Here is a 115,343-nt window from a genome sequence, read left to right on the forward strand (position 1 = left end):
ATGCCGCAGGCCCGCACGACTACCGTCCAGCTCTCCAATCCCGGAGAGCATCGCGGACTTCGGCTCTTGTGGGGGCACCGATACGTCCACCGAACACCTGGCATTTGAGTGCTGCCGCCATGGATGAAAAGCGCATCGTCTCTTCGATCGGTAAGCCTTCCGCAGTGGCCAGCGCAAAAGCGCCATGGAAGATATCGCCGGCTGCGAGCGTGTCGACGGTCCTCACCTTCGGAGCCGCAAGATGGACGATTTCGCCGGTTCGGTCGTCGAACCAGAAGCAGCCGTTTTCGCCGGCCGTGACGCTGATGAAGGCATGCTCGAACTTTCGCTTGAGAAGGCCGACGACCTTCACCAGCTCGGCCGTTCCGGCAAGCCGCTCGGCGGCCGGCTGCGAGAACACAATGTGGCTGGCCGCCGGTGCCAGCATCTCGATCACGCCATCGCCTGCGACGTCGCCATCGAGAATGGCCGGCTTTCCCGCCTCTCGGGCGGCCAATAGCGTCCGCAATGCAAGCTTCGGCCACCGCACGTCGACCAGCACCGCATCGAAAGCAGAAACATCCTGTTGCGTGACCGGCTTGACCGTTTCGTGCAAGCCCGCATCGTAGAAAGGCACGATCAAGCGCTCGCCCTGATCATCGACAAGGATCGTCGAGACGGCCGAGCGGGCGGCTTCGACGCGCACCACGCCGCTCGTGTCTATGCCGCTATTGCTGAGGTCGGCAATGATGCGTTCGCCGGTGTCGTCATTGCCGACCGCACCCCAGAGGCTGGCATGGCCGCCCAGTCGGGTGACCGCAAAGGCGGCACTCGATGCCATGCCCTCGGCGATCTGCAGCATATCATAGGGCAGAATTTTGCCCTGGCCGGTGGGTAACGAGCGCACGCGAAACAGTGTGTCCATAACCGCAGCGCCGACACACAAGACGCGGCGCGCCTGACCGGGAGGCTGTTCGAAGGCAGCAGAAGTCGTCAAAACCGTTGTCTCACCAGCTCACTTGACGGCTCCGGCCGTCAGGCCCGCCACGATCTGCCGTTGCGCAAACACCGTCAATATCAGCACAGGCAAGGTGACGATCAACGCCGCCGCCGCCAACGGACCCCAACTGACCTGCTCGAACGAGAGCATGTTGTAGACCGCGACAGGAAGCGTGCGCGTCTCGCGGCTGGCAAGCACGATGCCGAAGACGAAGTTGTTCCACGAGAAGATGACCGACAGTATGAAGGCAACGACGATGCCCGGCCTTGCGATCGGCAAGGCGACCAGGCGGAAAACCTGCCAGGGTGTTGCGCCGTCGATGCTTGCAGCCTCCTCCAGCTCCATCGGCGTCGTCTCGAAATAACCGATCATGATCCATACGACGATCGGTACAGTGACGACGAGGTGGATGATGATCTGCGGCATGAGCGTGCCGAGCAGGTTCAGCCACTGGAACAGCAGGAAGAGCGGGATCAGGAATGAAAGGCCCGGCGTCATGCGCGCAATCATGATGACCATGGCAGACTTCTCGGCTTTCAGGCGCGCGATGCCATATCCGGCCGGCACGCCGATCAGCAGCGCCAGAAGCGTGGCCGCACCCGTCACCAGCACCGAATTCCAGAGATAGAGGAAGAAGTTGTTCTCTTCGAAGACCTTCAGATAGTTCGACCAGGCCAAGCGCTCCGGAATGAAGATCGGCGGATAGGCGCCGTTGTCGATCTCATATTTCAGCGACAGCGAGATCATCCAGAGGAAGAACAGGACGACGGGCGAGATCATCACCAGGGCAACAAACAGCAGTCCGATGCGATCGAGCGTCTTGCGCTTCATCAGCGTGCCTCCCCGTCGGACCAGTTCACGCGCTGCCGGAGCATCATAAGGACGAAGGAGAGCAGGACGATGAGGATGAAGAAGACAACCGCCATGGCCGAGCCATAGCCGATATCGTAATAGGCGAAAGCGGTGTTGTAGAGATAGATGTTGATCGTCTCCGACGCCGTGCCGGGACCGCCTTGGGTCATGGCATAGATGATGTCGAAACTTTTCACCGCATCGATGCTGCGGATAATCACGGCAATCATCAGGAACGGCGCGATCATCGGCAGCGTCAGATAGCGGAATTTCTGCCAGACATTGGCTCCGTCGATTTCAGCACTTTCATAGGGCTCGCGCGGAACCGCCGCCAGACCGCCGAGCACGATCAGCATGATAAGCGGCGTCCACTGCCAGGTCTCGACCAGCACCAGCGACGGGATGACGCTGCTCTGATTATAGATCCACTCCTGCGGGCCGATGCCGACGAAGGAGAGGAGATAGTTGAGGACGCCGAGCTGCGGATGGAACATCATCGTCCAGACGAGCGCGATGGCGACGGGTGTGGCCATCATCGGCATCACGAATATGCCGCGTATAAGACCGCGCAGCGGAAATTGAGCATCAAAGATCAGCGCCGCGAGCGTCCCCAGAAAAAGGGGAACCACTACGGAGAGCGTCGTATAGAGCACAGTGTGCCACAGCGACTCCCAAAAACGCATGTCGGTGGCGAGGCGCGCGTAGTTGTCCAGCCCCGCAAAGACCTGCGATTGGCCGAGCGTCCAGCTGTTGACGCTCATCCAGACCGTAAACACCCACGGAAAGACGATGACGGCAGCTATGACGATGAGCGCCGGGATGACGAAGGGCCAGTAGTTAGGAGCAAACCGATCCGGTTTGCTCCTTCCTTTCGACGTCTTGGCCACGGCGGCCGTTTCGATACTTGTCGAGGCCATTATCCCTCGCTTTTTGCCAGGACGGGTTCGAACTGTGCCGTCGCTGCCTTCAGTTCGGTTTCGGGATCGGCGCCGCCGATCATGTTGGTGAGACCGACGCCATAAACGTCGCGGAACTCGGTGACCGGAATAATGACCGGCAGCGCGAGCTGCGAGATCTTGCCGGAACCGACGACGGCATCAAGCCATGCGCCCGGCATTTTGACGCCTTCGCGGACCTTCGCGTCCTCGAGGACGGACTGGCGGAAAGGAACCCCGGCGCCAGCCTGCAGCAGACGTGCGCCCATTTCATGCGAAATCGCCCATTGGCAGAAGAGATACCCGGCTTCTTTTTTCTGGCTTGCCGCGACGACGCCAAGCCCGTCGCCGAAGGTGCCTGCGGCCTGTGCCTTCGGACCTTTCGGCATGATGCCGTAACCGACCTGGCCGACGACGCGCGATTTTTCCGGATTCTCAATCGGCGGCGCAAAACCAACGCCGTCCAGCCACATGCCGATCTTGCCCTGCAGGAAGGCCGACTGCGCCTCGGCCCAGTTGAAGCCGGAAACGCCGGGAGGGGCTGTCTTGGTCATCAGTCTTTGATAAAGCTTGGCCGCATCGATCGCTTCTTGCGACGTCGTGCGCAGCTTGCCATCGGGGCCGAGCGGGCTCGAACCATATCCGAGCAGCAGCGACGTCCAGACCGGCGTATTGGCATTCTTCAGGCCGCGGGCGACGAAGCCGTAGGTGTTGCTCGAAGGATCGGTGAGCGCCTCCGCAGCACTGGCGAGTTCTTCGAACGTCGTCGGGTAGGCAAGCCCCTTCTTCTCGAAGAGCGCCTTGTTCCAATAGATGATCCAGTAATCGACCGAGAATGGAAGCGAACGCAGAACGCCGTCCGGATCTTTGGCAAAAGTCAGGCCGGCTTCGGCGAAGTCGGTTTCTACCAGAGACGGGTCGGTCAGAGAGGGGTCCTTGAGAAAACCGCCGATATCGGCAAGCCAGCCGCCCTTTTCGAACTGCCGCTTTTGGACATGATAGCTCATGTGCACGACGTCGAAGCTCGGCTTGCCGGAGCTCAGCTCGATGGTCGTCTTCTGTCGCTGCTGTTGTTCGGGCGTCGCTTCGGCATTGACCTTGATGCCGGTGAGCTCCTCGAATTCGGACAGGTACTTCAGAAGTATTTCGCTGCGCGGGCTCTTGACCAGGTTGACTTCGAGCGTCGTGCCGGCAAAGCGCTTCCAATCGACGGCAGCCGACGCCAACCGCACGCCGAGCATGCTGCTGGCGCCAACAGCGGCCGTACCCGCCAGAAAGCCGCGCCTCGTCGGATTCAAAAACGATGACATGTGGTACCTCCTCCTTTTGCCGGCGATCTCCTCACCCCCGGCTGTTTATTTCCGATTATATCCTCAGCGCACGATCTCTTGCGTGATTGATGTGTGCGACAAGGCTGTTGACGGCGTCCTCCGCCGATCGTCTTTCGATCGCCTCGAGCACTTTCAGATGCTCGCCCATGACAGGTCCGACGTGACCATCGATGCGAAAACGATCCTGACTGATCAGGCGCATCTTGATCGAGTTCACCCGGTAGGCATTCGAGATGATGGTATTTCCAAGGGCATCGATAAAGGCGTCGTGCATGCCCCAATCGACAGCTTGCGCGTGCACTTCCAATTCGTGCGATCCATCGCCGTTTCGAATGGCGTCGGCGATATCCCGATGCTGCTTCAGGAGCCCGGCGATCGTCTCGTCAGACGCAGAGCGGGTGAAAAGCGCGACTGCTTCCTTCTCCAGGAAGACGCGCAGCTGGAACGCCTCGCGAATGAGGTTCAGGTCGATATGAGCAATCTGCAAACCCCGCTGGGGGACCGTCTTGATCAGCCCTTCGGCTTCGAGCCGCGGGATGAGTTCGCGGATGGCGCCGAGCGTCAGCCCCGTCAGCTCGACGAGGCGGCGCTGCGAAACGAACTGGCCGGGGCGCACGTCACGCGCAAGAAGGTGGCGTGTGAAGCTCTCATACGCCTTTTCCCGCAGTGTCGGCTGCTCGTCCGTTCCGTCCATCACCTCTCCCAGAAACATGTCCGACCTATGCCGCTTTCGAGCGGAAAAGAGTGTCGAACGCAAGAGCGAGTTGCGCCTGCCCATCGCCGGATATTGAAACGAGTGGTGGGCGAACCGCAAGCCAGATTTCATCCGACGTCAAGTGAGCCACCATGGCCTTCACGGCAGCGGTCACCGGAAATTTCAGCAGTTCGTCCACGAAATCCTCGATGCGGGAATCGTCCTTGCCTTCCTCTGCCATCAGCTTGACTTCATGGGGTACGAAATTCGCCATGCCGGAGATTGCACCCTGGCCGCCAAGCCGCACGCCCTTCGCCAGATGACGTTCGTCCCCCACCAGGATGACAAGATCGCCATGCGCCTTCAACAGCGCTTCCGTGAACGGCCAGTCGCCGGAAGAATCCTTGACGCCCGTGACGATATTGGGAAAGGCGGTCCGCAGTCGGCCGATCAGCGATACGCTCAGCGGGACCATGGTGACCGAGGGGATGTTGTAGACGATAATGTCTCGCGCCTTGTCGCCCAGGATGGCGAAAACAGCCGAAAACCACTGGAAGACGCCGTCGTCACTGACGTTTTTGAAGTAGCAAGGGGGAGCAAGAAGGATATTGCGGGCTCCCTCGGAAAGCGCATGCCCGGCCTGCATCGCAGCATCCTCGGCCGCGTCGACCAGTACGCCGACGATGATTTGCTTTGCTGCTATCCCATTATCAAGCATGGAAGTGAGGACACGTTCACGTTCCTGGGTTCCTATGGAAGAACCTTCACCCGTCGTCCCGAACAGCGTCACGCTCGAACATCCGGCAGCGAGGCTTCGCCGTGCCTGCTCGATCATCGCCTCGATCATGATATCGCCATGGCTGTCGAATGGTGTGGCGAGAGCGACTGAGAGCCCGAATTTTTGTGTCAAATATGCCTCCTCCCAATTACCGGCTCAGATGTAGCAGACTAACATGTTAGATGTAAAGCGGTGATTGCACACCGCCTCGTTACACGATTGTCGCGGCCGTGGCTTCCCTCCGGTCAACTGGCATGCCTTGCTGTTGGCCCATTCGCCCGCACGAGCGCCATCAGCATCGGGCCGATCGCAAACTCACCCCTCTCGGTCCTTCGGGTCAGATCTCTGAGATAGCCGCCGGGCGAGTTGATGTGCCCTCCCCTTTCCAGAATGCAGGCAATCACGGTGGCGGCATTTTCCGGCCCCATGCCGGAGCAGGCTTCCTCATAGGCCGAGGGACTGACGCCGAGCATCGAGCGCACGACGACAGCGGCCGACATCAGATCTCGCCAGTTGCCGATGCTTCCGCCGGGCCCGTAGTCGAGAATACCGGGGCAGGCCTGGAGGACGAGGCCGAGCGGGAAGGATTTCAGGCTATGCCCGGCTCCTGGATCGGCGGCACCCCCCGCCTTGTTGCTCATCCCGCCGGAAGGCTTCGGTTGTTCCGGTCTTTGCTCGTCCGGCGATCCGGCATTCGGTTCAAGATCGGCAACTGCCCGTTCGCCCTGCTTCGTTTCGAAGCTTGGTTCAAGTTCATAGGTGGATTTGGGATTTGAATTCTGTTTGTGCTGCTCATTCTGAGACTCATTGGCGTCTATTTTTTGTGTTTTTATCTGCCTTTCCAGCAAGTTGACGACTTCAGCCCGCAGCAATCCCATCTCATCGACCAGCGGAGCCAATTCTTCTGCGGTCGCCACGCGCGGAATCCGGGCGAGGAGCGTTCGAAACATCACTGAAATGCCTTCCCAATCACCGGAGACCTCTTCTTCGAGGGCCGTCGCAATCAGCTTGGAGATGTCGCGCCGGCAGATGGTCAACCGTTCCCTGATCGCGCGCAGCAGTTCCCGGTCGGCAACCGCCTGGGCGGCCAGGTTTTCGATTTCGACTGCACGCGCCAGAAGCGGTGCCACGCTGAACCCGAAGGCCTCGCCGACGGTCCCTGCCCTGTCGCGGCGCGCATAGCGCTTTCCGTTCGGGCTGTCCTTGCGCAGGATCAGGCCGGCCTCGACCAGAACCCCAAGATGCCGCCTGAGGGTCGCTGGCGTCATGCCGCGGGCGCGCAGCGAAAGTTGCGCATTCGACGGGAAGACAATCAGGCCCTTCTCCTCGGAAATCTCGTCGTCTGGGTAGAAGGTCAGAAGCGCGTCGAGCACCGTCAGCGCCCGATCGGTGACGCCAAGCGCCGGCCGCGCCTCACAGATCGCCCTGAACAGCTTCCACTTGCTGCGCTTCATCCCCGGCTCGATGGTCTCGGCCAGTTGCTGGCTTGCCAGCATGCCAAGTGACATCGGCCGCCGCCCAAAGGGCGTCGTCACATATCCACTCTCCATTTGCCTTCACCTTCGTTCAGGCAAAAGAAAACCATCCACCAATTTGGTGCCTAAGACGCTTGACTGTGATTCGGGGAAATGCGATTCTCGATGTGCTTAAGATCTGAGAAGGGCTTCCACGACGGCGTCGTTGGGGGCCTTTTTCTTTTGCGCGCTACGCTCCTCTGTCCTTATTGAACTCCTGGAACAGGCCCTTCAGCCTTTCCTGGACGAATTGATCGAAACCGGGTGCGGTCTTGCCGTCGAAAACGAAGGTTGCACCGGACGCTGTCTTTTTGATCATGACAGGCACCCCATTAACCTGGGTTTTGGCCACCGCTGGCTTCGGCGCAGCCGTCTTCTTCGTTGCCAGAATGAGTGCCCGCTGAAACCGCTCGTCGCTCGAAATTTTGCGCGCGTCGTCCGCGGACAACTCCACGATGATCTTCTCGACGTCGGCTTTCTCAAGCCGCTCGCCCAATTCCAACCATCGCCGGCGGCCGATATCGGGCGCGGCGCCGATGGCGTTGACGAGCGTAAGGGGGACCTGTCGGATGACGATCAGCATTCTCGACAGCGCCGCCTTATCCACGCCGAGAGCCGCCATAATGACATCGCGGCCAAAGCTGCGTTCCTCAAGCCTCGATGCAAAGAGCGCGCGTTCGATGTAGGAGAGATTGGTTCGAGCACTGTTTTCCTGTCCCTGGCTGACGACCAGCTGACCGTCGGTGAGATCACGGACGACCGCGCGCACCCTGATGCCGATTTCTCGGGCGGCAGCCAGGCGTCGATGGCCGTAGGCGACCTGATAGCGTCCCCTGGTTTCGGGATGCGGGCGGACAAGGATCGGAACCTGCTGGCCATGCTCGCGGATCTGCTCGACAAGCTGCGCAAGTTCGGCCGCGTCGATCGCCAATCGATCGCTGACGAAGGAAGCATCGATCAGTCCGGGATCGAGTTCGACGATGGTCTGGCCGGCAGCGAGCTGCCGTTCCAGCTCACTTGCCCGCTCCATCTTCTCGGTAATGTTGCCGAGCGTCTTGGTAATGCCGCCGACCGGCGCCGCACTGCGCTCCTGCGGCACGAATCCCGCGATCGGACGATTGTCGCGCGGTGCGACTGCGTCCATCCTTTCCGGGTTCGGAGCGGAAATTTCGATGAGGTTCTTGCGCGCCATCTGTTATTTCCTTCCCCAGGTCGAGCGAATATGCGCCTCGATCTCGCCGTTCACGAGGTTGAGGGACTCCAGAGCCCGATCGTAGGTTCCGCGTGTGAACTGCGATCGCTCGACCTCGTAGAGTGTCTGCTTGGTGACGCCGGCGTCGGCGACCGCCGTCGACTTCACCATGGCGTTGTGGAGCATTCGATTGCCAAAGATCGCCCGCATGAAGCCGGTCATCTGGCTTTGCGGTCCGTCGTTCGGCTCGAACCGCGTCACGAGATAGCGCATCCAGTCATAGCTGGTACGCCCTCCGGCCTTTTCGACGACCGACATCAACTCACTTGTCATCGTCAGAAACTGCGACATCGACATGACATCCAGCATCTGCGGGTGGACCGTGATCAAGACCGAAGTGGCCGCGCAGAGCGCCGACATCGTCAGGAACCCCAGCTGCGGCGGGCAGTCGATGACCACAACGTCGTAAAGGCTTTCGATCTCCGTCAGGACTTCGCCAATGCGGGCAAAGAACATCGTCTCCGCCGTACCCGACGCCATCGCCTTCGGCGTCTCGTGCTCGAATTCCATCAGCTCGAGATTGCCCGGAATGAGATGCAGATTGGGCGTGTAGGTAGCGCGCACGATGTCGGCGATGGGGCGCGGCTCCTCGTATCGGATCGCACCGTAGATCGTTTCGCCCTCTCCGACGTCGAACTCCGGCTGATGACCGAACAAGGCGGACAAGGAAGCCTGCGGATCGAGGTCGACGGCGAGCACGCGGTAGCCCCTGAGCGCCATGAACTGCGCCAGATGGGCCGCAGTGGTGGTCTTGCCCGAGCCACCCTTGAAATTCATGACGGAGATGATCTGGAGCTTTTCCCCCGGCCGGCGGGCCGGCACATATTTCGGCGTTCCGTTTCGCTCGTCGAGGACCCGGCGAATCCGGTCCATGTCCGTTGCACTGTAAAGCCGCCGTCCGTTTGCGAGCGGATCGGGCCCATGGCCGTCGGCGGCTACCTGGCGGAGATAACCTTCGCCGATGCCGATAAAGGCCGCAGCTTCCGCCGGCGAAAATGTTCTGATGGTCTTTTGCGAGAGCGGGGGAAAGATTTTTGCCTGATGCTGCTGAAGTTGATAGGATAACTCCTTCGCATCTGTTGCCAGAAGCGATGGGAGGTGCTCTTGATCGTCTTGAAGAGCAAGACTCGGCTGCATGATCTTTTTCCCAGGTAACTGCGCAATTTTGAACGAAAGCGCTTCAGTTGCGCAGTTACTATATGCCTCGATTCGTTACCAATTTACAAATGCTTAACCAAACCGTCAGTTTCGGCCCATCGAGACGGCTGACGACATGAGCCAGATTTCAAGTGATTCGCGCGTTGCCGATGACTCGAAGTCACTTATACCCACGGTGGCTTTCCAGCCGACCGGGAGGCAATTGCGTCGCCGTATAAGCCCGATTTATCAATAGCTTGGGCGCTGCCTCCCTATTTCCCATCGTCCTTCAGGTAGTTGTTGCCGTTGATCACCAGAAGCCCGTCGGAACCTTTGTCCGGCTCGAATATGCTCATGGTCTCGGTCTTACCGCTCACGTCGGTCAGGTCGAGACGATAGCCGGAAAGCTTGTAGCGTCCGCTTGCGCCCGGCCGGTTGCTTGACGTGGTGACGCCCGATTGCGATCCGCCGATCTCATTCGTCATCGAGGCGCCCGACCAGCCTGCGCGTTCGAAAGTACCGTTTCGATGAAGCCTCAGCGTATGGCTGGACGCCACCGATCCCGATGAGGTCGCGGTCATCCCGCTCGAGGCGAAGGTGGATACCCATTCGCCGTCGAGCGTCGTGCCCTCATCAAACGGCGGCACGGCGCGGTGGTCTGCGTCGGCAATCACCAGGTCCTCACCTTTTTTCGAGAATGTCTTCGTCTCGATCTCGATCGTGCCGTAGGCAGAGGTGACACTGCGCATTTCGATCGACCCGGCGGAGGAGAAAAAACCGCCGCCGGTAAGCGTGTAGAGGCCGCAATCGGTCGGGGTCTCCTTGCAATGTTCGGTGATGCTCCGGCCGCCCTTCGGCAGTTCCGTGCTGAACAGCCCCTTCGGGTCGAACGTGGTGACCGTGCTGTCCGAATAGAAATCCATGCCGCCAAAGACATTCGGCCGGAGACCGGTATCGAGATGGGTGAAGACGCCGTCCAGCCCGCCGTCTTCGCTCGCCGGCACGAGATCGAAATCCTTGTCGGAAGGATCAAGCTTCACGGAGCGCACGAGGGTTGCGAAATCGGCCTCGGCACTTCTGCTTCTGTCACCGTTCACATTCAGCAGCACGAGCTGCAGATAGGCCTGCTGCCTGTCGCCGGCGACGCCGACGACGATCTGGCTGATGCTGACGTTCTTCTGATGAACGCAGCAGCGTTCTTCCACGCGAATATCGTAGCCGTTCACCGTGACTCCGTAATGTTTGACCAGGATATCTTCCTTCGCCATGTCGGGCAGCGTCGCGACGAAGGTCTTCATGCCGGCCTGCAGGGAACTGCGCGCTGCCGGGAGCGGCTTGGTGATCTGAATCAAAGCATTGCCGCGCTTGTCGTCCTCCGTTTCCGGAAAATCTTTCTGCAGCATAAAGAGATTGCCCTTACCGGCCTTCCTCCAGCCGGTAGCGGCATCGGGCAGGGTCACCGTCAGGCCGCCGATTTCGGCGGGCGCCGCCAATGCCTGAGAGCAGGGCACAAGGAAAAAAAGACTGAGAATGACGCCCAAGGCTAATCTGCCCCGGCCAATCCAATGAAACTGCGCGCTTCCCATTACCCCTCCCCGGCTTCGATGACCGCCGACGGGATTTGGAGCCGGGTGTGTGCTTTTCAACCCTGGGGTTTGATGAAGGTTTCTTGAACGCTTAGCCAACGCTCCACTAAACGGATTACTCACGACGCCACGCCACACCTCCTATTAGGCGAATGGCGGGGAGCCGGCAAAAGTGGGACAACTGTCGACCGGAAATTCTCCGCACTTGAAGGTTCCTACGACGCCTGGAGGTGTGCCATGAGAACCATGTGCTCTGCATTGACGCTGTGTATCGCGATTGCCCTTTGCACGGCAAATGCCAGATATGTCACCCTGCCCGGATACGCCTTCAAGACCAACCCGAAATGTCAGCGCCACGAACCGAAGACGAGGTTTGACACAAGGTGCGACTGGCCGAGATTGGGCTTCAAGGACTTTACGCCCCCGCTCGTGACCGTGCTTGGAATCTGAAGATCCTGCTCAGCTTCAGGTGGGCCGGATGGTAGATTGGGGAACGTGTTGCCATTGCGGAAAAGAGCAGCCTCGCGAATCGACGAGAGATACCTCTTTTCAACATGCCGCACTTCACGGACCGCCCTGCAGTAAACGCTGCTGCCATGCCGTCTCGTTGACCGACGGATGCCCTTCGAAAGCATGTCGCACAAAAGTGTGCAGCGGTTTGCGACAACGGCATGCGTAAAAACAAAGACTTAAAGCGCGACAAGCTGAAAGATCGCGACGCGCTTTAGGGGTAACCGCTGGCGGAAATCATCGCCCGGACAGTTGCCCGACCCGCCCGAGAGGTTCTACTCCCGAGCCAGCACGAAATCGTGCTCCACCTGCCAAAACTTTTCCGCGAATCCAAGGTCGCTAGCCCGCACTGGATCTTCTACGGGCTGAAACTTGGCAAGCAAGCTCTCCTTCACGCCGAAGACGGCGTCCGAGTGGATGTACGGGTCGTCCGGGTCGAAGATGTGTGTTGTCAGCGCCTCGAAGCCCTCGGCCTTTATGATGTAATGCAGGTGAGCCGGCCTGTAGGGATGACGTCCAAGCGCGCCGAGCAGCTTGCCGACCGGCCCGTCGTCCGGGATCGGGTAATATTTGGGCTTGACCGCCCGGAACCAATAGCGGCCGTCCGCGCCCGTGCGAAAGACGCCGCGAAGGTTGAAGTCGGGTTGTATCCCCTTCTGTTGAACGTCGTAGAAGCCTTCGTCGTTGGCCTGCCAAACGTCGATGACAGCATTGGAAATCGGCCTGCCATCCGTGTCGAGTATCCGCCCTCCGATCACCATATCCTCGCCTTTCTGGTCGAGGCAGATGTTGGCGCCCATCGGCAGTTCCGGCGCGTCGGCAACGTGAAACGGACCGAGCACCGTGCTTTCAGAAGCCCCAGAGGGCTTGCGATTATTGATGGCGTCGACCAGCATCGACACGCCGAGCACGTCTGACAACAGGATAAACTCCTGTCGCCATTCATTGCACGTCTGCCCGGTACGGGTGAGAAAGAAGATCGCCTCCATCCACTCGTCCTGCGTCGGCTCAAGCTCCTTTACTGCCTCATGTAGCTTGCGCGTGACGACCTCCATCACCCGCTTCAGGCGCTCGTCCCTGGCTTGAGCGTTGCGGCTCGTGACCACCTCCACGGAATTTTCTTCGGTGAAATAGCCCTTTTCTTCGGAGCTCATAGTGCACCTCACAGAGAAAGAATTGTTTTCAAAACCCGGCGTAGCTCCGCTTCCGGATCAGCCGTCACGGCGTCCGCGCGCCACGCGACATGATGGTCGGGCCGCACGAGCAACACGCCTGAATCCCGGATTTCGCGGGCCCGCGCCCAGTCACCGTTCAGATCCTGCCACGTCTGTCGCGGTCCGATCCGATGCGTGGCGATCGGCAGCCCTAGCTCCTTCGAAAGCGTCTTTGCCGCTGCAATCCAGCCGTCGCCCCCGATGCCCGTCAGCACCGTGAAAACGCCGTGGCCCGTCAGATCAAGGCTGGACACCTTTTTTCCATCGGCGCCGAAGAGCCAGGCGTGGGGAAGCCGCGCACCCGGCCAAGTCGTCGGCTGGAAGTGCAGCTCAGGGTCCCTCTCGAAAGCGGGTTCCGGTTGCCCCTCCTTCACCACGGCGTTCGAGGCGTAGCGGTGGTTCATCTCGACGCCGTGCGCGTCGAATTCGTAGACCTTGTTCGCGATCGCAGTCCGGATTGCCGCGCGCTGCGCTTCGGACTCTGCCGTGTCATTGCAGCGCGCGTCCATGTTCTGCTGCATCTTCACCGGATCAACCGAGTCAAGCAGGCCGAGCGCCTTGAAAATAGGGCCGAATTCTTCGATCGACTTGTTGGCGCGGGTGACGATTTGCTTGGCGACTGGCGCGCGCTCGGCCTGGTAGCTGTCGAGGAGCTCAGGACCAGCTTGACCTTTCAGCACCATCGCAAGCTTCCATGAAAGATTGAACGCGTCCTGAATCGAGGTGTTGGAGCCCAGGCCGTTTGACGGCGGATGTCGATGCGTTGCGTCGCCCATGCAGAAGACGCGGCCGTTCGATATCGTCGTCGCGTACATATTGTTGACGGTCCACGTCGAGACCGACTTTATCTTCGGCTCGATGTCATCGACGCCCACGAGCTCGCGCACGACCTTCGTGGCGAAGGCGTCGTCGACCTGCGGTGCGGGCTGGTTGATATCGTATCCCCAGACGATCAGCCACTCGTTCCACGGGCGAACCATGCGCACGAGACCCATGCCGATGCCCCCGACGTCGGCGCCTGGCTGCAATACCCAATAGAGCACGGAAGGGCGATGGGCGACGTAGCGCGACAGGTCGGCCTCGAACAGGATGTTCATCGATCCGGCAACGCCCATCTTGCCTTCGAATCTCAGGCCAGCATGTTCGGCGACCTTGGAGTTCCCGCCATCCGCGCCGATCAGGAATTTGGAGTGAATGGTCAGCTCCCTGCCCGTCAATTTATCGACGCAGGTCGTCGTGACCCCATCGGCGTCTTGAACATGGCTTTTGTATTCGGTCGACATTCGCGGCTGCGCGCCGCGAGAACAGGCGGTCTTGAATAGCAACGGCTCCATGTATGTCTGAGGCAGGTCGTTCATCCGGCTCGGCGACGAGAGAAGATGTTCGGCGCGGGACAGTGGGTGGTTGCCCCAGCTTTTCATGCGGCCGATCTCCTCCCCGGTCAGCGAGGTGCAAAAGACGTTCTCGCCCATCAGATCCTGCTCGGCGGCGAACATGTAAGCTTCGTCCTCGACGTCGCGGCCAAGATCGCGCAGCACCTCCATCGTGCGCTGGTTGGTGATATGCGCGCGCGGCGTGTTCGCCAGCCAGCGATAGCGGTTGATCACCAGCGGTTCGAGGCCGTGTGTCGCGAGCAACGCGGCTGCCGCCGAACCGGCCGGGCCTGTGCCAATGATCAATACGTCGGTTTTGATGTCAGCCATGTGGCCCTCCCATTTCATATTCTGAAGATCCGTCCTTTAGGCGACGGCGGACCGGAAAAAGTTCCCAACCAGTGCGGTCGGATATCAGTCCCCAGACGCCGCGAGGCGCAAAGAGCATTGTAACGATGGCCAGTGCGCCGAGCGCCAGAAGATACCAGGAACCGAAGCTCGAAAACGCGTTCTGCAATACGAAGAAGACAAGCACACCCAGGATCGGACCCTCAATTGTGCCGATACCGCCGATGACGACGATGAAGATGACGTAGGCCGTCCAGTCGGTGAGCGAGAAGGCCGCGTCGGGCGATATCCGAGCCTTCTGCAGATAGATGAGCGCGCCGACCACTCCCGTGATGAAGGCCGTCAGGAGATAGATCAGTGTCTTCAGCCACTGTGCGTCGACGCCAAGGGCACGTGCCGCCGTCTCGTTGTCGCGGACGGCCGCAAGCCCCAGCCCATGCTTGCTGCAAAGCAGTTTGTAGACGAAGATGATCGTCGCCGACGCCAGCACGAGCGCCATCCAGTAGGCCAATGCATCAGCGGCGACGGACGAGCGCATGCCGAACCAGTCGCTGAGTGCGGCGGCGCCCAGCATGTCCCGCGTCGCATCTCGCGGCATGGACGTCCCTGTTCCGCCCCCAAGGGTCTTCCATTGCGCAACGAGCAGCCGCCCGACTTCGGCAATCACCCAGGTACCGATCGCAAAGTACGGCCCATAGAGGCGGAAGGCGAAGAAGGCTGTCGGCACCGCGACAGCGGCTGCGATGAGGCCGGCAAGCAGGACCGCCAGAACTGGATCCATTCCAGTCAGGATAACCAAGCCGAATAAGGCGTAGGCGCCACATCCGACGAAAAGTTGCTGCCCGACCGAGATGAGGCCGGCATAACCAGCGAGAAGATTCCAGCTTTGGGCCAGCGTTAGCATGGTCAGGATGAAAAAGAGGTCCTGTATGACGCCACGCGAGACGACGAACGGAGCGAAGATCATGAGGGCCGCCGCCAGGAAGAGGAACATTGTGAAGATTCGGGAGACAGTCGTCCTCGTCTCGATGCGCCAGCGAGCCGTTCGTTCATTGGTCATGGCTTGAAAACCCGTGGTCATGGCGCGCCTCAGTCGACGGCCCGCGGAAAAAGACCGCGCGGACGAAAAAGCAGCACGAGAAGAAAGGCGACGTGCCCGGCAAGAATTTGCCATTCGGGATTGACCGCAGCGCCGATCGTCTGCGCAAGGCCCAAGATCACACCTCCCGCGAGCGTGCCCCAAAGCGAGCCGAGGCCGCCGATGATCACTGCTTCGAAGGCATAGATCAATCGGGCGGGTCCGGCGGTCGGATCGAAGTTCGCTCTCATGCCGAGGTAGAGCGCAGCAACGGTCACGATCATCATCGCCAGTCCGGTAGCGACAGCGAAGATCGAATTTGGCCGAATGCCCATCAGGCTTGCGGTCACCACGTCGTCGGACGTGGCCCGAAATGCCCGGCCAAGAGCGGTCCGGTAGATGAGCTGATTCAGGGCCAAGATAATGAGCACGGCCGAGGCGAAGGTCAGCAACGGCATCAGTCCGGCGTTGACACTTCCGAGCTGCACCGAGGCCGTTTCAAGCGAGCCCGCCGAAACTCGCCTGCTGTCGGCCGTGAACGCTTCCAAAAGACCATTCTGGATCACGATCGAAAGGCCGAACGTCACCAGCAGCGGTGGCAGGACGTCTTTGCCGAGCGTGCGATTGAGAAGATAATATTGGAGCACCCAGCCTAGCCCGAACATCAATGGCGCCGCTATCAATGCCGCGACAAACGGATTGAGCCCAAAAGATGACACGATGAGCATTATCAGGAACGCGGCAAGGACGATCAGGTCGCCGTGGGCCAGATTGACGAGCCGCATGATGCCGAAGACAAGGCTCAAGCCAGCCGCGAATAGGGCATATAGTCCGCCGAGCAGTATTCCCTGGAGAAGCGTATCAAGCCAGTTCATGGGTCCCCGCTCCAAAATAGGCTGCATGGATGTCCGCACGATCGAGTTCGGAGGGACGGCCGGTCAGGGTGATGCGGCCTTCCATCATGCAATAAATCCGGTCGGCGACCTTTAGAGCCTGCACGATGTCCTGTTCGACGATGATGATCGCGGCGCCCGATGCCTTGATCTTCGCGAAGGCGGCGTAGATATCCTTGATCACCACCGGCGCCAGACCGAGGCTGAGTTCGTCGCAGAGCAGGACGTCTGGGTTCGACATGAGGGCCCGACCGATCGCGACCATCTGCTGCTGGCCGCCAGAGAGGGCCGTTGCAGGATTGCGTCGCCGCTCTTTCAGAATGGGGAAAAGCGCGTAGATGCTTTCCAGGGTCCACGGTCCGGCCACCACCTGGCGGCCGTAGCTGCCGATCAGCAGGTTCTCCTCTACGGTCAATGACGGAAACAGCCTGCGGCCCTCCGGCACCAGCGCGATCCCGCGGCGCACCACATCCGGTGCTCCCAGCGCACCGATCGGCTCGCCGCGATGGAGGACCATCTCCGCGCTGTTGGCAATCACACCGGCGAGGGAGCGCATCAAGGTCGATTTGCCAGCGCCGTTGGCGCCGATCACGGCGATGGTCTCGCCGACCTCGAGCCGGATATCGACCCCGAAGACGGCCTGGAAGTCGCCGTAGCAGGCCGTAAGACCTCGTGTTTCGACAAGGCTTGCCATCAGACCTCCATCCCGAGATAGATTTCGCGGACGTCGCTCGACGCCATGATCGCATCGGCTGCGCCGATGCCGATCACGCGACCGAAGTTCAAGACCAGCAATCGCTCGGCGACGGCGGTCAGGGCGTGCAGCACATGCTCGATCCAGATGATCGCGACGCCGCGCTGGTGGACGCGTTTGATCGTCGCCACCAACTGCCGACACTCTCCCTCCGTCAGTCCTCCAGCGATTTCGTCGAGAAGCAGAAGCTTGGGTTGCGTGGCGAGCGCGCGCGCAAGCTCCAATCGTTTGCGTTCAAGAAGGGAAAGGGAGCCTGCGGGGACATTCGCCTTTGCGATTAGGCCTGTCTCCACCAGGATGTCGGCACAGAGATCGACGACATGGGCTTCCGCCTGGCGCGTTCCGAAAGCGCCTGCGACCAATAGATTTTCATAGGCGGTCAGGCGCTCGAAAGGCTGCGGTATCTGAAAGGTGCGTCCCATGCCCGCAAGGCAGCGCTGCATCGGGGGCGTATGGGTCACATCGCGGCCGTCGAATTGGATTGAACCACCGGCCACCTTGAGGTTGCCGTTGATGAGATTGAAGAGTGTCGATTTTCCAGCACCGTTCGGTCCGATGACGCCGAGCGCCTCTCCCGGCTCCACCGAAAAGGAAACCCCTTCGGCGACGATAAGCGCGCCGAAGGACTTCGATACACTTTTAAGTTCGAGAATGGGCATCGGTCCTCCTCCGATCAGTTCCGCCCGGCTCGGGCGCCGGGCAGAGCTTTAGCCTTAGGCCAAAACTTCGAGCTTACCGCCCAGCGGCACATTGGGCGCCAGCCCGTTTTCGACGACGACGAGATCGTAGCCGCCGCCCGACTTCAGGCGCCACTGGCCGCCGACGAGAGGCGTCTTGGCAACATTCTTCTGCGCAAATGGCGGAAGCTTCTCGTTGCCCCACGCGATCGGCCCGACAAGTGTATCGAGCTTGGTCTCCCCTATGGCCTTGGCAACAGCGTCGCCGTCGCCAACCCCTCCCGCTCGCTTCATCACGTCGACGGCGATCTCGAACAACGCGTGGGCGAAGCCGATAGGTTGTGTCCATGGGCGGCCGGTCGACTTGGTGAATGCGTTGGCGACGGTGACTGCCGTCTCGCCTGTCAGTGACGATGTGAAGGGATGGCTGGGCGTCCACCAGACTTCCGTGGACAGGTTATGACCGGCATCGCCCAACGCTTCGACCGTCTGCGGAAAGAGCAGCGCCTTGCCGATCGAGGCGATTTTCGGTTTCAATCCCTGCTGTTTCGCCTGGTTCCAGAAGGTGGTGAGATCCGGCGGGATCATCACGCCGGTAAGGATGTCGGTACCCGCCTGCTTGAAGGCGTTGATCTGCGCGGAGAAGTCGTCCGTCAGGTTCTGGTAGCGGCCGGTGTCAGTCAGTCCGTAACCCAGTTTTTCCAGGACTGGCGGAAACCCCACCACCTTATCGCCCCACGCGTTGCCGTCGCCGTCGTTGGGGAAGAGCCCGCCGACCTTCTTATTGGTGTCGATCTGACCCCACATGCCCGTGAAGACGGCAATGATATCCTCAAGCCCCCAGAAGAAGTGGTAGGCATAGTCAAATGGCTTCCATGATGAGGGATCGCCGGGATTGCCCTGCTGGCCGATGAACCACGGCTGCCAAGGAGCCACCGTGGAAATGCAAGGCATTTGCTCGCCTTCGCAGGTCGTCGAAACCGGGTTGGTCGTTTCCGGCGTGGAAGAAACCAGCATCAGATTGACCTGGTCGTCGACGATAAGCTCCTTTGCGACCTCGGCCGCGCGGTTAGGATTGGACTGGCTATCCTTGACCACAACCTCATAGGTCAGGCCGAGCTTCTTTGTCGTCGCCAGGAACGAATCGATGACGAATTTGTCGGCCTCGCCAAAGGCGGCAAGCGGGCCGGTTTGCGGGCTGACGTAGCCAAGCTTGATGGCCGCGTTCTGGGCGATCGCCGGAGCGGCAAGGCTGGACGTCGCTATGATGGCCCCGCCGGTCGCCGTTGTTTTCAGAAAATCGCGTCTCGTGAACATGCTTCCTCCCATTGTCCCTCTCCTCCCAAAGAGCGCGCCGTCCGGCGTGCCAAGTTTCAGTCTTCCGGACGTCGTCCCTCCCAGGCGTCCTGAAGAAGCTTCCTGATCGATTGACGGTCTATCGGCCGAGGGTTCCAGTACGGATTTTCGACAGCGATCGACGCGGCGCGGTCTAGATCGGCCTCCGTCATTCCGAAATCCTTGAGTGACATCGGCGCACCGATCTGCTTGGAAAAATCCCAAAGACCGCCACCGATCGAGCCGCCGAATATCGCCGCGGCCTGGGAAAGCTCTGCAGCTGCCGCCGCTGCATTGAAAGCCGCGGTATGCGGCAGCATGACAGCATGTGTTTCTGCATGCGGCGTATCGAAAGAACCGCCAAGCGTGTGGCAGATCTTGTGATGCAGCGCCATCCCGACGGCACCAAGGACCGTGCCGCAAAGCCAGGCGCCGTAGAGCGCGTCGCTGCGGGCGTCCGTGTCGTTCGGTGACGTCACGATCTTCGGCAGGCTCAGTTTGAACGCCCGCAGGCCTTCAAGCGCCATGAGCGTCGAGATCGGATTGCGATCGCGGGCATAAAGACCTTCCAATGCATGGGCCATTGCGTTCAGCCCGCTTGTCGCGCTCATCGCGACAGGCAACCCCAGGGTAAGAGACGGATCGTAGATCACGATCTCCGGCAAGATCTTCGCGTCGCGCACCGTCGTCTTCCGACCGCCTTCGGTTTGGCCAAGAATTGGCGTCACCTCCGACCCGGCATAGGTCGTCGGCACGACGATCTGAAAGATGTCGTTGCGATAGGCGATCGCCTTGCCAAGCCCGGTGGTCGATCCCCCACCGAGCGAGACGACGCAGTCGGCAGCCGTATCGAGCACCACCTTCATGGCAGCCTCGGTCACCTCCACGGGCGTGTGCATGACCGCCCCCGAGAAGACGCCGCAGGCCTGTTCGCCAATCTTATTGGCCAGCTCTTCCGCGTCCGCCTTCTGGTGCGGGGTCGAGAGCACAAGCGCGCGCTTGCGCCCAGCCTTTGCGATCCATGCACCGACACTGCCAATGCTGTCGTTGCCGAAAACGATCTGGGCGGGACTGCCTGCGTAGCAGAACGGCCGCGTCATCCCTGCCTCCCCGGTCTTGCGCGAACCATCACAAAGGTCAGGTCGACCGACCTGCCCCGCCGACCGTCGACCTGTGCATGTTCGAACCGCGCAACGAGGTCCGGTCGGACACCGAAAAGGGCATCCTCCGCAAGACGCGGATCACTTGAATCGTAGATGTGCGTCGTAATCGTTTCGAACCCTTTCGCTCTGACAACGAACTGAAGATGAGCCGGACGATGCAGCGGATAGCCAGCACCCTTCAGCAGACGGCCAACGGGCCCGTCGTCCGGCACGCCGTAGCCGGCGGGCATCACCGAGCGATACATGACGCAGCCTTTCGTGTCGGTCCTGAACAGTCCGCGTAGATTGTGCTCTGGTTGGAGATCCGGTTGCTGGTTTTCGTAGAAGCCCTCGGCGTTGGCCTGCCACGTCACAACCTCGGCACCCCCGATGGGAAGCCCGTCGAGATCCTGCACGCGCACGGAGACGCGTAGGGGCTCCCCCTTTCCATCGACCGAGATTGAGGCTCCGGATGAACGCTCAGGGGCGTCGTCCCGATAGAAGGGCCCGCGGATTGTATTCGGCGTCGCGCCCTTCTGTCGACGTGAGTTGATTTCTTCCACCAGCGCGGAAGCGCCGATGAGGTCCGAAAGCAGCACCCATTCCTGACGGCGCTCGTCAGAGGCGTGCCCGACTTCCGTCAGAAACTGGATGACCTTGCGCCACTCGTCCGGGCTCGGGCGGAACTCCTTGATGAGGTCATGAACATGCGTCACGGCCGCAGCGATCAGGTGGGCCAATTTGCCGTTCCGGTTCGCGCTGAAGCGTTCGGCAAAGGCTTCGGATGATGTGGCCTCGTCGAATGTGAGCGCCCTGGCACTCCCTGTCATCATCGTCTCCTCCCGATCGACATATGAGAAGCCTAGCACGATGGAAGTCGAGCGTTGATGATTTTGCAGAGGATCAGTATAACAGATTGTTATGAAGATCGACGAACGTCACCTCATACAGCTTGCGGCCGTGGTCAAAGCTGGCGGCGTCACGGAAGGTGCGGCTTTGCTGGGTCTGGCCCAGCCGGCAATGTCCCGAGCGCTCTCGATGCTGGAAAAGCGGGTGGGCGAACCCATTTTCGTTAAAGGGCGCAGGCCACTGCAGGCGACGCCGTTCGGGCTGTCGCTGGCGGAGCACGGCCTGGTCATGCTCGCCGCGTCTCGAAAAGCCTCCGACCTCGTCGACAGTTTCCGAATGGGGAGGAGCGGCGTCGTCCGCGTCGGTGGCACGCCCTTTTTCATGGACGCTCTGATCGCGCAGTTCTGCGCCGAGTTCCAACAGACACATCCCGACGTGCGGGTCGAACAGAGCTACGGCTATCTTCCCGATCTCCGCGCAGCCCTCAAGGCCGACCAGATCGACCTGGCCGTCTGCCCGATCGACATCCTCGAAGAAGGCTCCGGCCTAGAGTTCCAGCAGATACTGCCAGGTCGGAATGTCATCGCCTGCCGCTCGACGCACCCCCTCCTCATGAAACGGCGCCCGCGGCCGGGCGAGCTTCTCGACTACCCCTGGGTGGCGCCCCCGCCAGGCAGTCCCCTGCTCGCCGATCTTCGGGCGCTTCTACTGTCCTTCGGAGCGACCGAAATTAAGATACGCTACTCCGGCGGCTCGCTTATGGGCGTCATCAACTACCTCAAAGCGGCCGACGCCTTGACCATTATGCCGCACAGCGTCGTCTTCGCGTTGAGAAAGGAGAAGGCGATCACCGCTCTTCCTGTCAACATTCCGCATCCTGAACGAGCTCTTGCCATCCTGACGCGAACTGATGCTCCTCGCGCTCCAGCGGTCGATCATTTCGCCGAGTTTGTCAGGTCGGGCTTCGAGAGCTTGCGCCACCTGATCAAGCGTCATGAGGAAGCCGTCGTCTGGGGCAACTAGCGGGCAGCAGCCTGCGATGAAGACGCGCTTCGCTAACGACCGAAATATGGGATGCACGGGGGCGCTACGCGGCACTTCACATTCTCGAACGTTCCCACCGCCGTCGGCAGTACCATGGTGCTGGTAACATAACTGGCGCTTTTCCCTCGACGAACACTTAGTGCGGCTCGTCGAGGGAGATTTGTTCGCCTAGAAGCGACGTGGTCCTTCGGGCTTGTTTCCGACGATCGTGTCGATCCGTTCCAGAACGTCAGACGTCATCTTCTGTCGGTGTGAGAGGGCCGCGAGATTGTCCTGCAACTGGCTAGCGCGCGAGGCTCCAAGAATGACGGTCGAGACGTTCCGATTGGCAAGGCACCACAAGAGGGCGAGATGCGTGATCGACATGCCGATCTCGTCCGCGAGCTTTGCGAGCTCGCCGACTTGTCTGAGCTGGGCGCGGCCGGCATCACTGGACCACTTCTCCTTCAGCCATTCGTAGCCCGGCAGGTTCATCCGACTATCGGCCGGAACACCGTTATTGTATTTGCCGGTCAGGACGCCCGAGGCGAGCGGCGACCAGATCGTGGTGCCAAGGCCCATCAGGTCATAGAGCGGCAGATAGTCAGACTCGACCTTCTGGCGCTCGAAGATGTTGTACTGCGGCTGTTCCATGGTCGGCGGCGTGATGCGCAAGTCCCGAGCCACGGCGTAGGCTTCCGTCAATTGCTGCGCGGACCATTCCGACGTGCCCCAGTAGAGCACCTTGCCCTGGGCGACGAGATCATGCATCGCCCGGACCGTTTCCTCGATCGGCGTGTCGATATCCGGGCGGTGGCAGAAGAAAAGGTCGAGGTAGTCGACCTGAAGCCGCTTGAGCGCTGCATGGCAGGCGTCGGTCACATGCTTGCGCGACAGGCCGCGCTGTGTCGGCTTCTGGCCTCCCCAGAAGACCTTGCTGGAGACGACGAAGCTGTCACGGCTCCAGCCAAGCCTGCTGAGTGCCTCGCCCATCACGATCTCGGACTTGCCGCTCTCGTATCCTTCAGCATTGTCGAAGAAGTTCACCCCGTTGTCGTAGGCAAGCTTCATGAGGTCGACGGCGTCGCTTCCATTGACCTGCTTGCCGAACGTGACCCATGAGCCGAAGGAGAACTCGCTCACTTTCAGGCCCGACTTTCCCAAACGTCGATATTCCATCATGCAACTCCCGCAAGTTATGAATAGGTACCGGCCGGTCACCGGGGTCGGTGTCGCCCGATTGATCAACGACCGATTGGCGTAATCTATGGCATGAGCAACGATATGCGAGGCTCAGCTATCGGTTCTCATACCCTCTTTTGTGACGAGACGCCGAATCCAAAGAAAAGGGCGCTCCACGACATCAGTCGGAGCGCCCGTGGCATGCGATCGACGACGTTTGCGGCGGAGGTCGACAGCAGCAACGGCAGAATGATGAGATTCGGAACGGATAGGCAACATGCGATTGGCATCTGCGACGTTATCGCCCGCTGATTGATCGTGTCGTCCACCGGATATCCACAGCCTATCCACAGGCACGGCGGCGGCGACAGCAACAACTTCAATGACATTCGCCTGGCGGCAAAACACTCCTCACAAATGCTTATGTGACTGTGGGATGACACCGCATTTTTGTTTGTCTCTTCGGATACAAACCGTGGCCTGGCTCAGATAGGCTCAGCGCTCCTCCCGACCGTGGCGGCGGACGCCGGGAGGGGTGGGCGGTGGGCAACATGAGGGCCCGCCGCCTTCTTTTAACCGCGCCCCCGGCCCGGCCAGTTCACACGTATAGTTTGACAATTCCCTTGGCTTCCAGGGCCTCGACCGACCTCCGGCGAGATACGCCCTGGCGATGTCATCGACGTCGACCTTCCCGAGGCGCCTCACCGAAAACTCGAGGGGGTCGAACACTAGTTCTGTGAGCCACTCTCACGGACAACCAAGTATGGTCGGAGATGACCGCCAGACTTCTGCATTGTCGTTGAAAGGCAATTCGCGCGTCCTCCAACCGCCGGCCCTTTACCACGCGCATTACTAGCCTGACGGCGTGGCGGCCGGTGTTGCCGATGAACTCCTGCGTGCCGTCAACTGATTGCTGCAGGTGCGCCGACGATCTGTGCGGCGGCCTGGAAGCCCGCGTAATCCGATGCCAATCCTTTGGACCTTCCGGCGACACTTCAACGCTTTTGCCGCCAGAATCCGGCCCAACGTTGACTTACCCGGCAAATGAATGTTTGCCATTTCCTGTTTTGCAGTGCACAATATTTGCTGCTAACAGGACTTGGCCGGTGAGAATTTGCATCTACAAATCAGATGAAGCTCCTGAGGTAACGCTGTTTTTGCGAGAAGGCGTGCCGGTGCCTGCACATCCGAAGGGCCAAAAGTGGCGGCACTTAAAAGCGGTTGTTGGCGAAGAGGTAAGGGCGGACCTTCTGACACAAATAGAGATCGGGAATGGATGTCTTTTTGTCAATCTTGGGGCATCTCCGAAGCACTGATCTAGGATGCCGCGGTGAACGCTGTTCACCCGACATGGAAATATACTCGCTCATTATCGCACCCCCCAGATCACCAATCGGCTGCCCTCCAAAAGAGGCCGATAGCGGCGTGCATATTGCCCTTGGATAGGCGACACCCCCTCACGCTCATCGTCTCCCACGGCTTCGCTGAGCGGCGGCTCGCGCATCTCCGCACTCCATATCTCAGTTTTCAGATTGGCAGCCGCCCCGCCGGCGTTCTTATTATGTTCGCGTGAGTCAATAATCAATCTGGGTGAATTGCTTTTTAAGGCTTTGCTGATGAACTGCCATCATGACAAAGCCGCCCCGCAAGCCGTCCGAGCCGATGCTCGGTGAAGCCTACGAGCAGCTCCGCAGCCGGCCGCGCCGGCGGCGAGATCCCGCTCAGCCTAATCTTCCTCACGATCCGATGCCGGCGCGTATCGCGCCGCCTCGGGCGTCACGGCCGACACGGTTTCATATGACGCACGACCCGGAATTGAATCAGGGCGAAGGTCAGGAACACCCGCCGCAGACGACCGACCGGGACATGGCTGCTCGCAACTACCTGAACCTCGACACCGCGATCTTGCTGGGGATCCTGTTCATTGCGATCGTCTTCAGATTCCACAAGATCACCTTGCCGCTGGTCGACGGCTTCAGCTGGCGCGAGATAAGCACTGCAATGATGGCCGACAATTTCCAGCAGCGCAGCTGGAACATCTTCTTTCCGGAGGTCAGCTGGACCGGGCCTGGGCCAAGCTATCAGGGCCGCGAGTTCCAGATCGTCAGCTATCTCACAGCCCTGCTCTACCAGCTCTTCGGCTGGCACGACTGGTTCGGCCGCATGGTTGCGGCCTTCTTCGGTCTGGTGACGGTGTTTTCGCTGCACCGGTTAACGGCGCTCTGCTGGGACGAGATGCACGCCCACGCGACCGCACTTGCCTACGCGCTGATGCCGGCGGCGATCATGATCGACAGCTCGTTTCTTCCCGATCCCGCGATGCTGGCCTTGGTGACTCTTGGCGTCTGGCTGTTCGCCAAATACTGGGCCGGCGGCAGCGGCTGGTTCCTGCCGCTCGCCACGGTCTGCTTCTCGCTCGGCGTGCTGTCAAAGCCACCAGGCATCGCTGCCGGCGCCGTCATCTTCTATCTGATGGTCTGCTGGATTCTGGAGAAGAAGCGAAAGCAGGCGGCCTGGGTTTTCCTGTCGGGGCTTTTGAGCCTGGCCATCATTGGCGCTTATTTCAGCTGGGCGATTTATCTCGGCCGCAGCTATCCGCCGTTTCATGTCGCCGGTAGCGGCGGCTATATCTGGGATTACGGCTTCTGGACATATGTCAGGGACAGGTTCTACTTCGAATCCTTATCGAACACCTCCGTCTTGTGGTTCTACGGCTATCCGTTCCTGGTGCTGCTCGCGGTCGGCTTGTGGATGCCGCCCAGCCCTGCCAAAGACCCGAAACAACGCACCCTTTCGGCCATTCCCTATGTGTGGCTGGCTGCGGCCATGATCGTCTACCTGGCGGCCGCGGGTGAGATAACCAGCAATGTGTGGAACTTCCACATCTTCCATGTACCTGTCGCGATGTTCTGCGGCCACGGCGCGCTTCTTCTGGCAACGCTTGCATCGCGGAGTATTCTAACGCCGGCGGTGGTGCTTCGCTCGATCTGCATCGTGGCCGTCGCGCTTGCCTGGTCGACCTTGCCCCTCGTCAGGACGATGAAGAAGCCAATCGCCATGAAGGGCAAGCTGCTTGGCGAGGAACTGGCGCGGTTGGCGCAACCGGGCGATCTCGTCGTCGCCATCGCCCCCGAGGTCGGCGATCCCGTCGCAGTCTACTACAGCAGGGCGCGCGGCTGGGTGTTCCCGCCTGGCGGAGGCGATGTCGAATGGTCGAAATTCGTCGCGGATGACGCCACCGCGATCGCACAGCTCGAGGAATTGCGCGCGCAGGGCGCGGATTTGTTCGGCGCGGCCAAGAACGCCGTCGACAAGCAGGACCGGCTATTCGTCGAGCATCATGAAGGGGTCATCGACTATCTGGACAAGACCGCAACCAAGCTTGTGGATTCGGATGATTTGCTGGTCTATAGGATCACCCGCCCATGAGATCGCGACAGTCCAGGGCCATCGGCCTGGGACAGGATATGGCCTCGACTGTTCGAGAGAAAAGAGAGTTCATAATCTCGCATTGCGTTTGCCTTACCACGACCGGATCAATGCTGATCCGGTCGCAGAACCACAGTGCGCCGTTTATTTGTTGGACGCAGCGTCTTCGATGACCTTCGCGACTTTATCGGGATGAGAGACCATCACGACGTGAGACGCGCCTTTAACCACAACCGTCTCTTTAGAACCCGCTCGTTCCGCCATCCATCCTAGCGCCTTTGGCGGTATGTTTTTATCCGCGTCACCATAGACGAACCAAGACGGGATCTTCTTCCAGCTCGCCACAGTCGAGGCCTCGCCAAGAGCCTTATCGGTGATTGGGCGCTGTGTTGCGGCCATCAGCTTGCCCTCCGCCTTGGATACATCTGCAGCGAATTGATCGTGAAACGCGTTCTGCTTGATGTACAGGTCCTTTACTCCACCATCCAACGGGACGGGTTCCGCAAGGGTCGGTGCGAGCGTGCTTCCGGGAAACTTGCCCGAAAGCACGAGGGCCGTTTCCCCAACATCGGGCGCGAACGCCGCGACGAAGACGAGCGATTTGACATTGGCGCTGCCTGCTGCTGCCTCGTTGATCACTGCGCCACCGTAGGAATGGCCGACGAGAACGACGTCAGTCTTCAATCCTGCAACCACTTTGCCTACGTAATCGCCATCGGACGTTACACTTCGAAGCGGATTAGCGACCGCCACCACCGGATAACCATCTTTTTCGAGACGTGTGATCACGCCATTCCAACTGGAGGCGTCGGCAAATGCGCCATGCACAAGGACGACCGTCGGCTTTTCGGCCGCGTGGGCGTTCAAGAGGCCACCTGCGGTGATCGCGGCAGCGGCGACAAATATCTTCAACATAGTCAAACTCCCTTTGTATCGCACACGATTACCTAGCGCACAATCTTTCAGAAAACAAGTCCTGGAATTCCCGTTCACCTCGATTTGAAGATTGCGGTGAGCCATTAAGGCCGCACGTTGCTCAGACCAGACCCGGCAACGATGCCGGTCCTTCGCCGCATCCGGCTCTTACTCTAGGAAACTGTTGCGATTCCACTGGGCCGCGCCATTTGGCACATTCAAAGGCGCCAGGGCTCCAATCGAAGTGGGGTGAAAGTTCAGCGGCAGGTCAACTTTAAATCCCTTAGCTGCCGGCGAAAAGCCGCACGACCTACTCCCCCATCGATTGATAGAGCCAGTCGGAGAGCTTCTCGGTTGCCACTCGCGCACCGGCGCCCGGAAGCAGCGCGTCGTCGGTCAATTCAACGCCGAAATACGAGGCGGATGGATCCGTTACCACCTGCCGTTCATCTTCATTCGCGGCGAGATAGATCCGAGCGATTTCATCAATACCGAATTGTTCCGGGCCGCTGATCTCGGCGATACCGTCCAACGGCGCTCCCGTTGCCAATTCAGTCAGCAATGCGGCGACGTCCCCGGCTGCGACCGGCTTCATGAACGCCGGCGGCAATCGAAACACATCACCATCGGCACCGGTGTCGATCAATCCGCTGATGAACTCGTAAAACTGTGTGGAGCGGAGAATAGTATAGGGTCGCTTTGACGCCCTGATGAGATTCTCCTGCACCATTTTCGCGCGGAAGTAATCGCTTTCCACGAGACGCGGCGTGCCGACGACGGAAAGTGCAAGATAGTGCCTGACGCCGGCCTCAGACGCGGCAGCGAGCAAATTCCTGGTCGAAGCCCTGAAAAAATCCAGCGCTGCGCTGTCGCCGAAGGACGCGGCGTTGGTGACATCAATAATGACCTCAGTCCCTGCCAAGGCCGCATCAAGGCCTTTTCCGGTGATGGTGTCGACGCCGAGCGACAACGACGCGGCCGTGACTTGATGACCGGACTGACGGATGTTTTCGCTGAGCCGTGTTCCGATAACACCGGTTGCTCCCGCCACAGTGATATTCATCTCAGCACCCCCTTGTTGCATTGCGCGGCGCAGATGAGGACGAGATCGCCGACGGGCTCGCTATCGTCTTCAATGTCTGGCGATCGATTGGATCGACAATGACTGGAAAGCCAGGCGCCCTCTATCGTCCATGGGGTCCGGTCGCTTTAGCCGTAGGTCTAGGAAAGCCAGCCCAACGGTTAGGATGCCCCACCAGGAAGGCAGAACAGGTCCCCAATTCCTCGTTCGCGCAAAGGTGCCGACCCCGGCACGGGGGCTACATCCCCGCGCAATGCATGGGTTTCCATGAGTTGCGGTTGTAATGTGGCGGGGTTACGGTTTGAACATGAGCTCGCCAGCCCCGAAATCGAGAAGAACTACGGTACGAAACGCCGACGATCCGCTGGCTTTGTCTGTCCGGCAGGAGCAACTGATGATGAGCGTCTGGTCGCACCGCCCCCGACCCCTGCACCTGGGGCTTTTCGTCGTGGCCTATGTGCTGGCCTGCGGATTCGCACAGTCGCTGGCGATCGTCCCTGGAACCGGTATTTCCATCTGGCCCGCGAGCGGGCTTTTCATCGCAACACTTGTCCTCGCCTCCGGCTACAGCTGGCCCTGGTGGATACTGGCGGGCTGCCTGGCTGAACTATTCAGCAATTACCTGTGGTTCCACAGCCCCTTGCCTGCGGCCGTCCTGATCTACATCGGCAACGCCCTTGAAGCGGTGGCCGGGGCATGGCTCGTCAACCAGACTTTGAAGCGGCCAGTTCGGCTTGAAACCTTGCAGGACGTTTTCGCATTTGTCGTACTGGGCGCAGGGATTGCGCCCATCGTCAGCGCGACTGTGGGAAGTGCGACCCTGGCATGGTTTGGCATGCAATCGCAATCCTTTGCAACGGCTTGGCCTCTATGGTGGATCGGAGACGCCACCGGCGTCTTGATCGTAGCACCGCTGGCACTGGTCGTGTTTCATAGCTGGCGCGGCACGACCCGGCTCTCAGCCGCGCAATGGGTGGAAGCTGGCGTCCTGGGGTTGATCTTTCTCGGCGTTGGCGCTCTTTCTCTGAGCGGCTACCTCCCCTTCGCATACATCATCATGCCGCCCCTTCTTTGGGCTGCCGTTCGCTTCGAGTTCAAAGGGGCTGCCGTATCCTTGGCTCTCCTCGCCCTGATCACGGCGCTGTTTACGATAACGGGGACCAGCCAGTTCGCCGGCGATCCCGAGTCCCAGAAGCACAAGCAGGTCATGCTGCAGCTTTTTCTAGCCATCTCGGCATTTTCGGCGCTCATCGTGGCCGCCATTTCCCGGCAGCACCAGTCGGCAGTGCTCAATTTGCGCCAAAGCATAGAAACATTGCGGGAACGGGAGGAGGAGCTTTCGCATCTCGTGGATATGGTTCCGAGCCATGTGTGGCGCCTGACGCCCGATGGCGAGCCGACATTCTTCAATAGGCGGATGGTCGATTTCCTCGGCCTGGATGTCGTGGATTTCGATAAGCCGGGCATGAGTCGGCTGGAGGCGCTCCTGGACGCCACCGTTCATCCCGAGGATGCGGTGGGGTTCGGTGATGCCCTTCGGAGGTGTCTTCTCACGGGCGAAAACTTCGCCAGCCGCTATCGCTTGCGTCGCGCCGACGGAATTTATCGCTGGATGTCGAGCCGTGCCGAGCCAATGCGGGATCAGGCGGGGCGCATCGTCCAGTGGTACGGCCTTTGCCACGACATCGACGATCAGGTCCATGCCGAGGACGCTGTGCGTCGGAGCCAACAACAGCTTCAGCAGATCATAGACGCCGTGCCGGTCCGCATCTGGAGTGTAGAGCCCGACGGCGGGTCGTTCTATTTCAATAAGCGGTATCAGGATCATTTCCGCTCGGTTATCGCCAATTTCGACGCTCTCGGTGAACCGCGCATCGACGATCTGCTGCAGCAGCTGGTTCATCCCGAAGACGCTCCCGGTATCCAGCGCACACTCCGGAACTGTTTCGAAACCGGCGACGGCTCCGCGATGCGATTTCGCTGGCGCGAAAAGGATGACGTCTACCGCTGGGCGGAGTGCCGGGTGGAGCCTCGGCGCGACGAAAACGGAACGGTCGCGGAATGGTATGGCGTTTCTCTCGACATCGACGATGAGGTACGCGCACTGGAGGCGTTGCGCAACCGAGAGCGCGAACTCTCGCAGCTCGTCGACATGGTCCCGGCTCAGATCAGGCGCCTGACGCCGAAAGGCGAGCCGGTCTTCTTCAACAAACGCCTGATCGACTTTTTCGGTCTCGACGTAGGCGATATGGACAGGCCCGACATGAGCCGCCTCTCGTCGGTCATTCACACCCTCGTCCATCCCGATGACGCATCGAGGTTGCTGGAGACGGTTCACCGTTCCCTCGCCAGTGGCGATCCCTTCTCGATAAAATACCGCATGCGCCGTTTCGACGGTGCCTATCGCTGGGTCGACGGCCGTGCGGAACCGCTGCGGGATCAAAGCGGCGCAATCATCCAATGGTATGTGATCTCAGTCGACATCGACGACGAGATGCGTGCGCAGGAAGCGCTGCGCGACCGCGAGCGAGAGCTTTCGCAACTGGTGGATATGGTTCCCAGCATGCTCTGGCGGCTCAATTCGGAAGGCACGCCGACCTTCTTCAACCAGCGCCTGATCGATTTTCTCGGTCTCGGCATCGCCGATATGGAAAAGCCCGGCTTGAGCCGGCTGGCAGCCCTCATCGAAGCCGCCGTCCATCCCGATGATGCCGCCAACCTCGCCGAAGCGCTCAACCATTCGCTCGTCACCGGCGAGCGCTTCTTGAAGCAGTATCGCCTGCGGCGCGCCGATGGCGTCTACCGCTGGGTGAAGGGCAGCGCGGAGCCGTTGCGGGATGAAAACGGCCGGATCATCCAATGGTATGGTCTCTCGCATGACATCGACGATCAACTGCGCGTCGAGGAGGCGTTGCGGGAGAGAGAACGCTCGCTTTGGCAGCTCGTTGAAACGCTGCCGGCGATGATCGATTGCGCCGCACCGAATGGCGAGCCGATCTATCGCAGCCAGCAACTGCGTGATTTCCTCGGTTATAATCTCGAAGAGTTGGATGGAACGGGCAAAACCCGGCTGGACGGCACACTCGATGCCGGTGTTCATCCCGACGATGTGGCAGGGGTCAAAGAAAACTATGCCCATTCATTGGCCACTGGCGAGCCCTATGCGCGTAGGCACCGTCTGCGGCGCCATGATGGTGAATATCGCTGGGTCGAGACGCGTGCGGCACCGATGCGCAATGCCGAAGGCGTCATCGTCCAGTGGAATGTCATCTGCCTTGATATCGACGGTGAGGTTCACGCGGAGGAAGATCTGCGTCGAGCGCGAGAGGGTCTTGCACGGGCGAGCCAGGTGGCGAGCCTGGCCGAGCTTTCTGCCTCCATCGCGCACGAGGTGAACCAGCCGCTTGCGGCCGTCGTGGCCAACTCACACGCCTGCCAGCGCTGGCTCATGGCCGAGCCGCCGAATATGGAGCGGGCACAGAGGACGGTCGAGCGCATCATCCGGGATGCCAACTCGGCGGCGGATGTCGTCAGCCGCATTCGCGCTCTGTTCAAGCAATCCGTTGACAGGAGGATCCAGACGACGCTCTCCAGCATCATCGATGAAGCGCGCAACCTCATGGCCGACGAAGCGTCGCGGCGTCGCGTTCGGATCGATGTGGGCATCGACGGCAACTTTCCGCTCATCGCAGTCGATCGCATCCAGATCCAGCAGGTTCTGATCAATCTGATCCGCAACGGTATTGAGGCGATGGAAGCCATTGCAGGAGATAAGTTGATCGAGATGCGCGTGCGCCACATCGGCAATGTCGTCCAGACCGAAATCAGCGATCGCGGCCACGGTATCGAGTTCCCCGAGAAGATGTTCGACCCGTTCTTCACGACAAAGGAAAATGGCATGGGCATGGGGCTGGCGATCTGCCGCTCGATCGTCGAGCAGCACGGCGGCCGATTGTGGGCCGAGAAGAACGAACCCCACGGAGCGACGTTGGTCTTCACCTTGCCCATAGAAATGAAGGCGGCGTCATGACGATTGATGACCATATTGTCTTCATCGTCGATGACGACGAACGTGTTCGGGAAGCGCTCAGCGAGCTGCTGGACTCGCACGGCATGCGCGCCATCGCCTTCGAATCGGCCGGCGACTACGTGAGAGCGGACAAGCCGGATGTCCCCGCCTGCCTCATCCTCGATATCGAGCTGCCTGACATCAACGGCCTCGATCTGCAGACACAGATCGCCGGCAGGGATCATCCGCCGATCGTCTTCATCACAGGACATGGCGACATTCCCTCCTCCGTGCGTGCGATCAAACATGGCGCGGTGGATTTCCTGACCAAACCCTTCAGCGATGCAGACCTCATGGCGGCAATCCACGCAGCGATCGCTGAGGATCGAGAGAAGAGATCGGAACGCGCCGAGCTCGATATGCTCAGACGGCACTATCTCGACCTGACGCCGCGAGAGCGCGAGGTGCTGCCACTCGTCGTCAGCGGCCTTCTCAACAAGCAGGCGGCAGCCGAATTGGGGATCAGCGAAGTGACGCTGCAAATCCACAGAAGAAATGTGATGCAGAAAATGGCGGCGGCATCGCTCGCCGATCTGGTGCGGATCGCGGAGAGATTGGAAATACCGATAACCCACTCGCGCCGAGTGGGAGGGAATTGAAACATGAACAAGACAAGACACGTCGTGGCAATTGTCGATGACGATCCAAGGTTGCTTGAATCGATGGGCGACCTTCTGGAATCTGCGGGTTATGTGGCCCGCAGCTTCTCATCGGCGGGCTCGCTGCTCGTCAACGGGCTGTCGGACCTCGACCTGCTCATCACCGATATCGGAATGCCTGGCATCGACGGCTTCGAACTTCGTGACCTGGTAAGGAAATCACGTCCGGAGCTGCCGGTATTCATGATCACGGGCCGCCACGAAATAGCCGATCAGGGACGCGCTCAAGGCGCGGGCGGATTTTTCCGCAAGCCCTTCGATGCCCAGGCCCTGCTGGCGGCCATCGCCAACGCTTTGCATAAATCGACAGATGGAGGGTGACATGAGAGTTGACCAGCCGTTGCAGCGGAGATCGGCGCCGTTATCACTGCAATGCACTTATGAAGAGAATCAGCCGCTTGTCATAATCGTCGATGACGACGCCTCGGTGCGCGAGGCACTGTCTGAGCTGATCTTGTCGGCGGGTTTCCAGTCGACCAGTTTTGCTTCGACCCGAGAATTGCTTGAAGCCGATATATTGGATAGCCCCGGCTGCCTGATCCTCGACGTGCGCATGCCAGGCGCAAGCGGCCTTCACCTGCAGAGTCATCTGGCCGAAAACGGCATTTCCAAACCGATCATCTTCCTGACCGGACATGGCGACATCCCGATGACCGTCCAGGCGATGAAGGCCGGCGCCGTGGACTTTCTCACCAAACCGGCGCGGGACCAGACGCTGCTCGACGCCATCAGTGCGGCCATTGCGATGGATGCCGAGCGACGGGCGGAAGCCGCTATCGCCAAGCGCAATATCGAGCGCCTGGAGACGCTGACGCAGCGTGAACGCGAGGTTCTGCATGAAGTGGCGCGCGGACGTCTCAACAAGCAGATTGCCTTCGATTTCGGCATCAGTGAGGTGACGGTCAAGCTGCATCGCAGCAATGTCATGCACAAGATGGAGGCGGCCTCCATCGGCGAATTGATCCGGGCGTGGGAAACACTGCCCGCACAAATGCGCCAGGTCGGCCCGCGCTAGCTTACTCGCTTATAGGTGATGAATGCCGGCCTCGAACATGATCTGCCGCCGCTGTCCATTTGATGCGCGCCGTATCCGATTCGCGCCGGAAAAGACGATGCGGCGCCGATAGTGGGTTTCGGCCCCGCACCCATGCGTTATCTCTAAATTAAAGCTCGGGGATATGACCCGGCTTTGGTTCCCCAAAGGAGATCTCGCCTTGAACAATCAATCGTCAGCCGCGCCTTCCCCTGAAACCAACGCCTTCGACAACGAAGCAAACTTCCTGTCAGCCATGGGGAATGCCAAACGGCTTCACATTCTGCATCTGTTGGCCGAAGGAGAAATGTCTGTGAGCGTCCTGGCCGACGAGGTGGGATTAAGCCAATCTTCGACTTCCCAGCATTTGGCAATTCTTCGAGAACAGGAACTCGTGCAGACCCGAAGGGCTGCCCAGACGATCTACTATTCACTTCAATCAGCTGCAGCCACAGCGATGCTCGATACGCTCGCCGACATCTTCGGATGGCACCGTCGCACCGACGTAGAATGTGCCCGAACCGTACTCACCTGACGAAATCACGAAGCGTTGCTCTTGCGGAGGATGATCTTGTCGGCAACTCAGGATCGACGCCGGGGCAACGAAGAGCAGCGCAATGGCGAAGAAGGCGGTTTCGAAAGAGATGACTGCGGCTTGAGCTTAAGCGCCAAGCTGAGGCCGTTCAGGCGGCGCAATTCCAAGGCCGGGATGCGGTGGCGCGGGAGCCCCGCGGTGCTTGGCCCACATGCCCCTCGAACGCGTCGATCCCTGATGTACGTTTGATGTACGCCTCCTAGACCACGGTGTGATTACGCCTCCATTGCGAATGGCGATAATGGACCACATCAGGAACGGAACAGTCAGGAGACGGCCATGAGTATGGACAATACTTCATACCCCGGCAGACCAGAACCCGACGAACTTTCGTCGCGCTATGCGCTGCGGATCGGCGAGATTGCTGGGCTGGGGGCGGACGGAGGCGATCATGGACGTATATGAGGCAGTCAAAAGTCGACGGTCGGTGCGCGGATTCAAAGACGAGCCTGTGGAGAGGGAGGTACTTGAGCGTGTACTGTCCGCCGCAGCTTGGTCGCCGTCAGGATCGAACATCCAGCCGTGGAACACCTACGTGATGACCGGCGCATCGCTGGCCGAGCTCAAGACGTCCGCCGTCGAGCGCGTGGCCCATGGTGACCCCTGGGATAAGCGGGAGTACGAGATGTACCCGCCCGCGCTGAAACCTCCCTACGGGGAGCGCCGGTCCGCCTTCGGCAAGGAGCGCTACAGCGCGCTCGGCATTGCACGCGAGGACTGGGAGGCGCGCCAGCGGGCAGCAATCGCCAACTGGAACTGTTTCGGCGCGCCCGCCGCCCTGTTCTGCTACATTGACCGTGACCTGGGCCCACCCCAATGGGCCGACGTTGGCATGTATCTGCAGACCGTCATGCTGCTGCTCCGCGCCGAAGGTCTGCACAGTTGCCCGCAGATGGCGTGGTCGCAGGTTCGCGAGACGGTCGCGGAGGTCCTCTCGCCCCCGGACGGGCTCATCCTCTTCTGCGGCATGTCGATCGGGTACGAGGACCCCACGGTCAGTTACGCCCGTACAGGCCGCGCCCCGCTCGGCGAGACGGTCACGTTCCTCGGCGATTAGTGACTTGCGATCGTCATCGCGAGATATTGGAGAACGCCATGACCACGCATAAAGTAGGCTATCTCATCGGCAGCCTCGCCAAGGGCTCGATCAACCGCAAGCTCGCCAAGGCGTTGGTGCGGTTCGCCCCGCCGGAACTTGAAATGTCGGAGATACCCTTCAAGGACCTGCCGCTCTACAGCTACGACTATGATGCCGACTACCCTCCGGCTGGCAAGGCATTCAAGGCGGCAATCGCGGCCGTCGACGCCGTGCTGTTTGTCACGCCCGAATACAATCGATCCATACCCGGCGGGCTGAAAAACGCAATCGACTGGGCGAGCCGCCCCTACGGCACCAACTCGTTCAGACGTAAGCCGTCAGCGGTGATCGGCACGTCGCCGGGCGCGATAGGCACAGCAGTCGCCCAGCAGAATTTGCGCAGTGTGCTCAGTTTCTGCAACTCTCCCCAGATGAATGCCCCGGAAGCCTACATCCAGTTCACACCGGGGTTGATCACCGATGACGGCGAGGTCACGAACGACACCACCGCCGATTTCCTTCGCACTTTCATGCAGGACTTTCATGTCTTCATCGCAAGGGTTCGCTCAGTGCTGCCTAGGGATGCCTAGAAGCGTCGCCCTGCGGGCGCTGGCCGGGTCCATCCGGACGGCCAGCTCCTGTTTTTAAAGCGCGCGATGCCCTCAGGCGAAGGCGTAGGAGCCGTCAGGCCGCTTCGGCACGCGCCGCTGCCAATGGATGTAGCCTTCCTCTTCCATCGCCTTCTCGTCCATTTCGACGCCCCAGCCCGGCCGATCGGGACGCAATTCGAGATAACCGTCCTTCGGCAGATAGGGATCGACGACGTAGCGGGTTTCTCCCTGCCGCTTCTCGATATCGATGCCGCCATAGACGTAGGCCTGTCCCTTTGGCAGCCGGTATTCGAGGATGCGGAAATTCTGCGCCGCGGCCGAAAAATGAACATTGACCGCGGTGGCAAGCGGTCCCATCGGGTTATGCGGCGCCACCCCAACGAAGAAGGCTTCGGCGAGCGTGGCGATGCGGCGCATTTCGCTGATGCCGCCGACAACGCAGATATCCGGCTGGATGAGGTCGGCGCCCTTGACCTGCAGCAGGCGCAGGAACTCGTTTCTGTTATAGAGCGACTCGCCGGTTGCGAGCACGCAATTGAGCCCCTGTTTCAGGTCGCCCCAGGCCTCGATATTTTCAGGACGCAGCGGCTCCTCGTAAAACAGCGGGTCGTAGGGGGCCAAGGCATTGCCGAGTTGCCTTGCGGCGATCGGCTCGAAGATCTTGGCGTGGGCGTCGAAGGCGATCTCGTATTCGTCATTGACCGTTTCGCGCAGCGAGCGGAAATAATCAGCCGAGGCCTTGACGACGTTGCCCCAGCGATGGGCGTGCATGTCGAGACGCCAGGGGCTGAGCTTGAAGGCGGTAAAACCCCACCCCTCCTTCAGACGATCGAACTCGTCGCGGGCCGCCGGCGCATCCGGTGCGGTGTATACTCCGGCATAGACCTTGATGCGGTCGCGCACTTCGCCGCCCAGCAGCTTGTAGACCGGGACGTTCGCTGCCTTAGCCGCAAGGTCCCACAGGCAGTGATCGAGCGCGGAGATCGCGGCAAGACCGAGCGCGCCCGGCGGGAACCGGCTTTGCTGGATCAACAGATTGACCAGATAGTCGACGCGTGTCGGATCCTGGCCGGACAGAAATTCGTAGAGATAATCCAGCAGCGGCGGAAGCGCCTTGTCGGGGCCGTGATTGTAGCATTCACCCCAGCCCGTTAGCCCATCATCGGTGTCGAGCGCGACGATCACGCGGGGACGGTCCTTGTCGCGGGTCATGAAAACCCGCATGCGGTCGATCTTCATCTTTTTGTCCTTCTAGCGATTGAAATAGCTGCGGCGCGACTAGCGCGTCTGCACGTAGAGATGCTGGTTGTCGGTTCCGGGATTGTAGGCGCCGGCACCTTGCGGCACCGAGACATTGCCGCCGCTGGGGAAGCGCGCCACGAAGGCCTCGTCGATATCGCAGCCAAGTCCCGGGCCATTGGGAACGGCGATCAAGCCGTCGACCTGCTCAGGATGCGGCACGATCGTCTGGCGACGGCCGTCCCAATCATCGTCGAGGCGCTCGAGGATGAGGGCGTTGGGGATCGCCGCAAGCAGATGCAAAGCCGCATATTCCGCCACTGGCCCGAGCGAGCCCGAATGCGGCGCCATCTGGATATGATGCGCCTCGGCCATGGCCGCGATCTTCTTCATCTGGGTGATGCCGCCGGCCCGGCCGGTGTCCGGCTGGATCACGTCGACCAGTTCCTTCTCGATGAGCTCACGCTCGCCGAAGATGGTTGCAGAGCGTTCGCCAGCCGCAAGCGGCACATGCGCTGCGTCGCGGATGCGACGGTAGCCGTCGATATTCTCCGGCGCGATCGGATCCTCCACCCACATCAATTCATAGGGTTCGAGCGCCCGAACCAGCCGGCAGGCATCCGCAGGCGTCAGCCATGGCGGCCCATGCAGATCGATGGCAATGTCCATATCGTCGCCGACGGCGTCACGCAGGGTGGCAACCTTGCGGACCGGATCGGCGACCCCGCCGCATTTGATCGCCTTGATACCGCGCGCTTTGAGGGCAAGCGCGCGCTCGGGTGTATTCGCATGCGAATAGATCGGGATCCGGTCGCGCACCTTGCCGCCGAGCAGCATCCAGACAGGCACGCCGAGCGCCTTGCCCTTGATGTCCCATAGCGCCATGTCGATGCCGGTCATCGCACCGCCACCGACCGTCCCGAGCATGCCATGGCCCATCATCGCGATATGCATCTTCTGCCACAGCCGCTCGGTATGAGCCGGATCTTCGCCGATCAGGAGTGGGGCGAGATCATGGATCGCCGTCTCGACGACGCGCGGCCAGCCGGAGCATTCACCGATGCCGGTGATGCCCTCGTCGGTATCGATCTTCAGAAAGAGCCAGTTTCTGGTACCGCCGAACTGCTTGGAGGCGCCATCACCCGCACGTTGGTCGGAAGCCCATTTCGAGGGGTCTGGCTGACCGACATGCATGAGAAAAGTGCGGAGCCCGGTGATTTTCATCGCAGAGAACTCCCATTCTTCAGAATGTCCGGCGCGACGTAACGGAAACGCCGCGACTGATCGCGATCACGCGGATCGGGGCGCGGGATCGCTGATATCAGCGCCTGCGTATAGGCGTGCTCGGGCGTGCGGCAGACCTTCTCCGCATCGCCGATTTCGACGAGCTGGCCTTTGTACATGACGCCGACACGGTCGCACATGTAGCGGATAACGCCAATGTCATGGCTGATGAAGATATAGGCGAGGCCGAGTTCGTCCTGCAGGCGCATCAACAGATCGAGCACCTGCGAGCGCACGGAAACGTCGAGCGCCGAGGTTGCCTCATCGGCAACGATGACGCGCGGATTGAGGGTGATGGCGCGGGCAATACCGATGCGCTGACGCTGGCCGCCGGAGAATGCGTGCGGATAGCGTTCGCGTGCCCTCGGGTCGAGACCAACCTGCTCCATCAGGTGGCAAACCCGCTCTTCCAGCGCCCGCCCTTTTGCGACGCCATTGACGAGCAGCGGTTCGCCGATGATCTGGGAGACGGTCATGCGCGGGTTGAGGGAGCCGAAAGGATCCTGAAACACCATTCGCAATTCCCGCCGTGCGGCGGCGAGCGTCTGACCTTTTGCCGTTGCCAGATCGATGATGTCGCCGTCGGCACGGCGATAGAGGATTTCGCCTGCTGTGGGATCAATCAGCCGCATGATCGAGCGACCCATCGTCGTCTTGCCGGATCCGCTCTCCCCGACGATGCCGAGTGTTTCGCCCGGCAGAAGCGAAATGGAAACATCGTCCAGCGCTTTCACCTCGCCGAAATCCATCGATACATTGCGGAGCTCGAGGATCGGTGGCGCCGTCGTGTCGAGCGGCAGGCGCGCCAGCCGGATTTCGGCCTTCGCTTCCAGCTTCAGCACCGAGCCGATCAGCATCCGGGTATAGTCGTCTTTCGGCGCATGAAAAATCTGCTCGACCGGCGCATATTCCTTGGCGACGCCGTTGTGCATGACGAGTACATCGTCGGCGATCTGCGCCACGACTCCCATGTCATGCGTGATGAACAGAACGGCCATGCCCTTGGCCTTCTGCAGCCGGGCGATCAGGTCGAGAATTTCGGCCTGGGTCGTCACGTCGAGGGCCGTGGTCGGTTCGTCGGCGATCAGCAGCTGCGGTTTGCAGGCGAGCGCCATGGCAATCATCGCGCGCTGACGCATCCCGCCGGAATATTGAAAGGCATATCGGTCCAGCGCTTTATCCGGCGAGGGAATCTCGACCTGCTTAAGCAGCGATATGGCTTCAGCACGCGCCTCTGCCTTGCTCATCCTGGTGTGAAGGCGAAGCGCCTCGACGATCTGGTTGCCGACCGTGTGGATCGGCGACAGCGACGACATCGGCTCCTGGAAGATCATGGCGATGTCGCGGCCGCGGATCGCTCGGATCTGACGCCCGCGCGGATTGAGGCTGGTCAGATCGATCGAGCCGCCGTTCTGATCGTTCAATATGATCGACCCGCCGGATATGCGGCCGGGCGCATCGACGATCTGCAGGATCGATCGCGCCGTCACCGATTTGCCGGATCCGCTTTCGCCGACGACACAGAGCGTCTTACCCGGCTCGATCGAGAAAGACAGATCGCTGACCGCGCGAAAGACGCCGGTGCGCAGAGGGAACTCGACCGTCAGATTTTTCACCTGGAGCAGCGGCCTGCCGGCAATGGGAAGGATGTCGGTCATGCCGGCCTCATTTGTTGTAGGGATCGGCCGCATCGCGCAGGCCGTCGCCGAGAAGGTTGAGCGCCATCACGGCGACCACGACGGCACAGCCCGGCATGAAAAGCCATGGCGCGGTGGCAATCGAGCGAATGTTCTGGGCCTCGCGCAAAAGCACGCCCCAGGAGATGGTCGGCGGCTGCAGACCGAGCCCCAGGAAAGAGAGAGAGGTTTCGGCAAGGATCATCGCCGGCACTGCAAGCGTGATCGACGCGATGATATGGCTGGCGAAACTCGGCAGCATATGGCGAAAGATGATGCGTCTTTCGCGAACACCGTCGAGCCTGGCGGCAGCGACGAATTCCTCGGTGCGCAAAGACAGGAAGCGGCCGCGAACGACGCGGGCAAGCTGCGCCCAGCCGGTCAGCGACAGGATGATCGTAATCATCATATATTGCAGCGTCGCAGGCCAGTCCTGCGGCAGGGCCGCGGCCATTGCGAGCCAGATCGGAATCGTCGGCAGCGACAGCACGAAATCGATCACCCGCTGCAGGAAGAAATCGATGCGGCCGCCGTAATATCCCGAGATGCCGCCGAGCACGATGCCGAGCATCAACGAGAAGAAGACACCGACGAGGCCGATCGACAACGAGATCTGCGAGCCCTGCACCGTTCGGCTGAAGACATCGCGCCCAAGCCTGTCAGCGCCGAACAGAAGCAGCGGCGTCGTCTTGTCGGGCGAGGCGATCAGATGGATGTTGGTTCTGAACAGGCCGAACACCGAATATTCATAGCCGCGCCCGAAGAATTGGACGTCGACACGTTTTGTCGTGTCCTCCTTGAAGATGGCGGCCAGCGTTTCCGGATCACGGGTCAGCTTCATCGGATAATAATGCGGGCCGAAGGAGAAGCCGTTCTGGGTATCGATCAGATGCAATCTCTGCGGCGGGTGAAAAGTCGCCCGCGCATTTTGCAGGTTCGGATCGTTGATGGCGAAGAAGCCGGGAAGCAGGGCGACGATATACATCAGCACGGTGACGACGAGCGCCACCATGGCCAGCCGATGCCGGCGGAAAGCCCACCAAATGAGCTGCCACTGCGACGCAACGGCGGCGCGATCCGGCGGAATGTTCGTAACGGTGATGTCGGCCATGTGAGGCTCCTATTCCAACCGGATGCGGGGATCGACCAGCGCAAGCAGGATATCGCTGATCAGAGAGCCTATCAGCGTCAGCGCGCAGATCAGCAGGACGAAGGCACCGGCGAGATACATGTCCTGAGCCATCAGTGCCTGCAGCAGCAAAGGAGCAGCCGTTGGCAGATTGAGGACGATGGCGACGACGACCGAGCCGGAAATGAGGTTGGGCAGCAGCCAGGCAATTGTCGAGATGAACGGATTGAGGGCGATCATCAGAGGATATTTCATCAGCAGCCGGAACTCAGAGAGCCCTTTTGCCCGTGCCGTGGTCACGTAAGGCTTCGGCAGCTCATCGAGCATGTTCGCCCGCATGACGCGGATGAGGCTCGCCGTCGAGGAGACGGCAAGAATGATGACGGGAAGCCAGAGATGCGAGAAGAGGTCGACCATCTTGGCGAAGCTCCAGGACGCGTTCTCGTATTCCGGCGAAAACAGCCCGCCGACATCCTGTCCGAATTCGACCGCCGCGACATACATCAGCACCAGCGCCAGCAGGAAGGACGGAACGGCCAGGCCGAAAAAGGTGAAGGCGGTGAAGAAATAGTCGCCGATCGAATATTTGCGCACGGCGGAATAGACGCCGATCGGCAGCGCGATCGCCCAGGTGGCGATCAATGTCGACAGGGCCAGAACGAGCGTCAGCGCCATGCGCTCCCAGATCAGGTCCGAGACCGGCTGCTGCCATTCAAAAGAGATGCCGAAATCGCCGCGTGTGAGAATGCCCCATATCCACTTGAAATATTGGACGAGCATCGGGTCGCCGAGGCCGAAGCGCTCGCGCAATTGCGCCGCCGTGTTCTGATCGACGATCTCGTTGGAGGCCGCCAGCGTCGCAATATAGGTCGTGACATAATCGCCCGGCGGCAGCTGGATCAGCACGAAAGCCAGGAAGCTGACGGCAAACAGCGACGGAATCATCCATAGGAAGCGTTTGGCGATAAAGACCAGCATGAGGCGCCTCTTGCATTGAACGCCGCCTCCCGGGCCTTGTCGGCCGTCAGGACCGGCAAGGCATCTCGGAGGGCGAACTGAAAGAAAGCGCCGTACCTGATGGCACGGCGCTTAAGACGAAAATCAGCTCGTGAAGGTGAATTGCTGCGGCATTGCAGGGCCGGGATTGGGCCAGGACCAGCTATCCGGCTCCTTCTCGGGAACATTGCGCAGATTGTTGCGGATGATGCCGAAGCCGCCGACGGCAAGGCAAAGGCCGACGGTCTCGAATTCCTCCGCGGCGATGTCGAAGATCTGCTTCATGATCGCGCCGCGCTTGTCGAGATCAGCCGTCGAACGCGCTTCGTCGAAGAGCTTCATGCGCTTCTTCTGGCTTTCCGGCGGCTCTTCGCCGCGTGCACCATTGGAGGTGTACCAAAGCGTCCACGGAATGGCGTAACGCGAGCCCTGCGGATGGAACGCGAAGAAATCGCGTGGATCGAGCATCGGATCGAGACCGCCAGGGCCCGGCCATACCGCCGCATCATGGGCATTGTCGTCGCCGCGGGTGTAATAGAGCGCCCGCTCGATCGTGTTGACCTTCATGTCGATACCGATCTGGGCCCAATGCGTCCTGACCAGTTCCAGGGCATCGACGAGGTCGGGATAGAGGGTCGGAATGACGTCGATCGAGAAGAACACCTTCTGGCCGTCGGGCCGGAGGCGGAAACCGTCGCCGCCTTTCTTGTAGCCGGCCTCATCGAGCATCGCGCCCGCCTTGTCGGCGTCATATTCGGTGAACTGGCGCGCGTATTTCTCGTTATACCAGGGATGGGTCGGACGCGGCCCAGCCTGGTAGGGCTCGCTCTGGCCGAAATAGACGATATCGATGAGTTCCGGGCGATTGATGCCGATCGAGAGCGCTTGCCGGAACGCCTTATCCGCAAACATCTTGCGCATCGCAGGATCTTTGTGGGTGATGTTGAAATAGATCTGGCACTGTTGCGAGGCTGAAGGCACGAGCGTCAGCAGGCGATAATCGCCTTTCTCCATGTTCTTGGACAGCGTCGGCTTGTTGGCGAGGACGCTGATATGGCGTTCCTGGATGTCGATCTTTCCGGAGATGACATTCAGCATCAGCGATTCGACGTCCTGCGAGATGCCGAAGTTGATTTCATCGATGTAGGGAAGCTGGTTACCCTCGGTATCGACCTGCCAGAAATAAGGGTTGCGGGTCATGACGACGCGCGTAGCCCCCCCGACATAGGGCTCCTTGACCACCCATGGGTCGAGCGTCGGCTTATCCACATTGCCCCATCGCGATGGGATCTCGATGTCGCCGCAACGGCTGCGGAACAGCTCCGTCCAACTGGTGACGCCGGCCTTCTTCACATCGGCCTCGATATTCGGATTATATTTCGGCAGGAACTGGCTGCAGTAATGCTTCGGGAACAGCGTCGGATGCTGGCCAAGCGGCGTGGCGAGGTTTTCCAGGTAAAGCGCATTGGCCGCGGCAAAGGTGAACTTCACCGTATAGTCGTCAATCTTCTCGACCGTGACCGGCTTGCCGGCGACAGCAAGCTGCGCCGGTGTCGAGCTGTAGAGCTCGGTGTTCTTGACGCAGTCTTCGATCGCGAAAACGACGTCATCGGCCGTAAAGGGATGACCGTCGGACCAGCGCACGCCTTCGATGAGATGGAACGTGAATTGTGTTGCGTCGTCGCTGACTTCCCAGCGTTCGGCAAGGTTCGGCTGCACAGCGGTAAAATCGAGATTCCAGCGCACAAGGCTCTGGTTGCCGACCATACGCAGGATGCCGTTATGGTCGGATGAACCGCGAAGGCCGCGGCGCAGCGAGCCGCCATAGGTGCCGACTTTCTCGAACGGCGTCACGACCATCGGCTTTTTCGGCAGGCGCTCGGCGAGCGGCGGCAGCTTCCCCTCCTTGGCGAGTTGCGCAAGGGCCGGCGCTTCACCGCCTGCGGCAGACACGCGACCGGCGATAGACAGCGCCGCGACACCAGCCATGCCACCAAGCACGGCGCGGCGGGTGACGCCACGCGACAGTATTTCTTTGGCCATCGAATTCCTCCCTTTTGTGCCGGCGCAGCCTTTGCACCGGCTGATGCGTCGGGCTCCCGACCCGACGCTGACGCCCTCCTCGGCGCTACGACCGAAACCATAGACACGTTCCCAAATGATTACAAGAGTTGACAGATAATTACAAATTTCGTAGCGATGCAGCATCGATATACGAGGTTGTGCCGCTAAAAACACGGCTAACAGGACGAAAAACGTTAGATCTGTCAGATGCTGTATGCTGCCTTGAGCATTATGGTCGGCGACAGCCAGGGTGCGGCCGTCAAACGCCGTCGCACATGGCGTTGAGAGAAAAGGATCAGAATGACATTTACGGTCGATGCCGTTTCGAACAGGGGCGCAACGCGCTTCAGCGACATCATCTACGAGAAGATCGTGGGGATGATCGCCGACGGCAACTTTCCGGTGAACGAACGGCTGCCGCCGGAAACGAAGCTCGCCGCTGATTTCGGCGCGTCGAGACCTGTCGTGCGCGAAGCGCTCGAACGCTTGAGAGCCGATGGCCTGGTCGTTTCGCGTAAAGGGTCCGGTTCCTATGTCAGGCAAAGACCGGATTCGTCGATGCTGAAAATGGTGCCGGTCGGCTCCTTGGCCGATGTCCAGCGGTTCTTCGAATTCCGCGCCGGTCTCGAAGCCGAGGCGGCGGAGCTTGCCGCACGAAACTGGCAGCCGGCCGACAAGGAGCGGATAACGGCAGCGCTTCTTTCGATCGAGCAATGTCTGCGCGACGGGGAGCTTGGCGCCGAAGAGGACCAGGCTCTGCATGATGCAATTGCCATGGCGACCGGTAACCAGTTCCACATTACCCTGCGCGAGTGGTTCAAGCCGCATTTCGCCATCGGGCATTCCGTTACGCGAAGCTTGAGCTTGAAGCGGACGCCGGAACAGATCCGCAGCGTCCAGGATGAGCATGCGGTGATCGTCGAGGCGATCTTCGCGCACCGGGAAACCGAAGCACACGATGCGATGAAAAAACACATACTGAATGCTCGCGCCCGCATGTTCCAGGGCGTTTGAGCGACAATGGGAGAAGAGATGATGAAACGGGTCGCCATGACGGGTGCTGCCGGACGCGTAGGGACGCTACTGCGCCCGTTCCTTCGGTCGCATGTCGAGCACCTCAGCCTGATCGATCTCCAGGAGCCTGACGGGCTTGGCGAAAACGAGAGCTTCGTCAAGGCCGATCTTACAAAGCTCGACGAGGCGACGGCTGCGCTGAAAGATGTCGATGGCGTGGTTCATCTCGCCGGTATTGCAAGCGGCACGGACATGAACGCCATTCTGCATGCGAACGTGCTTGGTACTTACAATCTCTACGAAGCGGCGCGGACCAACAAGGTCCAGCGGGTCGTCTATGCATCGAGCAACCATGCCACGGGCTTTTATCCGCGCGGCCAGCTCGTGTCGCCGCTCGACCCGATGCGTCCCGACAGTCCTTATGGGCTTTCCAAATGCTGGGGCGAACTTGTGGCGGGGCTTTACTACGACACGTCGGGCATTCGCTCTTTGTCCATCCGCATCGGCAATGCGGGCACCTATCCCAACAGCGAACGATCGATTGCGATCTGGATCAGCGCGCGAGACCTGGCGCAATTGGTCAGGATCGGCCTGTCGCACCCGTTGATCGCAGCAACAGTGGTCTACGGCGTTTCTGACACCGAGGAGATGTGGTGGGAGAACGATCTGGCGACACGATTGGGCTACCAGCCACAGGACCGGCCGCGTGACCACGCCCTGATCGAAGAGGGATCCGAAGGGCCGGTCGCGCTGGCGTTCCAGGGTGGCGGGTTCTGTGAGATCAATCACGACGGCACCATCCGCATGCGCGACGCCGAGGGTCTGGCCAAGAACCTGGAGACGGTTGAATGACGGCCCCGCGCATCATCCGTCCGGACGTCCGTTCCGTGATCCAACAGCCGCTGACGGTTGGTGAATCGCCGGTATGGGACGAGGAGACCGGCACTTTGTGGTTCGTCGACATTCAGGCGCCAGCACTCGTCCGGCGCTCGGCTTCGGGAAAGATCGACCGCTTCGACATGCCGGCCGCAATCGGCGCCCTCGGACTTTGCCGCGATCACAGGATCGTCGTGGCGCTTCAGACGGGCGTCCATCTCTTCGATCCCGTCTCTGGAGATTTCGAGCTTGTGTCGGATCCAGTCGGGCGCCACATCAACTGCCGCCTCAATGACGGAAAGGTCGGCCCAGACGGGCACTTCTGGATCGGATCGTTTAGCGAAGCCAAGCCGCAGACCGATGAGGCCGCACTTTACCGCGTGGGCGCCGATGGCCGCACGCGGACCGTTGCAACCGGACTGACGAGCTCCAACGGCCTTGCCTGGTCGCCGGACGGCCGGCGGATGTATCACTCCGACAGCCGGCAATGCTTCTTGCAGGCATTCGACTTTGATCCTGATACGGGCGACCTCGGCGATGGGCGCCGGCTTCGCAGCTTCACGGAAGACGAGGGTCGGCCGGACGGCGCGACAACCGATCGTGACGGGTTCTACTGGAGCGCCGGCGTTTCCGCCGGCCGCCTCAACCGAATATCGCCCGAAGGCGAAATCGTCGAGATCTACATTCTGCCCGTCGCGGCACCGACAATGCCGTGTTTCGGAGGGCCGGATCTCCGCACCCTCTTTGTCACGAGCCTGTCGACGGACCGCACCGGACGTTTCGAGGCGGGGACGGTCATCGCCTTCGACGTGGATGCAGAGGGCCTGCCGCCCTTCCGCTTCGGGACGGGTCACCCTCCGGGATGACAACGAGCCTCCCTTCGAAACGACAGCGAATAGATGGAAAGGTAACGGGGAAGAAAGATGAGCATCGCAACCATGCGCAAGGCGCTTACAGGCGTATCGGGTGTTCCCGTCACCGCCTATGACGGCCAAGGTGAAGTCGAACCCCGGATCACGGCGAAAGTCTATGAGCGGGTCGCGGCAGCCGGCATTCACAACATCGTCGCTGCCGGCAATACCGGGGAATTCTATGCTCTGACGCCGCAGGAAATCAGGATCGTCCATGAGGCGGCGGTTTCAGGCGTCAACGGCACGGCGCCGGTCACGGCGGCAATCGGCCGATCGCTGCGCGAGGCGATCGGCATGGCGAAAGATGCGGCCGCGATCGGCGCATCCGCCGTGATGTCGCATCAGCCCGTCGATCCTTTCGCAGCACCTTCGTCCCAAATCGACTATTTCTGCAATCTTGCGGATGCTTCCACCCTGCCGCTCATCGCCTATGTCAGGGCCGAGGGTTTCGGTGTTGACGATATCATCCGTCTCGCAAACCACGGTAATATTGCCGGCATCAAGTTCGCCACGACCGATCTGATGCTGCTGTCCAGAGCGATCGCCGCAGCCGATCCGGCCGGTGCGTTGTTCGTCTGCGGCCTGGCGGAGAGCTGGGCGCCGACATTTACCGCTGCGGGCGCGCGCGGCTTCACATCCGGTCTCGTCAATGTCGCGCCGCATCTGTCGCTTGCCGTTCACGATGCGCTCGAAAGAGGTGACTTCGGCGCCGCAAGGGCTATCGTCAACCAGCTTGAACCATTCGAGCGGATGCGGACCAAATTCCGCAATGGCGCGAACGTGACTGTCGTCAAGGAGGCCGTCACCTTTTCCGGCCTCGATGTCGGCCCCGTGCGCGTGCCGGGATTGCCTCTGCTCGATCGGCATGATCGCGAGGAACTTCATCGGCTGCTTCAGCGCTGGGATGCCGCCGGCAACAACCAGATCCATCCACACCAGCAGGATTCCGCAAAGGCGGCCGGCTGAGTTCGACACGAGAGCGGCTCAGCATGAAAGCGCAGAGCCGCTATAACCCTTTGTTTTTACGCAATTCTGGGCGGAAAACCGTTTCGCACTTTTCCTGGAATTGCTCTATTTCCGCAAACAACAGGATTGGGAGGTCTTGAGATGTTGAGACAGGTACTGACGACGATCGCAATTACCGGCGCCATGATGACGGCGCAGCCCAGCTTCGCGGCGTCGCCGCCCAATATGCTGGTGATCGGCACCAATCTCACGGGCATAAGGACACTCGATCCGGCGCAGAACAATGCCCGCACGGTTTCCGAACTGATCTCGAACATTTACGACAACCTCGTGCAGCTGTCGCCTGACGACCTTAAGACGCTGAAGCCGATGCTCGCGACGCAATGGAGCGTCTCGGCGGATGGCAAGATCATCACGCTGACATTGCGCGAAGATGCGGTCTTCCAGAGCGGCAACAAGGTGACCGCCGACGATGCGGCCTGGTCGATCCAGCGCGTCATCAAGATGGGCCAGGTCGGCTCCACCGACGTGGCACTCTGGGGCTTTACACCTGACAACGTCGAAAAGCTTGTTCGGGCAAAGGACGAACATACGCTCGAAATCGAGCTGCCGCAGGCCGTGAACACCGATCTGGTGCTCTATTCGCTTGCCGGCTCATCGATCGGCATCATCGACAAGAAGACGGCACTGTCGCATGAGGCAAATGGCGACTTCGGCGGTGCTTGGCTTTCTGCCAATTCGGCCGGCAGCGGCCCGTTCGCGCTGACGCAATGGCGGCCGAACGACGTTGCGATCTTCAACGCACGCAAGGACTATTGGGGCGGAGCGCCGGCCATGGCTCGCGTCGTCGCCCGGCACATTCCAGAATCCGGCAACCTCAGACTGCAGCTCGAAGCCGGAGACGTCGATGTCGGCCAATACCTCGCAAGCGGCGACCTCGATGCCCTGTCCAACAAAAAGGACATGGTGATTGAAAGCGTTCCGGGCCTCGGTTTCTATTATATCGCACTCAACCAGAAAGACCCGGATCTGCAGAAGCCGAAGGTTCGCGAGGCCTTCCAGCATGCCTTTGACTGGAAGGCGATCTCCGGCAACATCATGCGCTATACCGGCTTTCCCTGGCAGTCGATGATCCCGCGTGGCATGATCGGCGCGCCTGAGGAAGCTGCCACCCACTACGATTACGATCCTGCCAAAGCCAAGCAGCTGCTGGCGGAAGCCGGCTACCCCAATGGCCTGAAGAAGGTGCTCAATCCCTCGGGTGCGGCGACACTGCCCTTCGCCGAAGCGCTGCAGGCGAGCGCCCGTGCTGCCGGCCTCGATCTCGATCTCGTGCCCGGCGAATTCACGCCCGCATTTCGCGAGCGCAAATATGAGGTTCTGCTCGGCAATTCCGGCGCCCGACTGCCTGATCCTTTCGCCGTCGCCACACAATATGCCTACAATCCCGACAATAGCGACGAGGCGCGCCTCGGCAGCTATTATCTTTGGCGCACAGGCATGAAGGTGGACGACCTCAACACACTCGTCGACCAGTCGATGAAAGAGCGCGATACGGGCAAGCGCTCGGAAATCTTCAAGAAGATGGACGGCATCTACAGCGGCATGGCTTCCCCACTCGTCATCTTCTTCCAGCGAACCGACCCCTATGTCATGCGCACCAACGTCAAGGGCTATCATGGGCACACGACATGGTCGACGCGCTGGCATGACGTGACCAAGGAGTAGAACGCCGTGGCGAGCGCCGATCTGACATCGAAGCCGGAGAGCAGCCGTCGTTCCACGGAGGGCGGGTTCGCCGATGCGGCCCCGCACCCTCTAATGAGCCTTTTGCGGCGCTTGGCAGGGCGCGCCGTCGCGGTCGTGACGACGCTGCTCGGCCTACTCTTCCTGACCTTTTCGATGGGTCGCCTGCTGCCTGCCGACCCGGTGCTTGCCATCACCGGGGCGGAGGTCAGCAAGGAGGTTTACGATCGCGTCTTTAATGAGCTGGGGCTCGGGCAACCTGTCTGGATGCAGTTCCTCGCCTATGTCGGGAAGATCGCGACAGGCGATCTCGGCACATCGGCGACGACGGGCCAGCCGATCCTCACCGATCTCCTGACGATTTTTCCCGCCACCATCGAGTTAGCGGTCATCGCCATGATCATCGGGGCCATCGTCGGCGTTCCCCTGGGGATCACGGCCGCCGTCAGGCGCGGAACGATCATCGATCACGTCGCCCGCATCGTTGCCCTTGCCGGCCATTCCATCCCGATCTTCTGGACCGGGCTGATGGCGCTCTTCATCTTCTATGCAAAGCTCAAGCTCGTCGGCGCATCAGGCCGGATCGACGTCTTCTACGAGGGTCTCGTCACGCCGGTGACCGGCTTTCTTCTGATCGACGCGGCGATAGAGCGGCAATGGGACGTGTTTCACAACGCTCTTGGCCACATCATCCTGCCGGCGGCAATCCTTGGGTACTATTCCGTCGCCTATATCAGCCGCATGTCGCGAAGCTTCATGCTGGAGCAACTGAGCCAGGAATACATCATCACGGCGCGGGCAAAGGGGCTTGGCACCCGCAAGGTGGTGTGGCGCCATGCATTCAAGAACATCCGGGTGCAGCTTTTGACGATCATGGCGCTGACCTTCGGCGGGCTGCTCGAGGGGGCGGTGCTGATCGAAACCGTCTTCGGGTGGCCGGGGCTCGGCCAGTACCTGACCCGGGGGCTGCAGATGAACGACATGAACGTGGTCATGGGTTCCGTCCTGACGATTGGCGCCGTCTTCCTGACGATCAACATCCTGTCGGACTTCCTTTATCGCATTCTTGATCCGAGGACACGGTGACGCCATGACGATCTCCTCTGAGCACGCAGACAGCCTTAACACTGGCGGCCTTCGCAACTGGCTGCTCACGCCGGAGCCTCGAGGCTGGTTCCAGTCGTCCGCGCAGCAAATTCATCAAGGCTGGCGGAAATTCAGCCTGCATCCACTTGGCCTCGTCGGATTGGCGATCATCGTGCTGCTGATCGTCGTGGCGACGGCGGCGCCCTTGCTGACGAGCTATGATCCGATCGTTCAGGACATGGCCGGGCGGCTTGCCGCGCCATCGGCGAGCCATTGGCTCGGCACAGACAATTTTGGCCGCGACGTCTTTTCCCGGGTGATCTATGGCGCCCGCACCACGCTCTACATCATCATGCTCGTCACGGTCATCGTCGCCCCGCTCGGCCTGCTGATCGGCACTGTCTCCGGCTATTTCGGCGGCATCGTCGATGAAATCCTGATGCGCGTCACCGACATTTTTCTTTCCTTTCCCGGCCTCGTGCTGGCGCTGGGTTTTGCCGCTGCGCTGGGTCCGGGCATCACCAATGCGATCATCGCGATTTCACTGACCGCCTGGCCGCCGATCGCGCGTCTTGCGCGCGCCGAGACGCTCAGCCTTCGCAAGGCGGATTATATCGCCGCCGTACGCCTGCAGGGCGCGACATCAATTGCGATCATCACCCGCCACATCCTGCCGATGTGCATTCCCTCGGTGATCGTCCGCGTCACCCTCAACATGGCCGGCATCATCATCACTGCCGCCGGTCTCGGCTTCCTCGGCCTCGGTGCGCAGCCGCCATGGCCGGAATGGGGTTCGATGGCCGCCAGCGGACGTGAATTCATGCTCGACAGCCCCTGGGTCATCGCCGCACCCGGCATTGCCATCGCGCTCGTCAGCCTCGCCTTCAACCTCGTCGGCGATGCGCTTCGCGATGTTCTCGATCCCCGAGGTTCAGAATGACGGACTTGATCGATATTCAGAACCTCGAAATCGCCTTCGGCGGCGGACAGGTACGGGCCGTGCGCGGCGTGAGCTTTTCGCTTGGACAGGAAAAGCTCGGGATCGTCGGTGAATCGGGATCGGGAAAGTCGACCGTCGGCCGCGCGATCATGAAGCTGCTGCCACCGACCGCGATCGTCAATGCCGAGCGGATGCGCTTTCGCGACGTCGATCTGCTCAAGGCGACCGAAAAAACGATGATGACGATCAGGGGCCGGAGGATCGGTCTGATCCTGCAGGACCCGAAATATTCGCTCAATCCCGTCATGCGGATCGGCGAACAGATTGCCGAGACCTACCGCTTCCATCATCCGAGGACGAGCAGGGCAAAGACCTGGCAGCAGGCGCTCGATATGCTCGAAGCCGTTCAGATCCGCGATCCCGAGCGTGTGGCCCGCCTTTATCCGCACGAAATCTCGGGCGGTATGGGCCAGCGGGCGATGATCGCCATGATGCTGATTGCCGAACCAGAAGTGCTGATCGCCGACGAACCGACGTCAGCACTCGATGTGACGGTGAGGCTCGAGATCCTGGCCCTGCTCGACGAGCTCGTCCTGCGCCGCAATCTCGGGCTGATCTTCATCAGCCACGATCTCAATCTCATCAGGAATTTCTGCGATCGCGTCCTCATCATGTATGCGGGGCGGGTCGTGGAAGTGCTCGAGGCGCGCGATCTCGACAAGGCCAGACATCCTTATACGCAGGGGTTGCTGGCATCCTTGCCGACGATCGAAGATCCCCCTGCCCGGCTGCCGATCCTGAAACGAGATCCGGCCTGGCTTGAAGAATTCGCATTGGAGCCGCCGCGGTGATTAAAATCGACAATCTTACGGTCCGTTTCGGACCCGGGCAGCGGCCTGTCGTTCGAGACGTAAGCTTCGCCATCGAAAAGGGAACTGCTTTCGGCCTGGTCGGCGAGTCCGGCTGCGGGAAGTCCACTGTCCTGAGGGCGCTTTCCGGTCTCAACGCCAACTATGACGGCCGGATCGCGCTCCACGGCGAAACGCTGGACCGACAGCGCAGCCGGCCATTCTTTCGTCGGGTGCAGATGGTGTTCCAGGACCCCTACGGTTCCCTGCATCCCCGCAAGACGATCCGCTCGCAGCTGAAAGAACCGCTGCGCAACCAGGGTCTGGATACGAATTCCGTCGACATGAACGCGGTCCTGAGATCGGTTGGCCTCGATCCGGCGCTGAGCTACAGATTTCCGCACCAGCTCTCCGGCGGCCAGCGCCAGCGCGTGGCGATCGCCCGTGCCCTGATGCTGGATCCGGACGTTCTGCTTCTCGACGAACCGACATCAGCGCTCGACGTGTCGGTTCAGGCGGAAATCCTCAACCTCCTCCAGGATTTGCGTACCAATCGCGGTCTGACCTATCTGCTCGTCAGCCATGATCTCGCCGTCGTCTCGCACATGTGCAGCCGCGTCGCCATCATGGAAGCGGGCGAGATCGTCGAACAGGTCGATGTCGGCGCCTTGCGAAAAGGTACGGTCGAACACCCCTATTCGCAACGCCTGCTGCGCGCGAGCAGGATGTATGGAAAGGCGTAATTCTCGACCGATATGCGGCGGCGGCTTGAAGTCGTCGCAAGCTCCGCCATCCACATCAAGCCGAACCGGCTACCTAAACCAATTGTAGTAGCGATCGCCGATGATGTTACGCACTCTTTGAAAGACGCTCGGCCACTCGCACTTCAACCATGCGTACTCAGGATTTTCGCTGGCGGATCGGAAATTCCCATTCGAGCGTTATCCGCTCGATCTTGAGTAGATACCGAGGTCGCTTCTCATAGCAAACCCGCAACGCTGATAAAACTCCGACAGCGCCCCTCCTCGCTGTGAGATCAACCAAACGCTGCTACATCCTTCAGCGTTGGCTGTTTCAAACATCGCTGAAAGTAGAGCGGTCCCTATTCCCTTACCCTGCGCGTCGGGCTGCACTGAAAGCTCGTCCAAGTAAATGATCGGGCCGGTGGCGGCGCTGTCTTATCCCAGCGCACTCCCGAGCACCCTACCTTCATCAACCGCCACAAGTGCAACCGATCTACGGGTTTCAAGCACATAGGTCACATTTTCAGCTGCCGCTTCAAGGGACCAGTTCTCATTCCACGGAGGCAGGGCATAGGTGTTTACCAATACATCGGCCGCGCCACTGACGTGTTTTGCAACCAGAAGCTCGATCCGAGATGACATAAACTCACCTCGCACCAAGGAAGGTGACATTTGCCGAAGTACTCCCGGTTCGGCAACGGGGTATTACCTACCATCCGCAAGTTTTCTTGCCGGCAAGTGTGCAGCCGACGAAAACCGCCAAGTTCGAAGATACCGGTCTGCGGCAGACCGGGAAGCTCGGCAACAGACGGGTTCAACCTCTATTTCCAACTCGTGTAATCGTCGGCTACGCAACCAAACGGCGCGCGCCCCTCGCCGAACCTCTTCTTGAGCTGCTCGCATCCCCACTCGTTCAACGGCGCCGGCATGAGATTGTTGATGTCCATGCCAGGCGATTGGAATGGTGTCGTGGAGGTGGTGACGTACCAAAGCCAGAAGCCGATCGCACCGACGAGGATCAGAAGCAACATACCGAAGAAAAGCTGCAACCGCCTCCAGATCGATACCCCCGCCTGCTTGGGTTCTCCGATCAAAACCGGCACACCTCCATCGCTTTCTTGCTGATACGCGAAAGGTGCAAGAGCGGTGTTGCGCTCATCATCCGTAAGGTTCACGCGCTGCAGACGATCGTCCAGAAGCACTGGCAGGGCAGTATTGCCGTGCCTGACAGCCAGTCCGATCGCTTTGCCATTGGCTTCACCGACGATCAGAGGCTCCTCACCATTCTTCATGCGCGTGTAAACCGATCGCCCGGTTTTGTCGTCGGCAATCTTGTCGTTGTAGGTAATGGAAAGGACGCCGCGTTTGCGGTCGAATGCGGTGATCTCGACCGGGACAGGGGTCAGCATGGCAGGCCGAAGCAATTGGCCCTTAACCCGCCAAATGCGGATACCGAGAAAGATCATCCCGAGGCCCATGCCGCCAAGCAGGACGGCGAACACAGTAAGCGTGATGATCCGGTTCCAGAGCATGTCCAGACCCAGGCTCATCGTCGCAAGTTCCGGATGATCGGCTGATATCACAAGACCGGTTTCGTAGTCGCCGGTATGGAAATCGACGAACATGACCTCGACTTCGGTGTCGTAGTCTCGTCCACCGTAGCTGTAGACAAGGCGTGCCTCGCAATCGGTAAAGACTGCCTTGCGTGTCGTGCATCGCCCGTTTTGCACGTCGCCATTTTCGAGGGTCAAAGGGTTCTGGCTGATCTGGAAATCGCGGATCACGCCCGGTGCTTCCGAGATGAATAGAAAGACAGCCAGTGCCAGGATGATGGGCGTTGCCCAAAAGTAAGCATTCGGCGTAGAGATGACGTTGCGCGCCAACGAGAGCGGGCGACTAGGAAGAATAAGCGAAGACAATGGCGTCGACCCCTCATATGTGACAGCGCGGTGGGCTGGCAAAGTTTCAGGCCATCTGCACAGCAATTCAAAACGCTACAACCTCCTTTGCGCGTCTCAAAAGACGCGCGGCGCTGTAGCGGAATTGACGCCATTTCAGCCGGCTTGCACAATCTCATTGTGTAAGACCGATCTAAATGCTCAGGCGGGTGATCGGCAATCCCTTTCAACGTCCGTAGGTAGCAATGGTATGTTGATCCTGTTGAAAACGTGCGGCCTGCGGCGAGCGGATGGTTGCGAACGCGGTCGAATGCTTTCCACACGGAACTAAGTCACTGCCGAACGGTTAAATGGTACCCTCTCCTCGATCAGCGGAGCGTCATGATGCGGATGTTACGCGGTCCGAAAGTTAATCACATGCTTAAGGTCCTTGTATGCGCGTTCGCCGTTGCGACGGCGTCGATAGCTATGGCTGGCGCCGCCAACGCCGACGAATCGGCCTTTCTGAAAACACTGGCGGGAAGTTGGAGCGGTAAGGGGACGGTGAAAGTGCGGATAAACGCACCCACCATTAACGTCACCTGCCGTTTCAAGTCGGATGCGAATGAAAGCTCCCTCGCACTCAATGGACGCTGTACCAGCCTTGTCGTTTTTTCCCGCGTCATCAGCGCTAACCTCAAGGCCAGCGGTGACACGTACACTGGCTCCTACGTGGGGGCGGGCACCGGCACCGCGGGGCTTGGCGGAAGGCGCGAGGGTAACGCCATAAGCCTCGCGATAAGATGGGCGAAAGAAGTGAATGGCGATCGACGTGCCCAGATGACGATCGAAAAAACCGGAGCGTCGGGAATGCGTCTCACAACCGTCGACACCGACCCTGCTACAGGTCGATCGGTTGTTACCAGCCGCATTGAACTTCGTCGGAGCTGATGTCTTTTTGCGTTCAAAAAGCCACCAGTGTGCTAAAGGGTTGATACAGAAGCGCCGAAGCTATAGTTTCGCCTTCGCAAATCGTCGAACGATACAAGGAAATATTTATCTCATGCCGACAGGTACCGTTAAATTCTTCAATGACGACAAGGGCTTCGGCTTCATCACCCCTGAGGGTGGCGGGCAGGACGTTTTTGTTCACGTGTCTGCGCTTCAAAGCGGCGGGTCGCTCCGCGAAGGCGACAAGGTCAGCTTCGAAGTTGGACAGGATCGCAAGACCGGAAAATCGAAGGCTGAGAACGTCTCGACCCTCTGATCGAATCGAAGATGGCCCAGCCCGCGTTGAGCGGGTTGGGCTTGTCGTCACGGCGACCTGCAATGTCGCCCTCTTCCGCAAACGACTCCAGCCGGAGCGTTTCCGCTTTTTGCGTGCGTCACGGAAACGTTCCATCTTATTGTTTTGTGCATTTCCGGGCGCAAGACCGCTGCGCACTTTGCTGGATGCTCTAAAGCCGATTGGCGCGCAATAGGGTGTCACGAGACAAATATCCCGCAAGCGTCCCATCGGCGGCCCTGACGTGCAGGCCCGGCATCTCACCGGAGAGGATGAGCGCCAAGGCGTCGTGAACCGTGGCGTCAGCGGCGATCTCGGCATCGCCGTTGGACGGTTCCGGCGCGGTCATGATCATCGATACGGCAATCAAGCTTAGCCTTTTTATGGCTCGGTCGGGGCCGAGGAAACTCTCGACGAATTCATTGACGGGACGCGCGAGGATTTCCTGCGGGGTATCATACTGAAGGAGGCGGCCATCCCGCATGATGGCGATGCGATCACCCATTTTGATTGCCTCATCGAGATCATGGGTAACGATGACGACGGTCTTCTTCACCTTCCTGAGAATATCGCGGAATTCGTCCTGAAGCCGAACGCGGGTGATTGGATCGATCGCGCCGAACGGTTCGTCCATCAGCATGATTGCAGGGTCGGCGGCGAGCGCGCGCGCGAAACCGACGCGCTGACGCTGCCCTCCCGACAATTCGTGTGGCAGGCGCTGTCGCATGATGGCCGGATCAAGCCCCACGAGATCCAGCAGCTCGTCGACCCGGCGATCGCTGCGCGCCTTTTCCCAACCGAGAAGCCGCGGCACGGTTGCGACATTGCGCGCGATCGACATATGCGGAAACAGACCGACTTGCTGGATGACATAACCGATGCTGCGGCGCAGCTCTTTCTGATCGACCCGGGCGATATCTTTGCCATCGACCAGCACACGTCCCGCCGTGGGCGTTTCCAACTGATTGATCATGCGCATGGTCGTGGTCTTGCCGCAGCCCGAAGGGCCGATCAGGGCAACCGTCGTACCGGTCTCGATCAGGAGATCGAGATTGTCGACCGCATGCTGGCCGCCGCCGTCGTAATTCTTCGTAACATGGTCGAGATGAATCATCCTGATATCCGCTTTCGGCCGCTTAGCGCCGTTGAGTGAAGACGCGCTCCAGGGCGCCGAACGCCAGTTCCGCAAAGATCGCGAGCAGCGCTATCGGGACCGCTCCGACGAGAAGGCGCGGCATATTCATGATCGCAATGCCGGCATTGATGAAATCGCCAAGCCCGCCGCCGCCGATGAAGGAGGCCAGCGCCGCCCCGCCGATGACCTGGATGGCACTCGTCCTGACGCCTGACAGAATCGAGGGAACGGCCAGAGGAAGTTCGATCTCCCACAGCATCTGCCCGGCGCTCATGCCCATTCCATCGGCCGCATCGATCACCGAGGCGTCGATCTCGCGGATGCCGATGATCGTGCTCAACAGCAGCGGCGGCACGGCAAGGACGATGAGAGCCACCACCGACGGCAACAATCCGATGCCGAGAAACGGCATCGCCGCCGACAGGATCGCAAGGCTCGGTATGGAGCGCAAGGCGCCGGCAATATTGACCACTGCAAAGGCGGCGCGAGGTGCCCATGCGACGGCAAATCCGAGTGGCACGGCAATAACGAAAGCGATGCCGAGCGATAGGACGCACATCAGAAGATGGCGATTGAAAGCATTGAAGAAGGCGCCGGAGTTGTTGAAGATCCAGCTGAATGCATCGATAACGATCATGCTGCTTTACCTCCACTGCGCCGGCGCAGCAGCTTTTCGAACGATGCAAAACAGTAGTCGGCAAAGAGCGCCAGAAATGACGTCAGCAGCCCGCCGGCGATGATCTTTTCGGGAAACCGCTGGTCGATGCCTTCGAAAATGATGACGCCGAGCCCGCCGGCATTGATATAGGCGGCAACGGTCGCAATGCCTATGACCGTCACCATGGCAATGCGGATACCGCCGACGATATAGGGCATCGCCAGCGGCAGCTCGACTTCCCAGATCCGGCGCGCCGTGCCGTAGCCCATGCCATCGGCAGCTTCGAGTATGTCACGCGGAATTGCCTGAAACCCCATGCCGATATTGCGGATCAGGATCATCAGCGAGTAGGCGGCAAGACCGGTAATGGCGGGTGCCGCCCCGATCCCCATGATGGGAATGAGAAGCGCAAACAGCGCCAAGCTCGGCACGGCGAACAGGATACCGGTGAAGATGATGATTACCGCGAAGCTTCGCGGCCGCCTTGCCGCCCATATCCCGACGATCAGTGAGATCACCAGGGCAATGCCCACCGAGGAAAAAACGAGATACAGGTGCTCCAACAGCGCTTCGAATAGTCGGTCGAGGTGTTTAGGGACCCATTTCATCGTCGAGACCTTCGCGTCCGGGCGCTCGTTCGCCTGTCTACCATGAGATCCCCAATCTGCGATCGGCGTCGTCGGCTCTCTGCGGCAGGACATCGTAGGCGGACGGAGTGACCGCCGAAAATCGTCTGAGGCCGAGCCGTTCCAAAACCGCCGTTCCCCCAGGCGTTTCATGCAACGTCACGAGGCCTTGCTGTAATGCTGTGGCGATGTCCGCGGGCAATGTCTGCGCGGCAACCAATAGCGGCGCGGGAAGCGGATCGGTCGTCGCCAGAATACGAAGGCCATCGATCGCGTCGCGCTCGTGCATCGACAACAATTGGAAGGCATAGGCGTCGATCGCGCCCGCATCGATCCTGCCATCCTTGAGGGCTGCGACGATGCCTGAGGGGTTGAGCAGCGGTCCGACCGTCGTGCTCTGCTTCATCGTGCCCGCAAATCGGTCGGCAAGGTAGGAGCGCGCCGCGTGGTAGCCCGATTGGGAATCGCGCACGGTCCAGCCCCAGCGTGCGGCAGCGAGATCCGCCACCGCGTTCACCGGCCCGGTGGAGGCGACGAGGATGTGGCTGGCATAGAGCGGCTGGTCCAAAGACCATGCTTCGCTCGAGACGGGTGCAGCAAGGACAGCCGGTCTCGTGTCCTCGGGCATGCGTGAAAACGGATAGCCGCACATGAAGACCGCTCCCATGTCCGGCCTCGCCCATAACGCCGACAAGGGTGCTGGTGCGGCATGGGCGATGATCTCGAGCTCGACGCCGGACCGTAGGCTGACGAGCGCAAACAGCGCGTCCCACAGGCCGCGAATGCGCGGGCTGAGATTATACATTCTCGAACAGGCGATTGGCTTGGACATGACCATGGCTATCTATGCGAACCGCAGGCGCTGGCCGATATTCATCTCCCTGGCCTTCTCCACCATGGCAGCGCCGAGCGCTACGTCGGTCGTGCTGAGGCCGCGATGCCAGAACAGGATCGTCTCCTCGTCGCTCTCGCGGCCGGGTTTCATGCCGGAGACGATCTGGCCGATTTCGGCATGCAAGTTCTCGGCCGTCACCTTGCCCTCGTCGACGTGACGGCGAAGCGCTCCGAACGGCTTGCCGGGCCCGCATTGTCCCCAATCGTCGACGACGACCTTGTCCATGATATCGGTGAGATCGAATTCAAGCGCGCTCATCGTGCCATAGGGCACGACGAAGGCCCCCTTCTTCACCCATTCCGTCTTGAACAGCGGTTCCGGTTCCGGCAGGCGGCTCGCCTCGACCATGATATCGGCGCCCTTGAGGCAATCCTCCCAATTGTCGGTAACGATGATCTTCTTGCCGAGATCCGCCTCAAGACGCTTTGCGAAGGCATCGCGACTTTCCGGGCGGCGCGAATGCACGCGGATTTCATCGAAGTCGAAGAGATGATCGAGAAGGCGGACATTCCAGTACGAGGTTCCGCGGGCACCGATATGGCCGAGAATCTTGCTGTTCTTGCGGGCGAGATATTTTGCGCCAAGGGCGGTCACGGCGCCGGTGCGCATGTCGGTGATAGCCGTTGCGTCGATGATGGCCTTCGGCACGCCCGTGTTCGGATCGAACAGGTTGAGGACCGCAAGCTCCGAGGGCAGATCGACCTTATAGTTGTCGACGAAATCGCCGACGACTTTGACGCCGGCATAGTTCAGCGCTTTGACATAGCCGCGAAGCACGTTGAAATGGCCCTTGTCGGAGCTCTCCGGCACAAGATGAACACGCGGCTCGATGACGGTTTCGCCCCTGCCCTGCGCATCCAGCGCTTTCGACACCGCATCGAGAATCTCGTCATTCGTCAGCGCCAGCGCCTTGGCATCGAGGGCGTTGAGATAATCGATCCAGATTTCCTGCATTTCCCGCTTCTCCACATTCCTGTCCAGCTGCTGAAGGGACGGATTTTTGAACAGACACCCTAAAGGGATCGCCACGCCAGATCGCGGCCGGATCGATACCCGGCCGCGGGCGTGACAATCATTTCGGCAGCAGGCCGTTTTCCTTGAGGAATTCGACCGCCACGTCCTTGGCTTCCTCGTGATCGGTCTCGACCTTGGCATTGAGGACGCGCATTTTCTCATTGTCGAGATGGGTGCCGACCGCTTCCAGCAGTTCGGCAACCTTCGGATTGGCCTTCAGCACGTCCTGGCGGACAACGGGGGCCACGTAGTAGGGCGGAAACAGACCCTTGTCGTCTGCCAGCGGCACGAGGTTCTTCGAGCCGATTTGCCAGTCGGTCGCGGCGCCATTGGCGACGTCAATGTCCTTTTGTTCCAGCGCGTCATAACGAAGGCCAAGCTTGGCAAACTGCTTGAACTCCTTGAACTGGGCGCCGTAGACACGCTTCAGGCCGGGCAGGCCATCGGCGCGGTCCGGAAATTCAGCGCCGCCGCCGAAGACCAGGGTCTTGGAAACCTTGGCGAGATCCGACAGGCTTTTCAGATTGTTGGCCTGCGCCGTTTCCTGCCGGACGACGATGACATAGCCATTGTTGATGCCGCTCGGCTTCAGCCAGGTGAGGTTGAACTGCTTGGCGTAGAAGTCCTTGACCTGCGTGTAGACCTTCTCGGCATCGGTCGACATCTCACCCTTGACGACAGAAGCCAGCGCCGTGCCGGTATATTCCGGATAGAGATCGATCTCGCCGGCCACCAATGCCTGGTGAGCAATCAGTGTGCCGCCGAGGTTGATCTTGCGCTCGACTGTGATGCCGGCATTTTCCAAAACGGCGGCGTACATTTCGGCGAGGATAAACTGCTCGGTGAAATTCTTGCTGCCGACTTTGATGGTCTCTGCGGATGCAGGCTGGAACATGGCGGCTGCCATGATGCCGGCTGCAAAAACGCCTTTTGTCCAATTTTTCATAGTCATTCCCTCTTGTTGACTTTTCAATGAACGGACTGACGGCATTCTCCTGAATGACCATCAGCATGACCGGTCGGCGCCCTGCCCTTCTTGCCGGGGCAGTGGCAAACCGGCTTATTGCGGGCCACGCCCGATCAATGCGGCAATCGTCGCAAAATCCGGCCCTTGCGCGCGATCCTCTTCAAGCGCCGGGACGTGGGTGCGGACAAAGGCATAGGCTTCCGCCGATCCCTTGCCCAATTCGCCTGAGACGCCTCTGAGCTCGACGGCCTGTACCGAAGCAATCAGTTCGATGGCGACCAGATAGCGCAGGCGCTCGACGATCGCCTGCGCCTTTGCCAAAACGCTCGGAGCCATCGATGCCTGGTCTTCGACGCCATCGGCGACAGGAATGGGCGAAAGCGAAACCGGCATGGCTAGATGGCGGATTTCGGCTTCCATGGCCGAGACGGTCTTTTGCACGGTCGCAAAACCGGTACGGCTCTGGCCCATCGGGGTCAGAAAGCGGGGCAGGTCGGACATGCCAGGCGACATGATCTTCATGATCCGATAGGCGGTGCCTGCCGCACAATGCGCCATCGCCTGCCCCAGCCTTTCCCAGGCGAGCACAAAAGCGGTCATGTCAAAATTGCCGTGTGAAAGAATGACGCCCTCGGATGCGATCACGACAGGATTGTCACTGGAACTGACGAGCTCTATGTCAGTCGCCTGCCTTGCCTCATCGATCGCATGCCGCAACGCGCCCCAAACCTGCGGCGTGCAGCGGTAGCTCAAAGGATCCTGCAGACGCCTTGCCGCATCGGCGGCAAGCAAGGAGCTGCCCGAAAGAAGCTCCATCAGCTGAGCGGCGACGCGGCGCTGCCCAAAGGCCGGTCTTGCAGCCAGAGCGCGGTCGTCGAAGGCACTGACATTGGCCCGGAACGCTTCGAAATTAACGGCAATCGCCTTCAGGGACCAATCGAAGAGCCGCTCGATATCCACAAGCGCCAAGCAGGCGAGGCCGATGGAGAGGCTGTTGGCCACAACAAGCGCATGCCCGTCCTTCGGCGCCAATTCGAGGGGCTTCAGGCCGGCCCTGTCAAGGGCGATGGCGGCCGGCAGCACTTCGCCGTCAAACTCGATCTCACCGAAGCCCAGAAGGCCCCGGCTCATATGGGCAAGCGGCGCCAAATCCGCCGCACCGATCGAGCCCAATGAGGGGACGACAGGATGGACACCGGCATTGATGGCGGCAATCAGACCCTGGAAGACTTTCAGCGAAACGCCGGAACCGCCCGCCGCCATGCCGGCGGCCCTGACGGCCATCATCGCCCGCATGGATTCCTCGGCAAGCGGCTCCCCGACACCGACGGAGCGGGCTTGCGGCACACGCATCTGGAACGCTACCAGATCTTCCGTTGCAAGTCGGGTATCGACCCCCGCCCCAAGTCCCGTCGTCAGGCCATAGACCGGCAGATCGCTTTCCGTATAGCGATCGACGACGGCGCGCGCGCCCACAATCCGGGCCTCGACCTCGGCCGATACCTCGATCCTTGCGTGACGACGGGCAATTGCTGCGATGTCCTCGATCGTCGGCGCCGCCGCACTGAAGATGATCGATGGAGAATTGGTGGCGCTCACTGTTTCTCTCCGAGAATGGCTACGGGCCGTGCGGGACCCTTGGTGGACCGTGCTTCCAGCCGATATTGCGCGCCGGGATAGTATAACAGCGCACAGGTCACGACGGCCTCGCCTGACCAAGTTCTTCGAAAGACGCGCAGGCAAGGGTGATCATTCCTGAGGCCGAGATATTTGCGTATGGCCGGATCCGGTTTGACGGCCTGGACGATATGTTCGAACGCCGTTATCGGAGCCACCTCCGTCAGATATTCGTGTGGCGTCATGCTGCGGAAGTCGGCCGACAGATAGTCGGGCGCGACCAGCGGATTGACGTAGCGCTCCTCGACCTGAATGGGCCGGTCGTTTTCCATGTGCACGATCAGCGAATGCATCACCTCAGCGCCGAGGATGAGTTCGAGCGCGTCGGCGACGTTGGCATCCGCCTTCATCAAGCCGGCCTTGACCACGATCGCCTGATGCGTGTGGCCCCGCTCCAGTATTTCGTCGGCTATGTTGCGGATTTGAAGCAGATCGACGTCGAGGTGCTTTGGCGACACGAAGGTTCCTATCCCGGCGGATCGCTTGAGAACACCCTCGAACATCAACTCCCGCAGCGCCCGGTTCGCCGTCATGCGGCTGACGCCGAATGCCGCCACCAATTCGCTCTCAGAGGATACCCGGTCTCCCGGCTGCAGCTTGCCCTCGGCGATCTCGGCCAGAATCTGCTCCTTGATCCTGATATAATGGCGCGCCTCGCCGGCGGCGGGTTTGACCGCTTTCGTCATGACAACCTCGCCATGCCATTGTCGAGGATGATCGCGCCGCGAGAAGCAACGAGGCCTCGGAAGCGAATCTCGGCATCGTTCCGCCACATCTGCACGGTGATCGTTTCGCCGGGAAAGATCGGCGCGCTGAAACGCGCCGCGATGGCGCTCAAGGCGCTCGCCAGGCTTGGATCGATGGCAGCGACAATGGCGTAACCCGCATAACCGAAGCTGCACAGCCCATGCAGGATCGGCCGGTCAAAGCCGCTTTTGCCGGCTGCCCGCGGGTCGACATGCAGCGGATTGAGATCGCCGTTCAGGCGATAAAGCAGAGCGGCGTTGTCAGGGATGTCGACATTGATTTCAAGATCCGGCGCTCTCTCCGGGACTTTCGACAAGGGTTCGGGCGCAGATCCCGCCGAACCGCACCCACCGTCGCCGCGGCACGCATTCGTCTGGACGATCGTCGCGATTGGCTCACCATCGTCCACGGTTGCGATCAAGCGCTCGAAGCTGACGAACATCCCTTTCTCAACGCCGCGGTCGACCACCGACAAGACGCGCGAGCGTGAGATCAGCGGCACATCGAGAGGAACCGGCCGATGGATCGTCAGGCGATGTTCGGAATGCACCAGACGCGCCCAGTCGACGCCTGTCTGCTGCATCCATGGGCCTGGATGCGCCACGATATTGGCAAGGGTCGGCGCGGTCACGAGATCGCGTTCATAGACGTAGTTCAATGTCTTTTCGTCGAGCGCGTTGGTGCCGTAGCCAACCGACAGGGCGTAAAGGATGGCATCCCTTGCGGTAACCACATGTGTCGCTTGCGGCACCGGGAAGTCGAGGATGGATTGGGCCGATAGCGTCACGATGCGGCTCCCCCGGATGTCGCGGGTTTGCGAGCGCCACCGGACAGGCGGATGCCGCCGTCAATGGAAAGCAATTCACCGGTGACGAAGTCAGCCCCCTGAACAAGCCAGACTATGGCGCCGGCAACGTCTCCCGGTGTCGCGACCCGGCCGAGCGGCGCGGTTTCCGAAAATCGCTTGGCAATGGCTCCATAGGCATCCGGCCCGAGCGTGTCGCGCATCCAGCGCGTATCGATGATGCCGGGGCAAACTGCATTCACGCGGATATCGGGACCGCAGGTGCGCGCCAAGGCCAAAGTCAGCGCATTGAGCGCACCCTTGGAGGCCGTATAGGCAAGCGAACTGCCGCCGCCGGTAAAGGCAACGTTGGATGAGACATTGACGATCGCACCGCCGCCGCTGTTCCGCATCGCAGGTATCGCCGCCCGGCACATCTGATAGGCGCCGATGACGTTGACACCGAAAACGCTCTGAAAATCTTCGGCCGACAGCGTCTCCAGATCGAAAGGATCGGATTTGACCGTCACTGCGGCATTGTTCACCAAGGCGTCGAGCCGTCCCCATCGATTGACGGCAATCGCGACCATCCGGCGGCAAGCCGCGTCGTCGGCAACGTCGGCTTGGACGATCTCGACCTCCGTGCCCAGACTGCGGCAGATATCGCCGGTCTCATCGGCCTCTTTTTTGCTGCGGCTGTAGTTGATGACCACCCGGGCGCCGCCCTCGGCGAATTGCTTCACGCATGCAGCCCCGACACCCGTTGCCGAGCCCGTGACGATGATGGCGGCTCCATCGATTTTCATGGGGCAAAGTCCTTCATGGCATGGGTCGAAAACAGGCGCACATCCATCTGCTTCAGCTGGTCCGACACCGCGATGCCCTTCGGCAGGCGGTCGAGAACATCGGCGGCAAGATCGATGCCGGGGGCAAACTCCGTCAGCGTCAAGCATCCGCCGATCACCCGAAAAACCGCCCGCTCAGTGACGACGAGCTGTGACTGTCCCTCCGGCGCAAAGGCTGGGCTCGAACTGATCTGGTCGACAGCCTCGACGATCTTGCAAAGGCGGCCGTCCTGGATGATGTCGAGCCTGCCGTCGGCAACTGCAATTTGCGCGCCGCCCGCCGAAAATGCGCCGAGATAGACAACATGCTTGGCTGTCTGCGAGATATTGGTGAATCCGCCGACCCCGACGATGGAATTGTTGAAGCGGCTGACATTGACCGCCCCATGCCGATCCACCTCGGCCATGCCGAGAAAGGCGATGTCCAGGCCGCCGCCGTCGTAAAAGTCGAACTGCGATGCCTGTGGGACGATGGCGGTCGGATTGACCGCGGCGCCGAAGGACAGCTCTTCGGCCGGCACGCCGCCGATGACGCCGGATTCGATCGTCACGGTATAATCGTCGAATCCCTCTTCGCTGGCGATACGGCCGATCCCGGCGGCAATGCCGATGCCGAGATTGATCGTCGGGCGGTTCAGCGGCGCCAGTTCCAGGAAGGCGCGTCGCTGAATAATCTTATCGACCGACAGCGGCGCCGGCTGCAGGCGGCTCACCGCCATCCGGACGCGCCCGGTATAGGCGATATTGTCCGTTTCAGCGAAACTGATGCCGTGCTGGGCCGGATCATCACAGACGACGACATAATCGACGAGCGCCGCCGGGATACGAACATCGTTGGGCTGCAGCGAGCCGCGCTCGGCAATCCTTTTGACCTGCACGACGACGATGCCACCGGAGTTTCGGCCCGCCTGTGCCATGGCGAGCACATCGAGCGGGAAGGCCTCGTCCTCGAGCGTGATGTTCCCGTCTTCGTCGGCCGTCGTTCCGCGCAAGAGCACGCAGTCGAGCGGCATCGACGGATAAAGCAGCCATTCCTTGCCGCGCAACGACACACGCTCGACAAGCGAACGCGGTGTCGTCGCATTCATGCGGCCGCCGCCATGAAGCGGATCCATGAAGGAACCGAGACCGATATGGGTGACCACTCCAGGCTGACCCGCCGCAATCGCCCGATAGAGTTGCGCGATGACGCCCTGCGGCCAGCAATGCGCTTCGATCTTTTCCTCGATCGCAAGCTTTCCAAGGCGCGGCGTTCCGCGCCATCCCCCGGCAATCACACAGGCGACCAGGCCTTCATAACCGAAGTGCCCCATGCCGCGCGTCTGACGATCGCCCGTACTGGCAGCGAACAGAAGCGTCAGGTTGCGGGGTTTTCCAGAGGCGAGGAAACGCTCCTCGACAGCGGCCGTAATGGCCTCGGGATGGCAGCATCCTCCAAAACCGGAAGCAGCGACAGTCATCCCGTCTTCGAGAAGATCCGCAGCTTGCTGTGAAGAGATGACCCGCATGACGATCTATGCTTCCGCCTAACCTGTATATACAGGCTAGCCGCTGATCGTTTGGAAGGCAACCGGATTCTTTGCAAGTATTTTGGGCATATCACCTCGATCAGACGATATTCAGCAGCCCGATCAGGCAAAGCCCGAGAGCCCCCAGCGCCAACAGCGACAGCGCCGCCGCTGCGAGGACACGACCGCCGGTATGGGCGACGGATCTGACATCGACGGAGAGGCCCAAAGCCGCCATGGCGGTGACGGTGAAGGCGGCGGAAACAGCCCCCATTCCGGGCAGCAGCGGCGCCGGGATCGCGTCGAGGGAACGAAGCGTCGCCATGGCTGCAAAACCGAGGATGAACCATGGGAGAACATGGCGGAGCTTGACTGGCGAACCGCCAGGACGGCGGCCATGAACTGCGCCGAGCACGAGGATGACGGGTCCGAGCATCATCACGCGGATCAGTTTGACGAGCGTGCCCACCTGGGTGCTGACGGCTCCGGCAGAGGCCGTGGCCGCCAAGACCTGCGGGACGGCATAGGCTGTCAGTCCGGCGAAAACGCCATATTGTACGGCGCTGAGACCAAAGAGCAGGTGAAGAAGCGGCAGCGTCAGCACGGCACCGATACCGAGCAGCGCGGTAAAGGCTATCGAGGCGGCGATATCGTCGGGTTTGGCGCCGATCACGGGCGCTGCGGCGGCAATCGCAGAATTGCCGCAGATCGAATTGCCGCAAGCAACCAACGTCGCCAGGCTGGCCGACAGCCCGAAGAGCCGCCCGATAACAAAGCTGCCGGCCAAAGACAGAGCAACCAGAACGGCAACTCCGCCGACAAGCGGCAATCCAGCCTGTCGGATGGCAGCCGTGCTGAGCGAGGCGCCGAGCAACACGACCGCAATCTCGAGCAGTGTCTTGGCGGCGAATTGGATGCCGGGAATGAAGGTCTGCGGCAGGCAGACCGAGGAGCGCACGGCAATGCCGATCAGAATGGCAAGCACAAGGCTCTCGATCCAATGCGAGCCGAAAACCATCATCTGCAGCTGTTCAACGAGATACGCAGAGAGCGTGACTGCCGCACACAGGAGGAGTCCTGGCAGGGCGGCAGGAAGCGACAGGGAACGTGAGGCGGAAACGATCATCGGCAAGACCTTGCGGAGGACCGTAATCTCCCACACTCGATTGTCGACTTCTATTGAATAGTATAGCATAGTTCATTCGCTAAAATCGAACGATTGAATCAATGACGTTTGAACAGCTTTCCATTTTCGTCGCGGTTGCGGAACGCGAGCATCTGACCAAGGCCGCGTTTGAGATCGGGCTCACGCCATCGGCCGTCAGCTCGGCTATCCGCAATCTCGAGACCTCCTATGGCGTCGAGCTTTTCCATCGCGTCGGACGCCGCATAGAGCTGACATATGAAGGACGGGTGTTTCTGGGGGAGGCTAGAGCGACGCTGGCGCGCGCAAAGGCCGCAGCACTCGTCCTGTCCGATCTCGGCGGCTTGCAAAAGGGTGAACTGGTCGTTTTTGCGAGCCAGACGATCGCCAGCTACTGGCTACCGGCGATGCTGATGCGTTTCAAGATCCGCTACCCGGGCATTGACCTGAAGCTGATGATTGGCAACACGACCACGGCGGCAAAAGCGGTTCTCGATGGATTGGCCGAAGTCGGTTTCGTCGAAGGCAGCGTTGATGAGCCGGCGCTGCATGTTCAGCCGCTTGCCGAGGACGAACTCCTTGTCGTCGTCGGTCCGCGCCATCCCTGGGCGCGTGGCAAACCAATTGCACCGGCAGACCTGGTTTCGGGCACAAAATGGGTCATGCGGGAAAAGGGGTCCGGAACCCGGTCGGCTTTCGAGGCGGCGATTTCCAATCTCGGCATAGACCCCGGAGATCTGGCTGTCGCGCTGCAACTGCCGTCGAACGAGGCGGTCATATCGGCAGCAAGGGAGGGCCTCTGCGCGACAGTCGTTTCGGGAGCCGTGGCCGCGCCACTCTTGACGCAAGGTCTGCTGGTAAAGGCGCGCTTCCCTCTGCCGTCCCGCCAATTTGAGATCCTGCGGCATAAACAAAGGCACTCCAGTCGTGCCTCGCTGGCGCTGGAAACCATTTGCCGCGAGGACAAAGCTGCCGAAGTCCAAAATTGGGATGATTGGGCGCTCTAGCTGATCCAAGCCGCCGACGGTCTTTGTCGTTGCTGCTCACAGGCGCGTCAGCAGTACTCTTCCACGCCCGCGGGAACGGTTTGGCCTGCTTCATGGCATTATGGTGGTCGCCACGCACGACGACGTCATGACATTTTCAGCATGGGCATGGCTACATGGATGCCCACTTGCTGCCATCGGTGCTCCTTGATCAGCGAGCGGGCTTATGGATGAACGTGCCAGCCAAATCCTGAAACAATACTATCACGAGGCTCGCTAGATTGCGCGTCCGAAACTTGTCACCGCATCGTCTGATGCGTCCGACGTCACCGGCGCAATACGCTTGGCGCGAAGCCGGCTTGCGTCGCGGGCGGGCGGAAGTCCGAACAGCCGCCCGTATTCCCGGCTGAATTGGGACGCGCTTTCATAGCCGACGGCGAAAGCGACACGGGCGGCGTCGCCCGGAGTCTCGAGCAACAGACGGCGTGCCTCGTGGAGACGGAACCGCTTCTGATACTGGATGGGCGTCATGGTCGTTGCCGCCTTGAAATGGCGGTGGAACACCGAAGCACTCATTCCCGTCATCCGCGCCAGATCTTCGACCTTGAAAGATTCCGTGAAGTTTTCGCGAATCCAGGCGAGCGCCCGCCTGACTTGAGACTGGCGGCCGTCGATCTGTGCGATCTGCCGCAGCTTCGCTCCCTGCGGTCCCCGCAATAGCCGGAACAGGATTTCCCGCTCAATCATTGGTGCCATGACGGAAATTTCGTTTGGCCTATCGAGAAGTCGCATCATCCGTAGAAATGCTTCTTCGAGCTGAGGATCGGTCGGACTCACGCCGAGGCCACATAAGAATTCCGGATCGTGCACATCAGGCATCTCAATCAGAAGGTCGGCGATGTTACGGGCGTCAAAGCTGAACCCGACGCCGAGAAATGGCTTCTGGAGGCTCGCTTCGGATATTCTGCCAAAGACAGGAACCTCGACCGAGGCCACGAAGTAGCTGCCCCCTCCATAGTGCAATACGTTCTCGCCGCAAGTGATTGCCTTGGCGCCTTGTAACACCAGGCATATGACAAGCTCCGTCATGCCTGCCGTCGCCTCAGTCGTGCGTTCTGCTCTTAGCAAACCGACGCGTGGAATGGCGGTCGTCGTACGACCGCCACGCGAGTGCCTGTCGATCAGGGACCTTAGTTCTTCGCCCACATTGTCCATGCTGTTAAATTGCACCCTCCTCCAACGCGCGCAAGTCTTTCGGCAGGATTAGGCAAGAGTTCAATAGAATTTGGCACGCGGCCGGAAAGGCGCCTACTCATATTGGACGGGCAACCAGAATGGAGAACGACCATGTCGAAGAATGCATTGATCACCGGCGCCAACAAGAGCATCGGCTTTGAAACCGCTCGACGGCTCGGGGGATTGGGTTATCGTGTTTGGCTTGGTGCCCGCGATGCGGGGCGCGGTGAGAGTGCGGCGGAAACTTTGCGAGCTCAGGGTCACGATGTGCGCTTCCTTGAAATTGCCGTCGAGGACGACGCAAGTGTGAAGGCAGCCGCGGATCGTGTCAGACAGGAAGACGGCAAGCTCGACGCACTGGTCAACAATGCGGGCATACCCGGAGCATTCATCGATCCGGCGGATCAGACCTTAGACGACATCCGTCAGGTCTACGAGATCAACGTATTCGGGCCGATCCGAATTACGCAAGCTTTCCTGCCTCTGCTCAAAGCAGCGGGGTCCGCCAATGTCGTCAACGTCAGCAGCGAGCTCGGTTCGCTTGGCGCCCTGACAGACCCGGAGAGCGAATTCTATGGTGTGAACAGCATGGGCTACAACAGCTCGAAGACCGCCCTCAACGCAGTGACCGTATCGTTTTCCAAGGCCCTCGCGTCGTTCGGCATCAGGGTCAACAGCGCGGATCCCGGATACACAAAGACCGATTTTAACGGCAATACAGGCTATCGGACGGTCGAGCAGGCGGCTGAGATCATCGTCCAGCTTGCAGTCGCGAACGACGGCCAGACGGGTGCCTTCATCAATGACAAGGGCACACTACCTTGGTGAGCCTGACTTAATGTCCAGGGCGGGGGCCGGTGCGCCCTTTCCTAAAGACAGCCAATTTAATCGCTGGTTCCACGATCGTACGTCGCGGTGCCGCCGGTCAGACAACTAAGCTGTCGGTCAAGGTGAACGAAGACTGTCGCTCGCTGTACCCCCTGGCAAATTCGAGTGCAGCCGCTTCAAACTGACCATTGACATCGGCAGCGTTAAGGCAGAAGCCGCACTCGGCCGCGCATGCGCGGCCGTTTTGCGAGGATGCCAAAGATGACGACCAAGACTGGCGTAGCCAATGCCGGAAATCTGATCATGACCGGCGTCTTGCTGATGCTGCTTGGCGATCTGCTTTTTGCGCTGAACGATGCAATGGGCAAGTGGCTGGTCGCCAGCTTTGCCGTCGGCCAGGTGCTGGTGATCCGCTCGATTGGCGCTTTCATCGTGCTCGGACCAATGATCCTTCGGCAAGGGCCGATGGCCTTGTTCCGCGTCGAGCAGAAGGGCCTCCAGTTCATCCGTGTTTTTATGGCGACCTGCGATGTCGCGCTGTTTTATGCCGCTGTCGCCTATCTGCCGCTCGCAGATGTGATGACCTTCTATATGGCCGGTCCGATCTACATTGCGGCGCTCTCGCATTTTTTTCTCGGAGAAAAGATCGGCTGGCGCCGGTGGCTGGCCGTTCTGATCGGCTTCGCAGGCGTCGTCATCGCGCTGCGTCCGTCCATGGCGATGCTGTCGCTTCCATCGCTCTTCGGTCTTGCCGGCAGCCTTGCCTTTGCGCTGTCGCTGGTGATGAGCCGCTATCTGCGCTCGACCAGCGACACGACGCTGGTGACATGGCAGACGATCGCCGCGCTCGTCACCGGCATCGTTTTAAGCGTCGGCCACTGGCAGTCGGCAACCCTCATCGATTGGTCCGGCATGTTGCTGCTTGGCATCGTCGCCTCGTGCGCGCATCTGCTCATCACCCGCTCGCTCAAGCTCGCACCGGCATCGCTGCTCGCCCCGTTGCAATATACGCTGCTGCTCTGGGCGAGCGTCCTCGGCTACCTCTTCTTCAACGATATTCCCGATGCACAGATCATCATCGGTGCCGCAATCATCGTCGTTGCGGGGCTCTTCATCTTCCACCGGAAGAACCTGAAAGAGACGGTTCCGGTCGAAGCCGTCCCGCCCGACGGTCATTGAGGGCTACAGCGCTGCTTATCTTTCAGCTTCGCATGGGACGCTGCTGTAACTCCTGGAATTCCCACATACTTCCATCCTTAAACCGTGCGGGAATAGATCAAACGGATGGGGGCTCAGTCACGCGGGCGTTCCACGGAACAATTTGGACGCTTGCACGCTACTCCCGAGCATTCAAACCTGGGAGATCGCAATGGCGTCCATGACCCTCGAAGACCTGTCCTCGCAACTGAAGAAGATCGATTTCTGCATGCTGTCGACGAACGCCGGGTCGGGCCGCATCTCGGCCCGGCCGATGAGCAACAACGGCGACGTCGAATATGACGGGGATTCCTGGTTCTTTTCGTATGAAGACAGCAGCAAAATCACGGAGATCGAAGGCATCGACACCGTCTCGCTGACGTTCACGGCACCTCCCAGCCTCCTCGGCAAACCGGGGATTTTCATCGCTGTCGAGGGCCTCGCCTCGCTGGTACGGGACAAGGCTGCATTCCAAGAACATTGGGTCCCCGATCTCGAGCGGTGGTTTCCTGAAGGTGTGAACACTCCCGGGATCGTTCCTATCAAGGTTTCAGCATCCTCCATCCGGTACTGGGATGGTGAGAAAAACGGCGAGGTCGCCCTGCCTGGCTCAGCGAGTTAGGGTAATCGCATAAAAGGGTGCCCTACTCTGCGGGCGGCTCCTCCCAACCGAAGACGCTCCGGCCTCCGAAATCGGCGGATTGGCGGAATTCGCCGGCGATGAATTCTTTGAGGTCGGGACCTGTCACATAGCGTTCCATCTGCCTGGACTGATCGTCCAGGCGCTTGAGCGCCTGCAATTCCTCCTCGCGTCCGAGCCTGCCCTTCTGCACCGCCGATTTCATCACGGCGATCGTCTCGTCATAGACCTTGAGCGGGACCGGAAAAGGATGGCGGTCCTTGCCGCCATGGGCGATCGAGAAGCGCGCCGGATCGGAAAAACGGCAGGGTGCGCCGTGGACGACTTCCGCCACCATCGCCAACGCCTTCACCGTGCGGGCGCCAACGCCTGGAACGAGCAGCAGCTCTTCGAATTCCGCCGGCCCGCGATCGGCGGCGGCAGCCAGATTTCCATGCAGGCGGCGCATGTTGACGTCGCTCTCGCGGACGTCGTGATGGGCAGGCATGATCAGGTGCGGCAGCATCGGCTGTGCGGCGGGTTCGGGCGCCGGCGCTTCGGCGCGCAACAATGCGGCGGCTTCGCGGATGATCCGGTCGGGACCGAGGGTCGCTAGCAGATCGAGCTGACCGCGCCGCGAGCGTTCGGCGCGCCGGTCGGCAAGATTGACGATCTCGCCCTGGCTCCTTCCCTCGATTGCCGCATGCGGCGAGTCGACGAAGCTCTCCAGGCCTTCGGACAGCCAGTGATAGCGCCGGGCCTGCCGCCTGTCGCCGTTCATGCCCTGCTGCACGACCACCCAATGGCCGTCATCGGCAACGATGAACCCGTGCAGATAAAGATCGAACCCATCCTGAAGGGCGGCGCTGTCGACCTTGGCGATAAGACGGCTGGTGGTCGCAAGCCCCTCGCCGTCGAGACCGACACGCTCGCCGATCGAGACGAGTTCCTGCGGCGTCTTGCGCGAATGCGCGCCGCGGCCGCCGCAAACATGCAGGCCGAGCTCGCCGGCACGCGGCTTCAGCCCGCGCTTCAACGCCCCGAGAACACTGGTCGTGATGCCTGAGGAATGCCAGTCCATGCCCATGACCGCGCCGAAGGACTGGAACCAGAAGGGATGCGCGAGCCTGCGCAGGAATTCGTCGCGGCCATAATGATGAACGATCGCCTCGGTGATCAGCGTTCCCAACCGCGTCATCCGGTCGCCGAGCCAATACGGTACGCGTCCCCCGTGAAGAGGAAGATCGGCGCTGCCTGCTCGTTGTGACATCTCGTTTCCTTGCATTTTGCATCGCAGGCTGCCCACAGCGCGCCACTGGCCGACGCTATCGGGGAACTCAGGCAAATTCCGGGCGTTTGTGCTCCAGTTAGAGGCCGAGGCAATCATGACGACATTCGAAACCATCTTCAATAACCCGAGCTTGCCCCAGACAAAATCACAACGGCCGGGCGGCCGCCAGAAACAGGAGGGCAGCGCCTTGTCCCCGGAAGGGAGCGCTGCGAAGGCGGCCTTCCTGATCAACGGCAACAGCTATTTCGCAGAGCTGGCGCGCGCGTTGCGACAGGCGCGGCGCACCATCTGGATCGTCGGGTGGGATTTCAATCCGAACATCCGGTTGGAACCCGATAAGTCCGACAAAACGCTGGCCGACCTGTTGCATGCCCTGGCAGCGGCAAATCCGAAGCTCGAAATACGCATCCTCATCTGGGCGCTCGGTCCCGTTTATTCTGGCAAGTCCCTGCAGCCGCTGCGGAAGAAAAACTTTCCCAGAAATGCGCGGATCGATCTACGCTTCGAACTTCAGCCGACATTGCGCGGCTGCCACCATCAGAAACTCGTCTGTATCGACGATGCCGTCTCCTTCATCGGCGGCATAGATCTGACGTCGCGCCGGTGGGACACCTGGCTCCACCGCGCCAAGGATAAGCTACGGCGCGACCCCGAGGGCGTTTCCTACGATCCGCTGCACGACGTTCAGGCAATGGTCACCGGCGATGCTGCCAGGTTGATCGGCGATATCGCCAGGCGGCGCTGGGAAAACGCCACCGGCGAAAGCCACCTGTCGTTGGCCGAAAACGTCCCCTTCGCCTGGCCGGACGATCTCGCAGTTCCCCTGAAGGAGATCGCGGTCAGCTTCGCGCTGACGGAGCCCTCGACCGCACTTCGCCCCGGCATCAGCGACGGCATCGCCATGACATTAGACATTATCGCCCGGGCGCGGCGGCAGCTTTACATCGAGGCGCAATATCTTGCCTCCTTCCGCGTCGCCGACGCCATTGCCGCGCGGCTGCAGGAGGAGGACGGCCCCGAAGTGGTCATCATCTGCACGCGCAGCTCTCACGGGCTGATCGAAAGGATTGTCATGGGCGGCAATCGCGACCGGGTCATCCGCCGCCTGAAACGCGCCGATCGTGCGGACCGCCTGCGCGTCTACTATGCTGTCGTGCCCGGGCCAGTCACGCCCGGAGAGAACGGCGAGGTGGAGGTGCTCGTCCATTCCAAACTGATGATTGCCGATGACGAACTGGTCCGAATCGGCTCGTCCAACCTCAACAATCGCTCGGAAGGGCTGGATTGCGAATGTGACATGCTTGTCGAGGCCGGTAATAACGAGCATCGCCGCGCGATCGTGGATCTGCGCAATCGCCTGCTTTCGGAATATCTCGGAACCACCCCGGAAAACTTTGCCGCAGCCTTTATGCAAAGCGGCTCGTTGATCGAGACAGTCGACGCGCTCAATGACGGGCCTCGGGGTTTACGGGAATTCACCGTCGAGCTGCCGGGCAGCATTTCGCCGATTTTAGGCACCGCCCTCTTCGATCCGGTTCGACCCTTCGCGCCCCTAGACCGACTGGGCCTCGGCGCGCTCGTCCGCCTCCTCATTCGCCCCGCGTGACGTCCGTCGGAAAACGACCTCGCTGATGACGAGAAGCGTCGTGCCGAGCGCCAGCGGAATGAAGAAATAGGCGCAGCGAAACGCAATCAGCGCGCCGATCGACGCCTCCTTCGGCACGACATAGGAGACCGTCGCCTCAAGCACGCCGAGACCGCCCGGAACATGGGTTGCGAGGATCGCTGAATTGGCAAGCACGTACGCCGTCACCGACCTGAAGAAGGCAACGTCGCCGAAGGCCGAAAGCATCTGATGCAGGCAGGCGGCGACGAGCATGAAATTGATCGTCCCGACCGCAACCTGTGCGACCGCGATCGAAAATCGCGGTAGCTGAAACGACCAGCGCCACAGCCGCAACGTGCCGCGGATGAAAAACGCCAGGCCCGCATAGACCCCCGGCACGACCAGCGCCAGCAAACCGAAGATGCGCACACTTGCCGGGTCGATGCGCAGCAGGCGCCCGGCATCGCCGGGATTGACGATCATGGCAAGACCGCCAAGTGTGATCAGCCCAAGCCCCACCGTGACACCACAAAAGAGGATGATCTTCGCCACGTCCTCCGCCGTCAGCCCCCAGCGCGAATAGAAACGATAGCGAAAGGCGCCGCTGCTCAGCCCGGCAAAGCCGATATTGTGGCCGAGCGAAAGGCTGATGAAGGACGCCAGTGCAATCCTGGAATAGGGCAAGGATTTGCCGAGCGAACGGATCGCCAGGACATCGAAGCAGCTCAGGCACAGATAGGACCCCGTCGCAAAGAGAAGTGCCATGCAAAAGGTCGACAAAGGTATGCTGCGAACCGATTGGACGATCTGATCGAGGCTGTATTGTTGGAAGATCCGATAGAGGAGAAAGACAGCAAGACAAAGGGCAGCAACGAGCAGTCCATTCCATATCATGCTTTTCAAGCTCATCGATTGTCCTCAGGAGTGCGAGCGCGATGGTTCGATCATCGGGAACGATCAAACTAGTTTTGTGTTCCCCGGAGAACACATTCTATGTTCTCCCGGGGGGAACGAGTTCAGCGGGGGCCATGCCGGATAAATCAATCAAACTCCTGACCTATAACGTGCACAGTTGTATCGGCGGCGACCGGAAGCTCGATCCCGGCCGCATCGCGTCTGTCATCGCTGAGGCTGAGGCTGATATCGTCGCTCTTCAGGAGGTCGACGTCCTCAGGCGCAGGACTGGCGGCGTTGACCAGGCCCATGCGATCGCCTCGCTTTTGAAGATGCAGGCTCATTTCCATCCAGCGCTGTCGATCGCCGAGGAGCAGTATGGCGATGCGATCATCACTTCGCTGCCGACAGGCGCGGTCAAGGCCGGACCATTGCCATCCATCGGCGAACAGCGCGGCGCCATTTCCGTCGAAATACTGGTCGGCGACAGAAAACTGCTGGTCGTCAACACTCATCTCGGCCTCCGAGGCCGCGAGCGCATCCGGCAGATGACGACATTGCTGAACCCGGGCTGGCTGCGCGGCACGGCGGATGAACCTCTTCCAACCATCCTCTGCGGCGATTTCAACGCCATTCCGTCATCGGCGACTTACCGACTTGCCGCGCGGTCATTGAAGGACGCCCAGCTCGCAAGCGGCGCCGCGCCTAGAGCGACCTTTCCCTCGCGCTACCCGCTGATGCGCCTCGACCACATCTTCGTCACTGACGATCTCATCGTCAAACAGGCGGCGGTCCTGGAAAACCGCCTGACAAGGATTGCCTCGGACCACCTGCCTCTGCTCGCGGAAATCGGCTTCGCCTGATCCGTCATCGACGACGACTTTCACCGGGCGAGCTTCCGGTTCATCGCCGCCGCCACCAACGGTAGCGCCGTCGTCGCCACGGCTCCCAGAGGCAAACGCATGATGCCCCTCGTGACGACGAAGGTCGCCGCCATTGCGCCTGCCAGCTTGAGCCAGGGCTGATTGCCAAGCTGCGCATGGGCGCTCGCATCGGCCCATCGGACGTTCTCCGTAACGACGGTCGCGGCCTGATGTTGGATCACGTGAAGGCGAGCGCGGAGGTTTTCGAGTTCTTCTCTCAGTTCTCGCAACCGGCCTTCCAGGGCATGACCATCGGAGACCAGGAGCGGTTCCTCGACGGTGCCTCCGACCGAAGCATCACCTCCGAGTGTCGCAATATACGCCCGATATTCAGCATCGCTGGCAAAACCCTCACGTCTGATAAGATCAGGATTGATGCTCGCCTCTTCGAAGGAGGCCGGCGCGGTTTCTACACCGTCGCGCATATCCTTGTTTGTGCCGGTATCCCCGAGTTCGTCCTTGAACATGATGCGTCTCCAGTTGTTTCCTGGCGATAGAACGCTCGACGGGTCAGAAGGATGCATCGGCTGCTCCTGCTGCCGCCTTCACGTCACGACGCGCTGAAACGCTCCGGTCGAAAGTCTGCCAGCAGCGGATGGCGGCGTCCGCTGACGATCTCGTCCGCCAGCAGTTCGCCGGCGATCAGGCCGAGAGTGGCGCCGCTATGGCTGAAGGCGACGAAATAACCAGGGATTGACGGCAGCTCGCCGAAGACCGGCTCGCCGTCGCCCGGGATGGGCTTCGGGCCAACCCCGTAATCCTCGATCTCCAGCGCCGGATTGCCTTCGAGAACTCTGGAAGCCTCGCGCAGCAACCCCTCCAGCGTCGATCGCCTGACTTCGTAGCTGCCGTCGAGCCTGACGCTCACCTCTTCCTCGGACCAGGCGGAATCGAGCGCGAAGCCGCCGCTGGGCGTTGGCCGGATAGCAATGCGAGGCGTGTTGAGCACCGCCTGCAATGGATGGCGGATCGGCTTGGTCCGGACGAGAAGGGCGACCGGCGTTGCATCGCCGATATGCTGGCCGACCTCGGCCACGATTGCGGGGACGTCGCCGCCAGCAGCAAGCAGTACGGCATCCGCATCGCGGCGCATGCCGTCTGCCGTGATCACGCCACGGGCACGCCCGCCGTCGATATCGACCGTCGCGCGACCCGCGTCCGTGACGATCACGCCGCCCAGGGTGCGGAATTCTTCCGCAAGCATGCCGATCAAGGACGGAAGATCGACCCAGCCCTCCCCGGGGTTGAAGATCGCGCCTTGCCGCGTCACCGCATTTTCGTCGACACCCGGCGTCGCCGCGGCAATCCCTTGCGGCGCGAGCCATTGCGCGTGATAGCCGAGATCGCGCTCATAGTCGAAGATCTCAGCGATCTCGTTGCCGGCATCGTCCGCATCCCAGGTCAAGCCACCGTCGAAGCGAAGCCACGGCGCATCGGGATACCGGACGGCCAGTGTGCGATAGCGATCTATGCCGGCCAACCGCAGCCTGTGATAGGCGTCGGTGCGTTTACGCGCCGAGTTGAGCCAGGCGAGCGAACGGCCGGAGGCGCCGTTGGCAAGGGGGCCGTCATTGATGAGCACGGTGCGGACCCCGAGCCGTGCCAGATGGACCGATGTCGAGACGCCAAAGATCCCGCCGCCGATGACGACGACCTTCGAAGGTTTGGTGGAAGCATTCATGTCGATAACCTTGTTGTCTGCTCTTGCTAGATCGAATGAAATCCGGCGCACCCGCCATCAAGACGACCGGGGGCACCATGCGTTGCCTAAGGCGCTTCAGAGGACTTCCGCAAGGAAGCGCTGCAGCCGCTCGCTTCGGGGATTGTCGAAGATCTGCTGCGGGCAGCCGGCCTCGACGATGCGGCCCTCATCCATGAAGACGACCTGATCGGCAACCCTGCGCGCAAATCCCATCTCATGCGTCACCACGGCCATCGTCATGCCCTGTCGGCCAAAGGCGGCCATCAGGTCGAGCACGCCTTTCACCAGTTCGGGATCGAGCGCACTGGTCACTTCGTCGAACAGCATGACCTCCGGATCCATGGCCAGCGCGCGTGCAATGGCGACCCGCTGCTGCTGCCCACCCGACAGACCTGCCGGCCGATGATCCTTGCGTTCTGCAAGACCGACATCGGCCAGACGTGCCTCGGCGATGCGCCGCGCCTCCTGCCTCGGCATTTTCTTGATCTTGGTCAGCGAAAGCATGACGTTTTCGAGTGCCGTGTGGTCGGGAAACAGGTTGAAGTGCTGGAACACCATCCCCACGCGCCGGCGCAGCCTCTCCGGCTTCATCGCCAGGATGCTCTCGTCATCGAGCAGGATGTCGCCGCTTTTCGGTTCGACGAGCCTGTTCATGCAACGCAGCAGCGTCGATTTGCCCGAGCCGGAAGGGCCGATGATGCAGGTGACGGTACCGGCGGCGATGTCGAGATCGACACCCTTCAGCACGTCGAGATCGCCGTAGGCCATGGTGAGGTCGCGGATGTTCAGGACGCCGCCTTTGAAGCGCGGCGTCCTCTCCTCGACCACCTTGACCGTGGGATGAGGGCTGGTGGCGGCCTGCAACTCGCTCACCTCGACCAATCCGCTCGCAGCACCCGAGCCGCGGCCTTGTTTGCCCAGGCGCAGTTTCGCATCGATATAATTGACGAAGTGGGTCAGCGGCACGGTGATGACGAGGTAGAAGACGCCCGCCAGCAGCAGTGGTGACAGATTGCCCGTGACCACCGCCTGATCCTGCCCAACACGGAAGATCTCCCGCTCGGAGGCGAGCAATCCCAGGAAGTAGACAAGGCTGGAATCCTTGACGTTTCCGATGAATTGATTGACCAGCGCCGGCAGAACGCGCCTGATGCCTTGTGGGATGACGATCAGGCGCATGCCCTGCCCGTGGCTCATGCTGAGCGCCCGGCAGGCTTCCATCTGACCGCGCTCGACGCTTTGAATGCCCGATCGGAAGATTTCGCCGATATAGGCTCCGGCAATCAGGCTGAGCGCCAGGATGCCGAGCGGAAATGGCGATGGACCGAAGATCTCGCGCCCGATCCGGGCAAAACCCTGGCCGATGATCAGGATCGTGACGATCGCCGGCAGCCCGCGGAAAACATCGGTGTAGATGCGTGCCGGCAGCCGCAGCCAGCGGGACTGCGAGATGCCCATCACCGCGAGAGCCATGCCGATGACGACGCCGAGCACGGTCGAGGCCGCGGCCAGGATCAGCGTATTCTTCAGGCCGATGCTGATCATGCTCGGCAGAACTTCCGCCATGGCATCCCAGTCCAGGAAGCTGCGGCGCAGATTTTCAAGCCAGTTCATTCAGATCCCCATGAATTCTTGCCCGGCGCAGACGCCGCCGTCCGGCAGAGCCTTGGTAGGCCGCCCGCCATGAGCGGGCGGCCACGGCGTCACTTCTTGGGAAGATACTGTTCCGGCATCGGCGAGCCGGGGAACCACTTTTCATAAAGGGACTTCCAGGTGCCATCCTGCATCGCGTCGTGAAGCGCGCCGTTCAGCGCCGTCCGGAAGGCATCATTTCCCTTTCGAACCACGAAGCCAGCAGGCGCATCGAAGGACGGGATGTTTACCGCAACCTTCAGCGCGGGATAGCGCTCGCCATATTGCTTGGCAGCCTCGTAGTCGAGAAAATGCGCATCGATCGTTCCGTTGTTGAGCGCGGCCACGGCGGAATTGTTGTCGGGGAATTTCACCAGATCGGTTCCCCCGAAATTCTTGGCCGCATAGACTTCCTGCAAGGTCCCCTGCACGACGCCGAGACGCTTGCCCTTGAGGCCACCGGCATCCTTGATCCCGGCGTCCGCAGTCAAGACCGAGAGATAACCGGCGAGATAGCCGTCGGAAAAGTCGACGGTCTTCTTGCGGGCTTCGGTGGTTCCGATCGCTGCAACGGCAACATCGAACCTTTCGTTTGCGACCGACGGCAGGAGTGCTGAAAATTCCTGGCCCGTGAACGTCACCTTGTCCTTTGGAAAACCGAGGCGGGAGACGACGTTGAGAAACAGCTCGATATCGAAACCGGTGAACTGGCCGTCCGCCGTCGCAAACGTATAGGGCTTGGAATCGCCCATCGTGCCGACGCTGATCACCCCGGGTTCGATGAGGTTATAGGGATTGTCAGCCGCCGCTGCAGAGCCTGCGCCCATCGCAAGAAGGCATGTCAAAAGGCCAGCTCGCAACGGGGCGAGGGTGGCCACGAATGATTCAAAAGGCTTCATGTTCGTTCTCCGCTCTGAAAGGAATGCTCTTGTCGGCATCGTCGGGTCGCCCTGCCCCGCCGCGTAATGCGGCAGAGATTTCTGGACAAGATACCGGTCTCCTGTATAAAGAGACCGGTCTCACAACATATTTGATATCCGTCAATTGACCGGTCGTCAACAACTCTTGTAGTCCTCAGCTCATGGAAGATTCCGCTCATTCGAAACGTTCAGTCACGGTCGCCGACGTCGCGAAGGCCGCAAAGGTCTCGAAGGCGACGGCCGCCCGTGTGCTTGGCGGCTATGGCGTGGTCAGCGCCAAGATCACGGATAAGGTCATGGCGGCCGCCGCCGCGCTCGAATACCGCCCGAATGAGCTCGCCCGGAGCATGAGCACCGGGAGGTCCGGCATCATCGGGGTCGTGGTCGGCGATATCGAGAACGCTTTCTTCAGTCTGGCGGTGCGCGGCATCAGCGATGCGGCCCGTCTTGCGGGATTCAACGTCATCATCGCCAATTCGGGCGAAGAGCTCGATGCGGAAAAATCGGCCGTCGACCTCCTGATCGGCAAACGTGTCGATGGCCTGATCGTCACGCCCGCTCGCTGCGACAGCGTCGATCATCTCCAGCACGTCCGTCGCGCCGGCGTGCCATTGGTTCTGTTCGACCGGGCCATCCCCGAACTCGATGTCGACGCCGTGACCGGGGACGACCGGGATGCGGCCATCACGGCGACCCGCTATCTGATCGGGCAAGGACATCGCCGCCTCGCCTACGTCTCTGCCATGGATGCCGAGGACGGTGGGCTCACCGATATCGGGCGGATCTCGAATTCCGCCGTGCGCGAACGCGTGGAAGGTTTTGTCAGCGTCCTGACTGAGGCGGGGTTGCCGAACCCTCTTCATTATATCAGGCTCGGCGCCACGAACCAGCAACAGACGGACAGCGTGATCAAGCGCCTGCTCTCGGAGGGATCGCCGCCAACGGCACTGCTGGCTTCAGACAGCCTCGTCGGCTTGCGCATCTTCAAGTCGCTGCAGTCGCTCGGCCTATCGATCCCCAAGGACGTGTCGATGATTTCGTTTCTCGACGCCGACTGGACCAGCGTCACCGTTCCGCCGATCACCATCGTCGACCAACGCGTCTACGAGATGGGCAAGCTCGCCGGCGAGCGGCTCATCGCCCGTATCGAACGCGCGCCCCTTGCCGTCGAACGTCTGCGCGTCAGCACGAGCCTCGTCGTGCGCGGCTCCGTCGCGGCGATCGGCCGGTGAGATCTATGGAGTTGGCTATACCCGCATCGCTTTGCGAAGCAGAGTAGTACCGCATGGCAATAAGTCACTGATGCCCATGGTCGCCGATTTGACATTACATGGGGGTGCTGTTGTCTTTGCCTGACCAACGTTATTTAATACCGAAAATACTCGCTGTGGGATTTTCAGAAAGATCATGCTCCAGTCAAAAGACGCTTCATCTGAGCTGATAGATTTGATCTATGGAAGTCTCTTCGGCGAGTGCAACTGGCAAGATTTTCTGGATCGAGTGGCGCAAACTTCGCCGAATGGAAAGGCTGCCCTCCATTACCACGATCTGGCCTCGCCTGTGGCCCATGTTCCCTACGTATCTGGGTTTTCGAGGAATGAGGTCGACCAGTTCAGCAGCCACTTTGCCGCAGTGAACCCCTGGATTCCGAGATTGAGTTTTGTGCCCGTCGGTCAGGGTGTCTGCGGAGACGAAATCTTTCCACGCGAGGACTTGCTCAAATCGGAATTCTACAATGATTGGCTGAAGGGTCAGGCCCAATGCGAGACAAGCATCGGTGTCTCCATCATTCGGGAGGAAACCCGCACCTTCGTCCTATCGACCTGCACGTCGTCAGCGGACCCCGATTTCAACAAGGAGGCGGCCGGGCGCTCCACGCTACTCGCGCCCCATTTGAAAAGGGCTTTCGACTTCATCCGGAAGCGTGATCTACTCGCCCCGGAAAGACAGAATACGCAAACCCTGCTCGATAGCATCGGCGTCGGACTGATCTACGTTTCGGAGCAAGGGCGAGCACGCCAATGGAACAAGAGCGCGGAAGCCCTAATGGAGGCTGGCTTTCCTGTCCATGTCCTGCCAGGTGGCGAGCTCCGCCTTCAATGCGAGAAGTCGGCTGTCGTTCTCGATTTCCTGACGTCGAGAAAGGGTGTGCAGACAAAGCCGCACACAGCGGTTGTAAAGGGAAGAGACAAGGATAATTATCGCATCACCCTCGTCCGGCTCCAGTCCGATGCATTCACCGAATTCCTGGAGGGGCCGACTGTGGCCGTAATCATCGAGCCGATGATGGTTACGCCATTCAGTGAACGGCGAGACTTCCTGATGCAAACGTACAAACTGACCGCGACGGAGATCCGGATTGCATTAAGCATTGCCTCCGGGCATTCTCCAAAGGAGGTGGCCATAGCCGATCACATAAGCTACGAAACTGTCAGAACTCACCTCAGAAACATCTATTCCAAGCTCGGGGTTAATTCCCAGGTGGGTCTGGTGGCGCTGCTCATGCGCTAACCCGCCAAATGATCTTGCAATCATGACTGGCCCGCACAGCTTAGCCGCGCCAGTTTGGCGGCAATGCCGTTGCACACTCCTCACGCGACGCCCGGTTGCGTCGATTATCTCGCAGGCAACGTCCAATCACCGAGTCCGACAGCTGAGATCAAATACGCGTTGAACAAGAAATTCTGCGAACCCTTGTTTCGTTCGAGCAGGAAGATCAACGCGACGCTCTCTAATCGTAGAGTTCGCCGTGACCAATCTGTTCCTGCCTGGCAGGTGCGTCGCTGATTGAGGGATCGTCGGCCGGATCGGGATCTTTCTTGGTGGCATCGCTCATAAACTGCGCGGCCTTGAGGAGCGCCGCGGTTATCTCCTCGGTGCCCCATCCGGCTTCATTGGCGGCTGCAATCATCCCTTCCAAAGCGTCGCGCGCGGCTGCGCTCGCCTCTTCGAAGCGTTGCGCGGGAGATTCGGTCTTCGGCGGTGGAAAGGTCATCGGCGTTCCCTCCATAGGTGCGTCTGTTGTGGATGAACGCAGCCCAGGGGAAATGGATGCACGACCATGCTGATTTAACCTGCCGCGCCATACCGGCAACGGCCGGCGAGGTCTTTCCGCCTCAGATGACCGTCTTCAACAGAAACGGAGAGCGCTCCAACGGACGCTGAGCGAGGATCCTCAGCATCGCAGGGCCCTGTATGCCGGAAGTCGTGCATGAGTGGCCGTCGTGATAGACCACCGTCATGACGCGGCTCAGACTATCGTATCTGATCTCCGCGATCGTCCGGGTATGAACCGGAAAGATGAATTCATGGGGTTGAGGTTTCTCCCCCGAAGTGTTCAAGCTCATTGCGGTGCCCCAACGAAAAAAGCAATTTTGGCTCGACCCTGCCCTGGTCTGAGCCTAACTGCGCCAATCAAGCACATATTGCTGCGACGGTCGCGTGACATCAGCGTGACATGCAGAAACGTCATGGCGAACGCAGGCCGGGCCTCCTGGAGCAGTCAGCTTTTAAAGGAAGCGCAGGACCGCGCCAGCCTTTTGTTTTTACGCAATTCCCCGGCAAAACCGCCTCGCGCTTTTCCTGGAATAGCTCTAACGCGCCAGTTGCTAAGCGGCGATCAACCGTTAGTGCAATGTCCTACGGATCTCGTGTGCGAGAGCGGTCTGCGGCCAGCATTCGAGCGTACGTGCCAGCGATCGAACCGCTTCGTCCACGTTGAAAACCACGTCCCCGAGCCGCTCGATCTCATAATCGAGTTCGTAGACCTCGACTTCGTCAAGGCCGTCACTCAGGAGCAATCGCCTCATCGCCTCGATCAGGCGCTCACTTCGCCCAACGATATCAAGAGCGCTTCGTATGATGATGTCGAACATGCACGTCCCCTCGCTTCGATAACGAAGCTTCGGCGATAATCGTGACGCTGACAATCCTGAAATCTTGTCAGACGCGGCTTCGAATCGTGGCGTAGAGATCCCTCAGCTCACGCAGTGCGGGTCGAGGCCGATGGCGCGGTAGTGCGGCGCGACGTCCGGCGAATGCGAGCGCGCCGGCGACCGCCGCGACGAGCAGGAGCGTCGAGGCCGGGTAGAGCTTCGCCGCTGCTTCCGTCTGACGCATTGCTTTGCGGGCACTTCCCTTTGCCGATCGACCGGCATCGAGGACTTGTTGCTGGAGTGCACCGATCTGCTTCCGTAGCGCGCTCAACTCTTCGCGCAGATCATGATCAGGCTGCCGGGGAACACCGACGGCGGCTGTCTTCGTATCGATGACCGCCTTCGGCACGGGCTCGCCGATCTTGGCTCCTCTGTTATCGAGGGTCGTCGTCTCAGTGACCTTGCGACGCGGCATTGCCATTTCTCCTTCTACAACATCCCCGTTTTTCTCGCAGTCACGGAAACGCCCTATCTTTTTGTTTTTACGCGATTCCCGACGCAAACCGCCGCGCGCTTGTGGCATTGCTCTAGTCGTCGTCGAGCGCGAAGACCGGCCGGTAGTGGCGCTCGGCAATCAGCAAGCTCCGGTCGGGCCGGATGATATAGATCTCCTCGACCTGGCGTCCCCATTGATCCGTGAAACTATGCGGGAAGGGAGACCCCACGGGCGATTTCGTCAATTTCGTGCGAGGCTGGCCATTATACGTGATGCTGCCGGGAATGGGGGCCAGTCCCGCCGACGAGTAATAGCCTGCGCCGGTCGTGCAGCCTGCCAGCACAACGGCGAAAACCAACCCAAATCCTATGCTCCGCTTCATCGAGCCCTCCAACGGCTTCAGTGTCGACCGCCGCTCCAAACCCTTGGCACGGTCATCACGACGGGTTCGGGAAACCTGTCGGTGCACTCGCGCATCAATGATCATCTCGGTTGCCGCCTGCCGCAGGCGCCTAAAACTCATCGCTGCGGCGCTTCACGGCGTGCCTCAGAGCCACCAAATGCCTTCGACGCTCCAGCATATAGTCGGCATATCCGACGCAGATGAACAGCAATGTCGGGCCGGCATAGATCATGATCAGAGCCAACGCGATGAGGATGAATGCGGTCGTCATGGTCTTGTTTCCATCAATACTGATCGTCGCAACTGAAGCGGCGAATGCGGACAAGCGTTCATCTCGCGATCCCTGTCCTTATTCCTTCAAAATTCGCCGGCTTCCTATTCGTTCCCTGCGCGATCGATTTCATTCACTTGGGATGCGCGATCGAACAACAATGACGAAGCTGACGGCTCGGCCGACCTCGATCACTCCTTCGGCCTTTCCTCTCGCATTGCCGCCGTGACGCTCTTGAGCAGCGGACTCGACAGCAAATCCTCGAGCAAAACCGTTAGCTTGGGCTTCCAGTTCGGATAGCTGTCACTGGTGCCTGGAACATTGGTCGGCCTTTTCTCGTCGGTGAGATCGGCAAGCCGAACCGCAACGAGCAGCGATGGGGTCCGCGCGATGAAGCGATAGGCGCTGACGGTCAGTGCCCTCAGCGTCTGCTCGTTGGCGAGCCGGGCAGGCAGGTTGAGGCCGGCAGCCTTGAGTGCCGTCTTCAGGTTCCTCCGCTCGCGCTTGCGGTCTTCGAGATGTTTTTCAGTGAGATCGGGCGGCACGATGCCGTGGTCGTACCGGGCTTGAATGTCGGCGCCGCGCCACCAGCCGGCAAGGGTCTGGTGGTCGTGCGTCGAAATGCAGGCCAGAGCGAGGACAGGATAGACGTCCGCCGGCTTGAAGCCCTGCTCGTCCTGTTCATAGGAAAGAATGCGATAGGAGAGAATGTGGGCGGCCGCCAGATCGTCCTGCAATCCCTTGGGGATCAGTCCAAGGTCTTCTCCGATGACGAGGCATCGATGCTCGCCGGACACCTCGGCGAGGACCTGCAGAAGCCGATCCGCTGGATAGCGCACATAGGCGCCGCCGTCCGGCCTGCTGCCCGATGGCACCAGGAAGAGGCGGCGAAGCGCTGCGGCGTGGTCGATACGGATGGCGCCCGCATATCGCATGGCAGCGCTCACCATGCGCCGGAAAGGCGACATTTCTCCCGCCGCGATCGCGGAAGGCAGATATCCGGCGAGATGCCAGTCCTGCCCGTTCACGGCGAATGGATCGGGCGGGCTGCCAATCGTGGCCTTCGCGAGATAGGTGTCCGGCTCGCTCCATGTCGCCGAGCCGTCGACCGCCTCCCCGACGGCAAGATCGAGATAGAGCCCGATCCGCATGCCGGCCGTCCGCGCCCGGTCCGCCGCCTGCATCAGTTGCCGGTGGGCAAGCCACTGCAGCCACATGTGGAAACCGACATCGTCCACGTGTCCGCGCTCGAATTCGGCGACGGCGGCGCTGTCGAAGCGCTGGAAATCGGCCGGCCACCGTTGCCAGCCGGCGCCCGCCCCGCGCTCGACCATGGAAAACGACAGGCATTCGAAAAGCGCGTGCAGCCGCAGGCTGTTACCGCCTTGCACGACGAAGGCGTCGAAATCGGCCGGATCATAGGCCTCGTCAATCAGGCTGCGCTGTCGCCAGACCGGCCAGAGATCGCGCAGGACCCTCAGCTTGATCTCTGCGACGCCGGCGTAGTCGACGAGATCGGTTTGGCGAAGGCTTGCCAATTGCCGTTCGAGTTCGGGACTGCAGGCAAAACCCGGCAACCGGTCGACCGCGATATAGAGCGGGTTGAGATGCTGGCGGCTCGAGGGCTCATAGGGGCTGCAACGGTCGGGATCGGCGAGAAACGGCGCGTGAAGCGGGGTGAGGCCGATGAAATCGGCGCCCAGCGATCCCGCGAGATCCGCCATTTCGGACAGATCCTCGAAATCTCCGATGCCCCAGTTGCGTGCCGAACGGAGCTCATAAAGCTGCAGGCTCACACCCCAGACGCGCGTGCCGGAAAGGAAATCCGGCAGAAATGACCTGGCGACCTTTTTAGCCGCCGGCGCGGGCTCCCGCCGCGGCGCGCCGGTCTCGTGATCGGCCGCTCCCGGTACGTCGATCTTCAGTGCCGAGAGGATCTTGCGTTTGGTCTCGCCTGAGATCGCCACCTCCCGATTGTCGGGACTGGGCCTGGTCAGGCTGATGCCGTGCCGGCGGGCGAGCTTGTCGAGCTCAGCAGATTTCATCGTTCGATCGCCTTCCTGTCAGCACGCCGTCAAACCTCGCCGATGCTCCAGATCACTGTCCAGGGCGCGAGATTGCCACCGTCACTGCCGCCGAGACGGAAGATCGTCTCGCCGCCGCTCTGCTGCGAGACGGGCGGCGCCGCCTCGGCGCCGAGGTTGGCGTGCAGATGAAGACGGCGGTTTTGCGCCAGGGTCCAATCTACCGCGAGCGCGCTTCCCGCCGCGCGATAGACTGCGTTTCCGGCGCCAGCGCCTTTCAGCAACGGCACGATCCTCTGGTGCCGGAGGTCGAGAAGCGTCCTGTAAAAATCAAGGACATCGGAGGAGGCGAGTTTCGACCAGTCCAGCTTGGCAGCGGCGAAGGTCGATGGCGCCGTCGGGTCGAGAAGGTCCTCGGCGTCGAAGCCCGGCAGACGGGAGAGCTCCTGGCGACGGCCTTTCCTGACCTTCTCGTTCAGGTCCTCGTCGAAATCGCAGAAGAAGGGGAAAGGTTCTCTGGCGCCCCATTCCTCGCCCATGAACAGCATCGGGATCTCGGGCGCCAACAGGTAGATGGCGGCGACAGCCTTGATGACATCAGCCGGGCTCGAAGCCAGAACCCGATCCCCCAGCGCCCTGTTGCCGATCTGGTCATGGTTCTGGATAAAGGAGATGAAAGCGGTGGGCGGGAGATGGCCGCTCGGCCTGCCGCGGCTTCCACCGCGGTACGGCATGTGTTCCCCCTGAAACACGAAGCCTTCAGCCAGCGCCCGGCCGAGCTTGCCAGCGTCGCCGGCGTAATCGGCATAATAGCCAAAGGTTTCGCCCGTGGCAGTGATATGCAGCACATGGTGTACATCGTCGTTCCACTGGGCGATGAACAATCTCACTTCCCCATTTTCGTCACGCTGCAACAGGTCGCTGTCGTTCTCCTCGTTTTCAACGATCAGGTGCACATGCCGGTCGCCGGCCGCGGCCCTGACGCGGCGGGCAAGCGCGTGAAGCAAATGCTCGGCGCTGTCGTCCTTGATGGCGTGGACGGCATCGAAGCGGAAACCGTCGAGCCTGAACTCGGTGATCCAGTAGATGGCGTTTTCGATGATGAACTCGCGAATCATCTCCGATCCGTCGCCGTCGTAGTTGATGCCGTTGCCCCAGGGCGTCTTGTGATGATCGGTAAAGAGTGGCGCATAGGCCGGGATGTAATTGCCATCCGGCCCGAAGTGATTGTAGACCACGTCCAGGAAAACCGAGATGCCGCGCTGATGTGCTGCGTCCACCAGCGCCATGAAATCTTCCGGCCGGCCATAGCTGCTGTCCGGAGCATAGGGAAGCACGCCGTCATAACCCCAGCTGTAACGGCCGGGAAATTCACTAAGCGGCATGATCTGCAGCGCCGTAACACCCAGCGCTTGCAGATGGTCGAGCCGCTCAATCGCGGCCTTGAAAGTGCCCTCCGGCGTGAAGCAGCCGATATGCATCTCGTAGATGACCATCTCTTCCCAAGGCCGTCCCGTCCAGTCGCTCGTCTTCCAGCGATAGAAGGAAAGGTCGACCACTTCGCTCGGCCCGTGCACATCCTGCGGCTGGAACCGCGAGGCGGGATCGGGAATTTCAAGACCATCCGGCAGGACGAAGCGGTAGCGTGTACCGACACTGGCATCCGCGACCGTGTAGTGGTGCCAGCCGTTCCCGACCGCCTGCATCGGCCGCGGATCAGCGCCTTCGATCTTCAACGACACGCTTTCATGCAAGGGAGCCCAGAGGCGGAATAGAATGCCCTCTTCGGTGAATGCCGGTCCGAACGTCATTTGGGTCAAAGGAAAGCCTTCGATGAAATGGGGATGGGATTTAGGTAACTTTTGTCAGGGCAAAAAGTTTCGCAGGCACGGAGAGCGCAAAGCGGCCCCCGTCGCGAGGCGCGCCACCGGCAGAGACCCTAAGAGTATGATTCCATCCTATCGGGAGTAGGATTTTATCCTATCGCGTGCTATAAACCTGCAAAATAGGAGTGTAATCGATGCGTTCGACGCAACAGATGAGCATCACGTTGCCCGTGGAAATGGCGAAGCGCGTTAAACAGCGGGTGTCTAACGGTGATTACGCCTCAGAGAGCGAAGTCATACGCGAGGGACTGCGGGCTTTGCAGGAACGCGAGAATGCCGTCGAACATTGGCTGCGAACAGAAGTTGCGGCCACCTATGATGCCTACAAGGCCGATCCCACCAAGGCCAAGCCCCTCGATGAGGTCTGGAAGCGCCTCGAAGCACGCATGGACGAAATCGATCGGGAAGAAGATTGATGAAGCGCTATAGTATCCGCCTTACTGATGAGGCGGAATTGGATTTGGCGAGCATCTATAGTTTCGTCCGCAAGACATCCGCATCTTCGACCGTCGCCCGCGATTACGTGGCACGCATCAAGACCTTTGTAAGTGGATTCGAAACGTACCCCGAGCGCGGCAGCATCCGCGATCATGTCCGACCCGGGTTACGCATTGTCGGTTTCGAGAGCCGTGTAAGCGTGGCGTTCGTGGTTGAGCCCACCGAGGTCGTTGTCCTCCGCATCCTCTATGCCGGGCAGCAGTTTGAAAGCGACGAGAGTTAGAGCTGGCCCAGAACGCAATACACCCAGTACATCCCCACTTCGATCGTCAAGCTGCGACGACTTTGCCCGAGAGCGCCTGATCCATCGCCGCCTGAAGCTGTTCCTGCGTGAATGGTTTCTTCATCCGCAGCATCCGGCCGAGGCCATTGTCCTCGGAAAACTCGGCATAGCCAGAGGCAAGGATGATGGGCAGCCCTGGAAAGGAGGAGCGAAGGTGACGCGCAAGCTCGGCGCCCGTCATGCCTGGCATGGCATGATCGGTGATGACGAGATCACAACCCTGTCCGTCGGCAAAGAATTCCAAAGCCTGGGAAGCGGAAGACGCTTCTTGCGGCAGGTGCCCGAGATCCTCCAGCATCGCCACGGTTCCCGTCCTGACAAGGGCATCGTCGTCGACGACGAGAATGGCAAGCGGCCGCGACGCCGGTTTCAAAGGCTCCGTCGCCAGAGGCTCGACGGGAGGCTGCACCTTAACGAAGGTTTCGGCAACGGGCAGCCAGAGGGAAACTGTCGTGCCCTTGCCCCGGACGCTCGATATCTGGATCGAGCCGCCGGATTGCGCCGCCAGGCCATGCACCATCGACAGGCCGAGACCGGTGCCCTTGCCGACCCCTTTGGTGGTGAAAAACGGTTCGGCGGCACGCGAGACCGTTGCCTCGTCCATTCCCTCGCCGTCGTCCGATACCGATATCCTGATGTAGTTTCCGCCCGCGAGCCCGGCCGGCCGGGCTTCTTCGGCTGCCGCCGCGGCCACCGTCACGGCTCCGCCGCTTTCGAGCGCATCCCGGGCATTGACGAACAGGTTGAGCAGCGCCAGTTCCAGCTGGTTGCTGTCGACCAGAAGGGGTGCCAGATCCGCCGGGATGCTTTTGCGGATTTCGATGCGCGGCCCCACGGCCTTGGCGAGAAGATCTTCGACGTTTTCGAACAACCGGAGGAAGTCGACTGCCTGCGGCTTGAGCTCCTGGCGGCGTGCGAAGGCAAGCAGGCGCTGGGTCAGCGCGGTGCCGCGCTCGGCCGCCTGGATCGCATTCGTCACCAGGCGTTCGCTGCGTTCATCGGCCGGAAGCCGCTTCTTCAGAAGGTTGAGGCTGCCGAGAACTGCCATGAGGAGGTTATTGAAGTCGTGGGCCACGCCACCCGTCAGGTGGCCGATCGTGTCGAGCTTTTGCGCCTCGAACAGCTGTGCGAGCGCCTCTTCGCGCTCGCGCGTCCTTTGATCGATCCGGTGCTCGAGTTCCTCGTTGAGCTCGCGCAGCTGCGCCGCCGAGGCCTCGAGCTCGGCGGTGCGCTGGTGAACGCGGGCCTCCAGCTCGGCGTTCAGGCGTTCGAGTTCCCTCGTCTTCCTATAGAGATCGGCAAAGACCCGCACCTTGGCTCTCAGCACCTCAGGGACGATCGGGACCGAGACGTAGTCGACCGCGCCGACCGCATAGCCGCGCAGCCGGTCCGGTTCGGCCAGCATCACGGCGGAAACGAAGATGATCGGCGTATTCTGATAGCGCGGATGCTGCCGGATCATGCTGACGAGCTCGAACCCATCCTGTTCGGGCATGCAGACATCGACGAGGATCACCGCGATTTCGGTGCGCAACAGATGTTCGAAAGCTTCGCGAGCGGATTGCGCCTTGATGAGGTTTTCTTCGAGCTCTTCGAGAATAACCTCGTAACTCAGGAGCTTTGCCGGTTGGTCGTCGACGAGGAGGATGTTGACGGGGTTCATGGCCGGATCCTCAGCGATGCAGCCACATGCGAAGAGCCGACAGAAGCTGCTCGGTATTGACCGGCTTCGCCAGATAGTCGGATGCGCCCGCTTCCAGGCATTTCTCACGGTCGCCCTTCATCGCCTTGGCCGTCAGCGCCACGATCGGCAACCGCCGGAACCGGGGCTCCGAACGGATGACCTGCATCGTCTCGTAGCCGTCCATTCCGGGCATCATGATGTCCATCAGCACGATCGCGACAGAGGGCTCGTTGTTGATGACGTCGATGGCTTCGCTGCCGGTCGTCGCGGTCAGGACTTTCATTCCGCGGCGTTCGAGGACGCTGCTCAGCGCGAAGATGTTGCGGGCGTCGTCATCGACGAGCAGCACGGTCTCGCCGACCAGATCCTCGTCCGAGCTGTGCAGCTCCTGCAGCGTCGCCTGTTTTGCGGCCGGCAGGTCGGCGACCACCCGGTGCAGGAACAGCGCCGTCTCATCCAGGAGACGCTCGGGCGACTCGACCCCCTTCACCACGACGCTGCGAGCCATGCTGTGCAGCGCCGCGTCTTCCTCGGCGGAAAGCTCCCGGCCGGTGAACACGACCACCGGCACCTCGCCGATCTCGGCGTCGTCGCGCATCTGCTCGAGCACTTCGAAGCCGGACATGTCGGGAAGAGAAAGGTCGAGCACCACGCAGTCGGCGGCATTCTGCCGGAGAGCCGCGAGAGCCTCCGATCCGGAGCCGACGCTGGTGATATCGATGTCGTCATGTCCGAGAAGGGCGGTGACGCTCAAACGCTCGGCCTCGTTGTCTTCCACGAGCAGCAGATGCTTGCGACGCGGCTGGGCATAGGCCTTCAATCGCGACAGTGCCCTGCCGAGGCCTTCCGGCGTCGTCGGCTTGCTCATGAAAGCGAAGGCGCCGCGGGTCAGCCCATGCTGGCGATCCTCGTCGAGGCTGATGATCTGGACCGGAATATGCCGCGTCTGCGCATTCTGCTTGAGCTGGCTCAGCACCGTCCAGCCGAGCATGTCGGGCAGGAAGATGTCGAGCGAGATCGCCGCCGGCCTGTAGTCCTGCGCGAGTGCGAGCGCATCACTGCCGCGCATCGCCACCAGAACCTTGAATCCGTTGTCGCGGGCGAGATCCACCAGGACGCGGGCGTAATGCGCATCGTCCTCGACGACGAGCAGCACCGAGTCGCCGGCCGCTATCTGGTGGCGATCGTCTTCGACATGTTCGGTCGGCTTATCGGCGCGACGGCTTGCTGCCGCCTCGGCGAACTCCACGACATTTGCCGGCGGAACGGACTTCAGCGCAACCGCGCCGGCGCCGACATAGGTGAGCGGCAGGTAGAGGACGAAGGTGCTGCCGACACCGGGAGTGCTGCGCAGCTGGATCTCGCCGCCGAGCAGATTTGCCAGTTCGCGGCTGATCGCCAGGCCGAGACCGGTTCCGCCGTATTTGCGGCTTGTCGAGGCATCCGCCTGCTGGAACGCCTCGAAAATGATGCGCTGCTTTTCGGGCGGTATGCCGATACCGGTATCGACGACTTCGAAGGCGATGACCGAAGGCGCGTGCTTGAGCGAGGGATGATCGGACGACCAGCCGCTCGTTGCCGATGCGACGCGAAGCGTCACGCCGCCCTGCGCGGTGAATTTGAAGGCGTTCGACAGCAGGTTCTTGAGGATCTGCTGGAGCCGCTTCGAATCCGTGATGATGCTTTTCGTGATATCGGCCCCGACCTCGACTGCGAACGACAGGTTGCGGTTTTCCGCTTCGTGCCGGAACGGCCGGGCCATCACCTCGAGCAGGTTGCTGACGGAGATCTCCTCGGCATCGACCGAGACCGTTCCGGACTCGATCTTCGACAGGTCGAGAATGTCGCTGATGAGGTTCAGCAGATCGGTTCCTGCCCCGTGGATCGTCTTTGCGAACTCGACCTGCTTGCCCGAGAGGTTGCCATCCGGGTTTTCTCCCAGTTGCTGGCCGAGAATGAGGATCGAATTCAAAGGCGTGCGCAACTCATGCGACATGTTGGCGAGGAATTCGGATTTGTACTTCGATGTCAGCGCCAGCTCGGTTGCCTTTTCCTCCAGCGCGCGCCGGGCCTGCTCGATCTCCTGGTTCTTCGCCTCGACTTCGACGTTGCGCTCCTCCAGCTGCTGCGCCTTCTGCCCGAGCTGCTCGTTGGTCTGCTGCAGCTCGCGCTGCTGCGTCTGAAGCTCGGCGGCGAGCTGCTGGGACTGCTTGAGCAGGCCTTCGGTCTGCATGGTCGCTTCGATCGAGTTGAGGACGATGCCGATCGATGTCGTCAGCTGATCGAGGAAGGACAATTGCAGCTCGGTAAATTCGCCTGCGGAGGCAAGCTCGATCACTGCCTTCACCTGCCCCTCGAAATGCACCGGCAGAACGATGGCGCTTCTCGGCAGGGTCGTGAACACGCCGGAGCTTATCGGAACGACGTTGTCGGGAAGGTCGGTGACCAGGATGCGGCGGGCGTCGCTGGCGCACTGGCCGACAAGTCCCTGGCCGAACTCGAGCCGGGCCGGGTGCGCCGCCTCGCCCCCTTTCGCGTAGACGGAGAGCAGCGACAGGACCGGCTGCCGCTCGTCGGCATCCACCTGGTAGATGACCCCCTGATGGGCACCGACCAGCGGCGCGAGTTCCGACAACAGCATCTTGCCGACCAGCGTCAGGTCGCGCTGCCCCTGCAGCATGTTGGTGAAGCGCGCCAGGTTGGTCTTCAGCCAGTCCTGCTCGGTGTTGCGCTCGGTGGTGAGCCTGAGGTTGTCGATCATCGTGTTGATGTTGTCCTTGAGCTCGGCCACTTCGCCGCGCGCGTCGACCTTGATCGAGCGCGTCAGGTCACCCTTGGTAACGGCGGTCGCCACCTCGGCGATGGCGCGCACCTGCGTCGTCAGGTTGGCGGCAAGCAGGTTGACGTTGCCGGTCAAGTCCTTCCAGGTTCCCGCAGTACCCGGAACATTCGCCTGACCGCCGAGACGGCCTTCCACGCCCACCTCACGCGCAACCGTGGTCACCTGATCGGCGAAGGTCGCAAGCGTGTTGGTCATGTTGTTGATGGTCTCGGCAAGGGCGGCCACCTCACCCTTCGATGCGACGGTGAGATTTTGCTTGAGGTCGCCGTTGGCGACCGCCGTCACCACCTTGACGATGCCGCGAACCTGCTCGGTCAGGTTGGCGGCCATGACGTTGACGGTGTCGGTCAGGTCCTTCCAGGTGCCGGCGACACCCGGCACCTGCGCCTGGCCGCCAAGCTTGCCTTCGGTGCCGACCTCGCGGGCGACGCGCGTCACTTCGCCGGCGAAGGCGTTGAGCTGGTCCACCATCGTGTTGATGGTGTTCTTCAGTTCGAGGATTTCCCCCTTCACGTCGACGGTGATCTTGCGCGACAGGTCGCCGCGCGCCACGGCCGTCGTGACTTCGGCGATGTTTCGAACCTGGGTCGTCAGATTGGCGGCGAGCAGGTTGACGTTGTCGGTCAGGTCCTTCCAGGTGCCGGCGACACCGGGAACGACGGCCTGGCCGCCGAGCCTGCCATCGGTGCCGACTTCGCGGGCGACACGCGTCACCTCGCCGGCAAAGGAGCGAAGCTGATCGACCATGGTATTCAGCGTATCCTTCAAGAGCAGGATTTCGCCGCGCACGTCGACCGTGATCTTGCGTGAAAGGTCGCCATTGGCGATTGCGGTGGCCACCTCGGCGATGTTGCGCACCTGCGCCGTCAGGTTGCCGGCCATGGAGTTGACGCTGTCGGTCAGGTCCTTCCAGGTGCCGGCAACACCGGAGACCTGCGCCTGGCCGCCGAGCTTGCCTTCGGTGCCGACTTCGCGGGCAACACGCGTCACTTCGCCGGCAAAGGCGTTGAGCTGGTCCACCATCGTGTTGATGGTGTTCTTCAGTTCGAGGATTTCCCCCTTCACGTCGACAGTGATCTTGCGCGACAGGTCGCCGCGCGCCACGGCCGTCGTCACTTCGGCGATATTGCGGACCTGGCCGGTGAGGTTGGAGGCCATGGAATTGACGTTTTCGGTGAGGTCCTTCCAGGTGCCGGCGACACCCGGCACCTGCGCCTGGCCGCCGAGCTTGCCTTCGGTGCCGACTTCGCGGGCGACGCGCGTCACTTCGGAAGCGAAGCGGTTCAGCTGATCGACCATGGTGTTCAGCGTTTCCTTGAGCTCGAGGATTTCGCCCGAGACCGACACCGTAATCTTCTTCGACAGATCGCCATTGGCGATCGCGGTCGAAACTTCGGCGATGTTGCGCACCTGCGCCGTCAGATTGCCCGCCATGGAGTTGACGCTGTCGGTCAGGTCCTTCCAGGTGCCGGCGACGCCGAGCACGTTCGCCTGGCCGCCGAGCCGCCCCTCGGTGCCGACCTCGCGCGCCACACGCGTCACTTCACCGGCAAAGCCGTTGAGCTGGTCGACCATCGTGTTGATGGTCTCCTTCAGTTCGAGGATTTCGCCCGACACTGTGACGGTGATCTTCTTGGAAAGGTCTCCCTGGGCGACGGCGGTCGCGACTTCGGCGATGTTGCGCACCTGCCCGGTCAGGTTGGAGGCCATGGAATTGACGCTGTCGGTCAAATCCTTCCAGGTGCCGGCGACGCCGCGCACATTGGCCTGGCCCCCGAGCCGGCCCTCCGTGCCCACTTCGCGGGCGACACGGGTCACTTCGGAGGCGAAGGCGTTCAACTGGTCCACCATCGTATTGATGGTTTCCTTCAGTTCGAGGATCTCGCCCTTCACGTCGACGGTGATTTTCTTCGACAGGTCGCCATTGGCGATCGCGGTCGAGACGTCCGCGATATTGCGCACCTGCGCCGTGAGGTTGCCGGCCATGGAATTTACATTCTCGGTCAGATCCTTCCAGGTGCCGGCGACACCGCGCACATTGGCCTGGCCGCCGAGCCGGCCCTCGGTGCCCACTTCGCGGGCGACACGGGTCACTTCCGACGCGAACGCATTGAGCTGATCAACCATCGTATTGATCGTTTCCTTCAGCTCGAGGATTTCTCCCGACACCGTCACGGTGATCTTCTTCGACAGGTCGCCATTGGCGATCGCGGTCGAGACCTCGGCGATGTTGCGCACCTGCGCGGTGAGGTTCGAGGCCATGGAATTGACGTTGTCAGTGAGGTCCTTCCAGGTGCCGGCGACGCCTGGCACCTGCGCCTGCCCGCCGAGCCGCCCTTCGGTGCCGACTTCACGCGCCACGCGCGTCACCTCGCCGGCAAAGCCGTTGAGCTGGTCGACCATCGTGTTGATGGTTTCCTTGAGCTCGAGGATTTCACCCGAAACGTCGACGGTGATCTTGCGCGACAGGTCGCCGCGCGCCACGGCCGTGGTCACCTGGGCGATATTACGGACCTGGGCGGTCAGGTTGCCGCACATGGCGTTGACGGAATCGGTCAGGTCCTTCCAGGTGCCGGCGACGCCCGGCACCAGTGCCTGCCCGCCGAGCTTGCCCTCGGTACCGACCTCGCGCGCGACGCGCGTCACTTCCGAGGCGAAGGATCGCAGCTGGTCGACCATGGTGTTGATCGCTTCCTTGAGCTGCAGGATTTCGCCGCGCACGTCGACGGTGATCTTCTTGGAAAGATCGCCATTCGCAACGGCGATCGTGACGTCGGCGATATTGCGCACCTGCGCCGTCAGGTTCGACGCCATTGAGTTCACGCTTTCGGTGAGATCCTTCCAGACGCCGGTCACCTCCGGCACCTGCGCCTGGCCGCCGAGTTTTCCGTCCGTGCCGACCTCGCGCGCGACGCGCGTCACTTCCGATGTGAAGACGCTCAGCTGCTTGATCATCGTATTGACGATATCGGCCGAGCGCAGGAATTCGCCTTTGAGCGCCCGCCCGTCGACGTCGAGCGGCACGGTCTGCAAGAGATCCCCCTTGGCGACCGCGGTGATCGTGCGCGTGACGGCTGTCGTCGGCCACAGGAGATCGTCGATCAGACCGTTGATCGATCCTTCCATTTCAGACCAGGAGCCGTCCGACAGGCCGAAGCGCACGCGCGTGCTCGTTCGCCCGTCCCGGCCGACCACCTGCCCGACATGCTCGAGCTGCTGGGCCATGCGCTGATTGGCGGCAATGATGTCGTTGAGGGCATCGGCGACCTTGCCGGTGAGTCCTGTCAGGTCGGACCGCATCCGTACGGAGAAGTCGCCGCGCCTGACCGCGACGAGGACTTCCAGAAGTGCGCTGGCGTCGTCGAACGCCATTGTTTTGTGGTCATGCCCATTGAGGCTGTCTACCGCAACGCTTTCGCGCGCGAATTCGCTGGATTGGTTGCTCACGAAAATCCCCCTGTTCGACGACTGGTAATTTAGCGCTCAACTCAGAAAATGGTATGGGCCATCCCGCATACAGCTTATCATGATTCAGTGCTTAAAATGAGCCCGATAGTTGCAGGTATCGAAAATGCCCGCCGGAAACCGTCTGGCCGGAATTTGCGGTTTTTCGTGCGCGGGGGAACACTTGCCTGCCGGCTGTCGTTTCAGTCCTGACGATGGAGAGCGACATGTCGAACGTCTCGAGGACAGGCAAGGAAGAGATCAACAACGCGACCAGCCCGACCACCTTCGGAAAGTCGGTCGAGAGCCAGGCGCAAATTAAGGATGCGGCTGCGCAAGCGTCGCCCGACGCCGGCGGCGAGATGCTCAACATCTACCGGTTGGAGCCGATCGCCGCACCCGACGATCCGCGATGGGACAATTCCCCCGGACATGGCACCGTCGTCGTCGCCGCCAGAACGCCCGGTGACGCAAGGATCGTCGCCGCGGCTCGTGAACTCGATTTCATGGAGGTGGATGCGGCTCCCGCCGAGGATGTGACGACGGTCAATGCCAGCGCCTTTCGGGACGATAAGCTCTACACCGTCATCGAGATCGATCGGAACAGACGCGATGTCACGCGCGGGATCGTCGACGGTGTGGTCACCATCGACAACATCCGACCGGTTCAAACGGACTGACGTAGCAATATCCCCGGCGCGATCGGCGAGACGCCGGAGCGTCACCATCGCAGTTCCTCTCGTTTCCTCGGAGTTCTCATGAATACGGCCAACCTCCAGCTCAAAGGCCTGATCATGGCCATGGCAGCGATATGTGATGCGATCGTCGAGAAGGAACTGCTTACCAGCGGGGAACTCAATGCCGCGCTCTCGAAAGCCACGAAGGCAATCGAGGAGGACGACGACCATGAACTGTCGGATGCCAACCGCGCCGCGATCCTGTTCCCCATCCGTGTGCTGCAGCTCGCCGAGGAGGCAGGCAGGAAAGGCGAACGGTTGACGTTTTCGGACTATGCCAAGCTCGTGGCAAAGCTGACCTGAACATGCCCGATGGCTTTACCCTGATGCTGTTGACATCGGAGCGGGTTCGCTTCGGGTCCGTCACGCAGGATCGGGGCCAAGCCGTTTTTCTTCTCCACGGTCATCCAGAACGCATATGACCTGGAGCAAGGCGGCGGACTTTCTGGCACCGGACCGCATACGGGGCATCTCCCTTGACCTCCACCCTGGTTGACTTCATACCATCAACAGATATATAAATACCTCGTCAACCAAGGAGCCGCTCAATGGCCCGCCACGCATCCGGTCCCGTCACAGTGCAGGAAGAGCCGAATTCCATCAGGACCGCGTTTCTGCGACGTGCGACATCGGCGCTGGAACGCATTTCGGCGAACGTCCCGGCAAAGGACCTGGCCGATGCGCTTTCAGCCCCGACCGACGCCGGATCGTTGGCGCAGCTTCTCAGCCGCTCGGATATGGTGGGCGCGGCTATAAACGATCTCGATCCGCTGGTTCCGGCGCTAGCTCGCAACGTCGAGCATCGGCAAAATCTCGTCGAGCGGGCCGGCGGGACAGTGTCAGCCGAAGACGCCGGACGGATGCTTGGCATCAGCAGACAGGCCGTCGACAAGAGGCGGCGGGCCGGCACGCTGCTTGCCGTACGCGAGGGCAGCGACTGGCGCTATCCGCTCTGCCAGTTTGACCAAGGTGAGGTGATCGCGGGGATTTCCGACGTCGTGCGTGGTTTTGCCGCCGCCGGTCCCTGGATCGCATTGGATTTTCTGCTTGCTGCCGATACGGCTCTCGGTGGCCGGACAGCCCTGCAGGCGCTGCGCGACGGCGATCGCGAAGCAGTCCGGCGTCTGATCCGGATTGAAACCTCCGACGGCTTTGCCTGATGCCGGCAAATGCAGGCAGAGGGCCGTCGGGATCTGCCCTGCCCCCGCCTCCTTGGCTCGCCCATTCGTCATTGCCGATCGACCTCATTGCGGCCGGGCAGGTTCTTCATAGGGTCCATCGGACGCCTCTCGATCCCATCTTCTTTGGACCCGGCCCCGGGATTGCCGCCACCAATCGTTTCGACAGCGCCAGCGGACGTTTCGGAATTCTCTATGTCGGAATGAGCCGCAGGGGAGCGCTTGCGGAAACGATCCTGCGCAATCCCCAGCGGTTGATGGTGTCGATGACCGAAATAACCGCCCGCGCCATCAGCGAACTCAGCTGTATCAGACCGCTGAGGATCGTGCGCATGCACGGCACCGGCCTGCAGGCCCTCGGCACCGATAATGCCGTCTCCACCGGCCCTTACGAACCATGCGGCCTCTGGGCCGACGCGCTTTGGGACCATGCCGACCAGCCGGACGGTCTCGCCTACCAGTCACGTCACGATTCGAGCGAGATCTGCCTTGCCCTTTTCGAACGCAGCGACATGGCGTTCGACAGAAAGGGCATGCTTCCGCTCTCCGGCATCCTCAAGGAGATTGCCGCGATCCTCGAGGTCTACGGCAAGTCGCTGTCACCGGTCGGCCCCGTTTAGACGGCGAACGCGGCTGCAGTTCGACAGGCGATGGCACGCTGCCCCGTGGCAATGCGCTGTCAATTTTGCGATAAGTTGATTTATTTTGTCTTGTTTTCTGGCCGTTTCTGAGGCTATACGGCGACCGCATATATTCACGCACCGGGAATTTCTTCGTGACCAGCCTCAAATCGCTTATGGCCGCCTGCGGCCTCTCAACCATGATCGGCCTTGCCGCAAATCCGTCTTTGGCCGGTTCGGCGACCTACCCACTGACGCTGGAAAACTGCGGCGCACAGGTGACTTTCCAGAAGGCGCCCGAACGGGCGATTGGCCTCGGCCAAAACAGCGCTGAAATCCTGCTGCTGCTCGGCCTTCAGGACAAGATGGCCGGCACGGCCTTCTGGCCGAGCAAGGTTCTGCCGCAGCTCGCAGAAGCCAATGCCAAGGTCAAGCTTCTGACCGTCGAGATGCCGACCTTCGAATCGATCCTCGCCGAAAATCCCGATTTCGTGGCCGCGGCTCTGCCAAGCCTGGTCGGGCCGAACAGCAAGGTCGCCAAGCGCGAGGATTTCGACAAGGTGGGCGTCGCAACCTATCTCTCGCCCAGCACGTGCCTCAGCACCAAGGACGTCAAGGACCAGTATGGCAGCCGCGCCGAGCTGTGGAATATGGATCTGCTCTACAGGGAGATCGACGAACTGTCGCAGATCTTCGACGTCGCCGATCGTGGCAAGGCGCTGATCGCCGACTTCAAGGCACGCGAAGCCAAGCTTCGCTCCAGCGTTTCGAAGGACGGCAAGAACCTTTCCTACGTCTTCTGGTTCTCCAGCCCCAGCCCGTCGGCGGACGCCTATCTCGGCGGCAAGAACAGCGCGTCCGGCTTCATCGCCGACCTGCTCGGCGGACACAATGCGATATCAGCGGAAGCGGAATGGCCGACGCTCGGCTGGGAAGGCATCATCGCCTCCAATCCCGACGTCATTGTCGTCGCCAGTCTCGACCGCAACCGCTGGGAGCTCGACAAGCCGGAGGCCAAGATCAATTTCCTGAACACCGATCCGGCCGTCAGCCAGATCCCTGCCGTCAAGAACAAGACGATCGTGATCATGGACGGCCAGGCCATGAACCCGACCGTTCGCACGGTCTGCGGCGCTGAGCAGGTGGCCGGCCAGCTGAAGGCTCTCGGTCTGTTGAAGTGACGGAAGCGGGCCGTATCTTCCGGCAGCTGGGAGCCGTCTTCGCACTGCTCCTCGCCTCTTTCTGCCTCATCGCTATCGCCATTGGCGTCAGCGTCGGGATCGGCGACCTGCCGATCCCACTTGCAACCACGTTTTCGGCCGTAACCAACCGGCTGGGATGGACCGCGGTCGAACTGAACCGCATCCATGAGACCGTCATCTGGGATTATCGTCTCAGCCGGGCGCTCGTTGCCGCCTTCTGCGGCGCCGGCCTTGCGCTATCGGGCGCGATCATGCAGTCGCTGCTGCGCAATCCGCTTGCCGAACCCTATGTTCTTGGCATATCTGCCGGCGCCTCTTCCGGCGCCGTCGCGATCGTCATCCTCGGCGTCGGCGCCGGTGCGGTCTCGCTTTCCGCCGGCGCGTTTGCCGGTGCCTTCGCAGCCTTCTTCTTCGTCGCCCTGCTGTCGAACGGCACCCGCGGCGGAGCGGATCGCACCATCCTTGCCGGTGTCGCCGCTTCGCAGCTTTTCAACGCCACCACGTCCTATATCGTCACCACCTCGGCTAATGCGCAACAGGCCCGCGACGTCATGTTCTGGCTACTCGGCAGCTTCGGCGGCGTGCGCTGGCCGGAATTCGCGCTGGTCTCGATCGTCGTCGGCATCGGCCTCGTCGGCTGCCTGTTTTACGCCCGCGTGCTCGACGCCTTCGCTTTCGGCGACGAGGCGGCATCCTCGCTCGGCGTCAATGTCGGCCGCGCGCGGATGGTGCTCTTCGCGCTAACGGCAATGATGACGGCGACGATCGTCAGCATGGTGGGGTCGATCGGCTTCGTCGGCCTCGTCGTGCCGCATGTCGCCCGCTTCGTCGTCGGGCCGTCGCATGTCCGTCTCCTGCCGGCCTGTGCCATGACAGGGGCGATCTTCATGGTGCTCGCCGACATCGCCGCACGCGCCCTCATTCCGAACCAGATCCTGCCGATCGGCGTCGTCACGGCCCTGGTCGGCGTCCCGTTCTTCTCGATCATCCTCTACCGGTTCCAGCGCGCATCATGAGCATCAAGGCCGACAACCTCATCTGGAAGATTGGCAGGAAGACCATCCTCGACGGCGTTTCCCTGGACGCACCGCCGGGCAAGATGCTCGGCCTGCTCGGGCCGAACGGCTCGGGCAAGACCTCGCTCCTGCGTCTTCTGGCCGGCCTGAAGCGGCCGCATTCCGGCCGCGTTACGCTCGACCGGAGCGACATCGGCACGATCAGCCGCCGCTCGATCGCCCGGCGGATCGCCTTCGTCGAGCAGCACGCCACGACAAATGCCAATCTGAAGGTCGTCGACGTCGTCAAGCTCGGCCGGTTCCCGCACCGGTCGATGTTTTCAGGCTGGACGAAGGCCGACGAAGAGGCGGTCGAAAGTGCGCTCGCGCGCGCCGGCATGGCGCAGAAGCGCGACGATCGCTGGCAGAGCCTGTCGGGCGGCGAAAAGCAGCGCACCCATATCGCAAGAGCGCTCGCCCAGTCGCCCCAGGAACTGATCCTCGACGAGCCGACAAACCATCTCGATATCCAGCATCAGATCGGCCTGATGCGGCTCGTCTCCGGTCTGCCGATCACCAGCATCGTCGCCCTGCACGATCTCAACCATGCTGCCATGTTCTGCGACCAGCTGATCATCATGCAGCAGGGCAGGATCGTCGCCTCCGGCGCGCCGCAGGACGTATTGAGTGAAGACCTTCTGCGTGACGTCTTCTCCGTCGAAGCCCGCATCGAAGCCTCACCCTATCACGCGCGCCCGCATATCCATTATCTCAGGTGAGAGCGGCTCTCACGTCACGATCTGCAGCGGCAAAGCGGTCGTCTTTTTCAGTGTTTTGAGGACGATGCTTGACTTCACCGACGCCAGATTGTCGGTGACCCGGATCATTCTTTCGAGAAACTGGCTGAGATGTTCGAGGTCACGCGTCATGACCTTCATCAGAAAGTCGGCGTCGCCGGTCTGCGAATAGCACTCCAGAATCTCCGGCGCGGTCTCGATAAAGCGATGAAGCTGCTCGTTTCCGCCTTCGGTATGTGCTCTCAAGCTGACAAGAGTATGAGCAACGACGGTGAAACCCAGTTTCACGGGATTGAGGATGGCCACGACGCTCTGGATATATTTCTCATTGCGCAGCCTTTCCAAACGGCGCGCGCATTGGGTCGCGGAGAGATTGACCTTCTGAGACAGTTCGCTCTGCGTCACCTCGCTGTTTTGCTGGAGAGCGGCGAGCAATTTGATATCGAACTGATCAAGCATGACCACCACACCGAGACGGAGAATTTCTGCACATCATAGCCATGTTGCGCCGATTGTCTGCATGGATGCGCCGTCACGGGGAGATAATCGCAGAAATTCGCCGCGAAAGCTCCGTTAGTCTCCGACTTAGAGTTACGAAAACGAGGTGGACTTGTGTTTGACAAACTGAACAGCCGGCCAGCCGACAGCCTGCTTGCACTCATCAAGGCCTTTCAGGCCGACGATCGCCCCGGCAAGATCGACCTCGGCGTCGGGGTTTATCGTGACACTATGGGACGCACGCCGGTGATGCGTGCCGTGAAGGCAGCGGAGCAGTTTCTCCTGGAGACCCAGGACAGCAAGAAATATCTTGGCGGAAGGTGATCTGCAATTCGTGCGCCTCCTGCAACCCATCATCTTCGGAAAATCGCCAAAGTTTACTCAACGCCTTGTCGGCATTCAGACACCCGGTGGAAGCGGCGCCCTGCGTCTCGGTGCTGAGCTCATCCAAGCGGCAAATCCATCGGCGAAGGTTCTGCTCGGAACACCAAGCTGGCCAAATCATGCGCCGATCTTTAGCTCGGCGCGCCTGCCGGTAAAGGAGTACGCTTTCGTTGACCTGATGTCGCAGCAAGTGAAATTCGAAAGCGTGGTCGACGCCTTGTCTTCTGCTCGGGAAGGCGACGTCGTGCTGCTTCACGGTTGCTGCCACAACCCGACCGGCATCGATTTTACCATGGAACAGTGGCGGCGGATCACCGAGCTTCTTGTTACGCATAGGCTGGTGCCGTTCATCGACCTCGCCTATCAGGGCCTTGGTGACGGTCTCGAACAGGACGCCGCGCCGACGCGCATGATCCTCGACGTGGTCGATGAGGCGCTGATCGCCTATTCCTGCGACAAGAATTTCGGCCTCTATCGCGAGCGCGTCGGAGCGCTCTATGTCAAGACCCGCAATGAGGATGCCCTCAGGAAGGCCGAAAGTAACATGGCGGCACTTGCTCGAGTCAACTGGTCCATGCCACCCGATCATGGAGCCGCAGTCGTCAGGACCATTCTCGAAAGCGAAGAGATGTCGGCCATGTGGCGCGCTGAGCTTGAAGAGATGTGCCTGCGCGTCAACGGCAATCGTGCGGCGCTGGCCGCCGCCTCCCCTGATCTGGCCTTCATAAGCAGGCAACGCGGTCTGTTCTCCAATCTCTCCATGTCCAGGGAAACGGCAGTGGCGCTCAGAATGAGCCACGGCATCTACATGGCGGATTCCGGGCGTATGAACGTTGCGGGCATGCAACCGGCCGACGCCGACGCCATCGTCGCGGCGCTCAGAGCCGAAGGCTGCCTGAAATCGCCGACGGGCGCCTGACCGAATTCAAGCCATTGGAGCCTCCGGATGAGCAGGAAAGAAACGACCGGTCAGGCAATGACCCGTTCACTCGTCGCCCATGGGATCGATACCGTATTCGGCATCCCGGGCGCCCACATGTATGATTTTAACGATGCTCTCTACGGTGCCAGTGACAAAATTCGGTTCATTCACACCAGGCACGAGCAGGGCGCCGGTTACATGGCCTATGGTTATGCCAAATCCACCGGCCGGATCGGTGCCTATACCGTCGTTCCCGGCCCAGGCGTCCTCAATTCCGGGGCAGCTCTTTGCACCGCTTACGGCGCCAATGCCCCGGTGCTGTGCATCACCGGCAACATCATGTCCCACTTGATCGGTCAAGGCAGAGGGCAGTTGCACGAATTACCGGATCAACTCGCGACGATGCGCGGAATCACAAAGACCGCAGAGCGGATCAATCACCAGTCCGAAACCGGCCCTGTCATGGCCGAGATCGTCGCCAAAATGCTCTCCGGCCGCCAGGGTCCGGGAGCGGTCGAAACCCCGTGGGACGTGTTTGGACAATCCGGCCCCGAAATCGATCTGCCGGTCGGCACGACAGCGTCTCATCCGGCCGTCAACCCTGATGAAATCGCTGCCGCGGCGGCACTGATATCAGGCGCCAGGAATCCGATGATCATGGTTGGCGGCGGCGCGGTGGATGCTGGAGCGGAGATCGCTGCTCTTGCGGAATTGCTGCAGTCGCCGGTCACGTCCCATCGCTCCGGCAAGGGCATCGTCGCCGACGACCACCCGAACTACCTGAATTTCGTCGCCGCCTACGAATATTGGAAGGACACCGATGTTCTGATCGGCGTGGGTAGCCGCCTCGAATTGCAATTCATGCGGTGGAAGTGGCTTCCCAAGGATCTCAAGGTGATCCGCATCGATATCGATCCGACCGAGATGGTCCGTCTCAAGCCGAACGTTGGGGTGGTCGCCGATGCCAAAGCTGGAACGCAGGCTCTTCTCGATGCCCTGGCAGGTTCCGGCCGCACGGATCGCACGCGCGAATTTGCCGAGCTCAACAAAGAGGCCAGGTCTCGCTTCTCGGCCGTGCAGCCGCAGCTCGCCTATCTCGATGCCATCCGCGAAGCCCTCCCGAGGGACGGCTTCTTCGTCGAGGAAATCTGCCAGATGGGCTTTACCGCCCGATTTGCATTCCCGGTCTATGCCCCTCGTCAGTACGTCACATGCGGTTATCAGGACAATCTGGGTTTCGGCTTCAACACGGCCTTGGGCGTGAAAGTCGCCAATCCCGACAAGGCCGTTATTTCTGTTTCCGGCGATGGCGGCTTCATGTTCGGGGTTCAGGAACTTGCCACCGCCGTCCAGCATAAGATCAATGTCATCGCCATCGTCTTCAACAATTCGGCCTATGGCAACGTACTGCGTGACCAGAAGCAGGCGTATAAAGGCCGTTATCTTGGCTCGGAACTCACCAATCCAGACTTTGTCGCGCTTGGCGAGAGCTTCGGCGTTCGCTCATTCAAGGTGACGAGCCCTGGCGAATTGAAAGACGCGATCGAGAAAGCCCTATCTCTCGACGAACCTGTTCTCATCGAGGTTCCCATCGAGAAGGGATCCGAGGCGAGCCCTTGGCCTTTCATTCATCCGGCTCCGCCCACCGAATGAAGCGCAAGGGCTGAAGCCGCTCAAGGCGACGGTCCCTGCAGAAAGATCGTCGATAGCGGCGGCAGCGTCAGCGACAAGGAGACGGGCCTGCCATGGGCGGGCACCGGTTCGGTCGACACCGCGCCGTTGACCAGGCCAGAGCCGCCATATTCCCGTGCATCCGTCGTCATCTTCTCGATCCACACACCGTCTCTCGGCACACCGATCCTGTAGCCGTAACGCGGCACCGGCGTGAAATTCGACATGACCAGGACCGTCGAAGCGCGATCGGGCGCATAACGGAGCATGCCGAGGACGGAATTGACGGCGTCGTCGGCTGCCGCCCATTCGAAACCCTCCGGATGAAAGTCGCCGAACTGCAATGCCGGCTCGCCCCCGTAAAGGCCGTTCAGATCCTTCACCAGCCGCTGAATCCCCACATGCTGAGGCCTGTCCAGCACATCCCAGGTCACCGACCCGTCATGATTCCACTCGCCCGGCTGGGCGATTTCGCTGCCCATGAACAAGAGCTTCTTGCCGGGATGGCCCCACATGAAGGCGAGGTAGCTGCGCAGATTGGCGAATTTTTGCCATTCGTCGCCCGGCATCTTCGTCAGCAGCGAGCCCTTTCCGTAGACGACCTCGTCATGTGAAATCGGCAGAATGAAGTGTTCGGAATAGGCATAGAGCATTCCGAAGGTCATCGTGCCATGGGCGTAGCTCCGGTAAATCGGATCCTTCTCGATGTAGCTCAGGCTGTCATGCATCCAGCCCATGTTCCATTTGATGTCGAAGCCCAGCCCCCCTTGCTCCGGCGGCTTCGTCACCCCGGGCCAGGCCGTCGATTCCTCGGCGATCGTCATCGCGTGCGGGCAGCGCTCGTGAATGATGCTGTTCAGGTGCTTGAAGAATTCGACCGCTTCCAGGTTCTCGCGACCACCATATTGGTTGGGAATCCATTCGCCCTCGTTGCGGCTGTAGTCGCGGTAAAGCATCGAGGCCACGGCGTCGACCCGCAAACCGTCGATATGGTAGCGCTCTAGCCATTCCAGCGCGCTGGCGATCAGGAACCCTTTCACCTCTTTGCGGCCGAGATTGTAGATCAGCGTGTTCCAGTCGCGGTGAAAGCCTTCGCGCGGATCTTCGTGCTCGTAGAGCGCGCTGCCGTCGAAGCGGGCAAGCCCCCAGACGTCGGTGGGAAAATGGGCGGGCACCCAGTCGAGGATGACGCCGAGCCCGGCGCCATGGCACCGGTCAATGAAATAGGCGAAATCCTCAGGCGTCCCATATCGGCCGGTCGGAGCGAACAGGCCGAGCGGCTGATAGCCCCAGGATCCGCCGAACGGATGCTCCATGATCGGAAGCAGCTCGATATGGGTAAAGCCCATGTCTCTGACATAGGGAACGAGCCGTTGGCTGAGTTCGACCCAGTCGAGCGACCTGTTGCCGTCCTTTTGATCGCGAAGCCAGGAACCGGCGTGCACCTCATAAACGGAGAACGCGCCCTCCAGCCTGTCTTGCCGGGACCGGCCCTTCATCCAGCCGTCATCGGTCCATCGAAACGGCGTCGACGATGCGACGATGGACGCGGTGGATGGGGCGGCCTCGCTCGCCCTCGCCACCGGATCGGCCTTCTGCGGCAGGCAGGTCCCCTGCGCATCGACGATCTCGAACTTGTATCTTTCGCCGGGTGCCAGCCGGGGGATAAACAGCTCCCACACGCCCGCCGATTGTCTCAGCCGCATCGGGTTTCGCCGCCCGTCCCAGGCGTTGAAGTCGCCGACAACCGAGACGCGGCGTGCATTCGGAGCCCACACGGCGAAACGAACGCCTGATATACCGTCGATCGACATATCAACCGCGCCGAGCGTCCGGCTGAGACTATAGTGGGTGCCCTCCGATATCAGATGGAGGTCGAGTTCCCCGAGCAGCAGACCGAAACTGTAGGGGTCCTCGGTGATCTGGACTGCATCCGGCCATGTGATCTGTAGCCGGTATCCCGTCCTCGAAGCGGCGGCCGCCGCAAACAGGCCGGACGGGTGGGCGATGCTGAACGGCGTCACCACACGACCGTTCGTCGCATCGATGAGATCGACCGCTTCCGCGCCGGGCAGGTACACCCGCACGATCGTCATGCCGCCACTTTCGTGGGGACCGAGGATCGAAAAGGGATCGCCGTGGCGCCCCTCGATCAAGGCCCATAACGCATCCTGTCCGATGCCCGCCAGGAGTTCCGAGCGCTCAACATTCATGCCTTGACCCCCGCCAGACGCGATACGATTTCGGTAAGGCCGGATAGCGGGATCGGAAGCCATTTCGGCCTGTTGCGGGCTTCATAGGCGATCTCGTAGGCGGCCTTTTCGAGAAGAAAGGCATCGAGAACCCTCCGTCTTTGATTGGCTGGCATGTCAAGCTCCTTCGATACGGAAACCGCCTGCGAATAGGCATCGAGAAAGGCCTCCTCGGCATGGCGCCCGAAGCGGGCGATCGCCTCGCGACGGACCTCGTTGTCGTGTTCGATGACCGCGTCATTATCGAGCTGGGCGGTGGCCACGAGATAGCTCAGCGATCTCAAAAGCCCGGCGACATCGCGCAGCGGGTTTGTCTTGGCGCGGCGCTCGGCCAGGTTCTTCGCAGGCTCGCCCTCGAAGTCGATAATGACGGCATCACCCTCGCTGACGAGGATCTGGCCAAGATGGAAGTCGCCATGCGTGCGCGTCATCAGCGTATGGCGGGCGCTCTCCGCCAGCGTCGCGGCGAGGTCTGCGAGTTCGGAACGACGCTTGAGAAGCGGCGCTGCGAGCAGGTCGATTGCGGGGTCGGCATTCTCGTCGCGTTCATCGAGCTTCGACATGGCATAGGCGAGCTCCCCGGCAACGGCCTTCCTCATCGCCTCGACCTCGCTGTCGCCTGCTACCACCGGGCTGAAGGCCTCGTCCCCGGTCTTCGCAGCGAGCACGACATGCAATTCGCCGAGCCTGAGGCCCACCATCGCGACGAAACTGATCAGCGACCGGAAGACGTCGTCGTCTGGTTGGACCGCCGGATCGTTCAGCACCAGTTCGTCGGCCCCACGGCGCAGATTGTTCAGCATCCAGTTCCAGGCGTCGCCCTGATTGCGGATCGCGCCCTGGACGATGATCAAGGTCGAACGGCGTCCGCTGGAATCGGTATGTGCGACCTCGCCGAGCAACGGCGCCGTGTGGTCATAGCCGGCGCGGGTGAGGTAGCGCGTCATCTCGACTTCCGGATGGATGCCCGGGAAGATGTGCCTGATCAGTTTGATCATCGCTACGTCGCCGACGAGCAGCGAGCTGTTGGATTGTTCAGCCGATAGCCAATGCACCGGCAACTCGTCTGAAATATCGAGACTGTCGAGCTGTTCTGTCCCAATGAATTCGAGCGTGCCGGTCCGGCCGGTGGTGCGCGAGCGGTCGCGAAGTCCGTGGAGAATGCCGCGCGCCATTGCCTCCACGGCAAATCCGTCTGTGAGGAAACCGACGCGTCTACCTTGGCGAATCCTCCCAAGCGCAAGCTGCTGGGCAAGCGCGGACGGGTGCGCATCGTCCCAGGCGACCGCGAGCGGCAGTTGGTAAGATTCGCTGTGGTTCGGCAGCACGACCTCCAACTCGCCGAGGACGACGCCGTCGGCGAATGGGATTGGTGTCGCGGAGATCAGTCGGGCGGCCTGAAGCGCCTGGTCCTTTGCCCCGAACCATCGCCGCTTGGAGAGATAGGCCGGCAGGATTTCGCCGCTCAGGATGCGTGCATGACCCGGTTCATCCACGAGGTCGAGCAGGTTACGCCGGATGACCATCGTCAACAGATCGGGAAGCTGTTCCGGTGGTGCGGTTCGCCACGCCGGCGGGTCGGCATCAGCCGTCAGCTGGAACCAGAAGAAACCGTAGGGCGGCAAGGTCAGCAGATAGGTCAACTGGCCGATCGGCGGAAACGGCGACATGCCGGTCAGTTCAATGGGAACACGCCCCTCGAAGCTCGACAAGTCGAGTTCGACGGCCTGGGGCAGCCGCGAGAGACTTGCAACACAAAGCAAGACCTCACCTTCATACTCCCTGAGATAGGCAAGGATCTTGCGATTCTCCGGTGAAAGGAACCGCAGCGTGCCACGCCCGAAGGCGGGATGCCTGCCGCGCAACGCCAACATTCTGCGCGTCCAGTTGAGCAGCGAATGCGCGTCCGTGCTCTGCGCCTCGACGTTGACGGCCTCGAAACCGTAGAGCGGGTCGGCGACGGGCGGCAGGACGAGACGCGCCGGATCTGCCCTGGAGAACCCGCCATTGCGGTCCGGAGACCATTGCATCGGCGTCCTCACCCCATCCCGGTCGCCGAGATAGATATTGTCGCCCATGCCGATTTCGTCGCCGTAATAGATTACCGGCGTCCCCGGCATCGAGAGAAGAAGCGCGTTCATCAGCTCGATCCGCCGGCGGTCGCGCTCCATCAACGGCGCCAAGCGCCGCCTTATGCCGAGATTGATGCGGGCACGTTTGTCGGATGCATAGGTCTCCCAGAGATAGTCCCGCTCGGCGTCGGTCACCATTTCGAGCGTCAGCTCGTCGTGGTTGCGAAGGAAGATCGCCCATTGGCAGTTGTCTGGAATCTCCGGCGTCTGGCGCAGGATATCGGTGATCGGAAACCGGTCCTCCTTAGCGATCGCCATGTACATGCGCGGCATCAGCGGGAAGTGGAAGGCCATGTGGCATTCGTCGCCCTCTCCGAAATATTCGCGCGTGTCCTCCGGCCATTGATTGGCCTCGGCAAGCAGCATCACGCCGGGATGAGTGGCATCGAGCGCGGCGCGTATGCGTTTGAGGATCACGTGGGTTTCCGGCAGGTTTTCGTTGATCGTGCCCTCGCGCTCGACAAGGTAGGGGATCGCATCGAGGCGAAAACCGTCGATGCCAGTTTCCAGCCAGAAACGCATCACCCTCAGCAATTCCTCCATGACAAGGGGGCTATCGAAATTAAGGTCGGGTTGATGGGAATAGAAGCGGTGCCAGTAGTAGGCGCCAGCGACCGCGTCCCATGTCCAGTTGGATTTTTCCGTGTCGATGAAAATGATGCGCGTTTCCGGAAATTTCTGATCGGTATCGGACCAGACATAGAAGTCGCGCTCCGGCGATCCCGCCGGCGCCTGGCGCGCGCGCTGGAACCAGGGATGCTGATCGGAGGTGTGGTTGATGACGAGCTCGATGATGACGCGGATATTGCGCTGGTGGGCGGCGTCGACG

The 115,343-nt window shown here is 60.8% G+C and carries 100 protein-coding genes and 4 pseudogenes (1 of these 104 only partly in view); 42 read left to right on the forward strand and 62 right to left on the reverse strand.

The window, feature by feature from the left end; genetic code table 11:
* Nucleotides 1-19: 19 nt before the first annotated feature.
* From C3Y91_RS16420 to C3Y91_RS16465, 10 genes are all read right to left on the reverse strand, one after another.
* Nucleotides 20-976 carry a sugar kinase gene (locus tag C3Y91_RS16420; RefSeq protein WP_168575588.1) on the reverse strand — a complete coding sequence of 319 codons (957 nt, stop codon included), beginning with the start codon at nt 974-976 and terminating at the stop codon, nt 20-22.
* An 18-nt stretch (nt 977-994) separates the two neighbouring features.
* Nucleotides 995-1,810: a carbohydrate ABC transporter permease gene (locus C3Y91_RS16425; RefSeq protein WP_003550140.1), complete on the reverse strand. Its 816-nt coding sequence runs from the start codon at nt 1,808-1,810 to the stop codon at nt 995-997.
* Nucleotides 1,810-2,748: a carbohydrate ABC transporter permease gene (locus tag C3Y91_RS16430; RefSeq protein WP_018480642.1), complete on the reverse strand. Its 939-nt coding sequence runs from the start codon at nt 2,746-2,748 to the stop codon at nt 1,810-1,812. Before C3Y91_RS16430 ends, C3Y91_RS16425 begins: the two co-directional genes overlap by 1 nt.
* Nucleotides 2,748-4,076: an ABC transporter substrate-binding protein gene (locus C3Y91_RS16435; RefSeq protein WP_168575589.1), complete on the reverse strand. Its 1,329-nt coding sequence runs from the start codon at nt 4,074-4,076 to the stop codon at nt 2,748-2,750. Before C3Y91_RS16435 ends, C3Y91_RS16430 begins: the two co-directional genes overlap by 1 nt.
* A 55-nt stretch (nt 4,077-4,131) precedes the next feature.
* A complete protein-coding gene (locus C3Y91_RS16440; protein ID WP_024319755.1) occupies nt 4,132-4,809 on the reverse strand; it encodes a GntR family transcriptional regulator in 678 nt (225 codons plus the stop codon).
* A 7-nt stretch (nt 4,810-4,816) separates the two neighbouring features.
* Nucleotides 4,817-5,701 carry a dihydrodipicolinate synthase family protein gene (locus tag C3Y91_RS16445; RefSeq protein ID WP_130663303.1) on the reverse strand — a complete coding sequence of 295 codons (885 nt, stop codon included), beginning with the start codon at nt 5,699-5,701 and terminating at the stop codon, nt 4,817-4,819.
* Nucleotides 5,702-5,814: 113 nt separating this feature from the next.
* Nucleotides 5,815-7,119: a plasmid replication protein RepC gene (repC, locus tag C3Y91_RS16450; RefSeq protein WP_130663304.1), complete on the reverse strand. Its 1,305-nt coding sequence runs from the start codon at nt 7,117-7,119 to the stop codon at nt 5,815-5,817.
* A gap of 154 nt (nt 7,120-7,273) precedes the next feature.
* Nucleotides 7,274-8,275 (reverse strand): plasmid partitioning protein RepB, encoded by a 1,002-nt coding sequence (gene repB, locus C3Y91_RS16455; RefSeq protein ID WP_130663305.1) that lies wholly within the window; start codon nt 8,273-8,275, stop codon nt 7,274-7,276.
* Nucleotides 8,276-8,278: 3 nt separating this feature from the next.
* On the reverse strand, nt 8,279-9,472 hold the full coding sequence (gene repA / locus C3Y91_RS16460) for a plasmid partitioning protein RepA (protein ID WP_003550127.1): 1,194 nt from the start codon (nt 9,470-9,472) through the stop codon (nt 8,279-8,281).
* Nucleotides 9,473-9,744: 272 nt separating this feature from the next.
* Nucleotides 9,745-11,058: a hypothetical protein gene (locus C3Y91_RS16465; RefSeq protein ID WP_130663306.1), complete on the reverse strand. Its 1,314-nt coding sequence runs from the start codon at nt 11,056-11,058 to the stop codon at nt 9,745-9,747.
* Nucleotides 11,059-11,295: 237 nt separating this feature from the next.
* Here C3Y91_RS16465 and C3Y91_RS38560 point away from each other — a divergent pair, with 237 nt between their 5' ends.
* Nucleotides 11,296-11,508, forward strand: a complete 213-nt coding sequence (locus C3Y91_RS38560) for a hypothetical protein (protein ID WP_018493339.1) — start codon at nt 11,296-11,298, stop codon at nt 11,506-11,508.
* A 335-nt stretch (nt 11,509-11,843) separates the two neighbouring features.
* Here C3Y91_RS38560 and C3Y91_RS16475 read toward each other — a convergent pair whose 3' ends face one another.
* Genes C3Y91_RS16475 through C3Y91_RS16515 form a run of 9 tightly spaced genes read right to left on the reverse strand, consistent with a single transcriptional unit; the run spans nt 11,844 to nt 21,215 of the window.
* Nucleotides 11,844-12,722: an intradiol ring-cleavage dioxygenase gene (locus C3Y91_RS16475; protein ID WP_024319750.1), complete on the reverse strand. Its 879-nt coding sequence runs from the start codon at nt 12,720-12,722 to the stop codon at nt 11,844-11,846.
* A gap of 8 nt (nt 12,723-12,730) precedes the next feature.
* Entirely contained in the window at nt 12,731-14,485 is a 1,755-nt protein-coding gene (locus tag C3Y91_RS16480; RefSeq protein WP_024319749.1) for an FAD-dependent oxidoreductase, read from the reverse strand.
* The gene (locus C3Y91_RS16485; protein WP_024319748.1) at nt 14,478-15,584 is read right to left on the reverse strand and encodes a branched-chain amino acid ABC transporter permease; all 1,107 of its coding nucleotides are present in this window, start codon (nt 15,582-15,584) and stop codon (nt 14,478-14,480) included. Before C3Y91_RS16485 ends, C3Y91_RS16480 begins: the two co-directional genes overlap by 8 nt.
* 8 nt (nt 15,585-15,592) lie before the next feature.
* Nucleotides 15,593-16,456, reverse strand: a complete 864-nt coding sequence (locus tag C3Y91_RS16490; RefSeq protein ID WP_130663375.1) for a branched-chain amino acid ABC transporter permease — start codon at nt 16,454-16,456, stop codon at nt 15,593-15,595.
* Entirely contained in the window at nt 16,443-17,168 is a 726-nt protein-coding gene (locus tag C3Y91_RS16495) for an ABC transporter ATP-binding protein (protein WP_168575590.1), read from the reverse strand. Before C3Y91_RS16495 ends, C3Y91_RS16490 begins: the two co-directional genes overlap by 14 nt.
* Nucleotides 17,168-17,887 (reverse strand): ABC transporter ATP-binding protein, encoded by a 720-nt coding sequence (locus C3Y91_RS16500; RefSeq protein WP_018480653.1) that lies wholly within the window; start codon nt 17,885-17,887, stop codon nt 17,168-17,170. The genes C3Y91_RS16495 and C3Y91_RS16500 overlap by 1 nt, the downstream gene beginning before the upstream one ends.
* Nucleotides 17,888-17,941: 54 nt before the next feature.
* Nucleotides 17,942-19,222 carry an ABC transporter substrate-binding protein gene (locus C3Y91_RS16505; protein WP_130663308.1) on the reverse strand — a complete coding sequence of 427 codons (1,281 nt, stop codon included), beginning with the start codon at nt 19,220-19,222 and terminating at the stop codon, nt 17,942-17,944.
* Nucleotides 19,223-19,278: 56 nt separating this feature from the next.
* Nucleotides 19,279-20,340 (reverse strand): maleylacetate reductase, encoded by a 1,062-nt coding sequence (locus tag C3Y91_RS16510; RefSeq protein WP_024319745.1) that lies wholly within the window; start codon nt 20,338-20,340, stop codon nt 19,279-19,281.
* A complete protein-coding gene (locus C3Y91_RS16515; RefSeq protein WP_130665751.1) occupies nt 20,337-21,215 on the reverse strand; it encodes a dioxygenase family protein in 879 nt (292 codons plus the stop codon). Before C3Y91_RS16515 ends, C3Y91_RS16510 begins: the two co-directional genes overlap by 4 nt.
* Nucleotides 21,216-21,303: 88 nt before the next feature.
* On the opposite strand from C3Y91_RS16515, the gene C3Y91_RS16520 reads away from it, so the two are divergent.
* Nucleotides 21,304-22,254: a LysR family transcriptional regulator gene (locus C3Y91_RS16520; RefSeq protein WP_168575591.1), complete on the forward strand. Its 951-nt coding sequence runs from the start codon at nt 21,304-21,306 to the stop codon at nt 22,252-22,254.
* 189 nt (nt 22,255-22,443) lie between these two features.
* Here C3Y91_RS16520 and C3Y91_RS16525 read toward each other — a convergent pair whose 3' ends face one another.
* Nucleotides 22,444-23,433, reverse strand: coding sequence for a potassium channel beta subunit family protein (locus tag C3Y91_RS16525; protein ID WP_024319743.1), 990 nt, complete (start codon nt 23,431-23,433; stop codon nt 22,444-22,446).
* A 1,800-nt stretch (nt 23,434-25,233) separates the two neighbouring features.
* Between C3Y91_RS16525 and C3Y91_RS16535 the strand changes: the two genes are divergently transcribed.
* Entirely contained in the window at nt 25,234-26,865 is a 1,632-nt protein-coding gene (locus tag C3Y91_RS16535; protein WP_168575628.1) for an ArnT family glycosyltransferase, read from the forward strand.
* Between the two features lie 144 nt (nt 26,866-27,009).
* On the opposite strand, the gene C3Y91_RS16540 is transcribed toward C3Y91_RS16535, so the two are convergent.
* Nucleotides 27,010-27,780, reverse strand: a complete 771-nt coding sequence (locus C3Y91_RS16540; RefSeq protein ID WP_130665752.1) for an alpha/beta fold hydrolase — start codon at nt 27,778-27,780, stop codon at nt 27,010-27,012.
* Nucleotides 27,781-28,090: 310 nt separating this feature from the next.
* Entirely contained in the window at nt 28,091-28,843 is a 753-nt protein-coding gene (locus tag C3Y91_RS16545) for an SDR family oxidoreductase (protein ID WP_024319740.1), read from the reverse strand.
* Between the two features lie 412 nt (nt 28,844-29,255).
* Between C3Y91_RS16545 and C3Y91_RS16550 the strand changes: the two genes are divergently transcribed.
* The 7 genes from C3Y91_RS16550 to C3Y91_RS16580 all read left to right on the forward strand — a co-directional run bounded on the left by C3Y91_RS16550 (nt 29,256) and on the right by C3Y91_RS16580 (nt 36,885).
* Nucleotides 29,256-32,891, forward strand: coding sequence for a PAS domain-containing protein (locus tag C3Y91_RS16550; protein ID WP_168575592.1), 3,636 nt, complete (start codon nt 29,256-29,258; stop codon nt 32,889-32,891).
* Nucleotides 32,888-33,529, forward strand: coding sequence for a response regulator transcription factor (locus tag C3Y91_RS16555; protein WP_024319738.1), 642 nt, complete (start codon nt 32,888-32,890; stop codon nt 33,527-33,529). The genes C3Y91_RS16550 and C3Y91_RS16555 overlap by 4 nt, the downstream gene beginning before the upstream one ends.
* Nucleotides 33,530-33,532: 3 nt before the next feature.
* Complete coding sequence (locus tag C3Y91_RS16560) at nt 33,533-33,910, forward strand: response regulator (RefSeq protein WP_024319737.1); 378 nt, start codon at nt 33,533-33,535, stop codon at nt 33,908-33,910.
* 1 nt (nt 33,911) lies between these two features.
* On the forward strand, nt 33,912-34,604 hold the full coding sequence (locus tag C3Y91_RS16565; protein WP_024319736.1) for a response regulator transcription factor: 693 nt from the start codon (nt 33,912-33,914) through the stop codon (nt 34,602-34,604).
* Nucleotides 34,605-34,803: 199 nt separating this feature from the next.
* Entirely contained in the window at nt 34,804-35,157 is a 354-nt protein-coding gene (locus C3Y91_RS16570) for an ArsR/SmtB family transcription factor (protein ID WP_024319735.1), read from the forward strand.
* Nucleotides 35,158-35,608: 451 nt separating this feature from the next.
* Complete coding sequence (locus C3Y91_RS16575) at nt 35,609-36,274, forward strand: nitroreductase (protein WP_024319734.1); 666 nt, start codon at nt 35,609-35,611, stop codon at nt 36,272-36,274.
* A gap of 38 nt (nt 36,275-36,312) precedes the next feature.
* Nucleotides 36,313-36,885, forward strand: coding sequence for an NADPH-dependent FMN reductase (locus C3Y91_RS16580; protein WP_130673596.1), 573 nt, complete (start codon nt 36,313-36,315; stop codon nt 36,883-36,885).
* 72 nt (nt 36,886-36,957) lie between these two features.
* On the opposite strand, the gene C3Y91_RS16585 is transcribed toward C3Y91_RS16580, so the two are convergent.
* The 6 genes from C3Y91_RS16585 to C3Y91_RS16610 form a co-directional block, all read right to left on the reverse strand.
* Nucleotides 36,958-38,145: a galactarate dehydratase gene (locus C3Y91_RS16585; RefSeq protein WP_018073084.1), complete on the reverse strand. Its 1,188-nt coding sequence runs from the start codon at nt 38,143-38,145 to the stop codon at nt 36,958-36,960.
* A gap of 39 nt (nt 38,146-38,184) precedes the next feature.
* Nucleotides 38,185-39,369: a mandelate racemase/muconate lactonizing enzyme family protein gene (locus tag C3Y91_RS16590; protein WP_168575593.1), complete on the reverse strand. Its 1,185-nt coding sequence runs from the start codon at nt 39,367-39,369 to the stop codon at nt 38,185-38,187.
* Nucleotides 39,366-41,087: an ABC transporter ATP-binding protein gene (locus tag C3Y91_RS16595; protein WP_130657027.1), complete on the reverse strand. Its 1,722-nt coding sequence runs from the start codon at nt 41,085-41,087 to the stop codon at nt 39,366-39,368. The genes C3Y91_RS16590 and C3Y91_RS16595 overlap by 4 nt, the downstream gene beginning before the upstream one ends.
* Before the next feature lie 7 nt (nt 41,088-41,094).
* A complete protein-coding gene (locus C3Y91_RS16600; protein ID WP_017967395.1) occupies nt 41,095-42,216 on the reverse strand; it encodes an ABC transporter permease in 1,122 nt (373 codons plus the stop codon).
* A gap of 9 nt (nt 42,217-42,225) precedes the next feature.
* On the reverse strand, nt 42,226-43,212 hold the full coding sequence (locus tag C3Y91_RS16605) for an ABC transporter permease (protein ID WP_003562632.1): 987 nt from the start codon (nt 43,210-43,212) through the stop codon (nt 42,226-42,228).
* A 123-nt stretch (nt 43,213-43,335) separates the two neighbouring features.
* Entirely contained in the window at nt 43,336-45,273 is a 1,938-nt protein-coding gene (locus C3Y91_RS16610) for an ABC transporter substrate-binding protein (protein WP_168575594.1), read from the reverse strand.
* A gap of 321 nt (nt 45,274-45,594) precedes the next feature.
* Here C3Y91_RS16610 and C3Y91_RS16615 point away from each other — a divergent pair, with 321 nt between their 5' ends.
* The 9 genes from C3Y91_RS16615 (at nt 45,595) to C3Y91_RS16655 (ending at nt 54,424) form a co-directional block, all read left to right on the forward strand.
* Entirely contained in the window at nt 45,595-46,308 is a 714-nt protein-coding gene (locus tag C3Y91_RS16615; protein WP_018073078.1) for a FadR/GntR family transcriptional regulator, read from the forward strand.
* 21 nt (nt 46,309-46,329) lie between these two features.
* Nucleotides 46,330-47,160, forward strand: a complete 831-nt coding sequence (locus tag C3Y91_RS16620) for an NAD-dependent epimerase/dehydratase family protein (RefSeq protein WP_024319729.1) — start codon at nt 46,330-46,332, stop codon at nt 47,158-47,160.
* A complete protein-coding gene (locus C3Y91_RS16625; protein ID WP_168575595.1) occupies nt 47,157-48,050 on the forward strand; it encodes an SMP-30/gluconolactonase/LRE family protein in 894 nt (297 codons plus the stop codon). The genes C3Y91_RS16620 and C3Y91_RS16625 overlap by 4 nt, the downstream gene beginning before the upstream one ends.
* Nucleotides 48,051-48,107: 57 nt before the next feature.
* On the forward strand, nt 48,108-49,061 hold the full coding sequence (locus C3Y91_RS16630) for a dihydrodipicolinate synthase family protein (protein ID WP_168575596.1): 954 nt from the start codon (nt 48,108-48,110) through the stop codon (nt 49,059-49,061).
* Between the two features lie 141 nt (nt 49,062-49,202).
* Entirely contained in the window at nt 49,203-50,789 is a 1,587-nt protein-coding gene (locus tag C3Y91_RS16635) for an ABC transporter substrate-binding protein (protein ID WP_024319727.1), read from the forward strand.
* 6 nt (nt 50,790-50,795) lie between these two features.
* The gene (locus C3Y91_RS16640; protein WP_168575597.1) at nt 50,796-51,893 is read left to right on the forward strand and encodes an ABC transporter permease subunit; all 1,098 of its coding nucleotides are present in this window, start codon (nt 50,796-50,798) and stop codon (nt 51,891-51,893) included.
* A 4-nt stretch (nt 51,894-51,897) separates the two neighbouring features.
* Complete coding sequence (locus C3Y91_RS16645; RefSeq protein WP_018073072.1) at nt 51,898-52,833, forward strand: ABC transporter permease; 936 nt, start codon at nt 51,898-51,900, stop codon at nt 52,831-52,833.
* On the forward strand, nt 52,830-53,684 hold the full coding sequence (locus C3Y91_RS16650) for an ABC transporter ATP-binding protein (protein WP_018073071.1): 855 nt from the start codon (nt 52,830-52,832) through the stop codon (nt 53,682-53,684). Before C3Y91_RS16645 ends, C3Y91_RS16650 begins: the two co-directional genes overlap by 4 nt.
* On the forward strand, nt 53,681-54,424 hold the full coding sequence (locus tag C3Y91_RS16655) for an ABC transporter ATP-binding protein (RefSeq protein WP_018073070.1): 744 nt from the start codon (nt 53,681-53,683) through the stop codon (nt 54,422-54,424). The genes C3Y91_RS16650 and C3Y91_RS16655 overlap by 4 nt, the downstream gene beginning before the upstream one ends.
* A 198-nt stretch (nt 54,425-54,622) precedes the next feature.
* Here C3Y91_RS16655 and C3Y91_RS16660 read toward each other — a convergent pair.
* Together C3Y91_RS16660 and C3Y91_RS16665 are read right to left on the reverse strand one after the other, a co-directional pair.
* A pseudogene (locus tag C3Y91_RS16660) lies at nt 54,623-55,066 on the reverse strand (GNAT family N-acetyltransferase).
* Nucleotides 55,067-55,245: 179 nt separating this feature from the next.
* Nucleotides 55,246-56,343, reverse strand: a complete 1,098-nt coding sequence (locus C3Y91_RS16665; RefSeq protein ID WP_130657021.1) for a hypothetical protein — start codon at nt 56,341-56,343, stop codon at nt 55,246-55,248.
* A gap of 396 nt (nt 56,344-56,739) precedes the next feature.
* Here C3Y91_RS16665 and C3Y91_RS16670 point away from each other — a divergent pair, with 396 nt between their 5' ends.
* Nucleotides 56,740-57,252 (forward strand): hypothetical protein, encoded by a 513-nt coding sequence (locus C3Y91_RS16670; RefSeq protein ID WP_130693178.1) that lies wholly within the window; start codon nt 56,740-56,742, stop codon nt 57,250-57,252.
* A 112-nt stretch (nt 57,253-57,364) separates the two neighbouring features.
* Complete coding sequence (locus C3Y91_RS16675) at nt 57,365-57,568, forward strand: cold-shock protein (RefSeq protein ID WP_003550088.1); 204 nt, start codon at nt 57,365-57,367, stop codon at nt 57,566-57,568.
* Nucleotides 57,569-57,758: 190 nt separating this feature from the next.
* Here the strand turns inward: C3Y91_RS16675 and C3Y91_RS16680 are convergent, their stop codons facing one another.
* From C3Y91_RS16680 to C3Y91_RS16735, 12 genes are all read right to left on the reverse strand, one after another.
* Nucleotides 57,759-58,700, reverse strand: a complete 942-nt coding sequence (locus tag C3Y91_RS16680) for an ABC transporter ATP-binding protein (protein ID WP_018073067.1) — start codon at nt 58,698-58,700, stop codon at nt 57,759-57,761.
* Between the two features lie 22 nt (nt 58,701-58,722).
* Nucleotides 58,723-59,358 carry an ABC transporter permease gene (locus C3Y91_RS16685; protein ID WP_168575598.1) on the reverse strand — a complete coding sequence of 212 codons (636 nt, stop codon included), beginning with the start codon at nt 59,356-59,358 and terminating at the stop codon, nt 58,723-58,725.
* Nucleotides 59,355-59,987, reverse strand: coding sequence for an ABC transporter permease (locus C3Y91_RS16690; protein ID WP_003550062.1), 633 nt, complete (start codon nt 59,985-59,987; stop codon nt 59,355-59,357). The genes C3Y91_RS16685 and C3Y91_RS16690 overlap by 4 nt, the downstream gene beginning before the upstream one ends.
* Nucleotides 59,988-60,024: 37 nt before the next feature.
* Complete coding sequence (locus tag C3Y91_RS16695) at nt 60,025-60,843, reverse strand: phosphate/phosphite/phosphonate ABC transporter substrate-binding protein (RefSeq protein WP_130718043.1); 819 nt, start codon at nt 60,841-60,843, stop codon at nt 60,025-60,027.
* A 6-nt stretch (nt 60,844-60,849) separates the two neighbouring features.
* A complete protein-coding gene (locus C3Y91_RS16700; RefSeq protein ID WP_130693180.1) occupies nt 60,850-61,854 on the reverse strand; it encodes an ornithine cyclodeaminase family protein in 1,005 nt (334 codons plus the stop codon).
* Between the two features lie 118 nt (nt 61,855-61,972).
* Complete coding sequence (locus tag C3Y91_RS16705; protein ID WP_168575599.1) at nt 61,973-62,860, reverse strand: glycine betaine ABC transporter substrate-binding protein; 888 nt, start codon at nt 62,858-62,860, stop codon at nt 61,973-61,975.
* A 114-nt stretch (nt 62,861-62,974) separates the two neighbouring features.
* Nucleotides 62,975-64,480, reverse strand: coding sequence for an HAL/PAL/TAL family ammonia-lyase (locus C3Y91_RS16710; RefSeq protein WP_024319719.1), 1,506 nt, complete (start codon nt 64,478-64,480; stop codon nt 62,975-62,977).
* Entirely contained in the window at nt 64,477-65,244 is a 768-nt protein-coding gene (gene hutC / locus C3Y91_RS16715) for a histidine utilization transcriptional repressor HutC (protein WP_130663322.1), read from the reverse strand. The genes C3Y91_RS16710 and hutC overlap by 4 nt, the downstream gene beginning before the upstream one ends.
* Complete coding sequence (locus tag C3Y91_RS38565; protein WP_024319717.1) at nt 65,241-66,092, reverse strand: MaoC/PaaZ C-terminal domain-containing protein; 852 nt, start codon at nt 66,090-66,092, stop codon at nt 65,241-65,243. Before C3Y91_RS38565 ends, hutC begins: the two co-directional genes overlap by 4 nt.
* Nucleotides 66,089-66,895 (reverse strand): SDR family NAD(P)-dependent oxidoreductase, encoded by an 807-nt coding sequence (locus C3Y91_RS16725; RefSeq protein ID WP_130673591.1) that lies wholly within the window; start codon nt 66,893-66,895, stop codon nt 66,089-66,091. The genes C3Y91_RS38565 and C3Y91_RS16725 overlap by 4 nt, the downstream gene beginning before the upstream one ends.
* Nucleotides 66,892-68,442, reverse strand: coding sequence for an acyl CoA:acetate/3-ketoacid CoA transferase (locus tag C3Y91_RS16730; protein WP_018073058.1), 1,551 nt, complete (start codon nt 68,440-68,442; stop codon nt 66,892-66,894). The genes C3Y91_RS16725 and C3Y91_RS16730 overlap by 4 nt, the downstream gene beginning before the upstream one ends.
* Before the next feature lie 100 nt (nt 68,443-68,542).
* Nucleotides 68,543-69,604 (reverse strand): YeiH family protein, encoded by a 1,062-nt coding sequence (locus C3Y91_RS16735; protein WP_130690087.1) that lies wholly within the window; start codon nt 69,602-69,604, stop codon nt 68,543-68,545.
* 65 nt (nt 69,605-69,669) lie between these two features.
* On the opposite strand from C3Y91_RS16735, the gene C3Y91_RS16740 reads away from it, so the two are divergent.
* Nucleotides 69,670-70,593: a LysR family transcriptional regulator gene (locus tag C3Y91_RS16740; RefSeq protein WP_024319713.1), complete on the forward strand. Its 924-nt coding sequence runs from the start codon at nt 69,670-69,672 to the stop codon at nt 70,591-70,593.
* A gap of 123 nt (nt 70,594-70,716) precedes the next feature.
* A pseudogene (locus C3Y91_RS38700) lies at nt 70,717-70,802 on the forward strand (type II toxin-antitoxin system VapC family toxin); the annotation flags it as partial.
* A gap of 46 nt (nt 70,803-70,848) precedes the next feature.
* Here C3Y91_RS38700 and C3Y91_RS16745 read toward each other — a convergent pair.
* Nucleotides 70,849-71,661, reverse strand: coding sequence for an AraC family transcriptional regulator (locus C3Y91_RS16745; protein WP_246780200.1), 813 nt, complete (start codon nt 71,659-71,661; stop codon nt 70,849-70,851).
* 258 nt (nt 71,662-71,919) lie between these two features.
* Between C3Y91_RS16745 and C3Y91_RS16750 the strand changes: the two genes are divergently transcribed.
* The 3 genes from C3Y91_RS16750 (at nt 71,920) to C3Y91_RS16760 (ending at nt 74,455) form a co-directional block, all read left to right on the forward strand.
* Nucleotides 71,920-72,636 carry an SDR family oxidoreductase gene (locus tag C3Y91_RS16750; RefSeq protein WP_024319711.1) on the forward strand — a complete coding sequence of 239 codons (717 nt, stop codon included), beginning with the start codon at nt 71,920-71,922 and terminating at the stop codon, nt 72,634-72,636.
* A gap of 261 nt (nt 72,637-72,897) precedes the next feature.
* A complete protein-coding gene (locus C3Y91_RS16755) occupies nt 72,898-73,815 on the forward strand; it encodes a DMT family transporter (protein WP_168575601.1) in 918 nt (305 codons plus the stop codon).
* Between the two features lie 190 nt (nt 73,816-74,005).
* Nucleotides 74,006-74,455 carry a pyridoxamine 5'-phosphate oxidase family protein gene (locus tag C3Y91_RS16760; RefSeq protein ID WP_168575602.1) on the forward strand — a complete coding sequence of 150 codons (450 nt, stop codon included), beginning with the start codon at nt 74,006-74,008 and terminating at the stop codon, nt 74,453-74,455.
* Between the two features lie 22 nt (nt 74,456-74,477).
* Here C3Y91_RS16760 and C3Y91_RS16765 read toward each other — a convergent pair whose 3' ends face one another.
* Complete coding sequence (locus C3Y91_RS16765; protein WP_024319708.1) at nt 74,478-75,722, reverse strand: DUF763 domain-containing protein; 1,245 nt, start codon at nt 75,720-75,722, stop codon at nt 74,478-74,480.
* Between the two features lie 115 nt (nt 75,723-75,837).
* Between C3Y91_RS16765 and C3Y91_RS16770 the strand changes: the two genes are divergently transcribed.
* On the forward strand, nt 75,838-77,349 hold the full coding sequence (locus C3Y91_RS16770) for a phospholipase D-like domain-containing protein (protein WP_168575603.1): 1,512 nt from the start codon (nt 75,838-75,840) through the stop codon (nt 77,347-77,349).
* On the opposite strand, the gene C3Y91_RS16775 is transcribed toward C3Y91_RS16770, so the two are convergent.
* On the reverse strand, nt 77,296-78,258 hold the full coding sequence (locus tag C3Y91_RS16775; RefSeq protein WP_130657009.1) for a lysylphosphatidylglycerol synthase domain-containing protein: 963 nt from the start codon (nt 78,256-78,258) through the stop codon (nt 77,296-77,298). The two genes, C3Y91_RS16770 and C3Y91_RS16775, sit on opposite strands and share 54 nt — an antisense overlap.
* 119 nt (nt 78,259-78,377) lie before the next feature.
* On the opposite strand from C3Y91_RS16775, the gene C3Y91_RS16780 reads away from it, so the two are divergent.
* Entirely contained in the window at nt 78,378-79,106 is a 729-nt protein-coding gene (locus tag C3Y91_RS16780) for an endonuclease/exonuclease/phosphatase family protein (RefSeq protein WP_130663326.1), read from the forward strand.
* Between the two features lie 20 nt (nt 79,107-79,126).
* On the opposite strand, the gene C3Y91_RS16785 is transcribed toward C3Y91_RS16780, so the two are convergent.
* From C3Y91_RS16785 to C3Y91_RS16800, 4 genes are all read right to left on the reverse strand, one after another.
* Complete coding sequence (locus C3Y91_RS16785) at nt 79,127-79,633, reverse strand: hypothetical protein (RefSeq protein WP_130665531.1); 507 nt, start codon at nt 79,631-79,633, stop codon at nt 79,127-79,129.
* A gap of 83 nt (nt 79,634-79,716) precedes the next feature.
* Nucleotides 79,717-80,847 (reverse strand): NAD(P)/FAD-dependent oxidoreductase, encoded by a 1,131-nt coding sequence (locus C3Y91_RS16790; protein ID WP_130663328.1) that lies wholly within the window; start codon nt 80,845-80,847, stop codon nt 79,717-79,719.
* Between the two features lie 96 nt (nt 80,848-80,943).
* Nucleotides 80,944-82,482: an amino acid ABC transporter permease/ATP-binding protein gene (locus C3Y91_RS38435; RefSeq protein WP_130663329.1), complete on the reverse strand. Its 1,539-nt coding sequence runs from the start codon at nt 82,480-82,482 to the stop codon at nt 80,944-80,946.
* Nucleotides 82,483-82,571: 89 nt separating this feature from the next.
* Nucleotides 82,572-83,399 carry an ABC transporter substrate-binding protein gene (locus C3Y91_RS16800; RefSeq protein WP_130657004.1) on the reverse strand — a complete coding sequence of 276 codons (828 nt, stop codon included), beginning with the start codon at nt 83,397-83,399 and terminating at the stop codon, nt 82,572-82,574.
* 182 nt (nt 83,400-83,581) lie between these two features.
* Between C3Y91_RS16800 and C3Y91_RS16805 the strand changes: the two genes are divergently transcribed.
* Both C3Y91_RS16805 and C3Y91_RS16810 read left to right on the forward strand, forming a co-directional pair.
* Nucleotides 83,582-84,652, forward strand: coding sequence for a LacI family DNA-binding transcriptional regulator (locus tag C3Y91_RS16805; RefSeq protein WP_018073037.1), 1,071 nt, complete (start codon nt 83,582-83,584; stop codon nt 84,650-84,652).
* Nucleotides 84,653-84,827: 175 nt separating this feature from the next.
* Nucleotides 84,828-85,931: a LuxR C-terminal-related transcriptional regulator gene (locus C3Y91_RS16810; protein WP_168575604.1), complete on the forward strand. Its 1,104-nt coding sequence runs from the start codon at nt 84,828-84,830 to the stop codon at nt 85,929-85,931.
* 220 nt (nt 85,932-86,151) lie between these two features.
* Here C3Y91_RS16810 and C3Y91_RS16815 read toward each other — a convergent pair whose 3' ends face one another.
* From C3Y91_RS16815 to treZ, 8 genes are all read right to left on the reverse strand, one after another.
* On the reverse strand, nt 86,152-86,415 hold the full coding sequence (locus C3Y91_RS16815; protein ID WP_027688258.1) for a hypothetical protein: 264 nt from the start codon (nt 86,413-86,415) through the stop codon (nt 86,152-86,154).
* Nucleotides 86,416-86,536: 121 nt separating this feature from the next.
* A complete protein-coding gene (locus tag C3Y91_RS38570; RefSeq protein ID WP_018073034.1) occupies nt 86,537-86,767 on the reverse strand; it encodes a hypothetical protein in 231 nt (76 codons plus the stop codon).
* 279 nt (nt 86,768-87,046) lie between these two features.
* On the reverse strand, nt 87,047-87,295 hold the full coding sequence (locus C3Y91_RS16825; protein ID WP_018073033.1) for a hypothetical protein: 249 nt from the start codon (nt 87,293-87,295) through the stop codon (nt 87,047-87,049).
* Nucleotides 87,296-87,362: 67 nt separating this feature from the next.
* The gene (locus C3Y91_RS16830) at nt 87,363-87,770 is read right to left on the reverse strand and encodes a hypothetical protein (RefSeq protein ID WP_024319697.1); all 408 of its coding nucleotides are present in this window, start codon (nt 87,768-87,770) and stop codon (nt 87,363-87,365) included.
* Between the two features lie 112 nt (nt 87,771-87,882).
* Complete coding sequence (locus C3Y91_RS16835) at nt 87,883-88,173, reverse strand: hypothetical protein (protein WP_024319696.1); 291 nt, start codon at nt 88,171-88,173, stop codon at nt 87,883-87,885.
* Between the two features lie 130 nt (nt 88,174-88,303).
* Nucleotides 88,304-88,519 (reverse strand): hypothetical protein, encoded by a 216-nt coding sequence (locus C3Y91_RS16840; protein WP_130673584.1) that lies wholly within the window; start codon nt 88,517-88,519, stop codon nt 88,304-88,306.
* A gap of 137 nt (nt 88,520-88,656) precedes the next feature.
* A complete protein-coding gene (gene malQ / locus C3Y91_RS16845; protein ID WP_168575605.1) occupies nt 88,657-90,510 on the reverse strand; it encodes a 4-alpha-glucanotransferase in 1,854 nt (617 codons plus the stop codon).
* 29 nt (nt 90,511-90,539) lie between these two features.
* Nucleotides 90,540-92,300, reverse strand: coding sequence for a malto-oligosyltrehalose trehalohydrolase (gene treZ, locus C3Y91_RS16850; RefSeq protein ID WP_392397320.1), 1,761 nt, complete (start codon nt 92,298-92,300; stop codon nt 90,540-90,542).
* Nucleotides 92,301-92,509: 209 nt separating this feature from the next.
* Between treZ and C3Y91_RS16855 the strand changes: the two genes are divergently transcribed.
* On the forward strand, nt 92,510-92,791 hold the full coding sequence (locus C3Y91_RS16855; protein WP_011649474.1) for a type II toxin-antitoxin system ParD family antitoxin: 282 nt from the start codon (nt 92,510-92,512) through the stop codon (nt 92,789-92,791).
* Nucleotides 92,791-93,096 (forward strand): type II toxin-antitoxin system RelE/ParE family toxin, encoded by a 306-nt coding sequence (locus C3Y91_RS16860; protein WP_024319693.1) that lies wholly within the window; start codon nt 92,791-92,793, stop codon nt 93,094-93,096. Before C3Y91_RS16855 ends, C3Y91_RS16860 begins: the two co-directional genes overlap by 1 nt.
* Before the next feature lie 46 nt (nt 93,097-93,142).
* Here C3Y91_RS16860 and C3Y91_RS16865 read toward each other — a convergent pair whose 3' ends face one another.
* On the reverse strand, nt 93,143-94,819 hold the full coding sequence (locus tag C3Y91_RS16865) for a response regulator (protein WP_018073027.1): 1,677 nt from the start codon (nt 94,817-94,819) through the stop codon (nt 93,143-93,145).
* A gap of 10 nt (nt 94,820-94,829) precedes the next feature.
* A complete protein-coding gene (locus tag C3Y91_RS16870) occupies nt 94,830-101,129 on the reverse strand; it encodes a HAMP domain-containing protein (protein WP_130663335.1) in 6,300 nt (2,099 codons plus the stop codon).
* A 212-nt stretch (nt 101,130-101,341) separates the two neighbouring features.
* Between C3Y91_RS16870 and C3Y91_RS16875 the strand changes: the two genes are divergently transcribed.
* The 8 genes and pseudogenes from C3Y91_RS16875 (at nt 101,342) to C3Y91_RS16905 (ending at nt 106,637) form a co-directional block, all read left to right on the forward strand.
* On the forward strand, nt 101,342-101,806 hold the full coding sequence (locus C3Y91_RS16875) for a hypothetical protein (protein WP_168575606.1): 465 nt from the start codon (nt 101,342-101,344) through the stop codon (nt 101,804-101,806).
* Between the two features lie 78 nt (nt 101,807-101,884).
* Entirely contained in the window at nt 101,885-102,166 is a 282-nt protein-coding gene (locus C3Y91_RS16880) for a hypothetical protein (protein WP_024319690.1), read from the forward strand.
* 2 nt (nt 102,167-102,168) lie between these two features.
* A pseudogene (locus C3Y91_RS38705) lies at nt 102,169-102,320 on the forward strand (alpha/beta hydrolase); the annotation flags it as partial.
* Nucleotides 102,321-102,411: 91 nt separating this feature from the next.
* Nucleotides 102,412-103,023: a helix-turn-helix domain-containing protein gene (locus tag C3Y91_RS16885; RefSeq protein ID WP_018073023.1), complete on the forward strand. Its 612-nt coding sequence runs from the start codon at nt 102,412-102,414 to the stop codon at nt 103,021-103,023.
* Entirely contained in the window at nt 103,023-103,661 is a 639-nt protein-coding gene (locus tag C3Y91_RS16890) for an RES family NAD+ phosphorylase (protein WP_027688263.1), read from the forward strand. Before C3Y91_RS16885 ends, C3Y91_RS16890 begins: the two co-directional genes overlap by 1 nt.
* A gap of 155 nt (nt 103,662-103,816) precedes the next feature.
* Complete coding sequence (locus tag C3Y91_RS16895) at nt 103,817-104,842, forward strand: ABC transporter substrate-binding protein (RefSeq protein ID WP_168575607.1); 1,026 nt, start codon at nt 103,817-103,819, stop codon at nt 104,840-104,842.
* Nucleotides 104,839-105,879, forward strand: coding sequence for a FecCD family ABC transporter permease (locus C3Y91_RS16900; protein ID WP_130673789.1), 1,041 nt, complete (start codon nt 104,839-104,841; stop codon nt 105,877-105,879). The genes C3Y91_RS16895 and C3Y91_RS16900 overlap by 4 nt, the downstream gene beginning before the upstream one ends.
* Nucleotides 105,876-106,637: an ABC transporter ATP-binding protein gene (locus C3Y91_RS16905; protein ID WP_130680469.1), complete on the forward strand. Its 762-nt coding sequence runs from the start codon at nt 105,876-105,878 to the stop codon at nt 106,635-106,637. The genes C3Y91_RS16900 and C3Y91_RS16905 overlap by 4 nt, the downstream gene beginning before the upstream one ends.
* A gap of 9 nt (nt 106,638-106,646) precedes the next feature.
* Here C3Y91_RS16905 and C3Y91_RS16910 read toward each other — a convergent pair whose 3' ends face one another.
* Nucleotides 106,647-107,114, reverse strand: coding sequence for an Lrp/AsnC family transcriptional regulator (locus C3Y91_RS16910; RefSeq protein ID WP_018073018.1), 468 nt, complete (start codon nt 107,112-107,114; stop codon nt 106,647-106,649).
* A gap of 153 nt (nt 107,115-107,267) precedes the next feature.
* On the opposite strand from C3Y91_RS16910, the pseudogene C3Y91_RS16915 reads away from it, so the two are divergent.
* Together C3Y91_RS16915 and C3Y91_RS16920 are read left to right on the forward strand one after the other, a co-directional pair.
* Nucleotides 107,268-108,456 (forward strand): annotated as a pseudogene (locus C3Y91_RS16915) (amino acid aminotransferase).
* A 27-nt stretch (nt 108,457-108,483) separates the two neighbouring features.
* On the forward strand, nt 108,484-110,112 hold the full coding sequence (locus tag C3Y91_RS16920) for a thiamine pyrophosphate-dependent enzyme (RefSeq protein ID WP_168575608.1): 1,629 nt from the start codon (nt 108,484-108,486) through the stop codon (nt 110,110-110,112).
* Nucleotides 110,113-110,132: 20 nt separating this feature from the next.
* Here C3Y91_RS16920 and glgB read toward each other — a convergent pair whose 3' ends face one another.
* Together glgB and treS are read right to left on the reverse strand one after the other, a co-directional pair.
* Complete coding sequence (glgB, locus tag C3Y91_RS16925) at nt 110,133-112,343, reverse strand: 1,4-alpha-glucan branching protein GlgB (RefSeq protein ID WP_168575609.1); 2,211 nt, start codon at nt 112,341-112,343, stop codon at nt 110,133-110,135.
* Nucleotides 112,340-115,343, reverse strand: partial view of a maltose alpha-D-glucosyltransferase gene (gene treS, locus C3Y91_RS16930; protein ID WP_168575610.1) — the 3' portion only. The gene runs 278 nt beyond the window's last position; only the last 3,004 of its 3,282 coding nucleotides appear in the window; its start codon lies beyond the right edge, outside the window — the gene reads right to left on this strand; its stop codon occupies nt 112,340-112,342. The genes glgB and treS overlap by 4 nt, the downstream gene beginning before the upstream one ends.

This window comes from Rhizobium ruizarguesonis (genome assembly GCF_012349115.1).
In the GTDB taxonomy this organism is placed as follows: Bacteria; Pseudomonadota; Alphaproteobacteria; order Rhizobiales; family Rhizobiaceae; genus Rhizobium; species Rhizobium ruizarguesonis.

What these genes read in the sequence shown, in the direction of transcription:
- C3Y91_RS16425 (WP_003550140.1), bottom strand. Translation starts at nt 1,810, where the DNA reads ATGAAGCGCAAGACGCTCGATCGCATCGGACTGCTGTTTGTTGCCCTG.
- C3Y91_RS16430 (WP_018480642.1), bottom strand. Translation starts at nt 2,748, where the DNA reads ATGGCCTCGACAAGTATCGAAACGGCCGCCGTGGCCAAGACGTCGAAA.
- C3Y91_RS16435 (WP_168575589.1), bottom strand. Translation starts at nt 4,076, where the DNA reads ATGTCATCGTTTTTGAATCCGACGAGGCGCGGCTTTCTGGCGGGTACG.
- C3Y91_RS16440 (WP_024319755.1), bottom strand. Translation starts at nt 4,809, where the DNA reads ATGTTTCTGGGAGAGGTGATGGACGGAACGGACGAGCAGCCGACACTG.
- repC (WP_130663304.1), bottom strand. Translation starts at nt 7,119, where the DNA reads ATGGAGAGTGGATATGTGACGACGCCCTTTGGGCGGCGGCCGATGTCA.
- repB (WP_130663305.1), bottom strand. Translation starts at nt 8,275, where the DNA reads ATGGCGCGCAAGAACCTCATCGAAATTTCCGCTCCGAACCCGGAAAGG.
- repA (WP_003550127.1), bottom strand. Translation starts at nt 9,472, where the DNA reads ATGCAGCCGAGTCTTGCTCTTCAAGACGATCAAGAGCACCTCCCATCG.
- C3Y91_RS16465 (WP_130663306.1), bottom strand. Translation starts at nt 11,058, where the DNA reads ATGGGAAGCGCGCAGTTTCATTGGATTGGCCGGGGCAGATTAGCCTTG.
- C3Y91_RS38560 (WP_018493339.1), top strand. Translation starts at nt 11,296, where the DNA reads ATGAGAACCATGTGCTCTGCATTGACGCTGTGTATCGCGATTGCCCTT.
- C3Y91_RS16475 (WP_024319750.1), bottom strand. Translation starts at nt 12,722, where the DNA reads ATGAGCTCCGAAGAAAAGGGCTATTTCACCGAAGAAAATTCCGTGGAG.
- C3Y91_RS16480 (WP_024319749.1), bottom strand. Translation starts at nt 14,485, where the DNA reads ATGGCTGACATCAAAACCGACGTATTGATCATTGGCACAGGCCCGGCC.
- C3Y91_RS16485 (WP_024319748.1), bottom strand. Translation starts at nt 15,584, where the DNA reads ATGACCACGGGTTTTCAAGCCATGACCAATGAACGAACGGCTCGCTGG.
- C3Y91_RS16490 (WP_130663375.1), bottom strand. Translation starts at nt 16,456, where the DNA reads ATGAACTGGCTTGATACGCTTCTCCAGGGAATACTGCTCGGCGGACTA.
- C3Y91_RS16495 (WP_168575590.1), bottom strand. Translation starts at nt 17,168, where the DNA reads ATGGCAAGCCTTGTCGAAACACGAGGTCTTACGGCCTGCTACGGCGAC.
- C3Y91_RS16500 (WP_018480653.1), bottom strand. Translation starts at nt 17,887, where the DNA reads ATGCCCATTCTCGAACTTAAAAGTGTATCGAAGTCCTTCGGCGCGCTT.
- C3Y91_RS16505 (WP_130663308.1), bottom strand. Translation starts at nt 19,222, where the DNA reads ATGTTCACGAGACGCGATTTTCTGAAAACAACGGCGACCGGCGGGGCC.
- C3Y91_RS16510 (WP_024319745.1), bottom strand. Translation starts at nt 20,340, where the DNA reads ATGACGCGGCCGTTCTGCTACGCAGGCAGTCCCGCCCAGATCGTTTTC.
- C3Y91_RS16515 (WP_130665751.1), bottom strand. Translation starts at nt 21,215, where the DNA reads ATGATGACAGGGAGTGCCAGGGCGCTCACATTCGACGAGGCCACATCA.
- C3Y91_RS16520 (WP_168575591.1), top strand. Translation starts at nt 21,304, where the DNA reads ATGAAGATCGACGAACGTCACCTCATACAGCTTGCGGCCGTGGTCAAA.
- C3Y91_RS16525 (WP_024319743.1), bottom strand. Translation starts at nt 23,433, where the DNA reads ATGGAATATCGACGTTTGGGAAAGTCGGGCCTGAAAGTGAGCGAGTTC.
- C3Y91_RS16535 (WP_168575628.1), top strand. Translation starts at nt 25,234, where the DNA reads ATGACGCACGACCCGGAATTGAATCAGGGCGAAGGTCAGGAACACCCG.
- C3Y91_RS16540 (WP_130665752.1), bottom strand. Translation starts at nt 27,780, where the DNA reads ATGTTGAAGATATTTGTCGCCGCTGCCGCGATCACCGCAGGTGGCCTC.
- C3Y91_RS16545 (WP_024319740.1), bottom strand. Translation starts at nt 28,843, where the DNA reads ATGAATATCACTGTGGCGGGAGCAACCGGTGTTATCGGAACACGGCTC.
- C3Y91_RS16550 (WP_168575592.1), top strand. Translation starts at nt 29,256, where the DNA reads ATGATGAGCGTCTGGTCGCACCGCCCCCGACCCCTGCACCTGGGGCTT.
- C3Y91_RS16555 (WP_024319738.1), top strand. Translation starts at nt 32,888, where the DNA reads ATGACGATTGATGACCATATTGTCTTCATCGTCGATGACGACGAACGT.
- C3Y91_RS16560 (WP_024319737.1), top strand. Translation starts at nt 33,533, where the DNA reads ATGAACAAGACAAGACACGTCGTGGCAATTGTCGATGACGATCCAAGG.
- C3Y91_RS16565 (WP_024319736.1), top strand. Translation starts at nt 33,912, where the DNA reads ATGAGAGTTGACCAGCCGTTGCAGCGGAGATCGGCGCCGTTATCACTG.
- C3Y91_RS16575 (WP_024319734.1), top strand. Translation starts at nt 35,609, where the DNA reads ATGGACGTATATGAGGCAGTCAAAAGTCGACGGTCGGTGCGCGGATTC.
- C3Y91_RS16580 (WP_130673596.1), top strand. Translation starts at nt 36,313, where the DNA reads ATGACCACGCATAAAGTAGGCTATCTCATCGGCAGCCTCGCCAAGGGC.
- C3Y91_RS16585 (WP_018073084.1), bottom strand. Translation starts at nt 38,145, where the DNA reads ATGAAGATCGACCGCATGCGGGTTTTCATGACCCGCGACAAGGACCGT.
- C3Y91_RS16590 (WP_168575593.1), bottom strand. Translation starts at nt 39,369, where the DNA reads ATGAAAATCACCGGGCTCCGCACTTTTCTCATGCATGTCGGTCAGCCA.
- C3Y91_RS16595 (WP_130657027.1), bottom strand. Translation starts at nt 41,087, where the DNA reads ATGACCGACATCCTTCCCATTGCCGGCAGGCCGCTGCTCCAGGTGAAA.
- C3Y91_RS16600 (WP_017967395.1), bottom strand. Translation starts at nt 42,216, where the DNA reads ATGGCCGACATCACCGTTACGAACATTCCGCCGGATCGCGCCGCCGTT.
- C3Y91_RS16605 (WP_003562632.1), bottom strand. Translation starts at nt 43,212, where the DNA reads ATGCTGGTCTTTATCGCCAAACGCTTCCTATGGATGATTCCGTCGCTG.
- C3Y91_RS16610 (WP_168575594.1), bottom strand. Translation starts at nt 45,273, where the DNA reads ATGGCCAAAGAAATACTGTCGCGTGGCGTCACCCGCCGCGCCGTGCTT.
- C3Y91_RS16615 (WP_018073078.1), top strand. Translation starts at nt 45,595, where the DNA reads ATGACATTTACGGTCGATGCCGTTTCGAACAGGGGCGCAACGCGCTTC.
- C3Y91_RS16620 (WP_024319729.1), top strand. Translation starts at nt 46,330, where the DNA reads ATGAAACGGGTCGCCATGACGGGTGCTGCCGGACGCGTAGGGACGCTA.
- C3Y91_RS16625 (WP_168575595.1), top strand. Translation starts at nt 47,157, where the DNA reads ATGACGGCCCCGCGCATCATCCGTCCGGACGTCCGTTCCGTGATCCAA.
- C3Y91_RS16630 (WP_168575596.1), top strand. Translation starts at nt 48,108, where the DNA reads ATGAGCATCGCAACCATGCGCAAGGCGCTTACAGGCGTATCGGGTGTT.
- C3Y91_RS16635 (WP_024319727.1), top strand. Translation starts at nt 49,203, where the DNA reads ATGTTGAGACAGGTACTGACGACGATCGCAATTACCGGCGCCATGATG.
- C3Y91_RS16645 (WP_018073072.1), top strand. Translation starts at nt 51,898, where the DNA reads ATGACGATCTCCTCTGAGCACGCAGACAGCCTTAACACTGGCGGCCTT.
- C3Y91_RS16650 (WP_018073071.1), top strand. Translation starts at nt 52,830, where the DNA reads ATGACGGACTTGATCGATATTCAGAACCTCGAAATCGCCTTCGGCGGC.
- C3Y91_RS16670 (WP_130693178.1), top strand. Translation starts at nt 56,740, where the DNA reads ATGCTTAAGGTCCTTGTATGCGCGTTCGCCGTTGCGACGGCGTCGATA.
- C3Y91_RS16675 (WP_003550088.1), top strand. Translation starts at nt 57,365, where the DNA reads ATGCCGACAGGTACCGTTAAATTCTTCAATGACGACAAGGGCTTCGGC.
- C3Y91_RS16680 (WP_018073067.1), bottom strand. Translation starts at nt 58,700, where the DNA reads ATGATTCATCTCGACCATGTTACGAAGAATTACGACGGCGGCGGCCAG.
- C3Y91_RS16685 (WP_168575598.1), bottom strand. Translation starts at nt 59,358, where the DNA reads ATGATCGTTATCGATGCATTCAGCTGGATCTTCAACAACTCCGGCGCC.
- C3Y91_RS16690 (WP_003550062.1), bottom strand. Translation starts at nt 59,987, where the DNA reads ATGAAATGGGTCCCTAAACACCTCGACCGACTATTCGAAGCGCTGTTG.
- C3Y91_RS16695 (WP_130718043.1), bottom strand. Translation starts at nt 60,843, where the DNA reads ATGGTCATGTCCAAGCCAATCGCCTGTTCGAGAATGTATAATCTCAGC.
- C3Y91_RS16700 (WP_130693180.1), bottom strand. Translation starts at nt 61,854, where the DNA reads ATGCAGGAAATCTGGATCGATTATCTCAACGCCCTCGATGCCAAGGCG.
- C3Y91_RS16705 (WP_168575599.1), bottom strand. Translation starts at nt 62,860, where the DNA reads ATGAAAAATTGGACAAAAGGCGTTTTTGCAGCCGGCATCATGGCAGCC.
- hutC (WP_130663322.1), bottom strand. Translation starts at nt 65,244, where the DNA reads ATGACGAAAGCGGTCAAACCCGCCGCCGGCGAGGCGCGCCATTATATC.
- C3Y91_RS16725 (WP_130673591.1), bottom strand. Translation starts at nt 66,895, where the DNA reads ATGAAAATCGATGGAGCCGCCATCATCGTCACGGGCTCGGCAACGGGT.
- C3Y91_RS16730 (WP_018073058.1), bottom strand. Translation starts at nt 68,442, where the DNA reads ATGCGGGTCATCTCTTCACAGCAAGCTGCGGATCTTCTCGAAGACGGG.
- C3Y91_RS16740 (WP_024319713.1), top strand. Translation starts at nt 69,670, where the DNA reads ATGACGTTTGAACAGCTTTCCATTTTCGTCGCGGTTGCGGAACGCGAG.
- C3Y91_RS16745 (WP_246780200.1), bottom strand. Translation starts at nt 71,661, where the DNA reads ATGACGGAGCTTGTCATATGCCTGGTGTTACAAGGCGCCAAGGCAATC.
- C3Y91_RS16750 (WP_024319711.1), top strand. Translation starts at nt 71,920, where the DNA reads ATGTCGAAGAATGCATTGATCACCGGCGCCAACAAGAGCATCGGCTTT.
- C3Y91_RS16755 (WP_168575601.1), top strand. Translation starts at nt 72,898, where the DNA reads ATGACGACCAAGACTGGCGTAGCCAATGCCGGAAATCTGATCATGACC.
- C3Y91_RS16760 (WP_168575602.1), top strand. Translation starts at nt 74,006, where the DNA reads ATGGCGTCCATGACCCTCGAAGACCTGTCCTCGCAACTGAAGAAGATC.
- C3Y91_RS16765 (WP_024319708.1), bottom strand. Translation starts at nt 75,722, where the DNA reads ATGTCACAACGAGCAGGCAGCGCCGATCTTCCTCTTCACGGGGGACGC.
- C3Y91_RS16770 (WP_168575603.1), top strand. Translation starts at nt 75,838, where the DNA reads ATGACGACATTCGAAACCATCTTCAATAACCCGAGCTTGCCCCAGACA.
- C3Y91_RS16775 (WP_130657009.1), bottom strand. Translation starts at nt 78,258, where the DNA reads ATGAGCTTGAAAAGCATGATATGGAATGGACTGCTCGTTGCTGCCCTT.
- C3Y91_RS16780 (WP_130663326.1), top strand. Translation starts at nt 78,378, where the DNA reads ATGCCGGATAAATCAATCAAACTCCTGACCTATAACGTGCACAGTTGT.
- C3Y91_RS16785 (WP_130665531.1), bottom strand. Translation starts at nt 79,633, where the DNA reads ATGTTCAAGGACGAACTCGGGGATACCGGCACAAACAAGGATATGCGC.
- C3Y91_RS16790 (WP_130663328.1), bottom strand. Translation starts at nt 80,847, where the DNA reads ATGAATGCTTCCACCAAACCTTCGAAGGTCGTCGTCATCGGCGGCGGG.
- C3Y91_RS38435 (WP_130663329.1), bottom strand. Translation starts at nt 82,482, where the DNA reads ATGAACTGGCTTGAAAATCTGCGCCGCAGCTTCCTGGACTGGGATGCC.
- C3Y91_RS16800 (WP_130657004.1), bottom strand. Translation starts at nt 83,399, where the DNA reads ATGAAGCCTTTTGAATCATTCGTGGCCACCCTCGCCCCGTTGCGAGCT.
- C3Y91_RS16805 (WP_018073037.1), top strand. Translation starts at nt 83,582, where the DNA reads ATGGAAGATTCCGCTCATTCGAAACGTTCAGTCACGGTCGCCGACGTC.
- C3Y91_RS16810 (WP_168575604.1), top strand. Translation starts at nt 84,828, where the DNA reads ATGCTCCAGTCAAAAGACGCTTCATCTGAGCTGATAGATTTGATCTAT.
- C3Y91_RS16815 (WP_027688258.1), bottom strand. Translation starts at nt 86,415, where the DNA reads ATGACCTTTCCACCGCCGAAGACCGAATCTCCCGCGCAACGCTTCGAA.
- C3Y91_RS38570 (WP_018073034.1), bottom strand. Translation starts at nt 86,767, where the DNA reads ATGAGCTTGAACACTTCGGGGGAGAAACCTCAACCCCATGAATTCATC.
- C3Y91_RS16825 (WP_018073033.1), bottom strand. Translation starts at nt 87,295, where the DNA reads ATGTTCGACATCATCATACGAAGCGCTCTTGATATCGTTGGGCGAAGT.
- C3Y91_RS16830 (WP_024319697.1), bottom strand. Translation starts at nt 87,770, where the DNA reads ATGCCGCGTCGCAAGGTCACTGAGACGACGACCCTCGATAACAGAGGA.
- C3Y91_RS16835 (WP_024319696.1), bottom strand. Translation starts at nt 88,173, where the DNA reads ATGAAGCGGAGCATAGGATTTGGGTTGGTTTTCGCCGTTGTGCTGGCA.
- malQ (WP_168575605.1), bottom strand. Translation starts at nt 90,510, where the DNA reads ATGAAATCTGCTGAGCTCGACAAGCTCGCCCGCCGGCACGGCATCAGC.
- treZ (WP_392397320.1), bottom strand. Translation starts at nt 92,300, where the DNA reads ATGACGTTCGGACCGGCATTCACCGAAGAGGGCATTCTATTCCGCCTC.
- C3Y91_RS16855 (WP_011649474.1), top strand. Translation starts at nt 92,510, where the DNA reads ATGCGTTCGACGCAACAGATGAGCATCACGTTGCCCGTGGAAATGGCG.
- C3Y91_RS16860 (WP_024319693.1), top strand. Translation starts at nt 92,791, where the DNA reads ATGAAGCGCTATAGTATCCGCCTTACTGATGAGGCGGAATTGGATTTG.
- C3Y91_RS16865 (WP_018073027.1), bottom strand. Translation starts at nt 94,819, where the DNA reads ATGAACCCCGTCAACATCCTCCTCGTCGACGACCAACCGGCAAAGCTC.
- C3Y91_RS16875 (WP_168575606.1), top strand. Translation starts at nt 101,342, where the DNA reads ATGGAGAGCGACATGTCGAACGTCTCGAGGACAGGCAAGGAAGAGATC.
- C3Y91_RS16880 (WP_024319690.1), top strand. Translation starts at nt 101,885, where the DNA reads ATGAATACGGCCAACCTCCAGCTCAAAGGCCTGATCATGGCCATGGCA.
- C3Y91_RS16885 (WP_018073023.1), top strand. Translation starts at nt 102,412, where the DNA reads ATGGCCCGCCACGCATCCGGTCCCGTCACAGTGCAGGAAGAGCCGAAT.
- C3Y91_RS16890 (WP_027688263.1), top strand. Translation starts at nt 103,023, where the DNA reads ATGCCGGCAAATGCAGGCAGAGGGCCGTCGGGATCTGCCCTGCCCCCG.
- C3Y91_RS16905 (WP_130680469.1), top strand. Translation starts at nt 105,876, where the DNA reads ATGAGCATCAAGGCCGACAACCTCATCTGGAAGATTGGCAGGAAGACC.
- C3Y91_RS16910 (WP_018073018.1), bottom strand. Translation starts at nt 107,114, where the DNA reads ATGCTTGATCAGTTCGATATCAAATTGCTCGCCGCTCTCCAGCAAAAC.
- C3Y91_RS16920 (WP_168575608.1), top strand. Translation starts at nt 108,484, where the DNA reads ATGAGCAGGAAAGAAACGACCGGTCAGGCAATGACCCGTTCACTCGTC.
- glgB (WP_168575609.1), bottom strand. Translation starts at nt 112,343, where the DNA reads ATGAATGTTGAGCGCTCGGAACTCCTGGCGGGCATCGGACAGGATGCG.